Source organism: Mesorhizobium sp. ES1-6 (genome assembly GCF_020164775.1).
Taxonomy (GTDB): Bacteria; Pseudomonadota; Alphaproteobacteria; order Rhizobiales; family Rhizobiaceae; genus Mesorhizobium.
Genome location: NZ_JAIUGU010000010.1, coordinates 1 through 111,198, shown reverse-complemented (window position 1 = coordinate 111,198; position 111,198 = coordinate 1). Strand labels below are relative to the sequence as shown.

Genomic DNA, 111,198 nt, shown 5'->3' with positions numbered 1-111,198 from the left:
GCCACGAGAGCCGCAACCACGGCCGCCATGCTTGTGCTGCCCTTGATCGTCCTCGCTTCGTCGGGGAATGCAATCCAGCCCTCGTTGAAGCCGTCGAGCATGCGCATGCGGGGCAGCGGATTGTTCATGCCTTGCGAACGGAAAAGCACTTCCCAGGTTTCGCGCGGCACCGGCACGGCGCGCACCGGTTTGCCGAGCGCCGTGGCGAAAGCGGCGGCAAGGTCTTGGGGCGATACGCGGCTCGGCCCTTCCAGTTCGACGATGCGACTGCCGGTCCAGTGCTGGCGCATGAGTTCGGCCGCCAGCCGGCCGACATCCTGCGCCGCGACCATGGGCAAGGCCCTGTCGGTCGGCAGGAGGAAGCTGTGGATGAGACCCGTCTCGCGAGCCGAGGTTATGTCCCAAGCTGCATTGTCCAGGAACCAGGCCGGCCGCAGGATGGCGAGCGGCATTGGCAGCACGGTCAGCGCTGCCTCCATCATCGTGCGCTGCGACAGCAGATTGTCCTGGACCGCGTCGGCGCCGACTGTCGACAGGCAGACGACCCTCCTGGGTTTCGCGGCCCGCAGCGCCGCCACGACACTGTCGATGACGGCTCGCGCTTCAGGATAGCCGGGCTCGGGATCGAACACCGGCGGCGGCAGGATGAACGCCGCCTCCGCGCCCTTGAACGCTTCCGTCAGCGCCTCCGCGTCCTCCATGGCGGCGATCGCGACTTCACAGCCGAGCGCCGCCCATTGCTGGCCTTTGGCGGCGTCGCGCACGACGGCGCGCACGCGCTCACCGGCGGCAAGCAGGGCCCGCGCCAGCGCGCCGCCGACTTTGCCGGTAGTGCCAGTAATTGCGTACATGATCCGTCTCCATCTCTGCCGCGTCTCGGGCGATGCGGGATGGCGGATCTCTAGCGCGGCACTCACTGTTGCAGTGAGTGCCATTAAGTCATAAAATTGGTGATCTTAAATCAACGGTGACGGCCATGGCGTTCGATGGGCGCGTAATCTCCAATGTCGGCGTGCTGGCCGCGATCGCCGAGGGCGGAAGCTTTGCGAGAGCCGCGGACGCGCTCGGCCTGTCGCGATCCGGCGTCAGCCGCGCGGTTTCGCGTCTGGAGGCTCGCGTCGGGGTACGGCTGCTCGACCGGACGACAAGGGCGGTGGCGCTGACCGACGAGGGGCGTCGCCTATACGCCGAGGTCGCGCCGCTGCTGACAGGCATCGAAGACGCCGTGACGACGACCTCCGGCACCTCGATCGCCGTGCGTGGCCGGTTGCGGGTCAATGTCGATGCCTTCTTCTCACGCCAGCTGCTGGCGCCGCACATCGGCGCCTTCCTGGCGCTCTATCCCGACCTGTCGCTGGAACTGGTCACCCGGGACCAGTTGGGCGATCTGGTTGGCGAAGGGTTCGACATCGCTGTCCGCTTCGGCACGCCGCCCATGTCTTCGCTGGTGGCAAGGAAGCTCACCGAGACGCGCACGATCACGGTTGCCGCACCGGCCTATCTGAAGACACATGGCAATCCCACCGTTCCGTCCGACCTCCTCGACCACGCCTGCATCCAGGTTCGCGATTCGCTGACCGGCCAGCCGATCGAGGAGTGGCGGTTTCGGCGCGGCGATGAGGTCGTCGACGTCAGGACCACCGGCCGGCTTATGGTCGCCGAGTTCGGCACGATGCTTGGCGCCTGCCTCGACGCTGTCGGCATCGCCAGGATCAAGGCGATTGGCGTCCAGCCTCTCATCCAACAAGGCGCGCTGGTCGAAGTCCTGCCTGATTGGCACGGCGAGAGCTTTCCGCTCTACGCGCTCCACCCGTCGCGCCACCTGCCGCCGGCCAAGGTGCGCGCCTTCATCGACTTCGTGCAGTCGCATCTGGATTGAGCGAACATCGAAGGGGTTTGGGCCAATTTCAGGCTCGCTTCCCTCGCCATTGCCGGCTTAAACTCCGGCAAACGGGGGATTTGCGGTGCTTGGGATCGATGCTTGGGTGTCGCTGTTCGGGCCGGCCTATTTTGCCTATGCGGGCGTGACGGTTCCCTTCATGGTGACGTGGGCGATCGCCTGCGCGGCCTTGGCGATGTGGAACAATCGCGAGAGCCACAGGCAAGCCAGGCTCGCCCCGGGCATGGCCGCTTCCCGTTCCTGGCCTGCCAGCATCGGGATTTTTGTGGTGGTCGCGGCCTGCTATATCGCCGCGCACTCAGCCGTCTATCTGTTGGTCCGGCATTTCGTCAGAATGTGGCTGTGATCGGCCGCAAGTGGAGGCAAGCTCGCCGGGCGAGAACCCCAACCACCTCATTCCCGGCGAGCCTACAACCTGGTTTGGAACGCAACCAGGACCGGGGTCAGCCGGCAAGCTCTCGCTGCAAAACGTGTGCCAGTCGTTATTTCCCGAAATGGGACGGCGGTTGCTGGGCCGCCAGCTGAACATCGAGGCACTCTAGATCTCGAATTCGCCCTGCCCCTCGTCCATGGCGTTGACGGTTTCGGCGGCCAGCGTCCTCGTGATCGGCATCTTGCGCTCCAGCGCGGTGCGGTCCAGGCGCTCCACCACACGCATCGCGGTTGCCAGCGAACGCTCGATGCGCCGCACCAGGTACTGCACGACATGCGGCTCGACCTCGACCTGACGGTCGGCGAACAGCTTGGTGATGACGCCGGCGAGCAGGAGATCGTCGGGTTCGTGGATCTCGACGGTCGCCGCCGCCTTCAGCCGCGAGGCCAGATCGGGCAGCGAAACGCCCCAGGCCGACGGAAAGCGTCGCGCCGTCAGTAGCAGCGTCGAGCCGGCACCGCGCACGGCATTGATCAAATGGAACAGCCCTTGCTCGTCGACCGCGCCGATATCGATATCGTCGATCAGCGCCGGCCGCGCACCGAGATTGGCGATGGCGTCGCCCATGCGCCCGGCGTCTACGGCCACCGCTTTGGCGCGGGCGCGCCAGATCGAGGCCAGATGCGTTTTGCCAGAACCGGCGGGGCCTGCCAGCACCACCACCGGTGCTGGCCAATCCGGCCAGCGATCGACCAGTGCGGCGGCCTGGTTGTTAGTGCCGGAGACGACCAGTTCGTCGCGCGAGTAGCCAGTGCCATGGCCGAGATCGAGCGGCAGCTGGCGCGGCGGATCGGTTCGCTGGGCGGTCACTTCAGCGACGCGGTTGCGTGCGGTGGCCGCCGCCACGATCGGCCGGCAGCGGTGGCGCTGGTGCTGTCGCGTGGCCCTTGTATAGCGGCGATTCCAGATAGCGGGCAATGGCGAAGCGCACCAGAACAGCCACCGCCGCGGATGCCGGAACGGCAATCAACAGGCCGACAAAACCGAACAGGGCGCCGAAGGCGAACAGCGCGAACATCAGCCACACCGGATGCAGGCCGACGCTTTTGCCGACCAGTCTGGGCTGCAGGATGTTGCCTTCGATGAACTGGCCGATGAAGAAGACCACGGCAACGGCGACGATCATCGTCCAGTCCGGCCAGAACTGGACGAAGGCGACGCCGATGGCCAGGACCAGCCCGGTCAGTGAGCCGACATAGGGAATAAAGGAGATCAGCCCGGCGAACAGGCCGATCAGGATGGCGAAGTTCAATCCGGTCAACGTCAGGCCGGTGGCATACATGGCGCCCAGGACAAGGCACAGCGTGCCCTGGCCGCGCACGAAGCCGGCGGTGGCGGTGTTGATGTCGCGCGCGATGGCGCGCACCGTCGCCACGTTGTCGCGCGGCACCCAGCTGTCGATGACGGCCACCATGCGGTCCCAGTCGAGCAGCATGTAGAAGGCCACGACCGGCGTCACCACGAACAGGCTGACCACCGAGACCAGCGCCACGCCCGAACTCCAGATCGACGTGAAAACCGTGGTGAGCAGGCCGAAACCGGAGGTCAGCAGCGAGTTCAACCCATCGCGCAGGCCATTGGCGTTGACGCCGAATTTCTGTTCCAGCCATTTCGGGTCAAAGGAGGTGATCAGGCTCTGCAGCCGGGTCAGGTACTCCGGCAGCTTGCCGGCGAAATCGGCCATCTGCGTCGCCAGCACCGGAATGAGGATGACGAAGGCCAGCACCAGCACGATGAGGAAGGTGATGAGGATGACCACCGTCGCCATGAAGCGGCTGAGGCCGAGCCGCTGCAACCGGTCGGCGACCGGATCGAGGAAGTAGGCAAGCACCATGCCGGCGACGAAGGGCAGCAGGATGTCGCTGAAGACATAAAGGAAAAGCGCCAGGATCGCGGCACCGGCAAGCCAGAAGAAGATCTGTCGGCGGAACGTCGACGACGCCTCCGCCTCCGCCGCCGTCTCGCCGGCCGGCACGACGACGACCATCTGGTCGTCGACAGCCTTGCCCCGTGCCACCGCTTTGCTGGCGGCCGGCTTGCGGACAGCCTTGCCGTCGATGGGCTTGTCAGCCCTGTTTACCGCCTTCGCCATAGCCGTTCATATGCCTCAGCCAAGCCACGAGATAGGCCGCGGCCGAAGCCACGGTCAAGACCCCGGACAGCAATATGAGGGCTGGCCGCAGGGGGTCGAGGTGCACGGCAAAGGCAAGTTCGCCCAGCACGACCGCCGCCAGCACGATCTGGATGGCGGTATTGGCCTTCGATACGAAAAGCGGTTTCATCTCGACCGGATGAGCCATCACCGTGGACAACAGGACCGCGCAGACGATCAACGCGTCGCGCGACACCATGGTGACGACCAGCCACAGCGGCAATTGCCCGATGAAGCCCATGACCACGAACACCGAAACCAGGAGCAGCTTGTCGGCCATCGGATCGAGATAGGCGCCGAGCGTCGACTGCTGGTTGAAGCGGCGGGCGATGAAGCCGTCGACGGCGTCGGAAATGCCGGCAATGACGAAGCCGGCAAAGGCCCAGTCCCAACGCGCCTGCAGCATGGCCAGCACAATGGCGGGCACCAGCACGAGGCGCAGGACGGTGATCAGGTTGGGGATGGTCAAAGGCTGGGGCCCGTCCTCTCAGGTCAGGGATAGATGATGGAGATGACCGCCTGGCGCAAGCGTCGCGGCGGCGAAACAATGAAGGAACCACGGCCAGGCCCGGACATTGCGTCGGGCTTGGGCTATCCACGCTTTTGTCGGCCCAAACGGCGCCCGGTTCATCCGTTATCCTTGCGGACCGAAACCGTTCATGCGAAGAGCCCGCAAACGAGCAGGAAAATTGCGATGAGCAAGCGCGAAACCGGCCAGCCCAAAACCGGCCAGAATAAAACGGCCAAGCGCACAAACGGGCTCACCTATGCCGAGGCCGGCGTCGACATCGATGCCGGCAATCTCATGGTGGAGAAGATCAAGCCGCTGGTGCGCGCGACGCGCCGGCCGGGCGCGGATGGCGAAATCGGCGGCTTCGGCGGTTTGTTCGACCTCAAGGCGGCCGGCTTCACCGATCCGGTGCTGGTTGCAGCCAATGACGGCGTCGGCACCAAGCTGAAGATTGCCATCGACGCGGGAAAACACGACACGATCGGCATCGATCTCGTCGCCATGTGCGTCAACGACATCGTCGTGCAGGGCGCAGAGCCGCTGTTCTTCCTCGACTATTTCGCCACCGGCAAGCTCGATCCGGACCAGGGCGCTTCGATCGTCGGCGGTATCGCCGAAGGCTGCCGCCAGGCCGGCTGCGCGCTGATCGGCGGCGAGACGGCCGAAATGCCGGGCATGTATCACGGCAAGGATTATGACCTCGCCGGCTTTGCCGTGGGTGCCGCCGAACGCGGCCAGTTGCTGCCCACCGACGATATCGTCGAGGGCGACGTGCTGCTCGGCCTTGCCTCCTCCGGCCTCCATTCCAACGGCTTTTCGCTGGTGCGCCGCATCGTTGCCGCCAGCGGCCTGGCATGGAGCGATCCGGCGCCGTTCAACGACGAGGCGACGCTGGCCCAGGCGCTGCTCGAACCGACGCGCATCTACGTGAAATCGATCCTCAAGGCGATCCGCAACACGCATGGCATCAAGGCGCTGGCACATATCACCGGCGGCGGCTTTCCCGAAAACATTCCGCGCGTGCTGCCCAAGGATTTCTCGGCCGAACTCGATCTCGAAGTCATCGACGTGCCGCCCGTATTCTCGTGGCTGGCCAAGACCGGCGGCGTGGCGCCGGAGGAAATGATGCGCACCTTCAATTGCGGCATCGGCATGATCCTGGCTGTCGCTTCGGGTCAGGCGGCGCAGGTCGCCGCCGTGCTGCAGGAAGCCGGCGAGACGGTGACGCCGATCGGCCGCATCGTGCCGCGCCGCGACGCCGGTGTCATCTATCGGGGCTCGATCGGCCTATGAGCACGCAGAGGAAACGCACCGTCGTCCTGATATCGGGGCGCGGCTCCAACATGACCGCGCTGATCGCGGCGGCCAGCGATCCGGCCTTCCCGGCCGAGATCGTCGGCGTCATCTCCGACAAGGCCGATGCCGCCGGCCTCGGCATCGCCAGGGCACGCGGCATCGCCACCCAGGTCATTTCCCGCGCCGACCATGGCAGCAAGCAGGCGCATGACGCGGCGATCGATGCGGCACTTGCCGCTTTCAAAACCGAAATCGTGGCGTTGGCCGGCTACATGCGCATCCTGACATCAGGCTTCGTCCAGAAATGGCAGGGCCGCATGATCAACATCCACCCTGCCCTGCTGCCTGCCTTCAAGGGTCTCGATACCCATGCGCGCGCGCTGGCCGCCGGCATCCGCATCCATGGCTGCACCGTGCATTTCGTCACGTCGGAGATGGATGACGGCCCGATCATCGCCCAGGCGGCGGTGCCGGTGATGGTCGGCGACAATGCCGATACGCTGGCCGCGCGCGTGCTGAAAACCGAGCACCGGCTCTATCCGCTGGCGCTGGGCCTGGTCGCCGAAGGCAAGGCGCGCATGGAGGCCGGCCGCACGGTGCTTGCCCACTTCGCCGACGATGCCGACAACGGCACCTCGGTGGTGATGGCGCCCGACCCGCTGCGCGAGGAAGCCGACCTGGAGCATCTGGCGCGGATCACGCCCTGAGAGCCAAGGCCAATGGACGTTTTCGATAGCGCGATCCGGACGAAAGGCGACCTAGCCGGCGTTTTCGAGTATGATGATGCGGGAGATCCGCAAAACGCCACAGCGTATTTTTACCTCTACAGAGCCCAGGGCGACGAACCAGGCGCCATCGTTGATACAATTCACATCCAATCGGGCGCCTGGGCCATCAGCCGGTCGGATATCGCGGTCCGGTGGGATAAGGATGAGCGGCGCGTCGGGCTGTTTGTCTTCGGCGCCCTTTCCGCGGCTTTCGACACCGAAGCCGGCACAAAGCACGGCGGCGGATACGGCAAGGACTTTCATGCCGGCATTTTTTGGTCGGACTCAAATTAATGAAACAGCTGCTCCTGCTTCGCCATGCCAAATCGAGTTGGGACGACCCCGACCTCGATGATTTCGACCGGCCGCTTGCGGAACGCGGGTTGAAGGCGGCCCGATTGATCGGCCGCGAGCTTGCCGCGCGCGACTGGCTGCCGGATCTGGCATTGGTGTCGCCGGCGCTGCGCACCCGTGATACGTGGCGGCTGGTGGCCGCGGAACTGCCGGTGCATCCACGGGTCGCGTTTGCCGATGCACTCTACGAAGCTTCCGCGGCGGATATCCTGAGCCAGATTCGCAAGGCCGACCCGTCGGGCGAATGCCTGGTGGTTGTCGGCCACAATCCAGGCCTCGAGAATCTGGCAAGGCAGCTTGTGGGGCCGGGATCGGAAGCCAAGGCGCGCAAGAGGCTCGAGGAAAAGTTTCCGACGGCGGCTCTCGCGCGCTTCGTCCTTGAAGACGACTGGCCCGGCCGGTCGGCCGCGCGGCTGACACATTGCCTGTGGCCGAAGGATTTGCGCTAGAAATGCGGGCGGCGGATGGGATCCGCCGCGCCAAGGCATCAGTTGCCCCAGATGCCCTGGCCGGGCTCCGGCCAGTCGGTGGTGGCGGGCTTCATCTTGGCGTCCGCAGCTTTGTGCCCTGATATAGTCGTGTCGTCGACGGCACCGGTGACGGCATGGTCCACCCGGCGACCGGGGCGGCCGGCTGGTTGGCATTGTCTGAGCCGAAGTGGTCGCTGCCGGCGAATGCACTTGCGGTTGCGACGAGGATAGCGGCGGTAGCGAGGGCAAATCTGTTCATTTCAATCTCCTGGTTCATCCGTTAGGCGGCGTCATGGGAGGACGGGTCCGCTGAGGACAAGACCAGAAACAGCCAGAGTTTATTCCTGGACCTGAAATGTTTTTCGCAGACTGCGAAGAACGTCGGCCATCGGCCTTGCCTCGAAAAACAAGAGCGGCGGGTCAGGCCCACCGCTCTTTGTCGTCGAGGCAATCGAGGTCCTGCGTGGATCAGTTGCCCCAAATGCCTTGGCCGGGATCCGGCTGATTGGAGTCCGGCGTCAGCTTGAAGCCGTGGTGTTCGATCGGCTTGCTGGTCGAGGCCGTACGGACGTGGTCGATTTTGCCCGCGGGCGCGCTGACAGCCGGCTGATTGACGTTGTCGGAGCCATAATTGTCGCTGCCGGCGAAGGCGCTGCCCGTGGCAACGAGGATGGCGGCGGCGGTGAGTGCGATCCTGGTCATTTTCTTTACTCCAGTGGTTCTGGTCTGTCCGTCAAGTGGCGTGCCCTTGGGAGGAATTTCGCGTCGCTCGGACCATCTGGAAGTGGGTTTTTCATTCGCCGGCTTCCAATCACGAAGATGTGCCTTCACGACTAGATTCCGAGCTTCAAGATTTGACCAAGGATTTGTTGGAAATATTTTTTGATAATTATATCAATATCTTAATTTGCGCTTCACAAAGCATTTCGTTGTGTTTCGCCAAGCCCCGTCTCGCGGTACGCTCACGGCGCGTCAACATTAATTGAACCGGTCGGTTCGACCCGCGACGAGAGCCCGCCTGCCTCGATGGTGTCCGGCATGGCCGGCCCCGTCTATCAAACGGACTTGTGTCAAAAAACAAGAGCGGCGGGCCAAGCCCACCGCTCTTTGTAGGCAAGTGCTGCTATATGGATTAGCGGCCCCAGATGCCCTGGCCCGACTGAGCCGGTACGTTGGCATTGGCGTCGCCCTGTGCCTTGTCCGTCTTCAGGATCGAACCGGTGTGGAAGGTGTCGACATTGGAGGTCGACTGGGTGGCAACCGGCTGGTTGACGTTGTTGGAGCCGTAATTGTCGGAGCCGGCAAAAGCGGTGCCCGTGGCAACGAGGATGGCGGCGGCGGTGAGAGCGATCTTGGTCATTTCAAATACTCCTAAGTTCAAGATTGGGTCGATATCGGCCGGGATTAGTGGCCGAAGAGGTTGCGGTCGGCACCCTGTGGGGCCTGGGCCTGGACGGTTTCGGTCGACTTCGAGGTCGAAGCGGTGACCGAATGGTCGATGGCGACGGTCGGCTGGTTGGCGTTGGCCGAGCCGTAATTGTCGGAGCCGGCGAAAGCGGTGCCGGTGGCAACGAGGATGGCCGCGGCGGTAAGAGCGATCTTGGTCATGTTAAGTACTCCTGAAATTCGATTGGTTGGATATCGGCCGGAATTAGTGGCCGAAGAGATTACGGTCAGCGCCCTGCGGAGCCTGGGTCTGGACGGTTTCGGTCGACTTCGAAATCGAAGCGGTGACCGAATGGTCGACAGCGGCGGCGGGCTGATTGACGTTGGCCGAGCCATAATTGTCGGAGCCGGCGAAAGCGGCGCCCGTGGCGACGAGGATGGCGGCAGCGGTAAGAGCGATCTTGGTCATTTTGGTTACTCCAGTTTTTAGTTCTGTCCGTCTAGTGGCGTGCCTTCTGGGAGGATTTCGCGTCGCTCGGACCACCTCCAGATGGGGGAGGCGTTTTGGGATTTCCAGTCGCATCGGCTTTGCAGTATTTCATTATATTATAGACAATGCATATTGCACCGCACCATTGACGGCGAATTTTTTACAATATTTTCAGACATTTACGGAATATGGCCCAGCCGAAACCGGAGGCAAATCGGGGCCCATTGTTCACCCTTTGCGATACAATCCGTCAACCAGAACCGAACCGTTCGGTTCGATTTGTGTCCCGGAACGGGGCGACTTGGCCTTGCAAAACCAACCCCATAGCGCTGCCCGGCCGCATTTGCCTTGCGCCGAGATCGATACTATCGATCATTTCAGGGCCGATTGCCGGATCGAGGCCGCCGATCGAGCCCGAATGAGACCGCAAAGTGGGCCGGGACCACGATAGACATGCGATTGCTGCTTGTTGAGGACAATCGCGAACTGGCGGACTGGCTGGGCAAGACCTTGCGCCAGGCGAACTATGTCGTCGACATCGTCCATGATGGCGAGGATGTCGAGCATGCGCTTGCGGCGGGCGACCACGCGCTGGTCATTCTTGATCTGGCACTGCCCCGCATGGGCGGACTGGAAGTGCTGCGCATGCTGCGAGCCCGCGGCAACCGGGTGCCGGTGATCGTACTGACCGCCAATGCCAGCCTCGACGGCCGGGTCAAGGGCCTCAACGAAGGCGCCGACGACTATCTGGCCAAGCCCTTCCAGATCGAGGAACTCGAAGCGCGCATCCGCGTGCAACTGCGCCGCGCCAATGATCGGACCGCACCGGTCGTTGCCTGCGGCGATCTCGTCTTCGACACCAACACAAGGCTGTTCTCGCTCGGCGGCGAGGCGCTGGCATTAACGCCGCGCGAACATGCCGTGCTCGAGCAATTGATGATCAAGGCGGGACGCACCGTCAGCAAGGCCGCGTTGTCGGCGGCCATCTATGATTTCGAGAACGACGCCGATCCCAGCGCCATCGAGATCTATGTGCACCGTGTGCGCAAGAAGCTCGAAGGGTCGCGGGTCCAGATCACCACCTTGCGCGGCCTTGGCTATCTCCTGCGCCAGGACGATCTGGCGCCATGAGGACCAGCAGCCTGCGCCTGCAATTGCTGGCATGGGTGGTGTTGCCGCTCGCCGGGCTTGCCACCATCAATCTGTGGACCAGCCAGCGCAATGCGCTGGCGACCGCCGATCTGGTCACCGACCGGATGCTGGTCGGTTCGGCCCGCGCCATCGCCGAACAGGTCGCCATGGCCGACGGCGTCCTCGATGCCACGATACCCCCTGCAGCGATCGAGATGTTCGACACCGGCGACCGCGACAGTGTGTACTACCGCGTCGAGACCGCCGGCGGGCGGTTGCTGACCGGTTATCCCGATTTGCCCGTGGCTCCTGGGGACAAGAGCATCGAGGCAGCCTATCGCGATCACCCGTTGCGGCTTGCAACGCTTGGCCATGCCGTGGTCGGTGCCGGGCCTGATTCGCCTGTTATGGTCACCGTGGGGGTCACGCTCGCCGGGCATGATGCGATGGTGAAGCGGCTGTGGTTCAGCGCCTTCGTCCAGCAACTGGCGCTGGTGGCGATCGCCGGCGTGTTCGTGCTGCTTGGCCTGCGCCGTGGCCTGGCGCCATTGATCAGCCTGCGCGACGCGGTCCGTTCGCCAAGCCGCAGCGACCTCGATCCGGTCGACGTGCCGGGCGCGCAAAGCGAGATCCGGCCGCTGATCGACGCGCTCAACGCTTATATGGAACGCGTGCGCGCGCAGATGGGCGCGCAGCGCCGCTTCATCGCCAATGCCGCGCACCAATTGCGCACGCCACTGGCGCTGCTGTCGACGCAGGCAAGCTACGCGCTGCGCGAAACCGCCACCGAGGCGCGCCAGGAGGCATTGGTGGCGCTGCAGGCCAGCTCCGCCAAGCTGGCGCGGCTGGCCGAACAATTGCTCACCCTGTCGCGGGCCGAGCCAGGCAGCCGGCGCCCGCGCACCGACCGCATCGACCTCACCGAAGCCGCCCGCCACGTGCTGGAGACGCAGGCGCCCGCGGCGGTCGCCCGTAAGATCGACCTCGGCCTGGAGGAAGCCGGCCCGGTTGCCGTTATCGGCGACGGCACCATGCTGCGTGAAATGATCGTCAACCTCGTCGACAATGCGTTGCGCTACTCGACATCGGGCGGCAGTGTCACGGTCAGGCTGGCGACCATCGATGGCGAAGCCGTGCTGACGGTCGCCGATGACGGGCCAGGCATCCCGGCTGAAGAGCGGGACCACGTGCTCGAGCGTTTTTATCGTGTCGCCGGTTCGACCGAGGAAGGCAGCGGCCTGGGGCTCGCCATCGTGCGCGAGGTGGTCGAGAACGCCGGCGGCCGCGTCACCCTGGGGGATAGCGCGGCCGGCGGACTGGTGGTCGAGGTCAGGCTGCCGCTCGCCTAGAGCGGTTCAGCGTTTGATAGAATCGCTGAACCGCTCTAACTCTTTGTATTTCAGCAATTCCCAAGGGGAGGCGCTACGCGCTTCTCCCGGGAAACCGTTACACACTTTTCCTGGAATTGCTCTAGCCCGAGCCCGCGTCAAGCGCGGGGCTCGTACTTCCCTCAAATCAAGCGCCCTGCTCGTTGAACGGGGCCGGTCGCCACTTGACGACATAATTCTCGAAGCGGGTGATGATGAATTCCACCACCAGCGCCATGACGGCCAGGATGATCATGGCGGCGAAGACGCCATTGGCATTGAAGGCGCCCTGCGCGGTGGAGATCAGCAGACCCATGCCTTGCTTGGCGCCGAGGAATTCACCGACCACGGCGCCGACCAGGGCAAAGCCGAAGCTGACATGGAGGCTGGCCAGGATCCAGCTCATCGCCGACGGGATAATGACGGTGCGGGTGATCTGGAAGGGCGAGGCGCCGAGGATCTGGGCGTTGGCGATCATCGCCCTGTCGGCCTCGCGAACCCCTTGGAAGGCGTTGGCGAAAACGACGAAGAACACCATCACCACGGCGAGCGCCACCTTGGACGCCATGCCGAGACCGAGCGCGATGATGAACACCGAGCCCAGAACGACGCGCGGCACGGAATTGGCGATCTTGATGTAGATCGAAAAGACATCCGCCAGCAGCCGGTTGCGGCCAAGAATGATGCCGGCGGCGATGCCGCCGAGCGCACCGATGACGAAGCCGAGGAAGGTCTCCTCCAGCGTCACATAGATCTGCAGCCAGAGCGGACCCTGCGAGGTGCCCTCGGTGATCCACGACCAGATCTGCTCCCAGATACCCGACGGACTGGCGAAGAAGAACGGGTCGATGATGTTGTAGTCGGCGCCAAGTTCCCACAGACCAAGGAAGACGATCAGGATCGCGAACCGCAGACCGATGACCAGGGCATGGCGCCGGCGCAGCCGCGCCCGCGCCCGGGCCTCGGCGATGGCGATCGAGGTTTCGCGCGTGGCGGCCCTGTCGGCCGCCGGAGAGATGGCTGTCATGTCGTTCCCCTCTCAATGGCCGGTTTGCAGGCCACGGCTCTGGCCGAGCTGCACTTCCTCGCGCAGATCGTTCCAGATCACCTTGGCGATCTCGATGAATTTCGGGTCGTAGCGTATGTCGGCCATGACGCGCGGACGCGGCAGGTCGATGCGGTAGACACTTTTGACGGTCCCAGGCCCTGCGGTAAGCACATAAACCTTGTCGGCCAGCGCCACGGCCTCCTCCAGGTCGTGCGTGACGAAGACGACGGAGGATTTCTGTTCCGACCACAGGCCCAAGAGCTCGTCCTGCATGGCGGTGCGCGTCTGCATGTCGAGCGCGCTGAACGGCTCGTCCATGAGCAGAATCTTGGGCTGGTTTATGAAGGTCTGGGCCAGCGCGACGCGCTTGCGCATGCCACCCGAAAGCTGGTGCGGATAGTGCTTTTCGAAGCGTGCGAGGCCGACGCGGGCGATCCAGTCGCGCGCCTTGTCGTAGGCCTCGGCCTTCGGCGTGCCGCGATAGAGTGGACCGGCGGCGACATTGTCGATGACACTGCGCCAGGGGAAAAGCGCGTCCGCCTGGAAGACGAAGCCGATGTCGCGGCTGATATCGGTGACCGGGTTGCCCATGACGCGGACATTGCCGGTGGTTGGCCGCAGCAGGCCGGTGACGAGGTTGAGCGTAGTCGACTTGCCGCAGCCGGTTGGCCCGACGACGCAGGCGAACTCGCCGCGCGCCACCGTCATGGTGAAATCGCGGATCGCCGTCATCATGTGGCCGTCGGGCGTGACGAAGCGCAACGTCACGTCGTCGATGGCGATGGCGGCATCGGCCGGCGGCGCTGCTGGAGACAGCTTCTGCGCCGCCATGGTTTGCAATTGCATGGCACACTCCTGTGGCGGTGGTGCTGGGATACCGGCGGCCCATGGGCTCGCCGTTCATCGGCACCCGGGGAGGCGCCGCTGCCGAATTGATTCAGGCAGCCGGCGCAAGGTGTTGTTTTCAACAGGCGCGGAGAAAGTCCGCGCCTGTTGAGGCAGCCTACTTGGCGGCGTCGACGAATTCCGTCGTGAAGGTTTTCGAGAGGTCGATCTGCTTGCCCTGCAGGCTTTTCGAGAAGGTCGACAGCACTTTCAGAACCGTCTCCGGGCCATCCGCCGGCATGCGCCCGTCGGGCGTGAACATCGCCTTGCCGCCGGCGAGCCCCTTGATATAGAGGTCCTTGTTGCCGGCATAATAGTCCTTCGGCATCTTGTCGGCGATCTCCTCGGCCGAATGGCCGGCGATGAACTTCATCGTCTTGACGAAGGCATTGGCGAGTTTCTGTGCCTCGTCCTTGTGGCCTTCGACCCAGGAAGACTCGACGTAGAAGGATGCCGCCGGATAGTCGCCGCCCAGCGCTTCCTTGGTCTTTTCAGGCGTGCGCATATCGACAAGGATGTTGGCCTCGCCGGTCGAAAGCAGCTTGGCAATCGTCGGTTCGGTGGTCATGCCGGCCTGGATCTGGTCCTGCTTGACGGCGGCGATGAAGGTGTTGCCGGCACCGACCGGCAGAAGCGTGTAATCACCGGGCTTCAGGCCGTTGCGGACGGCGAGATACTGGGTCAGGAAATCGGTCGAAGAGCCGAGGCCGGTGACGCCGAGCGTCGCGCCCTTGAAGTCGGCCGGCGACTTGATTTCCGGGTGCTTGGCCGAGACCAGTTCGACTTCGCCTGGGGCCTGGCTGAACTGGACGATCGACTGGATGTATTTGCCCTTCGACTGCAGGTCAACGGTGTGGTCGTAGAAGCCGACGACGCCTTGCACGGCGCCAGCCAGCAATTCGTTCTCGGCTTCGACGCCGGCCCGCGAGTTGACCAGCTCGACGTCGAGCCCCTCGTCCTTGAAATAGCCGAGCTGCTGGGTGAGCACCGCGGGCAGGTAGATCTGCTTCTCCATGCCGCCGACGATGATGGTGATCTTGTCCGCGGCCGATGCCGCGGTCGCGCCCGTGGCGACTAGGGCAAGCGTCAGCGCCGCCGAACGCAAGATGCACTTCGAGATCAAACCGGTCACGTAATTTCCTCCACCTGGGCGGCGGGCCAATCGGGCCGCGCCGCATTTCCTCCTGCCGGCCGCTCCCGTACCGGTCACGTGGCGAACGCCACAAAACCGTCATGGCATGGCCAAGCTTTCAGCTGGCTTTCAGCCGTTTTAGAGGCTGTTTGATGAATTCCCGCGGAATTGCCGATCAGACCGTGCCGAAACCAAGCACGTCGCGCATGTCGTATTCGCCTGGAGTGCGGCCCGCCACCCAGAGCGCCGCGGCGATGGCGCCACGCGCGAACATGATGCGGTCGCCGGCCGAGTGCGACACGGTGACGGTCTCGCCTTCGGCGCAGAAGGAGACGCTGTGCTCACCGACCATGCTGCCGCCGCGCACCACCGCGAAGCCGATCTCGCCCGCCGGCCGCGCGCCGGTGACGCCGTCGCGGACGCGCCTGGCCACCGTATCCAGTTCGACACCGCGTCCGTCGGCAACGGCCTGCCCCAGCATCAGTGCGGTGCCCGACGGGGCATCGATCTTTTGGCGATGATGCGCCTCGAAAATCTCGGCATCCCAGTCGTCAGGGCCGAGTGCCCGCGCCGCCTGCCCGACCAAACCGACCAGCATATTGAGCCCGAGCGAAAAACTGCCGGAGCGCACGACGGCGATGGTTCTCGCGGCATCTGCAATAATGGCCGCTTCGGCAGCATCGAAACCGGTCGAGCCGATGACCAGGGCTGGCCCGCCCCGACCCGCACAGACTCTCGCCAGGTCGGCGGAGGCCGCCGGTGTGGTGAAATCGATCACCACATCGACCAGGCCGAGCGCCTCGTCGCGGCTGACCAGCCCGTCGCCGACACTGCCTGGGCGGTGAAAGCGGGCGGCAAGCGCCAGACGCGCATCGGCCAGCACGGCGACCGCCATCTGGCGGCCCATACGGCCGAGCGCGCCAGCGATGGCAATCCGGATCGGCGGCCGCGCCATGACTTCCGCTATTTCCACATGCCGCGCATGCGCGCGCCGATATCGACGCGCACCTCCGGCCGGGCTGCCCTGCCCTGCGCCGCCTGTGCGGTCGGCCACGACATCTGCTGGAATGAAGCGAGGATCGAGGCCGGGATGAAGCGGGTGCGCGAGGCATAGAGATGGCGGTCGCCGCGCGCCGCCTGGCCGTGCGGGAAGAAGCGTTGCGGCATGACCAGGTTTAGGCTGTCCTTGGCCCGGGTCATCGCCACGTAGAGTAGCCGACGCTCCTCCTCGATGTCCTCCTTGGTGCCGACGCCGAGATCGGCCGGTATGCAGCCGTCGACGGTGTTGAGCACGAAGACGTTCTTCCATTCCTGGCCCTTGGCCGAGTGGATGGTCGACAGGATCAGATAGTCCTCGTCGCGATGCGGCGGCCCGGCCTGGTCGCTGGTCGCATCCGGCGGGTCGAGCGTCAGCTCGGTCAGGAAGCGTTCGCGTGAGGCGTAGCTCGACCCGATCTGCTCCAGTTGCAGCAAGTCCGCCCGGCGAGTGATCGCATCCTCGTGGATGCGCTCCAGATGCGGTTCGTACCACAGTCTGATCTGTTCGAGATCGGCTGGCCATTTGGCGCCGGCCCGCAAGCCGGAATAGAGCGATACAAAAGACGGCCAGTCGTCGGCGGCGCGCTGCGGTGGGCGCCAGCCGGCCAGGCCCATCGCCTCGTCCAGCGCCGTCGTCATGGTTTCCACGATCTGCGCGGCGGCGGACGGACCGATGCCTGGCAAGAGCTGCAACACACGAAAACCGGCGACACGGTCGCGCGGGTTCTCGGCAAAGCGCAGCACCGCCAGCACGTCCTTGACGTGGGCGGCATCGAGGAATTTCAGGCCACCGAACTTGACGAAAGGAATGTTGCGCCGCGTCAGCTCGATTTCCAGCGGGCCGCTGTGATGCGAGGTGCGAAACAGCACAGCCTGCGATTTCAGCGCGGTGCCGGCCTCGCGCTCCGCCAGGATGGCGTCGCAGACGAAGTTCGCCTGCTCGACCTCGTCGCGCACGCTCACAAGTCTCGGCCTGTCGGCGGATTTGCGTTCCGACCACAGATTCTTGGTGAAGCGCTCCGATGCCTGGCCGATGACCGCATTGGCGGCAGCCAGAATGGTCTCGGTCGAGCGATAATTGCGCTCCAGCATCACCACATCGGCGGTCTGGGCGAACTGCCGGGGAAAATCGAGGATGTTGCGCACTTCGGCGGCGCGGAACGAATAGATCGACTGCGCGTCGTCACCGACCACCGTGAGACCCGCGCCATCAGGCTTGAGCGCCATCAGGATCGAGGCCTGCAGCCGGTTGGTGTCCTGGTATTCGTCGACCAGCACATGGTCGAAACGCCCGCCCAGATGCGTGGCGATCTCAGGCTCGGCCGTCATCTGCGCCCAGTAGAGCAGCAGATCGTCGTAATCGAGCACGTTCTGCGCCTGCTTGGCCTCGACGTAATTGGCAAACAGCTGCTTGAGCTGCTCGGCCCAGCCGGCGCACCAGGGGAATGCGGATCCGAGCACCTCGCCGAGCGGCGCCTGCGCGTTGACGGCGCGCGAATAAATGGCAAGGCAGGTGCCCTTGGTCGGAAAGCGCGCCTCGGTTTTGGAGAAGCCGAGTTCGTGGCGCACGAGGTTCATCAGATCGGCGGAATCCTCGCGATCGTGAATGGTGAAGGCCGGATCAAGGCCGATCTCCAGCGCATAATCGCGCAACAGCCGCGCGCCGATGCCGTGAAATGTGCCGGCCCAGCTGAGCGCATCCGTGATGACAGCGGCATCGCGGCCAAGCACCTCGCCGGCGATGCGCTCGACGCGCCTGGCCATTTCGGATGCGGCACGCCGCGAAAAGGTCATCAGCAGGATGCGGCGCGGGTCGGCTCCCTTGACGATCAGATGCGCGACGCGGTGCGCAAGCGTGTTGGTCTTGCCGGAGCCGGCGCCGGCAATGACCAGCAGCGGGCCGGCAACCTTGCCGTCGCCATGCTCGACGGCCTGACGCTGGGCGTCGTTCAGCCGGGCGAGATAGGCCGGCTGGACGGTCGAGTCCACAAAGGTCGAATCATGGGCGGCGAGGTTCATCGCCCATCAAGCATCGTTTCCGCTTTGTTCGCAACAAGGAAGCAACTGTGCCAATTCGGCGGAGTGGAAAGCTCAGCGTTTCGGATCAACGCCCATGTCCGCCGACTGCCGGCGCAGCGCTTCGCGGTCGTTCTTAGGCGCCGGCAACAGCAGCGGATCGACACTGTCGGGCACCTCTTCGATCATCTTGCGGGCGAGACGGTAAGTGACAAGGGCAAGCGTGCCAACCAGAAGCAAACGGATCATGCGGCGGTCCTCCTTCGCTGGATCAACCGAAGGCAGGGCAATTTGTTCCCTCGGCAAGGGCGGCAACCAAACCGGCAGCACCTCGTTCTCAGTTGGAGGAGGTAGCGATGAAAAAGCCAGGACTGATCCTCGCGCTCGTCGCTTTGGCTCTCTCGGCCTGCGACAACAAACTGCCACCGACAAAGGCGACCGGAGCGGATCGAACCATTGCCGTCGTCAACACCGGCATTGCCGGCCAGTGAACGGTGCCTTCGGGAGAAGAATGGCCGGGTCCGCCTCAACCCATCGCCGCGATGCATTCCTCGAGGCGCTCGAGGCGGAACTTGGCATTGCGCAGTTCATGGCCCGCCTCCTGGCGCCGCTGCCGGTTCTGGGCCGAGGCGGACGTCAGGTTTTGTTCGAGTTCAGCGATGCGTGCGCGCACCTGCCGTGCTTCGTCCTGCCGCAACGCCTTTATCCAGTTCCGTCCGCGCATCCACGGTCCCGCACCACCCCAAGCCGACCGCAATCATGTCAGCAAGAGCCTAACTTACGGCAAGCGCGGATAGTCCAAATTTAATGAAAGCTAATTAGCGCTGGGGAAGAAGGCCGGCGCCGCTTGGGAGGTAATCTGATAGCGCCGGCCAGGCGGATATCAGGTCCGCCGCATGACGGAGGCTAGCTGAGTCTTGCCGCAGCGTCATGGGAGATCAGGGATTTCAGCCTTTTCCGGGCGTTTTCCCCCGGTAAATGCCGCGAAAAGGGCGCCTTCAAGTCGCAAGCCGCTGCCTGGATGTCGGTGGCGCCGCCGCCGGGTTTCTGACATTGTGCGCCGGCGAATGGAGGCGGAGACGCGGTTGTTGCAGGACAGCACCACGGTCGCGATCATCGGCGCCGGGCCGGCGGGCCTGGCGGTTGCCGCGTGCCTGCGGCAAGCCGGGGTGGATTTTGTCATGCTCGAAAAGGAGCAGCAGGCCGCGCCGGCCTGGCGACGCCACTATGAGCGCGTGCACCTGCACACGACCAGGCGTTATTCCTCACTGCCCTTCGTGCCCTTCCCCAAGGATTATCCGCGCTATGTGCCGCGCCATCTCGTGGTCGAATATCTCGACGCCTATGCGAAGCGTTTCGGCCTCGAGCCCCGCTTCGGAGAGACGGTGCGGGCGATCACCCGGCAGGGCCGCGGCTGGCGGGTGGAAGCGACGTCCGGCGCCTTGCACGCTTCGCATGTGGTGATCGCCTCCGGCTACAATGCCGAACCGTTGCTGCCCAAATTCGCCGGCATCGACGCCTTCAAGGGCAAGACGCTGCACAGCGCCGACTATCGCAACGCCGTGCCATTTGCCGGCCAGTCGGTGCTGGTCGTCGGGATGGGCAATACCGGCGCCGAAATCGCGCTCGATCTGGCGGAAGCCGGCGCCCGGCCGACGATCTCGGTGCGCGGCGGCGTCCATATCGTGCCGCGCGAATTGTTCGGCGTGCCGATCCAGATGGTTGGCATGGCGACGCGGTTCGGGCCGCGGCGCCTCAATGACGCGCTGTTCCCGGTCATCCTTGATCTGGTGCTGGGCAGGCTGGAGAAATTTGGGCTCAGGCGGCCGAAGCAGGGGCTGCTGCAACAGATCTCGTTGGCGTCGCGCATCCCGGTGATCGATGTCGGAACCATCGCCAAGATCCGCGAAGGCGCGATCAGGGTGGCGCCCGATATCGCCGGGGTTTCGGAACGTGGCGCCCGTTTTACCGACGGCAGCCAAGGCGAATTCGAAGCCATCCTCTTCGCCACCGGCTACCGGCCAGGTTATGCCAAATTCCTCGAACCCGGCGTCGAGCCCGGCCCGAGCGGCGTCAATGCGCGCGCTTCGGATCTCGGCCTCTATCTGGTCGGCTTCCACAATGCGGTCACCGGGCTGCTGCGCGAAATCGGCATCGAGGCCCAGGCGGTGGCCGACGACATCCGCCAGCGGCAAAACAGGAAAAAGGCGGCTGAACCCTTGCCGGTGTGATTTGCGGCCTGCCTTATCCCAGCACAGTCTTCAGCAACATGCCGGCGATTCCTTCGCTAGAGCGGTTCAGCGTTTGGAATCGCTGAACCGCTCTAACCCTTTGTTTTTACGCAATTCCGGACGGAAACCCGTTATACACTTTCCTGGAATTGCTCTAGCCTGGCGGCGACAAGCGCCGCCATGTTGGATCCAGGTTGGGGTGGGTGGCGGCCCCAACCGGAGCCCATTTACGGTCGAATGGGAAACCGCCAGCCACGGCCGGCAGAGCCAGAATATTGGGTGGCGGTGGTGAGCTTGCGCAAAGCGCCCCTAAAGGGTGTTGCAAAGCCCAGATGCAAAATCGTAGCCTTAAACTGGAAATTTGTGCGAGACTTCGTATTTCATAAATGAGACCACGCGGAGCTTCATGGAGCCTCTCAAATATAGCAATTTCCTAAGAATTTTGGTCCTCCCAAGAATGGTCGAGGATTTTAAATATGATTTATCAGAAAAAGATCTATTTACTAAAATTCTCGATGCGAAGAAAAATCACAGCATCCTGAAAATTAGATTGCGCTTAGACAACATTAACAAGAAATTCTGGATTGAAGCTGGATTATACAGAAACATAACGACTTTTAAGGGAAAATTTATCGAAAATAGGACGGGTAACTTTGTACACGGCTCATTTGTGAATAGTGGAACGTGGATATCATATCCTGCTTTGATTTTATCCTTTCTTGGTTGGATATATTTTCTGATAACAGGTATAAAGTCCCAAGAGATGTTTCTCTATTTCGCTTTTTTTGCGATTTTTCACATGGCAATTTCCATTTCGTTCTATAACCACATACAAAATATTTTAATCTTTCTTGCAAATGAACTGAAGGTCTATCCATCTCAAAGCGAAATCATTTCGAACCACTCCTGAATTTCGCGACACATAGCCCTCGCTGAAGTCTCAACAATATTATCTTTTCAGCTATGCACGGCGCACCGCCGATATTTGCTGTTGTTGCTGCCTCGCCAGATGCACGATCGGAGATCCCTGACCGGCTAGGCCGCCAGCTCGCCCGCCTTGCGCAGCCACACCTTGTTGTCGTGGAAGGCGGCGCCGCCATAGGGCGCGGGGGCATCGGCGCCGGTCAGCACGTTGATGCCCTCGCCGCGCTCATGGGCGCTGTTGGGCCAGATGCCTTCGGCGATCACCACGCCGCGCTTGATGCCGTCGAAGAATTTCGCGTGCAGCACGAGGTCGCCCCGCTGATTGCCGACCTCGACACGGTCGCCATCGGCAAGCCCGAGGTCCGCCGCATCGTCTGGATGCAGGAGCAGTACCGGCCTGCCTTCCTTTTCCTTCGACACCGGTGTCTCGGCAAAGGTCGAGTTGAGGAAGTTGCGCGCCGGCGAGGTCGTCAACCGGAACGGATGCGCCTCGTCGGCCACCTCGATCAGGTCGACATGGTCGGGAAACTCCGGCAGCAGCGCCACCGGGCCGAACAGGCCCATGCTCTTCGGTGGCCGGTTGGGAGCCGCCTGCCCGGTCCAGTCGGCGCGGAAGCGGAATTTGCCGTCCGCATGGCCAAATCCTTTGATGAAATGCGCGGTCTCGAAATCCGGCTGCAAATCGACCCACTTCTCTTCCTTCAAGGAATTGAAGCTGCCCAGCCCGCGCTTGCCCAGAATGATGTCGATATGCTGCTGCTCGGTGAGGCCGAAGCCGGGCCGGTCGGACACGCCCAGGCGCTTGCCGAGTTCTTCGATGACGAAATGGTTGGTGCGCGGTCCTTCCGGCGGCTCGATCAGCTTGGGGCCGAGCGTGATGTGCTGGTTGCCGCCGCCCTTGTAGACGTCGTCATGTTCGAGGAACATCGTCGCCGGCAGCACGACATCGGCGAGCTTGGCCGTATCGGTCATGAACTGCTCGTGCACACAGGTGAACAGATCGTCGCGCAGGAAGCCCTGCTTCACCAGCCGTTGCTCGGGCGCGACATTCACCGGATTGGTGTTCTGGATCAGCATGGCCGTCACCGGCGGTCCGCCATAGAGCGCATCGCTGGCGCCGGTCAGCACCGGGCCGATGCGCGAATGGTCGAGATAGCGGATCGAGGGATCGCGCATCCTCGAGCCTTCCAGCACATCCTGGTTGAGCTTGAAGATGCCGGAATTGGAATGGAAGGCGCCGCCGCCCTCATATTGCCAGGCGCCGGTGACCGCGGCGATGCAGGACGCCGCATGCATGTTGACGGCGCCATTGCGCTGTCGGGCAAAGCCGTAGCCAAGGCGGAAATAGGTCCTTTTCGTCGTACCGACGAGGCGGGCGAAGGCTTCGATCTCGGCGACCGTCAAGCCGGTAATCCCGGCCGCCCATTCCGGCGTGCGGTTGCCGAGATGCGCTTCCAACCCCTTCGGATCATCGGTGTATTTTTCGAGATAGGCGCGGTCGGCCATGCCTTCCCGGAACAGCACATGCATGACCGCGCAGGCCAGCGCGCCATCGGTGCCCGGCTTCAGCACCAGGCCCATATCGGCCTGCTTCATGGTGGCGTTTTCATAGACGTCGATGACGACGATCCTGGCTCCGCGCTCCTTGCGCGCCTTGATGGCGTGGGTCATCACATTGACCTGCGTGACTACGGCATTGGTGCCCCAGATCACCACGCAGTCGGATTTGGCCATTTCACGCGGATCCGGACCGCGCAAGGCGCCCGCCCCCATCATCCAGCCGGTCCAGGCGAGATTGGTGCAGATCGAGCCGAAGAAGCCCGAGTATTTCTTCGCATGCCGCAGCCGGTCGATGCCGTCGCGCTGCACCAGCCCCATCGTGCCGGCATAGTAATAGGGCCAGACCGTCTCCGAGCCGTATTTCTCCTCGGCCGCGATGAACTTTTCGGCGACGAGATCGAGCGCGGCCTCCCAGCTTGCTTCCTGCCAGACGCCGTCGCCCTTGGCCCCTTTGCGCACCAGCGGCTTCAGCAGACGGTCGGGATGATGGACACGGTCGGCATAGCGCGCGACCTTGGCGCAGACGACGCCGGACGTATAGCTGTTGGCCTTGGCGCCATGGACGCGGCCGATGCGGTTGCCATCGAGCAATTCGACCTCGAGCGCGCAGGTCGACGGGCAATCATGCGGACAGGCCGAATGGCCGATGCGAAGCTTGGCGTGCTGGTTCATGGCATTTGTCTAGCGGGTTTTGACGGTGGCGTGTAGGGCCAGATAAGCGGCTCGCCCTCTGGCAATGTGCATTCCGCCAGCCGCCGATTACGGGTCACGTCTCTTGAGAAGCGCATTGTAAGCGCCGCATTTCGGGCAGCGCATGTGTCGTTCGATATGCTCCTCGCCCGCCTCGGTGTCGACCGCGCTCAGGTCGGCCTCGCCACAATCAGGACATTCGACATTTGCCTTCGGATCGAGCGCCAAAACCTTCCCAGCTTCGATCCAGGCATCTGTCGACGTCATGCTACTCCGCCGTCCCTTCCTCATATTCCGCCGACATGGTCAGCCATTTTTCCTCATGGCCGGCCAGCGTCTGGGCAAGCTGCGAGCGTTCCTTGGCGAGCCTGGTCGCCGTCGACGGATCCTTCTCATAGACCGCCGGGTTGGACAGTTCGTCCTCGATGCCGTCGATGCGCTTGCGGATACGGTCCATCAGCGCCTCGGTGGCGCGGATTTCCTTGGCCAGCGGCTCGAAGGCGGCGCGGCGTTGAGCGGCCTCGCGGCGGCGGTCGGCCTTTGAGGCTTTTTCCGCCTCGCGTCGCTCGCGGCGATCGCCGGAGACGCCGGTGACCAGCGTCTTATAATCCTCCAGGTCGCCATCATAAGGATTGACCGCGCCGTCCTTGACCAGCCACAGCCGGTCGGCCGTTGCCTCCAGGAGATGGCGGTCGTGCGAGATCAGGATGACTGCGCCGGGAAATTCGTTCAGTGCATGGATCAGCGATTCGCGGCTGTCGATGTCGAGATGGTTGGTCGGCTCGTCGAGGATGAACAGGTTTGGCCCCTCGAAGGCCGACAGGCCCATCAGAAGCCGCGCCTTCTCGCCACCGGACAGGTCCTTGGCGGGCGTGTTCATCTTCTCGGTCGTGAGACCGAACTGGGCGACGCGGCCGCGCACCTTGGCTTCCGGCGCCTCCGGCATAAGCCGGCGGACATGCTCATAGGCATTTTCCTCGGGACGCAGGTCGTCGAGTTGGTGCTGGGCGAAGATCGCCACCTTCAGCCCGGGCGCCACCGTCATGGTGCCGGTTTCCTGCTTCAGACGACCCGACAGCAGTTTGGCGAAGGTCGACTTGCCGTTGCCGTTGGCGCCGAGCAGCGCGATGCGGTCGTCGGCGTCGATGCGCAGCGTCATCTTCTTCAGGATCGGCTGGCCCTCGGTATAGCCGACATTGACGTTGTTCAGCGCGATGATCGGCGAAGCCACCGTCTTCACCGGTTCCGGGAACGAGAACGGACGCACCGAGTCATTCACGATCGCGGCGATCGGCTTCATCTTTTCCAGCGCCTTGATGCGCGACTGCGCCTGTCTTGCCTTGGAGGCCTTGGCGCGGAAGCGTTCGACGAAGGATTCCATGTGCTTGCGGGCGGCTTCCTGCTTGACCCTACCCTTTTCCTGCAGTTCCTTCTGCTCGGTGTATTGGCGCTCGAACTGGTCGTAGCCGCCGCGCCAGAAGGTCAGCTTCTTCTGGTCGAGATGGACGATCGAGTTGACGGCGCGGTTGAGCAGGTCGCGGTCGTGCGAAATCAGCAGAACCGTGTGCGGATACTTCGAAACGTAGTTCTCAAGCCAAAGCGTGCCTTCGAGGTCGAGATAGTTGGTCGGCTCGTCGAGCAGCAGAAGGTCCGGCTCGGAAAACAGCACGGCGGCCAACGCCACACGCATGCGCCAGCCGCCGGAGAAGGACGAGGCCGGACGGCGCTGCGCGGCGTCGTCGAAGCCAAGGCCGGCCAGGATGGTGGCGGCGCGGGATTCGGCCGAATGCGCGTCGATGTCGGCCAGCCGCATGTGGATGTCGGCGATGCGGTGCGGATCGGTTGCCGTCTTTTCCTCTTCGAGCAGCGCCGTGCGTTCGAGATCGGCCTTGAGCACGATCTCGATCAGCGGGTCCTCGGTTCCTGGCGCTTCCTGCGCCACCTGGCCGATGCGCGTGTTCTTCGGCAGGCTGATCGAGCCTGTCTCGGAGGGGAAATCGCCTGTTATGGCCTTGAACAGCGTCGTCTTGCCGGTGCCGTTGCGGCCGACAAGACCCGCCTTGGTGCCGGCCGGCAAGGTGAGCGAGGCGTGGTCGAGGAGCAAGCGCCCCGCCATGCGGAGTGAAAGGTCGTTGATGATAAGCATGGCCGCGCTTTTGCACTGGACGTCAACGCTTCGCAAGACCTTGCGGGCCAGTTGGCCGCACAAGGCCTGGGAACGGTGCACACAATGCGCCGCCAGAGCAGCCGATCAGTGGCTTGCCATATCGGCCAACAAGACCTCAGGCAGTGGCCTTGCCCCGCTTTGTCGCCTTGGCCACGACTGCCGGCGCGGCGGCCGGCTTGCGGCCAAGCCCCGTCGATTTCGCCAGCGCCGACCGGGTCGCGGAGTAATTCGGCGCGACCATCGGATAGTCCGGCGGCAAGCCCCATTTGGCCCGATAGTCATCAGGGCTCAAACCGTAGTCTGTCCTGAGGTGCCGCTTGAGCGACTTGAACTTCTTTCCGTCCTCCAGGCAGATGATGTAGTCGGGAAATACCGACTTTTTCGGATTGACGGCCGGAACCAGACTCGGGCTTTCAACGACAGCCGCCCCAGCCAGCTTGCGAACCGAAGCACTGACGCTGGCAATCAGGTCAGGCAGGCCGGAAGCCGGAAGCGGATTGTTGCCCACATAGGCCGAGACAATATCGGCGGTCAGCTCGATAACGGTCTTATCCTCGATATTTGACAATTCTTTCACCTTATTTGCGACAAAGTCGTCTACCCCAGTGAAGACTTTTGTCGATGTATCTCTTTAACCGCGTCCCCCAACGGACAGCCAAGTCCCAAAACGAATCAAGACTTGGCATCAACTACTTTTATGGGAAATCGACGTCGCGCAAATTAGAAAATCTAATACTTGGAGGCGGCAGACTTGGTGGGGCGGCTGTCGGCCAATATCTCAAGAATACGCTTCCAGTGGGCACAACGCCCGAAATCCTTCTGTTCAATCGCCTTTTCGGCCTTCATCGCGGCGTAAAGTGGCGCCTCGGCGCCAAACTCCTCGATGAGCCAATGCGCTTCCTGCATGGCCAGCCGTTCATCATCGTCAAACATGGTTTTCCGTCTCCGCACGTTCCAGGCCGACCGCGACGCAACTGCCGATGACAAGGACGGCTCCGGCAACGGCGACCATCGTCAGCCGTTCGCCCGACAACGTCAGCAGCAGCGTCGAAGCGATCGGCGTGAGATAGGCAACGACCGCCACCTTGCCGCTGCCTCCGAGCTTCAAGGCGCGTGACCAGAAGTAATAACCCAGCCCCATCGGGCCGGCGCCGAGATAAAGCCCGAGGGCCAGATCCACCCCGGTGGGCCAGGCAACGCCTTCGCGAGCCGACCATACAAGCGTCAAGGCGACGCCAACCAGCGACGAGGGCAGCAACAGGCGATCCGGCGACGTGGCGAGCCGTCCCACCATCACCGAATAGAAAGCCATGCACAGCGCGGAGCCGAATGCGGCCAAATAACCTACGAGATCGCCCTGTAACCAGGTGTGGTCACGCCCTCCCGAAATCACCAGCGCGACGCCAACGAACCCGAGGGTCGCGGCAAGGCCCAGCAGCGCCGGACGCCGCGGATTTTCGAAGGCGATCACCGCGGCCGCAACCATCAAGGGCCAGGTGTAGGCCACGAGATTGGCTTCGATCACGGGCATCGAGGCAAACGCGATATATTGCAGCACCATGGTGCCGACCAGACCGATGAAACCGACCGCCAGCGGTGCGAGCCTGGCGCTGGCCGCGGCCGGAGGGGACCCCTCGCCGCTCATGAACCGGATCAGGGCGAAGACCATTGCGGCGCCCGCAAATTGCAGAAACTGCACCTGCGACACCGGATGGGTCGCCAGCAGGGATTTGCCGACCAGGGCGTTGGTCGACCACAAAGCCACCGCGCCGGCGGCAAAGACCAGCGCGGATATCGGTCCCGATCCATGCCGCAAGAACCGGCATGGATCCCTGTCTCCACATTCGACCATGATCCTGTCCGAAAGCCTGTTGCCACTTTTGGGGATCATGGGTCGTTACCAGGTTTCCCTGGCTCCGCCCGGAACCGGGGCTTCGGTAGGGGCCGGTGAGGGATGTTCCGCCTCGAACCGTCGATAGGCCGGCAGCTGATTGGTCCAGACATCTTCCGCCAGTTCGTTGACCCATTCGCGGTCGTGGTCGTTGTCGGCGGCAAGATAGAACATCCTGTTGTCGTCGACATAGGGCTTGGCCACCGAGCGCTGGTTGAGCACCAGCGTGACGCGCTCGCCGAACTGGATCGGCGCCGTGCGGTGCAGCACGCCCAGGAACTGGCCGAGCGTCGCGTATTTCATCTTGTGATCGATGCGCATGATGCGGTTGCGCGGAATCTCGCGGCCGGATTCCAGAATGGCGCGGCCGGTCTCGGAATCGTCGCAATAGATTTCGAGATGGCCGCCGACCAGCGGATCGCTGATCGACAGCGGAATGAGCTCGGTGACCGGAACGCCGTCGCAATGCCATTCGACGGCGCCGTCCCGGGGATTCATGAAGGTAACGGTCGAACCGACGATCGACAGCGGATAGGGCTCCAGCTTCGTGCCCATCATGTCGGACAGCCGCTCCAGACGCAACTTGTCGTGCAGCAACTCCTTGATTTCGGGGATGAAACGGTCGGCGCCGGTGATGAAGGTCAGATCGAGGTGCTTGTGCACGGCATGGCTGGCCTTGAGCTTCAGGGCAGCCTCCTCGATCGCGGCAAGCAGTGCCGGGTCATAGCCATGCAGATACTGCGCAACGCCGAAACTCGACACTTTCCAGGCGGTTTCGTGGCCGATAATGGCCTCGCGGCTCATCGCATAGCGCAGTTCGGGTATGGTATGTGCGTTCATAGTACTTCTCCAAGTGGGGGCAAACACTTGGTTAACAGTCGATTAAATTAGTCCCCCCTGTAAAATTAGGAATGCTAGTGCTACCGTAAGCCCAGCTTAAGGTCGAAACCCGTGCGTCTGCTCAGTCAGGTCAACCTCAATTCGCTGAAGATCGTGGAGAGTGCCGCGAGGCACGGGAATTTCACGCGTGCCGGCGAGGAGCAGTTCATCACCGCCTCGGCGGTCAGCCAGCGCGTCAAGAGCCTGGAGGATCAGCTGCGTTTCAAGATCTTCCAGCGCGGAGGCAATGCGGTGTCGCTGACGCCGGAGGGCGAGACCTATGTCTCGCGCGTTCGCGAGGCGCTGGAGCGGATCGTCGCCGCCAGCATGGAAGCGACGGGGCAATCGCAGGAACATGTGCTGAAGATATCCGTGCTGCCGACCTTTGCCGCGCGCTGGCTGTTTCCGCGCCTGCCGCTGTTCCAGCGGCAACATCCCGATATCGTAATGCGGGTTTCGACCTCGTACGCGACGCATGAGTTCACCACTTCCGAGTTCGATCTCGAAATCCGCTATGGCGACGGCCATTTCAACGGGCTGCCCTGCGACCTGTTGTTTCGCGAAGACCTGACGCCGGTGTGCAGCCGCAGATTGTTCCATGAGGTTCTGGGCGGCAAGCCGGTGTCAAAAGTGACGCCGGACGACCTCAAGCACTTCACGCTGCTGCATTCCGACACCTGCACCCAGAACTGGCAATCCTGGCTTGGTTTCGCCGGCGCCAGTTTCGTGCTCAGCGAAACCAAGAGTATCTATTTCGACTCGTGCATGATGTCCTACGAGGCCGCCAATGCCGGCATGGGTTTTGCCGTGGCCAACCGCGCCTATATGGCCAGCGATATCCGCGCCGAAAGGCTGGTCGCTCCGTTCGCCGTCCACCATCCGAACACGGCCGGCTGGTATTTCGTGTCGCCCCACAAGAGCCTTGCGGCGCGCAAGGTGCTGCGGTTCAAGCAATGGGTGATGGCGGAAGCGGCTCTGACACAGAGCCAATTGGACGACGAAGTCACCGGCGTGGCTTCGGCGGCTGGCTGAAAAAGCGGCGATAGTCCGCGCGAACCGCTCGCCCTCGACTGTAGACGCAACCATCCGGATCAGGCGAAGGCCCGGCCTTCCTCGGTGCGCTGGAAATGCGCCAGGTCAAGCGGCACGGACGGGCGGCCGAGAACCGTCAGGATCATATGCGCCTGGCCTCGGTGGTGCGTCTGGTGGTTGAAGACATGGGCCAGCGCGGGCGCCAGGCGCTGCGAGACGGTGCGCATGTCCGATACGGTCATGTAGGTGAAACGACCCGACAGCGCCTTGTCGCTCAAGCCTCCGAGCCAGTCGATAATCCGCCGGTCCTCGGTCTCGCGCGCTGTCCTCAGGACAGGCAAGGCCCGGTACAATATAGCGTCCAATGTCGTCGGCGCGGCGCCTTCGCCGGTGAAGCGCTTCATCCAGATGCGATCGGCGGCGAGCAGGTGGTTGAGCGTGCCCATCAGCGAGCCGAAGAACGCACCGACGTCGCGATTGAATTCCTCGTCGTTGAGATCGTCGGCGGCATCGTAGATGCGGCCATTGGCCCATTGATTGTAGGCCGCAAACATCATGAAGTGCTGTTTCATCTTTCTCCCGCCGCGCCTGTTTCGGGTGCCGGGAGCGATACCTAGAGCAATTCACCGTTTCACGGAAACGGTGAATTGCTCTAACTGTTTGTTTTGACGCAATTCCCAAGGGAAAGCGCTGCGCGCTTTTCCCGGGAAAACCGCTCGCACTTTTCCTGGAATTGCTCCAGACCGCAAAGGAACCCGTGCCAATGACCATTCTGCTCTATGATCTAGTTGGCCGTGACGAGGCGCGTCCGTTCAGTCCGCATTGCTGGAAGGCAACAATGGCGCTGGCCCACAAGGGGCTCGATATCTCGACCGCGCCGACGCGTTTTCTCGACGTGCCGGCCGTTGAGGGCGGCGTCTCGAAAACCGTTCCGGTGATCCGCGACGGCGACAAGGTCGTCGCCGATTCCTTCGCCATCGCGCTTTATCTCGAAGAGGCCTATCCGGATCGCCCGACGCTGTTTGGCGGCGAAGGCGGCAAGGCGATGGCGCGCTTCATCGAGCGCTGGTCGCAATTGACCATCCACCCTTATGTCACCGCCGCGGCGGTGGTTGACCTCCACGCCATGCAAGACGAAGAGAACGCCTCGTATTTCCGCAAGAGCCGGGAGCAGCGCCTCGGCAAGCGGCTGGAGGACGTCGTCGCCGCACGCGATGCCGGCCTGGCTACCTTCCGGGCGGCGCTGGAGCCGCTCCGCTCCATGCTGAGCTATCAGCCGTTTATCGGCGGCGCCTCGCCGCTGTTTGCCGACTATATCGTTTTCGGCGCACTGCAATGGGCACGCATCGCCATGCCTTACAAATTGCTCGACGACAGCGACGTGGCGGCGCAATGGTTCGCCCGCTGCCTCGACCTGCATGGCGGACTGGCACGAAAGGTTTCCGCCGCGGCGTGACGGCCGCAAACGCAGGCCCTGCCCGTCAGGCAGCCTGAGCGCCCCTCGACCTGTTGCGAAAATCAGCGGCGGGTAGCTGTCGCTACTTGGCCGACTTCTTTGGCTTGCTGGCTTTCGGCTTGCTGGCTTTCGCGGCGGCCTTTTCTTCCTTGGGGGCGGCTTTTGCCTTGCCGACGGCAGCTGCCTTCTTGGCTGGTTTCTTGCCTGTCGACGGGCTACCGGCGTCCTCCCGATCGACGTCGGCCGCCGCCTGGTGCCAATGGCGTTCGTGGTGTCCGGCCGGTTGCCCTTCTTCCTGCCAGATCTGATGTGCGCGGTTGCGAATGCGCTCCTGACGATCGTCTGTCATGGTCATGTTGTCTCCATGCGGGCCGACTTCAGCGCGGCGCCGACCGGGCAACTATAGCAAGCAATCCGTTGCTTTACAGCCATCTGATCCTGCCTGCCTTCAGCGACCAGCCACGGAAGCGCTGGCCGTTCGACGCTCGCTTTCGCTCCCCAGCCCATTCGGGCTGCTGATAAAACCGGACAACTCATCTGCTACCTAATCCGGACAACTCGTCTGCTTACGACAGGACCGCTCCTCACCCCTTGGCAATCAGCCGGGCGGCTTGTATAGAGCCCGCCACTCTCAATTCAAATCCAGACAAGGACCACCCATGGCGCTCGAACGCACCTTCTCCATGATCAAGCCGGACGCTACGCGGCGCAACCTCACCGGCGCCATCACCAGGATGCTGGAAGAAGCCGGCCTGCGCGTCATCGCCTCGCGCCGGGTGTGGATGAGCCGCCGCGAGGCGGAAGGCTTCTACGCCGTCCACAAGGACCGTCCGTTCTTCGGCGAGCTGGTTGAGTTTATGTCGTCGGCGCCGACAATCGTCCAGGTGCTGGAAGGCGAGAACGCCATCGCCAGGAACCGCGAAGTCATGGGCGCCACCAACCCGGCCAACGCGGCCGAAGGCACCATCCGCAAGGTGCATGCGCTGTCGATCGGCGAGAACTCGGTGCACGGCTCGGACGCGCCGGAGACCGCCGCGCAGGAGATCAAGTACTGGTTCTCGGACACCGAGATCGTCGGCTGAGCCGACACCGTAACGCTCCATGCGAAAGGCCGGCGTTTCGCCGGCCTTTTTCTTGAGTGCAATCAGCTCGCGGCGCTGAAGCGCAGGATTTCGCGGCCGTCCTTGTCCGAGATGACGAGCCTGCCGGCATCGACATTGAATGAAGCAGCCTTGGCCAGCGCACTGAAAAGCGCTTTTTCCTCGGCCATGACCTCGGGCGCGCAAGCCTTGTAGGTCGAGCCTATATCGCTGATCGCGATGGTCTGGCCATCGACCTTGGCGGTGGCGAAATAGGTGTTGCAGGGGCCGCTGCCGCCGGCCTTGCCAGCCTCGCTGACCCTGAAGGTCGCTTGCGGCGCGGCGATGGTGCCAACGCCGTCGACATAGTCGACCAGCCAGACCTGATCAAAGACAGAAGCCGCCGGCTCGGCGTTCGGTGCCACCATCTTCAGCATGACGGTCTGGGGCGCGTCGGTCAGCGGATCGACCTGATGGCGCATGTCGGAGATGAACATCAGTCTGCCATCGACGACGATCCGAGCCTGCAAGGCATAGGTCATCCTCGGCTCGATGAGCGAAGGGTCGAATTTGATCTCGAAGCTGATCGGCACCTGGCCGGCCGGCTTGACGGTTTGCTCGCCGATGATCTTGGCCGGCGCGTCGGCGAGCGAGACATCGGCAAGCTGGACGGAAAGCACGGCGCTGGGTGGCAAGGCGATGCGCTCGCGATAGATCACCTCGCCGCTCACCGTCTTTCCGGCGGCCACGGAGAGCTCCGGCACCGCCAGGATACCGACGACCAGAGGCACGAAACCGAAGACGAAGAACTCCGCGAGCCTGTCCAGCATGACCATCTCCCTTGCCCCGGACTGCCAAACCCCAGGCTGATCAACCTCACGCAATTGGCCAAAGGATTGCGGTCAATGCATGGCTGCGGCAGGGATTTATTCGGAGGGCGATTTCCAGCGCTTTGCCGCTTCGGCGTCGGTTTCCTTGGCTTCGACCCAGCCGCCCTCGGAGCCGTCGGTGCGATGTTCCTTCTTCCAGAAGGGCGCGCGTGACTTGAGGTAGTCCATGAGGAAGTTCGCCGCCTCGAACGCCGCCTGGCGGTGCGCGGAAGCGGCGACCACCAGCACGATGTTGTCCCCCGGCGCGATCTTGCCGTGGCGGTGGATGACGGTGAGACCTTGCAGCGGCCAGCGCTCGGTGGCTTCGGTTGCGATGCGGCCGATCTCGGCTTCAGCCATGCCGGGATAATGCTCAAGCTCGAGTGCCGAGAGCGCACCCTGCTCGTCGCGGCACAGGCCGGAGAAGGTGACCACCGCGCCGATGTCGGCGCGGCCTTGCGTCAGCCCGGCGATTTCGGCCGCGACGTCGAAATCCTGGCGCTGGATGCGCACGGTCGGCACCAGGACGGCCGACATGAGTGTCAGCCCCCGGTCATCGGCGGAAACAGCGCGATCTCGCGCGCGCCCGATATCTTCTCGCGATGGTCGACATGTTCCTGGTTAATGGCAACGCGGATCACGTCGGGATATTGCAGAGCGTGCTGGTAGCCTTCGCCGCGCGATTGCAGCCAGCGCAAGAGGTCGGCGACCGTCTCGATGCCGGCGGGCAATTCCACGTTTTCCTCGGGCATGCCGATCCGTTCGCGCACCCAGGCGAAATAGATGAGACGGGTCGTCATCTCACTCGTCCATGATGTGCTTGAGGCCGGCGCGGAAATAGTCGTAGCCGGTATAGAGCGTCACGAGGGCAGCGATCCACAAGAGCACGAGTCCGGTCTGCGTGGTCAGCGGGAAGATCTTGTCACCGGCAGGGCCTGCCAGCAGGAAGGCGATGGCCACCATCTGGATAGCGGTCTTCCATTTGGCAAGCTGCGTCACCGGGACCGACACTTTCAGCGCCGCCAGGTATTCACGCAGACCCGAAACCAGGATCTCGCGGCACAGGATGATGATCGCCGCCCACAGCGACCACCCGGCTATGCCGGCATGGCGGTCGGTATCGGCGGCCAGCAGCAAGAGACAGGTTGCGACCAGAAGTTTGTCGGCTATCGGATCGAGCATCTTGCCGATGTTGGACGTCTGCTGCCAGGCCCGCGCCAGGTAGCCGTCGAGATAATCGGTGATCGAGGCCAGCAGGAAGATGATCAGCGCCGACCAACGCGCGAAATCGCTCGATTTCAGGTGCCCTTCGAGAAAAAAGCACAGCACCACCAGCGGCACCGCGACGATGCGGGCGTAGGTGAGCATGTTGGGCAGGTTAAACGCGCGCTGGGCCATATCTGGTGGACTCTTTCTGCCTGCGTACTCAAATCAGAAGCGGATGTAGGGGGTCAACAGCCGAGATTCGATTGGCCAGACGAAAATAGCACCCTGACCGTCAGCTCTCATGGAAATGATTGTAGACCAGTTTTGCCACTTGCTCGGAAATACCGTCGACCTTGACCAGATCCTCGACCGCGGCGCGGCTCACCGCCTTGGCGGTTCCGAACGCCAGAAGCAGCGCCCGTTTGCGGCCGGGACCGATTCCGGCGATCTCGTCGAGCGGGCTCTTGACCAGTTCCTTCTTGCGGCGCGCCCGATGCGAACCGATGGCGAAGCGGTGGACCTCGTCGCGCAGGCGTTGGACGAAATAGAGCACGGGGTCGCGCACGGGGAGCGAGAACGAGTCCCTGCCCTTGACGAAGAAGCGCTCGCGGCCAGCATCGCGGTCCTGGCCCTTGGCGATACCGATGGCGACGACGCGGTCCTCGATGCCGAGATCGGAAAGGATCTTGCGCACCGCCGTCATCTGGCCCTGGCCACCATCGATGAGGATGACATCGGGCCAGGCAGGGAAGCTCCCGGAGATGTCGTCCTCGATATCCTCACCTGGATCCCCTTGGGCCGTGTCGTCGGGGGCAGCATTGCCATGTTCCCTGAGCAATCGCGAAAAGCGCCGCTCCATTACTTCGCGCATCATGCCGAAATCGTCGCCCGGCGTGATCTCCGTCGAGCGGATGTTAAATTTCCGGTACTGGTTCTTCACAAAGCCTTCCGGCCCCGCGACGACCATGGCGCCGACCGCGTTGGTGCCCATGATGTGCGAGTTGTCGTAGACTTCGATGCGCACCGGCGGCTTGGCCAGGCCGAAGGTCTCGGCGAAACCGGCAAGCAGCCGGGCTTGCGTCGAGGTTTCGGCCAGCCGACGGCCAAGCGCCTCACGCGCATTCTGCAAGGCGTTGTCCGTCAGGTCCTTTTTCTCGCCGCGCTGCGGCACCGAGATCGCCACCTTGCGGCCGGCACGGGTCGAGAGCGCCTCGGCCAGCAGTTCCTGGTCCTCGACGGTCTGCGACAAGAGGATGGCGCGCGGCGTCGGCTTGTCGTCATAGAATTGCGCCAGGAACGAGCCCAGCACTTCCGATCCTTCCAGCGCCGGATCGGCCTTCGGGAAATAGGCGCGGTTGCCCCAGTTCTGGCCGGTTCGGAAGAAGAACACCTGGATGCAGACCTGGCCGCCTTCCTGATGGATGGCGAAGACATCGGCCTCGTCGACGGTCGCCGGGTTGATGCCCTGATGGCTCTGCACATGCGACAAGGCCGCCAGCCGGTCGCGATAGATGGCGGCGCGCTCGAAATCGAGATCTTGCGAAGCCTGCTGCATGGCGGCCGAAATCTCGGTCTTCACCTTCTGGCTGCGGCCGGACAGAAAATCCTTCGCTTCGGCGACCAGCTCGGCATAACCCTGATGCGAGATTTCGCCGGTGCACGGACCGGCGCAACGCTTGATCTGGTAGAGCAAGCAGGGCCGCGTGCGGTTCTCGTAGAAGGAATTGGTGCAGCTTCTGAGCAGGAAAGCGCGCTGCAGCGAATTGATGGTGCGGCCAACGGCGCCCGCCGAGGCAAACGGGCCGAAATAGTCGCCCTTGCGCGAGCGCGCGCCGCGGTGCTTGTAGATGCCGGGCGAGACGTGGTCGCCGGTCAGAAGAATATAGGGGAACGACTTGTCGTCCCGCATCAGCACATTGAATCGCGGCCGCAAACGCTTGATGAGATTGGCTTCGAGCAGCAGCGCCTCGATCTCGGTGCGGGTGACGACGAACTCCATGGTCGACGTCTCGCGCACCATGCGCCCGATGCGATTGGTGTGGAATCTGCCTTGCGCGTAGTTTGTGACACGCTTCTTCAGGCTGCGCGCCTTGCCGACATAGAGCACGTCGCCGGCGGCGTTCATCATCCGGTAGACGCCGGGCGCATTGGGCAGCCGCTTGACCAGTGTCTGGATCACCTCGGCGCCGACCATGCCTTCGGCGTCGCCGGCATGCGGCGTCCAGTCGATGGCCGTGAAGGCGACATCCGGGCCGGCGGGCTCGACGATCTCCTCGATCGCCTCATCCTCGAGGTCGATTTCGGGAGGAAGATCGTCGGCGCCGCCGCGCGCCTTGTTCTTGTGATCCAAAGGACTCATTCCGTCATGCCTGTCACATCGGGCGTCTGCCATGCAAGATGCTGGCCGCCATCGAGGGCGATCATCTGGCCGGTGATCGAGCGCGCCTCCCAGAGATAGCGGATGGTGGCGCCGAATTCCGGCAATTCCGGGCCGCGTTTCAGGATCAGGCCGGCGACCTGCGCATCAAAGTCGGCATCGTCCTGGCGCGCGTTCTTCAGCGTCGGACCCGGCCCGATCGCGTTGACGCGAATGCGCGGCCCGAGCGCCTGCGCCAGCATCTGCGTCTGGGTCCACAACGCCGATTTGGACAGCGCATAGGAAAAATAGCGCGGCGTCGGCCGCCAGACACGCTGGTCGATGACGTTGACGATCAGCCCCTCACGCCCTTGCGGCAAGGAGCGGGCGAAATTCTGCGCCAACAGCGCCGGCGTCTTCACGTGAATGGCAAAGTGGCGATCCCAGGCCTGCCAGTCGAAATCCTCGACGGAATCATCGACGAAAAGCGATGCGTTGTTGACCAGCAGCGAGATTGGGCCGAGCGCCGCTTGCGCCTGGCCGACGAGGTGGCCAACAGCATCCATGTCGGTCAGGTCAGCCGCTACCACGGCGGCGCGTCCGCCCGACCGGTTGATCCCCGCGGCCAATGCATCCGCCTCGTCGTGCGAGCGATTGGAATGGATGGCGACCGCGAAACCATGGCTGGCCAGGTCCTCGACGATCGCCTTGCCGATCCGTTTCGCTCCACCGGTCACCAGCGCCACGGCAGCGGCTGTGCTCATCTGTTGTCAATCCTCAATTTCGGCCCGAAAACGCGACGCCGGCGAAATATGGCCCGGCATGCGTTAAACGGCGTTCGCACCTGGGGCAGCATTGTGGCGAAGTGCCCAGTCCGGCAGGCTGAGCCCTCTTGGACGCGGAACCGCCGGACCGCAATATAGGACGCTGGACTCCTTGCACCAAGCGGTGTGCGGCGCAGCATGATCTCGCTGCTGACATTTCGCTGTTGCGAAGATGCAACGTCAAGGTTCTGCCTCATTCGTGCCGGGGAATGACCCAAGTTCAGGTTCGGTTCAGCCGCATTTTGACACGACATTTGGAACCGACGAACGCCAGATCCGTTTCACCCCCCGGACGGGTTGATGGCGATCGTGAGAAACAAGCCTGTGTCCTGTGGCTTAAGGAGTAAAGAACAATGCAAGCCAATCTCAAATTCGCACGGCCGCTGGCTGTTGCGCTCGGGCTCTTCGCCCTCGGTGGTACCGCTTATGCTGCGGACGTCGTTTCGGAAGAGCCGCCGGCACCCGCTCCGGTTGCCGAACTGCCCGTCGCCTCGTGGGCCGGTCCCTATGCCGGTATCAACCTCGGCTACGGCTTCAGCGGCCGTACCAAGGAAAAGGATGCCGGCTTTGAAACCGACACCAAGGGCTTCGTCGGCAGTGTCTTCGGCGGCTATCAGTGGCAGCAGGAGAACTTCGTGTACGGCGGTGAAGCCGAACTCGGCTACAACGGCGTCAAGGGCGACGACAACGGTGTCCACTCCAAGGGCGGCTTCGAGGGCTCGCTGCGTGCCCGTCTCGGCTACGCCGTAACCCCGGAAATCCTGCTCTATGGCACCGGCGGTCTCGCCGGCAAACACCAGAAGGTGGAAGATGACACCTTTGGCAGCGACACGGCGACCATGCTCGGCTGGACGGCCGGCGTCGGCACCGACATCAAGCTGACCGACAACGTGTTCGGCCGCGTCGAATATCGCTACACCGATTTCGGCTCGAAGAGCTTCGACGGTATCGGCAAGGTCAAGGCGACGGACAACCGCGTCACCTTCGGCGTCGGTATGAAGTTCTAAGTCGTTCAAGCCACGACACGAAAAGCCGGGCCTCGCGCCCGGCTTTTTTGTGCGGTCTCTGCTTCTTTGTGCGATCTCTCAGGCCGGCACCGCCGACTTCAGTTCCGGAAATTTCTCGTCGAAGCGCGCGGCCCAGCGGGTCAATCGGCCCCGGCCCTTTTCCCATTGCCCGCCGAAGCGCAGCGACAGGTAGCCAAGGGTGGCGCGCAGCGCCATCTGGCCGGCCGTGATCTTCTTCGGCAGTTTGGGCGGATTGGCATTGAGCAGATCGAGTGCGGACGTGATCTTGGCCCACTGGCGGTCGAGCCAGGGCTGATAGACCATCTCTTCGGGACGGGTGCGGCGTTCGTACACCATCGACAGCGCGCAATCGCAGATACCGTCAGCCAGCGCCTCCAGAACTTCCGCTTCCAGCCGCTTGTCGGGATTGCGCGGCAACAACGCGCTCTTCGAAATCCGGTTGAGGTGCTGGGTGATGGCGCGGCTGTCATAGATCGAGCGCCCATCGTCGAGCACCAGCACGGGAATCTTGCCGAGCGGATTGGCGTTGATCAGTTCGGCCGGTCTGTCCTCGGTCTTGATCGGCACAAGATCGATGGCGACCCCGGCATAGGCCGCGGCCATCCTTACCTTGGAGCTGTAGGGAGAGGTGGATGCGTAGAGCAGCTTCGGCATGATCGGGTTCCTGTTTGCGGACATCCAGTGTCGACCGCAGGGCGGTTGTGATCAATCGCCAGGATAAAAAAACAGCAGCCAGAAACCGGTTGCGGTTTCCGCCCGGCGTCACGAGAAGCCCAAACTGGAAGCCTACAAACCGATATGCTGTAAAATGTCAGCAGGCCACGACAGCAAGCTGCCGGGATTCAAATCCTCGCATACGCACTTTACCGGTGCCCACACTTCACAAGGGCCAGGCGTCGCGCCGAAACCTTCGCCGATCCCGGCAAGGACAGAACAAGGCGGGCGAGCGAGGCAGCCAACCGGCGCCTCGCTTTGCTTGCCCCCTCGGCCGATCCCAATGCTCAGCCCCGAGGGCTGAACCCGCTGCCGAATTTGCTCCGATCCAGAGCGCCAGAGCGTCCTTGCCGGATCCCGAAGGACACGCGACGCCCCGACGATCCGTCTACTTCTTGGCCGGAGCCTTCGCCTTCGCAGGCGCTGCCTTTGCCTTCGGCGCCGGGGCCTTCTTCACCGCCGGCTTGGTCGCGGCGGCGGCTGCTTTCGCAGCTGGCTTGGTCGCTGCTTTCGCGGCCGGCTTTGCGGCAGCTTTGGCGGCTGGCTTTGCCGCGGCTTTCGCGGGCGCCGCCTTCTTGGCAGCGGGCTTCGCCGCCGCCTTAGCCGCGGGCTTGGCCGCTGCCTTGGCCGCTGGCTTCTTGGCCGGTGCGGCTTTCGCTGCCGGCTTCGCTGCCGCCTTCGCGGGCGCTGCCTTCTTCACTGCCGGCTTCGCGACAGCCTTGGCCGCCGCCGGCTTCTTGGCCGGTGCTGCCTTGGCTGCCGGCTTTGCCGCCGCCTTGGCAGGTGCTGCTTTCTTCACTGCCGTTGCGGCCTTCGCCGCGACTGCTTTTGCGGGTGCTTTCTTTGCCGGTGCCTTGGATGCCAGTGCCTTGGATGCCGGCGCTTTAGATGACTGCTTAGCCATGTCATGCCCCTTCACGTTATGCCGATGGCCGTGAATGACCTCGGCGCGCAATGCATATCTGACTCGCGTCTCGCTAGCCAGCGAAGCAATGGTATGATTTTCTCAGTTTAAATTTTGGTTGCGATCGACACACAATCACACTCATCACCGGAAAAATCCGCTGTTGGTCTTCCGACGTCGCCAGCAATTTGACGCCGGCATTCTCGACGCGAGGCCGCCATCAAGCGCCGAAGAATAGCGAACTGCTTCACGCATGATCTTCGGCCGTCAATATCATGACCCGCCATCTCATCGAGGCGATCATCTTTTGCAGGCGAGCGGTTCGCGCGGATCACGAGCGCGATGCGACACACAATCTGAAGATCACCTTGTCAAGCAGGCGTCAAGCTCCTGCCTTCTGGTTGACAGAATACTCTGCGTGACAGAGTATTCTGTCAAAGAATGGAATCGTGCTTTCGATTTCGGCCGTGCAAAGGAAAAGGGATGCCACCTCTGTCCGAGATTGCCGGGTCACGCGGCGACAGCTCAAGGCTTGTCGCACTGGAGCCTCTCGATGAGCGCGGATGACATTATCCACCAGAGTACACGGCTCAGGATCATGGCCGTCCTCAACACGCTGGAAAGGCGCGAGGCACTGGAGTTCCCCCAGTTGAAGACCATGATCGAGGCCACCGACGGCAATCTCGGGGCGCATCTCGATACGCTGGCCAGAGCTGGCTATGTCGATATTGAAAAGCTTTTCGTCGGACGTCGGCCGCGGACACGGATCAGCGCGACGACGGCCGGTCGGCGGGCCTTTCGTGGTCACATTGCTTTTCTTCGCAAGCTCATCGATGGGGCTGAGCCGGCGCGACGCAGGAAATAGTGGAGTTCCCCGTCCCGGACCAACGAGCCGCGCCAGCTCTTTGCCTGGAATTGCCTCAGCGCGTGGCGACAACCGCGACGCCGGCGCCGATCATCACGCCGCCCGCCGCGCGGTTGACCCGGCGCACGATCCTGGGCGTGCGCAACAGATTGCGAGCGCGGCCGGCGAGAACGACGTGTCCGCCGATCACCACGATTTCGACAGCCAGGATCACCGCGATCAGGATCCCGAGATGCGCTGACGTGAGCGCGGTTCCGACGACGTTCGGCAGCAGCGCCACGTAGAACAATGGCATTTTCGGATTGCCGAGGTTGAGGGCGACACCCGTGGCGAAGATCGACAACAGCCCTCGCCGCCCGGAGACAGGCTTCAGCTCCGGCACCACCGGCGCGGCCGTCCAGAGCCTGATGCCCATCCAGATCAAATAGGCCGCGCCGCCATACCGAAGGACGGTCATGACGAACGCCATCTTGGTGGCGATTATCGACAGGCCAAAGGCGGCGAGCACCAGAAAGATGAGGATGCCGACCACGGTGCCCGCACCATAGGCAACGCCCGACGCGGCGCCGCTGGAGATCGTGCGGGCGACGATCGTCATGTTGTCTGGGCCAGGACTGGCGGCGAACACGAAGAACGCGGCGGCGAAGGCAAGGATGGTGGCAAGGTCCATGGGACTCCCGAAAGTGATGTTGCTCTCGGGTGTTCAGGTTAGCCGATGCGGCCGCCGCAGGCATCAGAAAAATCAGGATCGACAATTGTCACTGACGACACCGACCGGGTGTACGTTATCGTCACGACTGATAGCCGAGACAAATGGCGCCGAGCGCGACGACGGCGCAGGCGCCGACCCGCCGAGGGGTCAGCGTTTCGCCGAGAAACATCCGGCCGATGAAGGCCGCGAAGACGACGCTGGTCTCGCGGATCGCGGTGATCGGACCGGCAGGCCCGAGCGCGAAGGCCGCCACCACGACGCCATAGGCCAGAAGTGCGAACAGGCCGCCGCCCAGTGCCTTCCAGGTTTCCGGTGCCCGCATGTCGACGGCGAGCCTGCCGCGAAAGGCGACGAAGGTCGCCGGCAGCAATGCGCCGTAGGCCAGCAGGACCCAGGCGGTGTAGGCGCCGACATTGCCCGCGGCGCGAACGCCGATCGCGTCGACCATCGCATAGGAGGCGATGATTGCCCCCGTTGCCAGCGCATAGAGGATCGATGTCGTGGAGGCTCTTCCTCGCCCGAGCGAAAGAGCCATGATGCCGCCGCCGACCAAGGCAACGCCCACGGTCTCAGGAGCGGTGAGATGCTGGCCGGTCAGCAGGAACCCGCCGAGCGTGACGAGCAGCGGCACGCTGCCGCGAACGATCGGATAGACCTGTCCCAGTTCGCCATATCGGTAGGCGGCCACCAGGAACACGCTGTAGCCGACCTGGAGGCAGGCCGAGAGCCCGACATAGGGCCAGGCGGCCGTCGCTGGAAGACCGTTAAGGATTGCCAGGGGAATGGCAAGCGCGGTGCTGGAGAAGCTCATGACGGTGACGGTCCACAACCTGTCGGCGCCCGTTCGCAGGAAGGCGTTCCAGCTTGCGTGAAGGATCGCCGCGAACAGCGCCAGCCCTATGACCAGCGGGCTCATTGCGGCCTGCGCGAGGCCGCGATGATGTCCAGGGCGGCCTTGCGGGCTTCGCGGATGGCGGCATCCCCCTGCCCCATATGCGCCATCAGGGTCGCGCCTTCGATCAGCATCAGGAGGGTCGATGCCGCGCTCTCGGCCCGCCCGCGCGGCATCACCTGCGCGAGGATCGACCGCATGCGCTGCCTGAGGCCATTCTTCTGCCTGGCGACGGCCTTGAACACCGGATGCTGGGGATCGCCGAACTCGGCCAAGGCGTGGGCAAACAGGCAGCCATGAAAATCCGGCCTGCGGAACCAGCGGCCATGCCAGTCGAAAATCTTCGCGATTTTCTGCTCCGGCGTGATGCCCTCCTGGGCGAGCTGGTCGAGCTGGTCGTCAAAACGCCTGGCGCGATAGTCCAGCACCTCGACGATCAGCTCGTCCTTGCTGGGGAAATGGCGATACATCGTCATCTTGGCCACGTCGGCCTCGGCGATTATCCGGTCGATGCCGGTGGCATGGAAGCCGGCGCGCTTGAACAGCGCATAGGCCGTTTCGACGACATGCTGGCGTTTGTCGGAGAGAGGCGACGGTGTCATGGCGGCTACCAAGTGATGAGACAGGTCTGTCTCATCACAGTGTAGCGGAACGCGCCTTCTGTCAACACAGGACATCAAAGCGCCTGCGACCCTTTCAGGTAGCAGGCGCGAAAAAGATCGGGAAGGAAGAGACGCGTTCAGCGCAGGACGCGGCAGCGGCCGTTATAGACCATCCAGCGATCGAAGCCCGAGACGCAGAACTCGACATTGTCGCCGATCGAGGCAAAGCCCTGGCCCTCCTCGATCAGATAGAAGATCGACCGGTCCCGGCCATCCGACAGGCTGACGGTTGCGCGGCAATAGTGACGGCCGATCGGCCACTCCTCGCTCGCCTGCTCATAGCGGTGCTGGCGAATGTCGCGAAAATCGGTGATGGCGACGTCGGGTAGATGCGGCACGTGGTGCACCTGATAGGAGAACCGATGCGTGATCTTGTTCAGAACCCATGACTCGCCACAGACGCTGCCGTCGTCCTCGGTATAGACGCCGAGGTCAGCCGCATGGACCGCCTGGGTGATACCGAGAGGCGCGGCAAGGGGGGTGCAGAGCGAAATCAGGGCAGCAAGTGCGGATTTGGCGAAGCGAGTCATGACAGCCTCTCAAGGTCGGTTGCGCGCACTGTGCGGATTCGCTTGGCGTCGGTCAAGCGGTTGCGCGGACAATGGTTTCCAGAAACCAGCGCCGGACGAATGCCGTAAGCAGCAATGCGCCGATAGCCGCGAAGTTCCCCGGCATGCGGCTCCTGCTGGGCGCGCGGCAATCGCGGCGGCTATCCCGGCGGCGTGATCTCCTCGCCGGCCAGCCATTCCAACGACCAGTGCGCCGGTTTTCCCAGGGCAAGCAATCGGTGCAATGCCGGCAATACGGTTCGCAACTCGCTTTCCAGAGTGAAGGGCGGATTGACCACCACCATGCCGGTGCCATCGAGGCTGGGTTCCGACGAGGTTGGCTTGATCTCGAATTCTATGTCGAGGATTTTCGGGATGCCGGATTGCTTCAGCGCTTTCCGGAAGGCGATGACCGCCTTGCGATCCTTGACCGGATACCACAGCGCGTAAATGCCGCCGGGCCAGCGCCGGTGCGCCCTCACCAGTCCGTCGACGAGGCGGCCGAACTCACCCTCTTCCTCGAAGGGTGGATCGATGAGCACCAGGCCGCGCTTTTCCTTCGGCGGCAGATGCGCTCCGAGCGCAAGCCAGCCGTCAAGTTCCATCACTCTGGTCTGGAAATCGTCGGCGAATTCCGCTTTCAGCCTGGCGGCGTCTTTCGGATGCAGTTCGATCGCCGACAGCCGGTCCTGCTTGCGCAGGAGATGGCGCGCGAGCAGCGGCGAGCCCGGATACTTCTTCACGCCGCCCGCGGGATTGAGCGAGCGCACCGCCTCCAGATAAGGCGCCAGCAGCGCTGCCGCCTTCGCGTCGAACGCGGCATCGATCAGCCGGCCGATGCCGCCTTGCCACTCGCCGGTCTTTTGGGCTTCGAGCGACGACAGATCGTAGCGGCCAATGCCGGCATGGGTGTCGACGACGCGAAACGCCTTGTCCTTCTGCTTGAGATATTCGAGCAGGCGCGTCAGCACGACATGCTTGACGACATCGGCGAAATTTCCGGCGTGGTAGGCGTGGCGGTAGTTCACTTGGGTCCCCTGCCCCAGCGTGGCGGTGGCGGCTGCGAGTTTGGATTTTCCGGCCGACCGCCACCAGAACGCAAGGACAGCAGGAAACCGATCAAGCCGACCGCCATCAGCGAGAAGCCTATCGGCCGCGCGCGGCTGTCGATCTCACCGACGCCGGATCGCAAGACAAGGTCGACCGCCAGCATCGGTATGTCCTCGGCATCGCCCGGACCGACGGTGAAGACGTAAGCGCCAGGGCTAACGGTGGCGATCAGGCCCGCCTCGTCGCGAAAGATCTTGTCGGGCAGTTGTGGGCTGGCCTGGCGCGGATTGTCCACATGGTTGAACCGCAGCGTCGAGGCAAGCACCGTGCGGCCGTTGGTGGCGGCGGTCAACGTCAACACCGTGCGCTGCTGCGAAACGATGCGTTCAGCCCTCGCGGTCAGGTCGACCAGCACCCGCACAGGCGCATCGCGACCTTTGAGCGATACGGTAAGCGGCCTGAACCGGCCCTGCTCGTAGACCCGCCAGGTGCCGATTTCACGGCCGGAAAAATTGCTCATCGCCCAGGGGTAGATGAGACCGACGCCGGTGCCAGCCAACAGGATCAGGACGAAGAGAAAGCGCATTCAGGCGGTCACCTTGCAATCAAACCTTGCCGGACGGCTGGCTTGTACCGGCACCGTCGCGCAAGCGTTCCGTTTCGTCCAGCACCATGTCGTTGCCGAGTTCGAAGGTCTTGCCGAAGCCAGGGCTGCCCAAGCTTCGCGAAACAATTTCCCAAAATCGGTCTGCCCGGTGCCTGGGTCGAGGTCAAGGCCAATGGCATGCAGGTCGATTTCGATACATTCAAGAAGGAAATGGGCGGGCAATAACATAGCCAAGCTGGCGCACCGCGTCAGGAGCGGGCTGCCGCAGGACACGGGGCGCCCGCCCCGCTTTGCGGTTGCCTGAACGAGATGGCCGCGGAGAAACGGGCCCTCTCGACCATTTTTCAGCCAGCGTACCAGTGCCACGTTCGTCCCGGATGCGTGATCGCGCAATAGACAGCGCTCTGCCATATCCTCAAATACCGTTGCCAAGACAGCCGGCATTCCACTATGAATTGGATACGCCTGTTCTTCAGGCGAAAAAACGAATGTTGTCGCGTACCTCAGGCGAATGAGGCGTCTCGAATGCAAAAAACTTCCGATCCGTCCAACATAAAGGAATCGGAGTTAAAACGCATTCCCGATGGCCGATTTTCTCTTCTGATTTTGACTCTTTGTCTGCTTTTCTCCACTGCTGGATGCGACGTGGAGTCCCTCCATAAAGCGATACTGGCAAAGTATTCACAGCCAGATGTTTATATCTGCAGCCCGAGCGGATTTGGGCAACAATCTCATTGCAACCTAAAGATTTGACATCCTGCTGAAACGGTCTTCATCGGATGGTTTTCCGGATCCGCACCCCCGCGTCTCGCGCGGGCACTCCTCGACATTCCTCACTATCAAGCTTTCGATCGCCCCGGGGAATAACGCGGAGCGGTTCGTGTCGGGGTCGAGCCCAATACGCTGATTCAAAATGAGGAACCGCCGCCACAGCCAGGCGCGTGCGCGCCGACCCATGATTAACCACTGGCAAACACATTTGGTTAAGGAATTGCTAATTTAGTTGACTGGAATTCCTATAGGTATATTTTCAGTTCGTTGGGATGTGCAATTTGGGCGAGCAATCGGCGATGATGGCACCAAGCGCGTGATCGCGATCTCGGGGCGCATGGACTGCTGAACGGCAGCAATAAGCCGAGCGGTGGTGGCCCCGTACACTCAGAGAATGACAAGCGCATATCAATGATGGCGATCCGCGGACGCGGAGGATTGCCGCGTTCAAGAACGTGGCCGGGCAGTGCGTTGCCTCGGCCCTGGGTAGCGTGTGCGGTGCGTAGGAGGAATGCATGAGTAAGGTGATAAAGGTTCTGAAACTTGGTTCCAGAAGCGATCAGAGGGGCAACGGCAAGAGCCACGACCGAGGCCGCGCCCTGGTCGCCGGGGGCGCCGGTTTCCTGGGATCGCACCTGTGCGAACGTCTTTTGCAGGAGGGATACGACGTCGTCGCGGTCGACAATTTCCATACCGGCAAAAGATACAATCTCAATGCGCTGCTGCGCGATCCTAGATTCAGCTGCATCGAGCACGATATCGTCGAGCCATTGCCCTTGGACCTTCGGGTCGACGAGATCTACAATCTCGCCTGCCCGGCTTCTCCGCCACATTACCAGGCAGATCCGATCCACACCTTCAAGACGAGCGTGCTTGGCGCGCTGAACCTGTTGGAACTCGCGCGCCGCAACAATGCCAAGATATTCCAGGCCTCGACTTCCGAGGTCTATGGCGATCCCTTCGTACACCCCCAGCCCGAAAGCTATTTCGGCAATGTAAACACGCACGGACCGCGCTCCTGCTACGATGAAGGCAAACGTTCGGCCGAAACCCTGTTCTTCGACTATTCGAGGACATATGGCCTCGATATCCGCGTGGCCCGCATCTTCAACACTTACGGCCGCCGCATGCAGCCCGACGACGGGCGCGTCGTCTCGAACTTCATCGTCCAGGCCTTGCGTGGCCAAGACCTGACCGTCTTCGGCAGCGGCCTGCAGACCCGCTCCTTCTGCTACGCCGACGACCTGATCGAGGGGTTCATGCGGCTGATGAACGCGCCGTGTGCTCCCGCCCACCCGGTCAACCTTGGCAATCCCGGTGAATTCACCATCATGGAACTCGCGACGCTGGTCATCGGCTACACCAATTCCAGATCGAAGATCGTGCATCGGCCACTGCCGATCGACGATCCCAGGCAGCGCAAACCCGACATTTCCTTCGCCAAGAACAATCTCGGCTGGGAGCCGAGGATCAATCTGGCCCAGGGGCTGACGCATACCGTCGACTATTTCGACGCCCTGCTCTTCGGAAGCCGGATGGCAAAGGGCGCCGCGGCTTCATGACCGGGAAGGCGATCCTGGTGACGGGTGGGGCCGGTTTCATCGGCAGCCACACCTGCAAGCTGCTTGCCGGTGCCGGCTACCTGCCCGTGGCCTTCGACAATCTGTGCCGCGGCAACGAGAAGGCCGTCGCCTGGGGTCCGCTTGTCGTCGGCGATATCCGGGACCGTGACGCACTGCAGGCGGCGATGGCGACGTACCGGCCGAGCGCGGTCATCCACTTCGCGGCGCTGGCCTATGTCGGCGAGTCCGTTCAGCAGCCGGCGGAATACTATTCGAGCAATGTGACGGGCACCATCGCCGTGCTCGATGCGGCACGCACGCACGCCGTCGAAAACATCATTTTCTCCAGCAGCTGCGCAACCTACGGCGTGCCGGAAGCACTGCCGGTTCGCGAGAGTTCGTCGCAAAATCCGATCAGCCCTTACGGGCGTACCAAGCTGATGGGCGAACAGATCATCGGCGACTATGCCGCCGCCTACGGAATGAAGTTCGCCATCCTGCGCTACTTCAACGCCTGCGGGGCCGATCCCGACGGGGAACTCGGCGAGTGGCATTCGCCGGAAACGCACCTGGTTCCAAGGGTGCTGATGGCGGCGTCCGGCATCATCGATGAAATCGAGGTCTTCGGCACCGATTACGAGACTTCGGATGGCACTTGCGTGCGCGACTATATCCACGTCAGCGATCTGGCCCGCGCCCACCTGAAAGCGCTCCAACACCTCGAGCGCGGCGGACAAAGCCTGGCGGTCAACCTCGGCACCGGGCGAGGCGTATCCATCAAGGAGATCGTCCAGGCCGTCAGCCGGGTGACGTCGAGACCGGTGCCGGCCGTCTTCAGGACCCGGCGACCGGGGGATCCGGCCGAGCTCTATGCCGATCCCAGCAAGGCGCGAGCACATCTTGGCTTTGTGCCTGAGCTTTCCGACATCGACACGATCGTCAGGACGGCCGCCCCCTTCTTCGGGCTGCGGACGAGACCCGCGGCACAGCCGCCAAACAAGGCGGCAATAGCTGTCGCTGTCCGATAGATCAGAGAGATCGGGCGCGGCAACTGGCGCGCTGGCCAAAACCGCTTGGACCGCAGACCCAGGGCGAACCGCCCGGGAACGCACCACTTTCGCCGGAATTGAAAGCGACCTTCACGGGTCCCGCCATGCGCGGCGCCATCGGCGGTGGCGGTGCAAAGGCGTAAGTTCTTTCCGTGGTCTGTATGGTGCTTGTCATCAGCATCTCAGGCTCGATCCTGAGCGAACGCATGACGTATCCAGCCTGGACCGGCCGGACCGCCGGCTTGCTCCGGACCGGATGCACGACCGGTGCGATGAGGACGGAACCGGTCCTGGTCGCATCCATACCCTGACAGCCTGCGACCAGAGAGGTCATCGCAACCACAACAATAGATAGCGCTTTCTTGCTTGGGCGAAATGCGCCCCTTGAATCGTTCACCATGTGTCCCCTGCCTTTGAGTATAAGCCAGGGCGCGTTGCGACGCCTGCGTCGCTTCACGCCGTTTCAGTGACCACTCGCACATCACAGATTAATATTAGACATCACTAATTATTAAATTTCATGAAAGCCGTATGGTGGTGGACCCATCGTCTCGTCATTCTGTCAGAGAGAAGTGAACGCGACCAATCGGCGGTCGGTGCGCAGGCAATTCCAGCCGAACTGCTCCGCGCTTTATAAGCGATTCGCAAGGTTCTTCACAGGGCCGGCGAAAGCAGCCCACCTGAATCCGACACGCAGGACATGTCGTCACCGATGGCATGTCGGGAGGGCGTCAACGGAGACAGGAACGGCGCTTTCCGTCATGCCGTCGACCAGTCTGGCCAGCCCTAGTTCTTGGCATCGATCAACTTACGGGCCTCTTCGAACTGCGCGGCCTTGGTATTACCGGGTTCGAATTTTCGGTATTCGTCTGAAGGATCCTCGGGCGTTCGCTTGAAACTGTACCATTCCCCATCCGGATCCTTGCGCTGCTCGATGGCTCCATCCTTGATTTGGTGACTGTAGCAGGTGCGCTTCGGTTTGCCCTTGTAGCTCTTGGACCGCCAAGCGAGTTCGGTGCACATCTTGCCGTCTTCGGTCACCAGCCACCTGCCTTCGGCGACAGAGGCTGAATCCTGCCCCGACGTCCAGGCCTCGAGGCGTCGATTGTCCTTTGCGAAATAGGCCGCTCCATTTTTCCATATCCATGTGCGATCGGTATACAGAAGCTGCAGCTCATAGGCAGTTGGAACAATGGCGGGGGTTGCAACAATAGCGCTGTCCGCTTTTGCAGGCGCGCTGTCCTTGGCGGCCGCCGCGTGGGTCGCTTCCGCGAAGGCGGCCTGACCGCAGAAGGCCAGCAAAAACAGGAACGGCGCGAAACCTGCGAACCGGCGACGTTCGATGCGTCGCGGAAGGTCGACGCCATGCGGCGGCGACCTGGTCGGAGCTATCGGTACAATCGGCGTTGGCATGTCTGTGTGGTCCGGCAACGCTATCGGCGCGACAGCCTTGCAAACTATTTAACAGCCGCGGAAGCCGCGATGTCAACTTTCGCGACGCCGGCTGTCGCCAAAATTAAGGATTGCGTCATATACTCGCTCACCTTTGACAATCGTGCGCAAAAGCAACATCGGCAGACGTCAGAGAGGACGCGGGTTTCAAATGGGCGACAACCCGGATTTGAATCAGGCCTCGGTTCAGCAATACCTGCGGCAGCCGATCGATCGGGACCCGGCTGCTCGCAATGACCTGACCCTCAACACGGCGATCTTGCTGGGGATCCTGTTGATCGCGGTCCTGTTCCGGTTCCACAACATAACCTTGCCGCTGGTCGACGCCTTCAGCTGGCGCGAGACAAGCACGGCAATGATGGCCGACAATTTTCAACAACGCAGCTGGAATATCTTTTTCCCCGAGGTCAGCTGGACCGGGCCGGGGCCGAGTTATCAGGGCCGCGAGTTTCAGATCGTCAGCTATCTGACCGCCCTGCTCTACCAACTCTTCGGCTGGCACGACTGGTTTGGCCGCATGGTTGCGGCCTTCTTCGGCCTGGTGACGGTGTTTTCGCTGCACAGGTTGACGGCGCTATGCTGGGGCGAAACGCATGCCCACGCCGCGGCGCTCGCCTACGCGCTGATGCCGGCAGCGATCATGATCGACAGCTCGTTCCTGCCCGATCCGTCGATGCTGGCGCTGGTGACGACGGGCGTCTGGCTGTTCGCCAAATACTGGGCGGGCGGCAACCGACGGCTTTTGCCTTTCGCCGCCATCAGCTTCACCCTTGGCGCGCTGGCAAAGCCGCCGGGCGTGGCGGCCGGCGCCGTCATCTTCTACCTCATGGTCTGCTGGATTGTGATGAAGAGGCGACGGCAGGCGACCGAGGTCTTCCTGTGGGGGCTTTTCAGCCTGGCCATCATCGGCGCCTATTTCAGCTGGGCCATCTATCTCGGCCGCAACTATCCACCCTATCACGTGGCGGGCTCCGGCTATATCTGGGATTCCGGATTGTGGGCGTTCGTCCAGGATGGCTTCTACTTCAAATCCGTGTGGAACACCTCGGTCTGGTGGTTCTACGGCTATCCGTTCATGGCGCTGATCGCGGTCGGTTTCTGGATACCGCCTGGTCCGGCCGAAGACCCGACGCAACGCACCCTTTCGGCCATTCCCTATATTTGGCTGGGTGCGGCCGCGATCGTCTACCTGGCGGCGGCGCGCGAGATCACCAGCAATCCCTGGAACTTCCACATCTTCCATGTGCCGTTCGCGATGTTTTGCGGCCGCGGCGCGCTGCTTCTGGCCAGTTTTGCATCGGGCACGGTCCGGTCGCCGACGGTTGTGCTGCGCTCGATCTGCATCGTTGCCGTGACGCTCGTTTGGTCGACCTTCCCTCTCTTGAGGACAATGAAGGCGCCGGTCGCGATGAACGGCAAGCTGCTCGGCGAGGAGTTGGCCCGCCTGGCGCAACCGGGCGACCTGGTCGTCGCCATCGCCCCCGCGGTCGGCGATCCCGTCGCCGTCTACTACAGCAGGGCACGCGGCTGGGTGTTCCCGCCTGGCGGAGGCGATGTCGAATGGTCGAAATTCGTCGCGGACGACACCACCGCGATCGCCCAGCTCGAGGAGTTGCGCGCTCAAGGCGCGGATCTGTTCGGCACGACCAAGAACGCTGCCGACAAACAGGACCAGTTGTTCATCGAGCATCATGACGGCGTCGTCGACTATCTGGACAAGACCGGAACCAAGCTTGTGGATTCGGATGCCTTGCTGGTCTATAGGATCACCCGTCCATGAGAGCCGCGACAGCCGTGGGCCTCGACGGAATGGTCCCGACGGTTCAGCGGCCCGCATCCGCCCCGCGGAAGGCCGGCAAGACGGTGGGCCAGGCGAACCGACCAGGATGACGCCTTGGATGTTTGCTCGCCACTATGCCGACGCTGGAACTCGGCGGTGAAAACCGGCGGAGAATTGGTTGAAAAGAGCAATCTCGATAATCGTGACGCTGGCCCTGCTGGCCTGGCTGGCCAGCGACTCGCGCTGGCGGATGGTCGGCGACGCCTTCGACCGCATCACGCCCGGCACGTTCGCGGTGGCGACGATCGCCTTTTTCGTCACCTATGTCTTGCGTGCGTTGCGCGTCTGCGATGAGTTTCGCGACGAGGTCAATGGCCGTTTCGGCGCCTGCCTGCGCGTCATTCTGATCCACAATGCGATGATCAACGTCGTTCCCTTCCGGGGCGGCGAGACGGCCTTTCCCCTGCTCCTGCGCCAGGTCTTCGGCGTGCCGATCATGCGCGCCAGCGCCTCGCTGCTGTGGTTCAGGCTGCAGGACGCTTTTGTCGTCGGCGTACTGGCCCTGGCGGTGTGGCCGGGCCTGCATACGGCGATAAGGATTGCTGGCATCGCCGCGCTGATCGCTGCCGCCTGGTATCTGCCGCGCTGGGCGCGCGCGCCGCATGGCTGGGCCGGGCGCGGCAGGATCGTGGCGAAGCTCGGCCTGTTCCGCGACACCTTCACCGAGGCGACCGGACGCTCGCGCTACGGCTGGTGGTGGACGATCGCCAACTGGTCGCTGAAGCTCGCCGTGCAGGGATGGCTGCTGGCCCTGATACTGGGAACATCCTTCACGACGGCCTTTCCAGGCGTCGTCGGGGCGGAGGGCGCCGCAATATTGCCGGTGCAAGGCGTCGCCGGCTTCGGCACTTACGAAGCGGGAGCGGCAGCGGCGCTGCTCACCTCCGGAATCGCGATGAAAAGCGGCCTGCAGGCGGCACTGGCGCTACACCTGTTCATCTTCTGCTCGGCTATCGCCACCGGCGCCATAGCCTGGCTGTTTCCCTCGAAATCGACGCTGCCGGGCAATCCGGCCGTCGGACCTGCTAGAAAGCCATCCCAATGAACATATTGCCCATCCCTGCTTCGGGACTGCCCGATGGCGCGGTGATGCCCGACCATACACTGTCCATTGTCGTGCCGATGTACAACGAGGCCGAAAACGTCGAGCCGCTGCTGACACGCATTCACCAGGCGATGGAACGCTACGAGCAGCCGTGGGAGGTCGTGCTGGTCGACGACGGCAGCACCGATGCGACGGTGAGCGAGATCAGGCGACTGGCGGCGCATTACGGCCCGCATGTCCATGCGGTGGAACTCGTGCGCAACTACAAGCAGACCGCGGCGATGCAGGCCGGCATCGACGCCGCGCGCGGCGACGTCATCGCCACGATCGACGGCGACCTGCAAAATGATCCCTTCGACATCCCGCGCATGGTCTACCGCCTGCTGAACGAGGATCTCGACCTGGTGGTGGGCTGGCGCAAGGATCGCCAGGAGGGGTTTTTTATGCGCCGGCTCCCCTCGCGAGTCGCCAACGCCTTGATCGCGCGCGTCACCGGCGTGCGCCTCAAGGACTATGGCTGCAGCCTCAAGGTCTATCGCGGCAGCGTCATTCGCAGCGTCAAGCTCTATGGCGAGATGCACCGCTTCATCCCGGCATGGCTGGCTACCGTGACGACCCCCAGACGCATCGCGCAGGAGGTTGTAACGCATCATGCCCGCATCCACGGCCAGTCCAAATACGGCATTTCGCGGACCTTCAGGGTCGTGCTCGATCTGGTGTTCATGTATTTCTTCATGCGCTATCGCACACGGCCCGGACACTTCTTCGGTGGCATCGGCATCGCGCTTGGGGCGCTGGGTTCGCTCATACTTGTCTATCTGCTTTGCCTGAAGCTGTTCTTCGCCCAAGACATCGGAACACGTCCGATGCTGTTCACCGGCTTCTTCCTGCTGATCGCCGGGGTGCAGATGGTGACGTCGGGCGTGCTGGCGGAAATGCTGGCCCGCGTCTATCACGAAGCGAACGGATCGTCGGCCTATGTCGCGCGGCCACGGCCGGCGCCCGGTGACAATGACGGCTGGCTTCGCCCGAGCCGATCTTCATGAGTTGATCGGAACGCGGTCAAGGGCAAGAGAGGCGCAACGCCGATGCGCCCACCTTTCTGAGTGGCAGCACCCGGTCAGGCTGCCGCCACTTCAGGTCTGATGTTCTAGCTAGAGCGGTTCAGCGTTTGATGGAATCGCCGAACCGCTCTAACTCTTTGTTTTTACGCAATTCCGGATGGAAAACCGTTACACACTTTTCCTGGAATTGCTCTAGTAGCGCGAACGGCAGCTGGCGCGCTGGCCGAAGCCGCTCGGACCGCAAATCCAGGGCGAATGACCCAGGAACGGACCACCGTTGCCCAGGTTGTAGGAAACCTTCACCGGTGCCGGCCTGCCGACCCGCTGCGGCCGCACGAAGGCCGCGTAGGCCTCCTCCCTGGTGCGCGTCACGACGCTCATCTGTGTGAGCGGTTTGCGGTAGAGAACCTTCGTCTTGACGTGACGGACGTTCCTGACGTGATGTGTCATTTTGCCGAACCCATGGTCGATGGTCCGCCCGTTGATCGAGCCGGTCCTGGTCGTATCCATGGTCTGGCAGCCGGACACCATCGAGACCAGCACAATGGCAGCAACAGCACCGGCATATTTTCTGCCTTTGTTGGCCAGACTTTCCGTAACCTTGTTCATCGACGGCTCCCAACTTAAACATAACTCGGCTGCGTGCGGATGATATACTTTATAGTCGGCTTTTCCCGCACCTTTTGAATGACCATTTTCACTCAAGCCGTACCCGTATATTAGAATGAACTTATTAAAATTCGTGCAAACAGCATAATGAACACAGTCTTTCACTGTTCGCTCGGATGCGATGAAAATTCAGCTGATCGGACCGGGGCTTGGCCGGGGGAGTCTTGGCAGGGGGAGCCTTGGCTGGGGGAGTCTTGGCCGGGGGAGTCTTGCCATGTGATGCCCGGCAAAAGCTCCGCGCCGGTGGCAATAACTGCGACCGGCGCTCAGGCAGGCAGAGTCGGAGGGGCCGTTGCCGGTTTTACGAGACGCTCAGCGCGGCGTTTCCCAAACCGGATCGAAGTAGAAGTTGCGGGTGCCTATTTTACCCATGCCGGCGCCTGAAACCGGGAAAGCCATCCTGACGAGATGGACGGAGCCGGCGCCCTGCTGCAGCCCGTAAATGCCCTCCAGGCCCCGGCCGTAGAAACCCGCCAGCGGAGCCGCCAATGCGACGCCGGCGAGCGAAGCCTGCAAGGCAAATTTGCCGATGCTCGGCCGCAGGGAAATCTTGTTCTCGGTGACGTGCTTGGCAATGATCACAATCGTCAGCAGGCCATAAAGAACCGCATTGAAGGCGGCGAACCAGTAAAAGCCCGTGGCGTTCTGCGGATTTTGTACAAGGAGAACGGGCAAGGACGCACCGATGGCAAGCACCACATAGGGGATGACGACACGAACCGGCAGGAGATGCTTCGGGCCGCTCCCCTTCGGCGTAACGCGAAAATCGACAAACGACTTGGTCAGATGGTCGCGGACGGCCGACAGGGTGCCCGCCAGCACCCATGGCCAGCGTGCGAAGAAATGAAACAGCATGCCTTCCCAGCTCAGGGCCTTGGCCGTTACCGGGCGTGAGAGCGCGAACGCCTTCAGCATCATCACCAGCACGATCGGCGTGATCGAACTCGGCGCGTAGTGGATAATGAAATCCAGATACATCACATTCGCGAAGTTCTGGCCGGAAACCAGCGCGTAGATCGGCATGAGATAGGTTGAGAGCGCGAGCAGTGCGAACAACGGGTACCAAAGCTGGCAGAAGAGGAACTGCAATCTCAATCGCAACCTCAGCCTGGAGAGATACATAGGCGAGTATTGGAGCAAGATGGTGGTCAGGCTCCTCGACCACTGGAATTCCTGCGTGACGAGATCGGCGAAAGTCTGCGGGCCGTCACCGTGCGCAATGGCGTCGATTGAATGCACACCGCGCCAGCCCGTCGCGTTGATCAGCATGGAGGTCGAGTGATCTTCGGCCAGTTCCGGGCCAAGCCCGCCCGCCTGCTTCAACGCAGCGGTGCGCACGGCATAGTGCGAGCCTATGCACAGCGGCGCTCCGACGCTGGTGTAGCCGGACTGCAGGAGTCCGTGCAGCATTCCCTCCACGAACAGTCGGCCGCGGGCCGACCAACTCTCGGCGGCATTGTTGTCGCAAATGCTCGGTGCCGAGACGTAGCCGACCGCAGGATCGGCGAAGGGCGCCAACATTTCGCGCAAATAGGTCCGCGTCGGCACGTGGTCGGCATCCATCTGGGCGACGAAGTCGTAGCGTTCATAGCCGTAGTGATCATAAAAGAAGGCGAGATTGCCTTCCTTGCAACGGGTCCGGCGCGGCCACGTCATGCGATGATAGTCCTCCCGGCCTCGCCGCGTCGAAATCTGGACGTTTCGCGCCTTGCACCAAGCGATCGTCTCCTGCGAAGGGTCTTCGTCGGCAAGCCAAGTGTCGTGAGGATAATCCTGCGCAAGCATCGCCTCGAGCGTGCGCGCCACCACGGAAAACGGTTCGGATGGCGCTTTCGTCACCACCATCGCCACCCTCGAACTCGCGGTGACGGTATAAAATTCGGACGGCTTTTTCGACACAAGCACGAACAACAGGAAATACATCGGCATCAGCGTCAGCCAAGCCAGCACCATCGTCGCGAAGACGTATGGTCCGATGTATTCGACATGCTCGGGCCGTAGCCACCAGGACCAGAAGAAAACCAGGGTGACAAACCAGAAAGCCAGCGCCACTCTCAAAACCCATTGCTGAGTGGCCGACAGAACGGGGACCAGAAAAGGGCCCTTCCGCGCCGCCTTGGCCAGAGCCGCCCGAGACCGGCGTGTCGGCCTGGTCTTATCGCTGATGGTTGCTACGTCCGCGGAAACACTCATACGCATCGCCAGTCTGAGCGTCAGCCGAACGACGGCTGACAACCTTTTACCCGGCTTCCAGAATCCGCTCACGCTCAATTAGAGTCAACTAAATTAAGCCTTTCTTAACTACAGGCCTTGAGAACTGGTTAACCAACGCCTTGGATCGCGGCACGAATCCGCGGCCTTTTGGGGGCCACCAGATCCTCAAAGGGCGAGCCGAAATTTTCCGTCGAGGACTTCACCGAGAGGGACTTGGGTCCCACGGATTGGCGAGGGGAAAGGGCAACGTTAACCATGTCGCGAGCGCCAAGGTTAACCGATCGTTAATTGTTCTTGACTCTTGGCCCCGTCCGGCTCTTAAATTAGCTAGGGATGATATATCGGAATGTTGACGCGAATTTGTGAGTATCGCGGCGAACTTTCTCTCTGAAGCTCCTCGGTGTTGGCGCCTTGAGAGATAATGGGTGGGCTCCTTACAAGGTTCGCGCACCCGCCTATGGTCGCTCCGAAATCCCGCAGATTCCGCCAATAGAGCCGATCGGTGTTGGATAGTCGTGTCGATCAGGCATCGATGCGCCGGGCGAGTCTTGGCTTCCGCGGGAAGTTGAGGCCATGGGAGATCAAGGATGAAACACTCCGCAGCAAATGCACTTGTGATCACGTTGGTTTTGGGCGCAAGCGCCGCATTCCCCACCGAGGGAGGCGCCGGCTCCGTCCCCGCGACGGATCCCGTTCAGACGAGCAGCGCCGCATCGGCATTCGGCTCCTACGATCCGTATGGCGATTTCACCAATGACAAGACCGCCAGCATCGAGGAATTGTTCCTGCCTTGGGAAGACGTCGATCTGTCGACGCTGCCCCTGGCCGACGCCTACGCCCTGCAGCGCAACCGCTCGCTGTTGATCACGATCGAGCCGTGGACCTGGTCGAAGGACTGGCGCATCACCCCGCCCGAACTGCGTGACGGCATATTGAGCGGCAGGTACGATGCCAATATGCAGGCGATCTGCGGCCTGGTGGGGCAGATGAAAAGCCCGGTGACCATTCGCTGGGCGCAGGAAATGGAAGACAAGAACGGCCGCTTCACCTGGGCCAACTGGGCTCCCAAGGACTGGATCTCCGCTTACAAGCGCGAAGTCGATCTCTGCCGCAAGGCGGCCCCCGCGGCCAAATACATGTGGTCGCCCAAAGGCGAGGAAGGCCTGGAAAAATACTACCCTGGTGACGACTATGTCGACGTGATCGGCCTGTCGGTGTTCGGCCTGCAGAAAAAGGACAATGACGAGGCCGGCCGCGACCGTACGTTCGAAGAGATGCTGAAACCCGGCTACGACCGCGTCGCGGTTTTCAACAAGCCCATCGTGGTGGCGGAACTCGGCTATGTCGGCAAGCAGGACTATGTTTCGAAGTGGCAGGACGATTCCCGCAAGTCCTATGCGGAGTTCCCGGCGCTGACGTCGGTTGTCTACTTCAACCAGAAGGAAGTGTGGCCGTGGCTGGGGGGCTATGGTCTGCCCGATTGGAGGGTGACCCAGCACGTCCTGCCGTAGACGCATCGTTGCGATGCGTCCCGACACGAACGGGATGGATCTCCATCTTTCTTGTTTGATTGGCATCATGCCGGAGCGGTGTTTCGGTATGATGGTTGAGGCGTGGCGTGAATCAGTCTGTGGAGTAGTTCCGTGAAACGAGTGCTGGGTAATTGTCTCGGAGCGGCATTCGCCTGCTCCGTTCTTGTTCTTGCCTTACAGGTCCCTGCGACAGCCAAGACTGCGGCCAAAATCGCCGAGCAGGCGCAAAAGAGCGCCGTGGTGCCCGACGAAGGCGTCTACCAGATCTATCGGAACCGTTCGTGGATGTGGGGCAATCACGGGGCCGCGTACTTTGCCGTCAGGCAGCGGCAATTCAACGCCTGGTCGACGGAAAAGGGCCAGCCGAGCTATGGCGAGGGGATATGGTTCATCCCCGGCGGCGGTAAGTTGTGCTACCGCGCGAAATGGCACGGCTCCTGGGGCGTGAAAGGCTCCATGACCTGCTTCGAGCATCGCCAGACCGGCAAGGCGATCTACAAGCGCAAATCGCCCGACGGCGAATGGTACGTTTTCAGGAGCCAGCATCGGAACCGGTCGGACGAGTCGTCGAAATTGAAGTACGGCGACTACGTCACCAGGAAACAGAACCGGATCAAGGCAAGGCTCTAGCTAGAGCAATTCCAGGAAAAGTGTGTAACGGTTTTCCGTCCGGAATCGCGTGAAAACAAAGAGTTAGAGCGGGTCGGCGATTCTATCAAACGCTGAACCGCTCTAGAACCGTCACCCGCGACAGTCGCCGGGCTGGAGATGTTCATCGTTTCAGGGAAACGCCGAACGGCTCCGGTCCTTCGCTCTTGCGCAATTCCCACGGAGAGCGCCACGCGCTTTTTCCCGAGATAGGCGCACACTTTTCCCGGAATAGCTCTACGCCTTGCGCTCCCACCGGCGGTCAGAGTTCTGCTGCCAGTAGGTCACCGCGTGGCCAGCGTCCTTCATCGTCTTCCAATGCGCCCGGGCCATCTCGACCTGTGCCGCGTCATGGCCGTCGAACAGGAACACCGCACGCTCGTAGCCGGCAAGGTCGGGCGGCGCCGCGCCGTCGACCAGGAACCTGATCTTGGCTTCGTTGGGATTGCCGTCACCCGTGGTCAACAGGATTGGCTGTTCGCCGGGATATGCCTCGCGATCGGTCGCATGCGCCAGGAAGGAATCATCGCGAAAGGTCCACAGATGCTGGTCGAGCGCGTCGCGCCGCTCCTCGGTGCCGGTTTGCACCACGGCGCGCCAGCCGCGATCCACGCTGCGCTCGAGCAGGCCCGGCAGCGCATCCTCCAGCGTCGATTCAGTCAGATGGTAGAACAGCACATCGGCCATGGATGAACGTCAGCCCTCGTAGTGATCACGCACCAGCCGGTCCAGCAGCCGAACGCCGAAACCCGAACCCCAGGACTGGTTGATCTCGTTCAACGGCGAGCCCATCGCGGTCCCGGCAATGTCGAGATGCGCCCAGGGCGTGTCCTTGACGAAGCGCTGCAGGAACTGCGCGGCGATGATGGCACCACCATAGCGGCCGCCGATGTTCTTCATGTCGGCGTTCTTGGAATCGATCAGCTTGTCGTATTCGGCGCCAAGCGGCAGGCGCCAGAGCCGTTCCTGCGTTGACTGTCCGGCCGCGGTCAGCCTTTGTGCCAGCTCGTCATTGTTGGAGAACAGGCCGGCATAATGCAGGCCGAGCGCGACCATGACGGCGCCGGTCAGCGTTGCCAGGTTGACCATGAATTTGGGCTGGAAGCGATCGTTGCAGTACCACAGCGCATCGGCCAGAACGAGGCGCCCCTCCGCGTCGGTGTTGAGCACCTCGATGGTCTGTCCCGACATCGAGGTGACGATGTCGCCGGGACGCTGGGCATGACCGTCGACCGCGTTTTCGACAAGGCCGATGATGCCGACGACATTGGCCTTGGCCTTGCGCGCGGCAAGCGCGTGCATCAACCCGGTCACGGCGGCGGCGCCGCCCATGTCGCCCTTCATGTCCTCCATGCCCGACGCCGGCTTGATCGAATTGCCGCCGGTGTCGAACGTGACGCCTTTGCCGACGAAGGCGACCGGACTGTCCTTGGGCTTGCCGCCATTCCATTGCATGACCGCCATGCGGGCGCCTCGGGGCGAGCCTTGCGCGACGCCGAGCAGCGAGCCCATGCCGAGCTTCTTCATCTCCTTCTCGGTCAGGATCTCGACCTTGACGCCGAGCGCCTCGAGTTCCTTGGCGCGGGCGGCGAATTCGACCGGCCCCAGCACGTTTGCCGGTTCGTTGACGAGATCGCGCGCCAGAAGCACGCCGTCGACCACCGCCTCGACTTCCGCGAAAGCCTTTTTCGCACCTGCCGGGTCGGCGGTATGGATGGTCACCTTGACCGGCTTTTTCGGTTCGGCTTTGCCGCCCCCCTGGCCGCCCGCATGGCCATCGTCCTTATCCTTCCTGGTCTTGTACTTGTCGAAGGAATAGCCGCGCAGAAGAATGCCCGCCGCGAGGTTCGCGGCGTCCTTGCCATCGGGCGAGGCGCCGGCCAGATCGAGGACCACGGCCACGTCGGTGGCCTTGCGCAGCGATGCCGCGATGGTGCCGCCGAGCTTCAGCCAGGCATATTCGTCGAGCCCCGACACCTTGCCGGTGCCAACCGCGACCAATCTATCGAGCGATGTTGCTTCCGGGGCCAGGATTTCGACAATGCCAGCGAATTTGCCGGTGAACTCGGCGACCGGGAAAGCCCGATCCAGCGTCTTGCCCGGATCGTAAGCCCTGGCGGCATCGCTCAAGCCGCCCTCATCCGCCGACAGCACGAAGACCGTGCCCTTCCTGCTCGCCGCCGTCTGGGGCGCGGCGAATTTCGCAAAGGCGATCGATGGTCTCGGATTCATCATGTCCTGCTTTCGGGGAGTGCGCGATGATGCGCGAAGCGGTTTGAAGCTATCCGCGACATTTGGTCGTTTTCCGGCATTTGGCAAGACTTTGCCAAAATGGCTACCCATATGAGACATCGAATCGATGGCGATTCGTCGCGGAACGGCTCCGCTTCATGCCGCAACCTGTTGTTAACCATCGATGTTCGTCCTTTCTTATCCATTGCCGCCGACACTCCGACCTGCTGCGGCACGCGACGTGGGACGGGAACCGGATCGCCTGCCTGATGGAGCCCAACGGAGCCAGTTGTGCGGGCGTCGCCGGACAGCTACCCTTGACGTGGTGGCATGATGCCGTTCGAGAAAATCGAGTAAAGCCTTCATGAAGGTCGTTGAACGCTACATCATGCGCCGCGCTTTCGTGGTCTTCCTGGCGGCGCTGGTCTGGACGCTGGCCATCGTGTGGACGACGCAGGTGCTGGCCAAGATCAATCTGGTCACCGACAGCGGCCAGTCGGCTTTGACCTTCTTCGAGGTCGCCTCGCTCATTCTCCCCTCTATCATTCCAATCGTTGTGCCCTTCGCGCTGGTGGTGGCGGTCGCCCAGACACTGAGTGTGATGAATTCGGATTCGGAACTCGCGGTGGTCAATGCATCGGGTGCCTCGCGCTGGACCATCGTGCGGCCGATCATGCTGCTGGCGCTTGCCGCCAGCGTCTTTTCGTTCGCCGTGGACAACGGCATCGACCCCTATGCGCGACAGAAGAACCGCGCCCTGGTGGCGGAGTCGCGCGCCGACCTTTTGTCGCTGATCATCCAGGAAGGCACCTTCCGGAAAATAGAGGACGGACTGTTCCTGCAGATTGGCGAGCGGCTGCCCGACAACCGGCTGGGTGGCATCTTCGTCGCCGATTCGCGCGAAGAGGGCGTCAATCTGGTCTATTACGCCAAAAACGGCAGCATCATCGAGCGCGGCGGCGAAAAGGTCCTGATGATGAATGACGGCGTCATTCATCGCAAGACGCTGACGGGCGACCTCAGTGTCATCCGGTTCACGTCCTATGCCTTCGACATGTCGGCCTTCATGTCGGCGGCCAACCAGGTGACGCTCCTGCCGAAGGACCAGACAACCCAATACCTGCTCAACCCGAGCCCCAACGACAAGTACTATCAACAAAGTCCCCAGGAGTACCGGGCCGAGATCGACCAGCGGTTTTCGGAATGGACATACTCCATGGTGTTCGCGCTGATCGCGCTCGCCGTGGCGGGAGACGCGCGTTCGCATCGCGAGGCGCGCGTCAATCCGCTGATCACGGCCATAGCGATATCGCTGTTCGTGCGCTGGCTGGGTTTCTTCGCCGCGAGCAAGGCCGACGAGGTCCCGCAATATTCCTATGTGGTCTATGGCGTGCCGATCGTCGCGTCCGCGGTGGCGATCTGGTTCATCATGTCGAACCGGACCATGGAACTGCCGGTTGCCTGGGCGGACTGGATGACCAACCTGGCCAGCCGCGTCGGTGAAAGCTGGAACGCCCTCAAGTTGCGTCTATCCAGGCGCGGCACCTCGGGCCAGGGGGTCGGCTGATGGGCTGGACGCTGGGCCGCTATTTCTTCTTCCGCTACGTGGCGATCACGATCTGGTTCTTCCTGGGCCTTCTGGCGCTGGTATTCCTGATCGATTTCACCGAACTGTCCGGCCGCACCACCGGCCTGCCGGGGTTCACTTATGGCACGGCGATGGCCATTTCGGGCCTTCGAATGCCCATGATCATGCTGCAGACAGTGCCGTTTGTCGGCTTGTTCTCGGCAATGGCGACGCTGGTTTCGCTCAACCGACGTTACGAACTTGTCATCGCGCGGTCCGCGGGGGTTTCCGCCTGGCAGTTCCTCTTGCCATGCTGCATCGGCGCACTGCTGTTCGGCGCCGTGTCGGTCGGAATCATCAACCCGCTCGCCGCGCACGCCTTCTCCTTGTCCGAACAGATCGAGACCCAGCTGCGCTCCGGCAAATCCAACACGGTTTCGGCCGATGCCGCGCCCTGGATTCGCCAGAAGACCAGCTCCGGCGACACGATCATCGGCGCGCGGGCCATCCTCGACCAGGGGCTGGAGATGGCCGACGCCGTCTTTTTCATCCTCGACCAGCAAGGCAATATCGTCGAGCGCAAGGATGCGGCGCGCGCTTACCTGCGCGACGGCTATTGGGAATTGCAGGATGTGAAGACCTTCAGAAACGGCACCATCCAGCTCGTGGCGAGCGATCGCGTGCCGACCAACCTGAAGCCAGAATTCGTGCAGGAGCGGTTGGCGCGCCCTGAGACAATTCCTTTCTACGACCTGCCCGGAAAAATCGAGGTTGCCCGTTCCTTCGGCCTCAAGGCAAATGCCTTTGCCATGCAGTTTGATTCGCTGGTGGCGTTGCCGTTCCTGCTCGTCGCCATGACGCTGATTGCGGCAACAGTTTCAATGCGATTTGCGCGGATGGGGCAGTCGGGAACGATGATTCTGGGTGGCGTCGTTGCCGGCTTTCTGCTTTATGTCGTTTCGGTGCTGGTGAAGGCATTCGGCGTGGCGGGGTTCGTGCCGACTGCCATAGCCGCCTGGGTGCCGGTCGTGGTAGCTATGTTCTTCGGGGTGACTTTCCTGCTATACAAGGAAGACGGCTAGTGAGGGAGGCGTTTTTGCCCAGCAACAGGCAGGCCCGTTTGGCGCGCCTCTATGCGGCGAGCGCCTTGGCTTGCCTGGTCGCCTGCGGCGTCTCGTTGCCAGCCTTCGCGCAGGAGGTTGGCCAGTTGGCGACCACGGTTCCGTCCGGCTCGCAGATGCTGCTGGCCGCCGACACGCTGGAGTACAACAACGATAACCAGACCGTGACCGCCGTCGGCGGCGTGCAGATCGACTATGGCGGCAACCGCCTCGTCGCCCAGAAGGTCGTCTACAACCGCAACACCAAGCGGATGGTTGCCAGCGGCAACGTCGAAATCGTCAACAGCGACGGCACCAAGATCAATTCGCAGCACATCGACATCACCGACGATTTCGCCGACGGTTTCGTCAACGCGCTACGCGTGGAAACCGTCGACAAGGCCTATTTCGCCGCCGAAAGCGCCGAACGCATGGGCGGCGTGCTGACCACCTTCCACAATGGCGTCTACACCGCCTGCGAACCGTGCGAAGACAAGCCCGACAAGGCGCCGACATGGCGCGTCAAGGCCAGGAAGATCATCTGGAACGGCGAGAAGAAGACGGTTCGCTTCGAGAACGCGAATTTCGAGTTCTTCGGCTTTCCGCTCGCCTACCTGCCGGCGTTCGAGATCGCCGACCCGACGGTGAAGCGCAAGAGCGGCTTCCTGATCCCGAGCATCGGCTACAACAGCCATCTGGGGTATAGCGTCAAGGTTCCCTATTATTTCGCCCTTTCGCCGACATATGACCTGACGGTGACGGGCAGCGGCTACACCAAGCAAGGCTTCCTCGGCGAAGCCGAATGGCGCCAGCGCTTCAACAACGGCGAATACACTTTCAAGGTCGCCGGGATCCAGCAGCAGAATCCGGACGCTTTCATCGACAGCGGCGCATTCCCCTCGACCGCCGGCCACAATATCGATTCCGGCGCGGTGGGCGATCCGAACAAGTTCCGCGGCATGATGGGCACGCAAGGGCAGTTCGCGATCAACGAACGCTGGAATTTCGGCTGGGACGTGTTGCTGCAGACCGACAAGAACTTCTCGAATACCTACAACATCGCCAAGTACAACTCATATGTCCACCAGTCCTCGGTCTACCTGACCGGTCTCAACGACCGTAATTATTTCGACGTGCGCGCCATGCATTTCGAAGTCCAGGAAGATGCGCCCAACGACAATCCCGCGGCGCGAAGCGGCCAGCAGCCCTGGGTGCTGCCCTCGCTCGACTATGCCTATATCCCCGACACGTCGGTTGCCGGCGGCCAGTTGTCGCTCAACGTCAATACCCGCATCATCCGCCGCGAAGATCTCGACGAGGCTTTCAACACGCCATACGACTCTTCCACGCTTGCGCAGCGCGTGCGCGGTATCGAAGGCGAGTCCGGCCGCCTCACCGCCGAGGCCGAGTGGAAACGGAGCTTCGTCACCGATGACGGACTGGTTTTGACACCGCTGCTGGCATTCCAGGGCGATGTTGACTACGTCCGCGCTTCATCGAATTCGCTCGCTGCCATTCAGGAGATGGCCGCCAACCCTGTGATAAATACCAACGAAGACATGCGCTCGTCCTTTGCCCGCTATATGGCGACCGCCGGGCTGGAGATGAGCTGGCCGCTGCTGTTTTCCATGGCCAGCGGGTCGAGCCATGTTTTCGAGCCGATGGCGCAGGTGTTCCTGCGTCCGAACGAACAATATGTCGGCGGCCTCTCCGTTCCGAACGAAGACGCGCAGAGCATGGTCTTCGACGCGACCACGCTGTTCGAACGCGACAAGTTCTCCGGTTATGACCGCATCGAGGGCGGCTCGCGCGCCAATGTCGGCATGCGTTATTCCGGCTCCTACATCAATGGCTGGGGCACTAATGCGATCTTCGGCCAATCCTATCAGATTGGCGGCGAGAACTCCTTCGCGGCACCCGACCTGGTCAATGTCGGCGCCTATTCAGGCTTGGAGACCACCAAGTCCGACTATGTCGGCCTGTTTGGCATCACCAGCCCGAATGGATTCGCTGCCTCGGTCAGCGGTCGGTTCGACGAACAGAGCTTCGAGGTCCGCCGCGCCGAGCTGAAAGCCGCCTATTCCGGCCTGCCGGTGTCGCTGAGCGCCAAATATGCCTTCATCCAGGCCCAGCCGCTCTATGGCTTCACGACCGACCGTCACGAGGTCACGCTCGGCGCATCGACGCATCTCGCCGAGAACTGGCGCGTGTTCGGGACAGGAACCTACGATTTGCAGGAGAGCCTGCTGGTCAAGGACGGTGTGGGCTTTGCCTACAACGATTCCTGCTTCACCTATCTGATGACGTACTCGCAGTCGCGTGACCTCAACACCAGGGAAGTGACGCAGAGCATCGGCTTCAACCTGTCGTTTCGCACCCTCGGCGACTTCGGTTCGTCGAGCAACGGAGTCGACACCATCCAATAAGCGGCGACATCGTTTCGCCGCATAGGGCTGGCACGGATTCGCGCATCCGGAAGGGGACGGAGTCGGGCGGAGCCGGGATAGAATTGGGATGCCAAGGATGAGGAAATACCTCTTTTCAGCAGGGTTCGCGTTGCTTGTGGCGGCGACATCCGTGTCGATGACCGTCATGACGCCGCCGGCTTTCGCCAGCGAGATCAAATACGTCGTCAACGACATACCGGTCACCAGTGGTGATATCGCCCATCGTGCCGCCTTCCTGAAGCTGCAGCGCAAGAAGGGCGATGCCGCCCAGGAAATGATCGACCAGACGCTGCGCCTCGCCGAGGCCAAGCGGCTTGGCATCCGCATCAGCGATGCCCAGGTCGAGGCCGCCTATCAGCGCTTTGCCACCAACAACAAGATGCAGCTCGGCCAGCTCGACGGCGTCATGGAAAAATCCGGCGTCGGCAAGGATCATTTCAAGGAATTCATTCGCGCCCAGATGGCATGGAACCAGGCGCTCAGCGCGCGTTACCGTTCCGGCGAAGGTGGCAGCGTGACCGAACAGGACGCGGTCAGGCGCATGCTCGACAAGGGCGGCGCCAAGCCGAGTGCCATGGAATACATGCTGCAGCAGGTCATCTTCGTCGTGCCGGCGGCCGAACGCAGCGCGACGCTGGCCAAACGCAAGCGCGAGGCCGACGCCATGCGCGCCCGCTTCAACGGCTGCAATACGACGCGCGAATTCGCCAAGGGCCTGATCGACGTCACCGTTCGTGATCTCGGCCGGGTTCTGGCGCCGCAATTGCCGCCTGACTGGGCCGAGCAGATCAAGGCGACCAAGGTCGGTGGCGCCACCGTCACGCGCGAGACCGAACGCGGCGTCGAATTCATCGGCATCTGCTCGTCGCGCGAAGTGTCCGACGACAAGACCGCCCAGATGGTGTTTCAGAGCGAAGGCTCCAGCGACAAGGCCGCCGACGACCTCAGCAAGAAATATGTCGATGAGCTGAAGGCGAAAGCCCGCATCGTCAAGCGCTGACGTGAGGAGCGCGATGACCGCGCTGGCGTTGAGCGTCGGCGATCCATCCGGTATCGGCCCTGAAATAGCCATTGCCGCCTTTCTGGCGCGACAGGCCATTGGCTTGCCCGCCTTCTACCTGCTCGCCGACCCAGCCGTGATCGCCTCGCGGGCGCGTCATCTCGGCATTTCGCTGGCTATCCAGGAGGTGACCCCGGCGCAGGCGACAGAGGCCTTTGGCAGCGCCTTGCCGATCGTTCCCCTGACGGCGCGCTTCATCGATAGCCCCGGCCGGCCCGACTCAGCCAATGCAGCCGGCACCCTCGAGGCCATCGACCGCGCGGTCGCGGCCTGCCTTGCCGGCGAGGCCGCGGCCGTGGTGACCTGCCCGATTGCCAAGAAACCGCTTTATGATGCCGGCTTCCGCTTCCCCGGTCATACCGAATATCTGGCGCATCTGGCGGCCCGGCACAGCGGCGTCGAGGCGATGCCGGTGATGATGCTGGCAGGCCCTGAGCTGCGCACGGTTCCCGTCACCATCCACATCGCGCTCGCCGAGGTGCCGAAGGCCCTGACCACGGAATTGATCGTCGCGACCGCGCGCATCACCGCGGCCGACCTTGCCAGCCGCTTCGGCATCGCCAGGCCACGCCTCGCCATTGCCGGCCTCAATCCGCATGCCGGCGAAGGTGGCTCCATGGGCCTGGAAGACGAGCGTATCGTGCGGCCGGCGGTCGACATCCTGCGCGCTGAAGGCATCGATGCTTTCGGCCCCCTGCCCGCCGACACGCTGTTCCACGCCCGGGCGCGGGCAGGCTACGACGCCGCATTGTGCATGTATCACGACCAGGCCCTGATCCCGGCCAAGGCGCTGGCCTTCGACGAGGCGGTCAACGTCACGCTGGGCCTGCCCTTCATCCGCACCTCGCCCGACCATGGCACCGCCTTCGACATCGCCGGCAAGGGCGTGGCGCGACCAGACAGCCTGATCGCGGCACTGAAGCTTGCCAGAAAGCTCGCTGACGTCGACGCAAAGGCCGTCGCCGCATGAGCGCTTCCGCTTCCGGTCCTCGCGCATGAGCTTCGATGGGCTGCCGCCGCTGCGGGACGTCATCGAGCGCCACGGACTGCAGGCGAAAAAGGCGCTCGGCCAGAACTTCCTGCTTGACCTCAATTTGACCGGCAAGATCGCACGCAGCGCCGGCGACCTGACGAATGCCACGGTAATTGAAGTCGGGCCCGGCCCTGGAGGGTTGACGAGGGCGCTGCTGTCCAACGGCGCCCGCCGGGTCGTCGCCATCGAGCGCGACGAACGCTGCCTGGCTGCGCTTGCCGAAGTCTCCGCTCATTATCCCGACCGGCTGCAGGTGATTTCAGGAGACGCGCTGAAGACCGACTTCGCCGCCCTCGCCTCGGAGGCTTCTGGAGACAGTGGCAAGGTCCGGATCGTGGCCAATCTGCCCTACAATATCGGCACTGAACTGCTGGTCCGATGGCTGACGGTCGCGGACTGGCCGCCCTTCTACGCCTCGATGACGCTGATGTTCCAGCGTGAGGTCGCCCAGCGCATCGTCGCCGCACCCGGCAGCGATGCCTATGGCAGGCTCGGTGTGCTCGCCGGCTGGCGCACGCAGGCCAGGATCGCCTTCGACGTACCGCCCCAGGCCTTCACGCCGCCACCCAAGGTCACCTCTTCGGTGGTACATCTGGAGCCGCGCGCGACACCCCTGCCCGCCGATGTGAGGAAACTAGGCCGGGTGACGGAAGCCGCCTTCGGCCAGCGCCGAAAGATGCTGCGGCAGAGCGTGAAAAGCCTCGGCGGCGAGGCCTTGCTCGAACGAGCGGAAATCGATCCGACGCGACGCGCCGAAACACTCAGCGTCGAGGAGTTCGTACGGCTGACCAATGCGGTGTAACTTCTCTCCGTTTACGGTGAGAGGATGGCGGCAGGCGGCACGAACCAACGAAGGAACGGCGCCGCCCCTCATCCGTCACTTCGTGACACCTTCCGCCCGTGAACGGGGAGAAGGAAGGAGAGGCGCTTACGCCGTCTTCTCGTCCAGCAATCCCGAGACGAAGTCGAAGAGACCGGGCCGGCGGTCGCGCCGCAGCCGCTCGGCAACGACGATGCCGCGCACCTCGGCGAAGGCACGGTCGAGATCGTCATTGACGATGACGAAGTCATATTCCTTCCAGTGCTCGATCTCGTTGCGGGCGTTCTTGAGCCGGGTCTCGATCACCGCTTCCTGGTCCTCGGCGCGGCGCTTCAGCCGCGCCTTCAATTCCTTCATCGATGGCGGCAGGATGAAGATCGAGACGATGTCGGCACGCATCTTCTCCTTGAGCTGTTGAGCGCCCTGCCAGTCGATGTCGAACAGCATGTCGCGGCCTTGCGCCAGCGCCAGTTCGGCAGGCTCGCGCGGTGTCGCGTAGCAATTGCCGTGCACCTGCGCCCATTCGAGCAGCGCGTCGGAATCGCGCAGCCGCTCGAAGTCGCGCATCGTGCGGAAGTGATAATGGACGCCCTCGATCTCCGAACCGCGGCGCGGCCTCGTGGTGACCGAGACCGAGAGTTCGAGGCTGGAGTCGCTTTCCAGAAGATTGCGCGCGATCGTCGACTTGCCGGCACCCGAGGGCGACGACAGGACGAGCATCAACCCCCGGCGGCGGATGCGGGACCCCAAATCCCTGGCAACCATCGGTTCCTTGGCAACCATCGGCTACTCCAGATTCTGGACCTGTTCACGAAACTGGTCGACCACGGCCTTCAATTCCAGCCCGATCGCCGTGACGGCCGCGGCATTCGACTTGGAACACAGCGTATTTGATTCGCGGTTAAATTCCTGTGCCAGAAAATCAAGCTTGCGGCCGACGGCGCCGCCGCCCTGAAGCAAGACCCGGCCAGACGCGACATGCGTTTTCAGCCGGTCGATCTCTTCGCGAATATCGGCCTTGGTGGCGAGGAACGCCGCCTCCATGTGCAGCCGGCTCGCATCCAGATTGGCGGATGCATCCATCAGCAGCCTGACCTGCTCGGCTATGCGTTCGCGGATCGCCGCCGCATCGCGTGACGGGTCCGCTTCCGCGCGCAGGGTCAATGTCTCGATGGTGTCGATATGACCGGACAAGAGCAAGGAAAGTGCCGCGCCTTCTCCTTGCCGAGCCTGTTCCAGTCCGTTCAGCGCCGCGTCGAGCGCGGCCATGATGGCGGTGTCGAGCGCGGCCCGCGCCTCTTCGGTTTCGACGGTTTCGGGAACATCGAGCACGCCACGCAACGACAGCAATCCGTCAGCCGTCGCGGGCGCGGCGCCGAACTGTTCCTGCAACCGCTTGGCCAGGCCGGCGAGGTCTTTCAGAAAAGCCTCGTTGACGACGGGTTGCGCCTGCGCGCCGGCCGCGCGGCCGATGGTCAGCGTCGCCTGGAAATTGCCGCGGGCGAAACGCTTCTGCAGCGTTTGCCTGACCACGGGCTCCAACCGCTCGAACCCCTGAGGCAGCCGCAGCCGCACCTCGACGCTCTTGCCATTGACGGATTTGACTTCCCAGGCGATCGAGGTGCCGTCATGCTCGGCGACGGCCCGCGCGAAACCCGTCATGCTCTGCAAATTCATGTCGCCCGCACATTCCTGGCGCCTCACCCCGACACCGGTTTTCCGGAGGGGCTAGCGCGGCTTAAAATGACCACGCCGCGAATGCGTCGAAATCGGACGCCTGGCGTTCTTTCAAATGTCAGGCCGCCGCCTTTCAGGCAACGCCTTTCTTCACTTATTGAGCCGCGCCCGCATCACCGCCGGCGTCGCCGTCGGCGCCATCGTCGGCGGGCTTGTCGGCGGCAGGCTTGTCGGTGCCGCCGCTGGTGCCGGCGGCAGCGGCCGCCTTGGCTGCGTCATCGGCCTGCTTCTTCTGCAGCGCGCGATAGCGGGCGACGTTCTCATTGTGCTCGTCCAGGGTCGCGGCGAAGACGTGACCGCCCGTGCCGTCGGCGACGAAATAGAGATCGTCGGTCTTCGATGGATTGGCCACGGCCTCGAGGGCCGCGCGGCCCGGATTGGCGATGGGCGTCGGCGGCAAGCCGCTGATCACATAGGTGTTGTAGGGCGTCTGCTTCTGGATGTCGGACTGGTAGATCGGACGGTCCGCCGGTTTGCCCTTGCCGCCAAACAGACCGTAAATGATGGTCGGATCGGACTGCAGGCGCATGCCCTTGGCCAATCGGTTCAGGAAGACGGCGGCCACGCGCGAGCGTTCATCACCCTTGCCGGTTTCCTTCTCGACGATCGAGGCCAGGGTGACAAAGTCCTCGACGCTGGCCAGGGGCAGATCCGGCGCGCGCCTCTGCCACACCTCATCGACCAGTTTCTTCTGATCGGCGAGCAGCTTGTCGACCATCTGCTGACGCGTCGCGCCACGCGTGAAACGAAGCGTATCGGTGGCAAGGCTGCCCTCCGGAGGCGTCTTCGCCGGCATTTCGCCACTCAGGGCGGGTTCTTCGGCGATGCGCTGCAAGGCCTGCTCGACCGTTAGTCCCTCCGGAATGGTCAGCGAATACATCACCGACTTGCCACTCTTCAGGAGTTCCATGATGTCGCGCATGGAGGCTTTGGGCTTGATCTCGTATTCACCGGCCTTGAGCGCGGAATCGTTGCCGAAGGCACGGACGCCGAGGCGGAAAATGCGGGCGTCGCTGATCAGTCCGCGGCGCTCGAGCTGGTCGGCGATGTCCTGCACGCCGGTGTTGGGCTTGACGAGGAAGGTGTCGCCATTGGCCGAGGGGCCGGGTTCGGTGAATTCCTGCTTGCCGAAATAGACGGCCACGCCCGCCGCAAGAACCATCAGCATCACCGACGAGATGACGAAGTTCATGAACACGACGATCTGGCTACGCGAGGCGCGCGACCGTTTCGGCGGCGGCGTTCCGACCTCCGGCCGCAGCGCCTCGCTCGCTGTCTTCGGCACGATCGGCCCGGTATTCGCCGTCCCTTGCCCGAATTCTCCGTTGCCCGCCGGATTTGTATTCATTTCGCCCTACCGTTCGATCTCTCAACGAATCCCCTGCGGCAGAGTAGGGGCGAATATGGCAAAATTGACGACACGCCAAGGCATCGCCCGGCAGCCGGATGGTCAGCCATCATACCGCTGGAAGACGAGCGAAGCGTTGGTGCCGCCGAAGCCGAAGGAATTCGACAGCGCCACGTCGATCTGGCGCGCGCGTGGCTTGTTAGGGACCAGGTCGATCGCGGTTTCGCGCTCGGGATTGTCGAGGTTGATGGTCGCCGGTGCGATATTGTCGCGGATGGCGAGGATCGAAAAGATCGCTTCGGCCGCGCCCGCCGCGCCCAGCAAATGGCCGATCGACGACTTGGTCGACGACATCGAGATCTTCGACGCCGCATTGCCGACCAGCCGCTCGACGGCACCGAGTTCGATCGTATCGGCCATGGTCGAGGTGCCATGCGCATTGATGTAGTCGACATCGGCCGGCGTAAGCTTTGCCCGGTTCAACGCGGCCGTCATGCAACGGAAAGCGCCGTCGCCGTCCTCGGCGGGGGCGGTGATGTGATAGGCATCGCCGGTGAGACCGTAGCCGGTCACCTCGGCGTAAATCTTCGCACCGCGTGCCTTGGCATGCTCCAATTCCTCGAGCACCACCACGCCGGCGCCCTCGCCCATGACGAAGCCGTCGCGGTCGCGGTCGTAGGGCCGCGAGGCTGTTTGCGGGGTGTCGTTGCGCTCGGTCGAGAGCGCCCGGCAGGCGGCGAAGCCTGCCAGCGAAAGCCGGGTCACCGGCGATTCCGCGCCACCGGCCAGCATTACGTCGGCATCGCCAAAGATGATCAGCCGGGCGGCGTCGCCAATGGCGTGCGCGCCGGTCGAACAGGCGGTGACGACGGCGTGGTTGGGGCCTTTCAGCCCATGCCGGATCGACACCTGGCCGGAGACCAGATTGATGATGTTTCCGGGAATGAAGAACGGGCTGATGCGGCGCGGGCCGCGTTCCTTGAGGATGATCGCGTTCTCGGCGATGCCCTCGAGGCCGCCGATGCCGGAGCCGATCAGCACACCGGTGGCACAACGCTCATCCTCGGTCGAAGGCTGCCAGCCGGAATCCTTCAGCGCTTCATCGGCGGCCGCGATCCCGTACAGGATGAAGTCGCCGATCTTGCGAAGTTCCTTCGGCTCGAGAATGGCTTCGGGATTGAGCGTGCCGTTGGAACCGTCGCCACGCGGAATGACGTGGGCGATCTTGCAGGCAAGATCGTCCACCTCGAACTCGGTGACGCGCTTGGCGGCGCTGCGACCAGTCAGCAGTTCCTTCCAGCCGTGCTCGAAGCCCATGCCGAACGGCGAAACCAGGCCAAGGCCCGTGACGACGACACGCCTCATCGCAGGTCCTCCCCGGTAGTGACTGCGGAAAGCGTCAGGCGGAAGCCTTGTCGATGTACTTCACGGCATCGCCGACCGTCAGGATGGTCTCGGCCGCGTCATCGGGGATCTCGACGCCGAATTCTTCTTCGAACGCCATGACGAGTTCAACCGTGTCGAGGCTGTCAGCGCCCAGATCATCGATGAAGCTCGCCTGCTCCGTCACTTTGTCGGCATCGACGCCCAGGTGCTCGATGACGATCTTCTTGACGCGCTCTGCGGTGTCACTCATTTGGGGCATCCTCGTCTTTTGTTTGTCTGTCTTCGTTAGCGGGCGGAATGCCGCTAATCAAGCTGAAAGATGGTCCTGCCGGAAACGCAACGGCCACGAACCGGTTTTTGCCCGAACCGCCGGGTTGCGGGCCGCATTACACGAAAAATAGCTGAGGTCCAAGCCGAAATGGTGGGTTTTCACAGCGCCGCGGTGTTGCCGCCGGAGCCTCGCTCAGATCATCGCCATACCGCCATTCACGTGAATGGTCTGCCCCGTCACATAGGCGGCCTCGTTCGAAGCCAGGTAGGCAACGGCGGACGCCACTTCGGCACTGGTGCCCATGCGCTTGGTGGGGATCGCCGCCATGATCGCCTCTTTCTGCTTGTCGTTGAGCTTGTCGGTCATGGCCGATTCGATGAAGCCCGGAGCGACGCAGTTGACGGTGATGTTGCGGGTGGCGATCTCCTGCGCCAGCGATTTGGAAAAGCCGATCATGCCCGCCTTGGAAGCGCAGTAATTCGCTTGGCCGGGATTGCCGGTCACGCCAACCACCGAGGTGATGTTGATGATGCGGCCATGGCGGCGACGCATCATCGGATGGGTCAGTTCACGGGTCAGCCGGAAAACGGCGGTGAGATTGACCTCCAGCACGCTATCCCAGTCGGCGTCCGACATGCGCACGAACAGCCCGTCCTTGGTGATGCCGGCATTGTTGACGAGGATGTCGACGCCCTCGAGATCGGCCTCCGCCTTCTGGCCGAGCGCCTTGACCTCGTCGCGGTCGGACAAATTGGCCGGGAACAGCTTGACCCGGTCGCCCAGTTCGGCGGCCAGCGTCTCCAGTTTCTCGACCCGCGTGCCGTGCAAGCCGACGATCGCGCCCTGCGCATGCAGCACCCTGGCGATCGCCTCGCCGATGCCCCCCGACGCGCCGGTAACGAGTGCCTTGCGACCGGTCAGTTCGAACATGTCCTATCCTCTTCTCAAATCGTGCGGCGGATTGGTCCGCTCATCTGTAGACGTCGCCGCGCTGACCTACCGTTACCACCAGAATGACGACCCGCTGGTCCTGCACATCGCAGATAACCCGGTAATCCCCAACCCGATATCTCCAAAAAGTAGCCAGCGGACCCTTCAGCGGTTTGCCTGCCTCACGTGGATTGTCGAGTACCGCGATGCGGTTTTCTATGAAGTCTCGAATGCGATGACGCGTTTGCGGATCCAGTTTTTCGACAAATTTTCGCGCCGAACGAGCGTACTCAAGCGTCCAGGCCACGCCAGAAATCCTCGCCGGTCACTACATCTTCTTCACCGCGCTTGATCCGCTCAAGCACTTCGGCGGCGAGATAGTAGTCCTCCATCTCCTCGATACCACGTTCAATGAGTTCGCGCAGATAGTAGGCCTTGCTGCGGCCGGTGCTGGCCGCAAGAAAGTCCAGACGCTCCTCAATCTCGGGAGCCAGTCGTATCGATGTCGGCATGGCGGCAGCTCCATGAATACATGTATTCATGTACAGCCGCGCTGTCAGGAACACAAGATCAGAGCGCGGCCAACGCCGCCTCGACGTCGGCGGCCGTTCCTATGGCGCCGGTGGCGATATCGCGGTTGATGCGCCGCGCCAGACCGGACAGAACCTTCCCCGAGCCGATCTCGTAAAGTGTGGTGACGCCGTTTTGGCCGAACCATTCCACCGTCTCGCGCCAACGCACGCGGCCCGTCACCTGTTCGACCAGGCGCCGGGCGATCTCGTCGGGCTCGCTGGTCGGGGTGACGCTGACGTTCGAAACGACGGGAACGACTGGCGCGGTCTTGGCCACGTCGGCAAGCGCCTCGTGCATGACATTGGCCGCCGGCGCCATCAGCGCCGAATGGAACGGCGCCGACACCTGCAGCATCAGCGCACGCTTGGCGCCCTTTTCGGTGCACAGTTTCGCCGCCAGTTCAACCGCAGCCTTGGCGCCTGAAATGACCAGTTGGCCGCCGCCATTGTCGTTGGCGATCTGGCAGACCTTGCCCGCCCCTTGCGCGGCCTCGGCACAGGCGGCTTCGACATCGGCCTGCTCCAGTCCGATGATCGCCGCCATCGCGCCCTCGCCGGCCGGCACGGCTGCCTGCATGGCGTTGCCGCGAATGCGCAACAGCCGCGCGGCATCGGCAATCGAAATGAAGCCGGCGGCGGCGAGCGCCGAATATTCGCCCAGCGAGTGGCCGGCGACATAGGCGACCTTGTCCTTCAGCGAGAGACCGCGCGCTTCCAGAGCCCTGATCGCCGCCAGCGATACCGCCATCAGGGCCGGCTGCGCGTTGGCGGTCAGCGTCAAGGTCTCTTCGGGGCCTTCCCAGATCAACTTCGACAGGTTTTCGCCGAGCGCTTCGTCGACTTCCTGGAAAACCTTGCGCGCCTCTGGAAAGCTGTCGGCGAGATCCTTGCCCATGCCGACAGCCTGGCTTCCTTGTCCTGGAAAGGTGAATGCGACGGCCATGCGAGGCTCCCCAAACTGGTTCTGCTTGCCTGATACTACGAATTTTCCCTGCCTGTGACGCAAGGCAGGCCGCCAAGTCAAGCCACTTCACCACACCACAAGGGATGCATGCGCGCGCGAGTGCCTGTTCCAAAAGGGCTTTTTGGCGATCACACCTGATGAAAACCGCTCACGAATCGTTTGCTGGCTCTTCTTATTTCCGTCACAGGCGCTAGCTTTGCGTGACAATTATATGACAATCGAATGACTGGGTTGTCCTTGGGTGGGAAGTTGAAGTGGCAAAGAGTTTGAAACGTGCCGGCAATGCCGCGCCGCAGTTCCTGGAAGACGATCCGTCCACCGGCTACCTGCCGGGCCGGAAATGGCCGGTCGTCCGTTACGGACTGATCAGCCTGGCAATCGCCGCCGTCCTGGTGTTCGCCATCGAGCTGATCGTGCGCGGTGACGTTGCCGGCACCGTCTCCTTCTTCCTGCAGCCGCTCAAGCCCGGCTGGACCACCATCGTCGTGTTCGCGCTGATCCTGATCGGCCTCGATGCGGTGCTCGGCCGCAGTCACCAGAGCCTGATGATCGTTGCGCCGCTGACCCTGTCGCTGGCCTTTGTCGGCCACCAGAAGTCGCATTATCTCGGCGATCCGCTCTATCCGACCGACTTCCTCTATGCCCGCCAGATCTTCGCCCTGCTGCCGCTCCTGGTGCGAGACCGGCCGATGACCGCGCTCGCCATGGTCGTGGCCATCGTCGCCGGCCTGTCCCTGCTCGTCTACTGCTGGCGGTTATGGCGCCGCAAGGTTCCAGCCCTCAGCCGCAAGGGCCGCCTTGCTCGCCTGACGCTGGCGGTGCCGCTCCTCGCCTTCTTCGTCTCGATCATGGACTACGCCACCTTCTCGTGGACCAGGGACCGGCTGCAGATCATCCCGATCATGTGGGACCAGAAGGAAAACTACGCCTCCAACGGCTTTGCGCTGGCCTTTGCCCTCAACGTGCCGATGGCGCATGTCTCGGCACCGCCGGGCTATTCCGACAAGGCAATCGCGGCGATCGACAGGCCCGATGTGACCGCCTCGATGCCGGCCCAGAAGCCAGACATCATCATCGTCATGAGCGAATCCTTCTGGGATCCGACCAAGCTGCCCGGGGTCACCATCACCCCCGATCCGATCCCAAATGTGCGGGCGCTCCGCTCGGGCTCGATGTTCTCGCCCGAATTCGGCGGCATGACCGCCAACATCGAATTCGAGGCGCTGACCGGCTTTTCCAATGCTTTCCTGCCGGCCGGCAGCATCCCCTACCAGCAATATGTGCGCACCCCGACACCGTCGATGGCGACCTTCCTGAAGAGCGAAGGCTATAGGGCACGCGCCATCCACCCCGGCACCAACTGGTTCTGGAACCGTGGCGCGGTCTATGCCGATTTCGGTTTCAACGACTTCAAATCGGAAGAGACCTTGCCGCCCATGGAAAAGCGCGGACCGCTGGCATCGGATGCCGCGATGACCGACGAGATCATCCGCGAAGCCGACGCCAGCGACGACCCGGTCTTCTTCTTCGCCGTCAGCCTGCAGAATCATGGCCCGTATGAACCGAACCGCTATTCGAACCCGACCCATTCGGTGCAAGCGCCGATCAGCCAGTGGGCGCGTGACTCGCTGCTCTCCTACGCCGAGGGTTCAGCCGACGCGGACCGCGGCCTCGAGCGGCTGATCGAATGGGCCAAGACGCGCGAGCGGCCAACGATTGTCGCCTTTTTCGGCGATCATCTGCCGCCGCTCGGACCGGTCTATGTCGAGACCGGATTCCTGAAGGACAATGTCGCGCCGCGCAAGGAACCGACGCCGGAAGCCGCCCTCGAACATCACCAGACGCCGCTTGTCATCTGGTCGAACCGCTCCGGTCCGGTCGAGGATGTGGGCGCGGTCAGCCCCGCGTTCCTGCCCTATCACATCCTCACCGCGGCAGGCATCACCCACCCGTACTATACGGGCTTTCTGGGCGAGATGCGGGAGCGCTACCGCGTCGTCGACCGCAACCTGCTGCTCACGCCGGACGGCGCGGCCACGCCCGACTGGTCGCGCCAAAAGGAGATCGATCCGGCGATCCGCGATTTCCGGCTGATCCAGTACGACATGATGTTCGGCAAGCGCCGGGCCGCGCCCGACTTCTTCCCCGAGACGGTCGACAAGGTCGTCGCCCATACGAGTTGAGCGGGGCGCGCAACTCCCTTGTCGGCCCCGCCTTTCGGGACCGGCCGCTCAGTTCGTCAATTGCAGCTTGGAGAACTTGTTGGCGATCTGCAGGAACACGTTCGGCAGCTTGGCTGGATCGTTGACGGCATAATAATCGCTCGGATCGGAAGCGCAGGCGCTGTAAAGCGTGCGGTTGGCGGCGGTGTCGGACTGCAGCACCATCGTGTAAATCTGCACGCCCTGGTTCTTCAACTGCGTGCAGACGCTCTTCGTCCAGCCGTCGACATTGCGGGCCGCCGTCGTCTGATTGTCCGACCCGAAGCGGCCACCCGCCAGATAGCCGTAGGATGTGTAGTCGGACTTCGTCGATTGCTGGCTGGCGCCGTAGACGACGTTCTCACCGTCGGTGAGCAGGAGCACGATCTTGCTGACGCCAGGCGTCTTGAATGGCGCGCCGCCGGTATAGGGCGCGCCGGGCGAGAGCACCCGCATGCCCCAGGACAGCCCCTCCGAGACGTTGGTGCCGGAGCCGTTCCATTCCGTCATCTGGCTCGCCGCCTTACGCAATTTGTCGAAATCGTCGGTCAGGGGAACGACGGGGGTCGGGCAGGAACGGTTGGGACCAACGGTGACGGGAGTTCCCGTCTCGGTGATAAGTTCCTTGGCCGGCGCCACATATTTGGCGACCTGTTCCTTGGTGGCTTTGTCGGGATCGCTGTCGAGGCCGCTGAAGTCGATGCCGAGCCGGTTGTCGCCTTTCTGCTTGTCTAGCTTGACCGTGTCGCTGGCGTCGCTGAGATAGGAATTGTTGTAGTATTTTGCCTCATTGCCATAGGAACTGGACGGCATCTGCGCATCTCCCGGATCATCCGGCGCAAAATAGGGAACGAACAGCGTGTCGGGCTTAGCCGGGTCGGGCGGCGTGTCGGAAATGTTGTAGGCGCCGGCCCGCGCCTCCACGCAACCCTTCCATCCCGTGTCGTTCCATCCGGGCTCGGCCCATCCGGTGTCCTTGAGCTGCCTGAACAGCGCCATGTGGTTCGGGCGCTTGCCGTCGATGACGGGGAAATTGATACCGTTGGTCGAGGATTGCCGTCCATGTCGATCCAGGACGGGTCAAACCCGTCGCCATTTACGTTCACGGCCGTGACGAAGGGAACCAGCGAGGCACGGACCTGGCGCGTCGGCGACTTTGTCGATTCGAGCGTATCCAGCAACGACTTCGTCGCCGTCCTCAGAGCCGTCATGCGAGCGCCAGCCATCGAGCCGGTATTGTCCAGAACCAACACGACTTCGAGCTGGTTATTGGACTCGGCCGCCGAGGCATCGACCACGATGTGCTTGCTCTGGCCAAACAGGAAAGCGAAGTTCAGATTGACGTCGGCCGAGGCGACCGCCTTGGTCTTGATGAAATTGACGCCCCTGTCGACGGTCAGCGTCGCCTGCGCGTTGACGAGTTCGCCATGTCCAGCGATGTTGGCCTGGAAATAGCGGTCGAAAGCATCGGTGCGGGTGATGTCGAGATCGCCAAGATGCGAGGAGGCAAGGTTTGCCGCATCGAGCGCGTTCTGCAGGTTGCTCTTGGCACGCATCATGGTCGAGACATCGGTCGCGAAGGCCACGGCCGACAGAATGGCCGGTAGCCCCAACCCCATCAGAAGCGCGAAATTGCCGCTCTTCGAGCGCCAGAACTTGTTGAGAAGCATCCTTACCCCCGGAAATGCTTGCCGCTATGCGCGGTTGTCCGGGCTTTTGCGCCTTGCATGATGAATCGACCGTTGACGGCGCGGCGCAACCCTGCGCAACCTGACATTGTGGTTAAGGGCCGGTTGCCGGAAAATTGCCGGGGCCTCGCCGGTGCAGACGCTTGATTTTTCCGGCCGCTGCGACATCGGGACCGCCGCTTGCCCTTGCCTTATCGGCGGATTGCTATATAGACGCCGCCAATCTGCCGGTCCCAGCTGGGGGCTGAACGGAGGGCCGGAGGTTTTTTCGAGAACCTTCGTGTGAAGCCAGAAGCGCTTCCGCCTCCCGTGTCTCCGCTCTCGACCGTCTCGTCATGCTCCTTTCTTCCCCGCGCCTTTCGAGGCACATGCGGGTCAGAGAAGTTGCAGAGGCTTTTGCCGCCGGGAACCGGGAGAGAAACGAAGAAAGGCACCAGGACATAATGGCTCTTTACGAACATGTGTTTCTTGCCCGGCAGGACCTCTCGCAGCAGCAGGTCGATGCGCTTGTCGAACAGTACAAGGGCGTCATCTCCGCGAATGGCGGGTCCGTCGGCCGGGTCGAGAACTGGGGACTGAAGTCCCTCACCTACCGGGTCAACAAGAACCGGAAGGCATACTACACGCTGATGGACCTCACCTGCCCGCCGGCGGCGCTCAACGAAATGGAGCGCCAGATGGGCCTATCCGAGGACGTGCTGCGTTTCCTGACCATCAAGGTCGAAGCGCATGAGGAAGGCCCCTCGGCCATGATGCAGAAGCGCGAAGAGCGCTCCGAGCGCGGCGGCTTCGGCGATCGCGACCGTGGCGATCGTCCGGCGCGCAGCTTCGGCGACCGCGGCGATCGTGGCCCGCGTTCGTTCGGCGATCGTGAAGGCGGCGACCGTGGTCCGCGCCGTCCGCGCGAAGGTTTTGAAGGGGGTGCAGAATAATGGTCGACATCAACCAGATCCCGACCCGGCGCCCTTTCCATCGCCGTCGCAAGACCTGCCCGTTCTCCGGCGCCAATGCACCGAAGATCGACTACAAGGACGTGCGTCTGCTGCAGCGCTACATTTCCGAGCGCGGCAAGATCGTGCCGTCGCGCATCACCGCCGTCAGCCAGAAGAAGCAGCGCGAGCTCGCCAAGGCGATCAAGCGCGCCCGTTTCCTCGGCCTGCTGCCCTACGTGGTTCGCTGATTCTTCCGAACGGGCGGTTCGCCGCCCGTTCCTTTCGCCGGCCATGACGGGCATGACCGGTTGGATTTCAAATCCCGAGTTGAGGTCAAAAACCTCTAACTGCCGCGACAGGCAGGACAGCGACACCGGCGGCAACGCCCTTTTTGCTTCCTGACCTGTTCCAGAGAATTCGGCGTCCCCCGCGTGGACGGGCGCCAACCAAAAGGAACATAACCATGGAAGTCATTCTTCTCGAACGCGTTTCCCGCCTCGGCCAGATGGGCGATACCGTCAAGGTCAAGGACGGTTTTGCCCGCAACTTCCTGCTGCCGCAGGGCAAGGCGCTGCGCGCCAACGAAGACAACAAGAAAAAGTTCGAAGGCCAGCGCGCCCAGCTCGAAGCCCGCAACCTCGAGCGCAAGTCGGAAGCCGCCCAGGTCGCCGAAAAGCTCGACGGCAAGAGCTTCATCGCGGTCCGTTCGGCCGGCGAGACCGGCCAGCTCTACGGTTCGGTGTCGACCCGCGACATCGCCGACCTGCTGATCGCGGAAGGCTTCACGGTCAACCGCAACCAGATCCAGCTCAACCAGCCGATCAAGACCATCGGCCTCACCAATGTGGCGATCGCGCTGCATCCGGAAGTCGAGGTCACCATCACACTCAACATCGCCCGCACGGCCGACGAAGCCGAGCGTCAGGCAAAGGGCGAGACGCTGACGACCGCCGAAGCCATTTATGGCGACGACATCAACGACAATGCGCGGCCGGAAAACTTCTTCGACCCGAACGCCGAATTCGAGGGCGGCGAAGACAACGCCTGACCGCATTGCAGGGCGCCAAGCCGGCGCCTGCTCCGTTCTGACGGTTTCCAGTCTTTCTGGACCAACGCCCGGGCCTCTGGCCCGGGCTTTTTTGTGCCAAAAGGAACTTTTCGACACCCTATATCTTGTGCACATTGTGTCGTGGCGCGTCGATTGGACGCGGACGATGCGCTGTGACACTTTTGATTTGGCGATACCGGTCCGATCACCGGGTGGTCCGACTGAGGGGACATTTGGTCATGAATATTCTGTTGAAGCGCGTTCTCGACCGCCTGGTGCGCACGGGCAGTCTCAAGGTAACCGGGCCGAAAGGCACGACGTTCCTCTTCGGTGACGGCAGCGGCGAGCCGGTGCACATGCACATCAAGACCCGACATGCCGAGCGCGCCATCACTTTCGATCCGATGCTGGCGGTGCCTGAATCCTACATGGACGGCGAACTCGACATTCTCGAAGGCGGCGTGCTCGGACTGATGCGCATCGCCTTCCAGAACATGGGCAGCGGCGGCATCGACGCGACCTGGTCGAAAGCCATCGAGGGCCTGCGCCATGCCTTCCGCCGCCTGCAGCAGATCAACACCGCCTCGCGCTCGCGCCGCAACGTGCAGCGCCACTACGATCTGTCGGGCGAACTCTACCGGCTCTTCCTTGATGAGGACATGCAATATTCCTGCGCCTATTTCGAGCAGCCGGACATGACGCTCGACGAGGCGCAGGCCGCCAAGAAGCGCCATATCGCCGCCAAGCTCAGGCTGAAGGCCGGCCAGACGGTGCTCGACATCGGCTCCGGCTGGGGCGGGCTCGGCCTCTACCTCGCCAAGGCCTTCGATGTCGACGTGCAGGGCGTGACGCTGTCGACCGAACAGCATGGCGTCGCCACCGACCGGGCGCATGCGCAAGGGCTGGAAAACCACGTCCATTTCGAACTGAAGGACTATCGCGAGCTCAACGAACGCTTCGACCGCATCGTCTCGGTCGGTATGTTCGAGCATGTCGGCGTCAACCATTACCGCACCTTCTTCGACAAGGCGGCAACATTGCTGAAGCCCGACGGCGTCATGCTTTTGCACACGATCGGCCGCTCCGGCGTGCCATGGGCGACCAGCGCCTTCATCCGCAAGTATATTTTCCCGGGCGGCTACATCCCGGCGATGTCCGAAGTGCTGCCGGCGATCGAGAAATCCGGCCTCGTGGTCACCGATGTCGAGATCCTGCGCCTCCACTATGCCGACACGCTGAAGCATTGGGGCCAGCGCTTCGCCGCCAACCGCGACAAGGCCAAGGCGATCTATGACGAACGCTTCTGCCGCATGTGGGAATTCTATCTGGCCGCCTCGGAAGCCGCCTTCCGTTGGCAGGACCTGGTGATCTTCCAGTTCCAGATCGCCAAGAAGAACGACACGCTGCCGATGACGCGCGACTATATGGCCAAATGCGAGAAGGCGCTGGAAATGCGCGACATGGGGCACCGTGAAGACATGGGGCACCGGGAAGACATGGGACACCGTGCAGACATGGGGCACCGTGAAGCTGCTCCTGTCGCGAAGCCCGCCAAGCCCGTCCGCCGACGCAAGGTGGCGGAATAGGAACCTCGCTGTCAGGACGAAACCTATTGTTGGCGCTTGCCATTGCAGGCTCCTGCCCCGAAAAAGGCCTCGTGATCGTCGCGAGGCCTTTTTCATGACCTATCTCCTCTATGCAGCCGCGGCGCTGGCCGAGATCGGCGGCTGTTTTTCGGTATGGGCCTGGTGGCGGCTGGAAAAATCGCCTTTGTGGCTGGCGCCGGGCTTTGTCTCGCTGCTCGTCTTCGCCTGGCTCCTGGCACTGGTCGACACCAATGCGGCAGGGCGAGCCTATGCCGCTTACGGTGGCATCTACATCGTTGCCTCGCTCGCCTGGCTCTGGCTGGTGGAAGGCGTCCGGCCCGATCGCTGGGATCTTGCCGGTGCGGCGCTCTGCCTGGCCGGCGCCTCGATCATCCTGCTCGTGCCGCGAGGAGCATAGCGTGGAGTTGCCGGCCCCTCTTCGACAGGCTGTCGATCGCATCCTTGAAAAAGTACCGCTGCAGGACCTCAAGCAGGCGGCAAGGACACTCTCCGACCGCTACCGCGCCGAACTGCGCGACGGGCGCCTGCACATGGCGCAGGACATGGCGGTCAAAGCCTATCTGGCGACGCGGATGCCGGCGACCTATGCGGCGGTCCGCGCCAGCCTCGATACACTCGCCGAAGCCCGGCCGGATTTCACGCCGAAAACCTTGCTCGACGTCGGCGCCGGCCCTGGCACCGTGCTTTGGGCCACCAGCGACCTCTGGCCTGAACTGGAACGGGCCACGCTGCTGGAGGCGAGCGCCGCGGTGCGCAAGATCGGCGAGACGCTCGCGGCCGATGCGATCGCGGCGCGGACCATCTGGCGGGCAGGCGATGTCACGACAGACCTTGCCGACCTCCAGCCGGCGGACCTCGTCACATGCGCCTATGTGCTCGATGAAATCGTGCCGGCATCCCTGCCCAAAATGGTCGACCGTCTGTGGCAGCTCACGACGGACACGCTGCTGGTCATCGAGCCCGGTACGCCGGCGGGCTGGCAACGCATCCTCGCGGTGCGCGCGCAACTGATCACGGCCGGCGCGCATGTCCTGGCGCCGTGTCCGCACGAGGCACCCTGCCCGCTCAGCCCGCCCGACTGGTGTCATTTTTCCCGTCGCGTCGCCCGCTCGCGGTTGCACCGGCTGGCCAAGGACGGCGATGTGCCGTGGGAGGACGAGAAATTCATTTTTGTCGCCGCTTCTCGACAGCCCACCGGCCCGCACCCCGCGCGGGTGATCGCGCCGCCGAAATCCGGTTCCGGCAAGGTGTCGCTGAAACTCTGCCAGGCAAACGGCAGCGCCGGCGAAAAGCTCTTCACCAAGCGCGACGACGAGGCATTCAAGGTGGCGCGGCGGCTGGACTGGGGCGATACGCTGGACCGCGGCGGTCGTTGACCCACCGATTGTTCTTGCTTCGTTCCAATAGCGCGCGTAAGAATCAGCGCTTGCCGAGTCAAACGGAATCGGGACTCAGGAACACTCTCCTGTGGACGGTTTGCCGTCCCTGTGAACAACGAGCATCAAGGCCGCTTGGACGCTCACTGTTGCAGATAAGTCAGCACTGAGTTTTCCAGTTCTGATATCGAGAGGGCGGGATCTGGATCGGGGACATCATGGCAGAAGCAGCGCGAAAATTCGGCGTGGCGGAACAACCGCTCTATCGCGAGGCGCCAAACAACATCGAGGCCGAGCAGGCTCTCCTCGGTGCGATCCTGGTCAACAACGATGCCTTCTACCGTGTCTCCGACTTCCTGAAAGCGGGCCATTTTCACGAGCCCTTGCATCGCAAGATTTTCGAGGTCGCGGCCGAGCTCATCCGCATGGGCAAGGTGGCGACGCCGATCACCTTGAAGACCTTCCTGCCCGCTGACGAGAAGGTCGGCGACATGACGGTGGCGCAATATGTGGTGCGCCTGGCGGTGGAAGCCGTCACCGTCGTCAACGCCACCGATTACGGCCGCGCCATCTATGATCTGGCGACGCGCCGGGCGTTGATCACCGTCGGCGAGGACATGGTCAACATCGCCTATGACGCGCCGGTCGACATGTCGCCTTCCGAACAGATCGAGGACGCCGAGCGCCGCCTGTTCGAACTGGCTGAAACCGGGCGCTATGACGGCGGCTTCGAGAGCTTCACCGACGCGGTCAAGACCGCCGTCGACATGGCCAACGCCGCCTATATGCGCGACGGCGGCCTGTCGGGCCTCGCCACCGGCATGCGCGATCTCGACCGCCGCATGGGCGGCCTGCAGCCCTCCGATCTGATCGTGCTTGCCGGCCGTCCGGGCATGGGCAAGACATCGCTCGCCACCAACATCGCCTTCAACGTCGCCGAAGCCTATGTGCCGGCACAACAGGCCGACGGCTCGTTCAAGGCGGCCAATGGCGGGGTCGTCGGTTTCTTCTCGCTCGAAATGTCGTCCGAGCAGCTCGCGACCCGTATCATTTCCGAACAGACGGAAATCTCGTCCTCGAAGATCCGCCGCGGCGAAATCAGTGAGATGGATTTCGAAAAGCTGGTCGCCTGTTCGCAGACCATGCAGAAGATCCCGCTGTTCATCGACCAGACCGGTGGTATTTCCATTGCCCAGCTGTCCGCCCGGGCGCGCCGCCTGAAGCGCCAGCGCGGCCTCGACCTGATCGTCATCGACTATATCCAGCTGATGCAGGGCTCATCGGCCAAGTCCTCGCAGAACCGCGTGCAGGAAATCACCGAGATCACCACGGGCCTGAAGGCGCTGGCCAAGGAATTGACCGTGCCGATCATCGCGCTGTCGCAGCTGTCGCGTCAGGTCGAAAGCCGCGACGACAAGCGCCCGCAGCTTTCGGACTTGCGCGAATCCGGTTCCATCGAGCAGGACGCCGACGTCGTCATCTTCGTCTACCGCGAGGAGTATTACCTCAAGAACCGCGAGCCGAAGCTCGGCACGGAGGAATACGTCAAGTGGGAAAACGAGATGAACGAGATGCGCGGCAAGGCCGAGGTGATCGTGGCCAAGCAGCGCCACGGGCCTACCGGCACGGTCACGCTCGCCTTCCACGGCGAATTCACCCGCTTCTCGGATCTGGCGGAAGAGCATCATATCGCGGAGAGGTTCGAATAGCCTTTTGACCACGACCTCCACAATAACGGGTCTCGGCGCCCTACGGCGCCCCCCTCTGTCCTGCCGCCCCCCCCAAATCGGGAGATTGGCTGTCGCGCGCGGCGTCCGCCAGCGGGCAAGAAGGTAAAAGCGTGGCTAAATCGCGCGTCCAGTTCATCTGCCAGAATTGCGGCTCGGTGCATCAGCGCTGGGCCGGCAAATGCGATGCCTGCGGCGAGTGGAACACGCTGGTCGAGGAAGGCACGTCGGGCGGCATCGGCTCGGGGCCGGCCAACACGCGCAATGCCCGCAAGGGCCGGGCCGTGGTGCTCACCACGCTTTCGGGCGATATCGAGGACGCACCGCGCATCATCTCGGGCATCGGCGAACTCGACCGCGCCACCGGCGGCGGTTTCGTGCGCGGCTCGGCACTGCTGGTCGGCGGCGATCCCGGGATCGGCAAGTCGACGCTGCTGACCCAGGCGGCGGCCGCCCTTGCCTCCAAGGGCCACCGGATCGTCTATGTCTCGGGCGAGGAAGCCGTCGCGCAGATCAGGCTGCGCGCCCAGCGTCTCGGCGTCGCGTCCGCGCCGGTCGAGCTCGCGGCCGAAACCAATGTCGAGGACATCCTCGCCACGATCGCCGACGGCAAGCGGCCGGACCTGGTCATCCTCGATTCGATCCAGACCCTGTGGACCGACCTTGCCGATTCGGCGCCGGGCACCGTCACCCAGGTGCGCGCCGCCGCGCAGGCAATGATCCGCTACGCCAAATCCACGGGTGCCGCGATCGTGCTGGTCGGCCATGTCACCAAGGAAGGCCAGATCGCGGGCCCGCGCGTGGTCGAGCACATGGTCGACGGCGTGCTCTATTTCGAAGGCGAAGGCGGCCACCACTTTCGCATCCTGCGCACGGTGAAGAACCGTTTCGGACCGACCGACGAGATCGGCGTCTTCGAAATGTCGGACAAGGGTCTGCGCGAGGTCTCCAACCCGTCCGAACTTTTCCTTGGCGAACGGCACGCGAAATCGCCGGGAGCAGCGGTTTTCGCCGGCATGGAGGGCACCAGGCCGGTTCTGGTCGAGATCCAGGCGCTGGTCGCGGCCTCCTCGCTCGGCACGCCGCGCCGGGCGGTGGTCGGCTGGGACGGGGCGCGGCTGTCGATGATCCTGGCGGTGCTGGAGGCGCATTGCGGCGTCCGTTTCGGGCAGCATGACGTCTATCTCAACGTCGCCGGCGGCTACCGCATCAGCGAGCCGGCGGCCGATCTCGCGGTCGCCGCCGCGCTGGTTTCCTCGCTCACCGGTCTTGCCCTCCCCGCCGATTGCGTCTATTTCGGCGAAATCAGCCTTTCGGGCGCGGTGAGGCCGGTTGCGCATGCGCAGCAGCGCCTCAAGGAAGCCGAAAAGCTGGGTTTTGGTAGCGCGGTTCTGCCCTTGGGCAGCGAGGAACTTGCCGGGGGGATCGGGGCCGGCGCTTTCCAGCCCACCGAGCTTGCCGACCTCGTGGCGCGCATAGCCGGCTCACGGCGCGGCCGTGTCGACGATGAGGAATGACGCGGCTCGTCGAGTCGTGAACAAGAGATCGGAGTGGGGCCAAAGACATGCCGATTACGCTGCTTGACGGAATTCTCGTCGGCTTCACCCTGGTTTCGGCGATGCTCGCCATGGTTCGCGGCTTTTCGCGCGAGGTGCTTTCGGTCGTGTCCTGGGCGGCGGCGGCGGCGGCGGCTTTCTTCTTCTACAAGCCGGTCCTGCCCTACCTGAAGCCCTATATCGAGAATGAGAAGATCGCCATGGCGGCCTCTGCCGGCGTCGTCTTCGTCATCGCGTTGATCGTGGTCTCGGTCATCACCATGAAGCTCGCCGACTGGATCATCGATTCGCGCATCGGCGCGCTCGACCGCACGCTCGGCTTCCTCTACGGCGCGGCGCGCGGCATCCTGGTCGTTGCGGTGGCGCTGCTGTTCTTCAACTGGCTGGCCGGCGCCAAGGCCCCGGCCTGGGTCACCGAAGCCAAGTCGCGGCCACTGCTGGAACAGATCGGCGCCAAGCTCGAAAGCCTGCTGCCCGAGGATCCCGAAAACGCCATCCTCAAGAAGCTCAATCCGAATCAGCCGGCCGCAGGGACACCCGCCGCGCCGGACGTACCGGCGGCGGATGCTCCGGCCGGTGGCGACGACGCCAATGCGCCGGCGCCCGACGACAACGACGCCGGTCCCGCCGACAACACGGCTAAGCCGGCGCCCGCGCCGGCGAACTGACACAGCAGGCTATAGACCTGCGGCGACGGATCAAGTTCCCGACTGATCATCGGGATCGTCGTCCCAGGCTTCGTCATCCTCAGCCCAACCCAGGAGTATACTTGCTCTAGACGCAAGCAGAGGCGCTAGCGTTGCGGCATCGTCGGGCCTGCCAATCGTGAATTCCTCGGATTCCCGCCCTTGAGCCATCGCCACAGCTGCTTTCTTCCAACGCAAGCCAAACTCTCGGGCGGCAGCGCGCGGCGTGGGGTCCTGTCCGCAGGGTATAAAGTCGGTGGGGAGATCACCAGAGATTGCCCACCAACCGATCCATTCAGTTCGAGCAAGACTCTCAATGGCCCAAATGGCAACGTAGGGATAGACGTGCCAAGCTGGCCATTCGCCCACCCTCCCGTGTTTCAATTGCTCGCGTTCCAGATAGTCGATCACGTACTGGCGTTGTGATTCGCACCACGCCTCTTCTTCGGCCTCACTGGGCTCTTCGGCTTCGTCGGATGTATCGTTCACCGGCAAGTCCTCTTTGCGAGAGAAACGCTACCGGACGAGCGACGGCGACCACAAGCCGGCGTCCTTATTTCCAGTGGCATTAGAAGCTCGACTGCACTATATCACGCCTTTCCGTAGCGAGGCTCGAACAGATGGCAGACGCAGACGACGTGCTTTCCGCCGAGGCCGACGACCATTTCCACGACGAATGCGGTGTGTTCGGCATTTTTGGCCGGCAGGATGCGGCGGCCATCGTCACACTCGGCCTGCATGCGCTGCAGCATCGCGGCCAGGAAGCCGCCGGCATCGTTTCCTATGACGGCACCCAGTTCCATGTCGAACGCCATGTCGGCCTGATCGGCGACACCTTCACCAAGCAGCGCGTCATCGACAGCCTGCAGGGCAACCGCGCCATCGGCCACACGCGCTACGCCACGACAGGCGGCGCCGGCATGCGCAACATCCAGCCCTTCTTCGCCGAATTGGCCGATGGCGGCTTCGCCGTCGCCCATAATGGCAATTTGACCAACGCCATGACCGTGCAGCGCGCGCTGCAGAAGCAGGGCGCGATCTTCTCCTCCACCTCCGACACCGAGACGCTTCTGCATCTGGTCGCGACCAGCAAGGAGCGCGACCTCAACTCGCGCTTCATCGACGCGGTGCGCCAGGTCGAGGGCGCCTTCTCGCTGGTGGCGATGACGGCCAAGAAGATGATCGGCTGCCGTGACCCGCTCGGCATCCGCCCGCTGGTGCTGGGCGATCTCGACGGCGCCTGGATCCTGGCCTCCGAAACCTGTGCGCTCGACATTATCGGCGCCCGCTTCGTGCGCGACCTGAAGCCCGGCGAGATGGTCGTCGTCACCTCGAAGGGCATCGAGAGCCTGTTCCCGTTCGAACCGCAGAAGACCCGCTTCTGCATCTTCGAATATGTCTATTTCGCGCGACCCGACTCCTCGGTCGAGGGCCGCAACGTCTATGAAGTGCGCAAGCGCATCGGCGCGGAACTCGCGCAGGAAAACCCGGTCGAGGCCGACATCGTCGTGCCGGTGCCGGATTCCGGCACACCGGCGGCGATCGGTTTTTCCCAGGCGGCTGGCATTCCGTTCGAGCTCGGCATCATCCGCAACCACTATGTCGGCCGCACCTTCATCCAGCCCGGCGATTCGATCCGCCACATGGGCGTCAAGCTGAAGCACAACGCCAACCGCCGCATGATCGAGGGCAAGCGCGTGGTGCTGGTCGACGATTCCATCGTGCGCGGCACCACCAGCCAGAAGATCGTGCAGATGGTGCGCGACGCCGGCGCCAGGGAAGTGCATATGCGCATCGCCTCGCCGCCGACCAGCGCGTCGTGCTTCTACGGTGTCGACACGCCGGAAAAGTCGAAGCTGCTCGCTTCGCGCATGTCGGTGGAAGAGATGGCCGAATTCATCCGCGTCGATTCGCTCGGCTTCCTGTCGATCAACGGGCTCTACCGCGCGGTCGGCGAGGCCAGCCGCGACAACGAACAGCCGCAGTTCTGCGATGCGTGCTTCACCGGCCAGTACCCGACCCGCCTGCTCGACTTCGAAGGCCACGACAATGTGCGCACGCTGTCGCTGCTGGCGACCAGCGGGGCGTAGGATTGCCGGACCGTCACCAGCCTTAGAGCGGTTCAACGTTTGATAGAACCGCCGAACCACTCTAACTCTTTGTTTCTTACGCAATTCCGGACGGAAAACCGTTACACACTTTTCCTGGAATTGCTCTAGCCAGATTTCCGGAAGCCATCGCATGACCCTCGACCTTACCGGCCGCGTCGCGGTCGTCACCGGCGCCTCGCGCGGCATCGGCTATTTCATCGCCAGGGAACTGGCGGCCGCTGGCGCCCATGTCATCGCGGTGGCGCGCACCGTCGGCGGGCTGGAAGAACTCGACGACCAGATCAAGGCGGCCGGCGGCCAGGCGACGCTGGTGCCGCTCGATCTCGCCGATATGGCCGGCATCGACCGGCTGGGCGGCGCCATCAACGAGCGCTGGGGCAAGCTCGACATTCTCGTCGCCAATGCCGGCGTGCTCGGCGTCATCTCGCCGATCGGCCATGTCGAGGCCAAGACCTTCGAAAAGGTGATGACCATCAACGTCACCTCGACCTGGCGGCTGATCCGCTCGGTCGACCCGCTGCTACGGCTTTCGGATGCCGGCCGCGCCATTATCCTGTCTTCCAACGCCGCGCATTCGGCACGCGCCTTCTGGGCGCCCTACGCGGCATCGAAGGCGGCGGTGGAGACCATGATGCGCTCCTGGGCATACGAGACGCAAAGCTTGGCCCTGCGCGTCAACGCCGCCGACCCCGGCGCCACCCGCACCGCGATGCGCGCGCAGGCCGTGCCCGGTGAGGATCCCGAGACGCTGCCGCACCCCTCCGAGATCGCCAAACGCATCGTGCCGCTGGCAAGCCCGGAGCTCAGGGAAACCGGGCTGATCTTCCAGGCCAAGCACAACCGCTTCGTCGCCTATCGGCAACCGGAATAAAACTCGGGTCGAAACGGATTAAAAGCGCCTCCGGTTACGTTCTTCTGACGTAGGATATTCGAAACCGGAGGACCGACATGCGCAGACTTCTTCTCGTTGCCGCCACCGCCGTCACGGCCGCTCTCGCGGCCACCGCAGGTGCCGCCCTCTCGCAAGAGACCAAGATGAGTTTCTTCGTCACCAGTGTCGGCTCCGGCAAGGGCGCCGATCTTGGGGGGCTGAAGGGGGCCGACGCGCATTGCGCCTCGCTTGCGGAAGCCGCCGGCGTCACCGGCAAGAGCTGGGCCGCCTATCTGTCGACCAGCGCCGAGGATGCGCGCGACCGGATCGGCAAGGGTCCCTGGTTCAACGCCAAGGGCGAGAAGATCGCCGATGATGTCGCCTCGCTGCATGGTGACGCCAACGGCATCACCAAACAGACGGCGCTGGACGAGAAGGGCGAGACGGTCAATGGCCGCGGCGATACGCCCAACCGGCACGATATGCTGACGGGCTCCAAGCCCGACGGCACCAGGATCGCGGACCAGACCTGCGGCGACTGGACGCTGAGCGGTGCCGAAGGTGTGGCCATGATGGGCCATCACGACCGAACCGGCCTCGACGATTCGGCGGCGGCGAAGTCGTGGAACTCCTCGCATGCCTCGCGTGGCGGCTGCAGCCAGGAAGCGCTGAAAGGCACGGGCGGCGACGGCCTGTTCTATTGCTTCGCGACCGACTGAAGCGTGGCGGCGGCAACACGCCAGCCTGAAAATCCGCCGGCTCATCACGCGCCTGTGATCTGACGGGAGAAGGCCGCGCGGCGGTCATGCTTTCGTCATTTCCGGGGAGTTGTTAGGATCGGACGACTCCTACAACAAGCGCCCCTAGGCAGAACAAGGAAAACCCCATGGCTACGACCGCAGCATTGGTCTGGTATCTGGTAATCGCCGGCCCGCAGGGCGGCATGGTCGTGCTGCCCAGCACCTTCGACAAGCGCGAACAGTGCACCGCCGCCATCACCGAGTATCAGAAGCAGCCGACACCCACGGGCTGGTCCGTGCAGTGCGTGCCGAGCGCCTCGCCCTTCACCGACGAAGGCGACGCCGAAGAGCCGGCGGCACAATAAGCAAGGCGCTGCACTGACAAAAGCCGGCGGGACAGCGCCCCCCTCTGCCCTGCCGGGCATCTCCCCACGAGGGCGGACCTTTGGGGAGATCGGCAGCTTCAACGGCCGGCGCTCACCGTCAGTTCCGGCTTCTGGTTGATGGTCTGGAACACCACGCAATAGCGCTCGGTCAGCTTCAGCAGCGAAGCGATACGCTCCTGAGGCTCGTCGGTATCGAGACTGAAATTGAGCCGGATGGCGCGAAAGCCTACCGGCGCATCCTTGGCGACGCCAAGCGTGCCGCGAAAATCGAGATCGCCTTCGGCTTCCACCGTGGCGGCGCCGAGCTTGAACTCGAGCGCCGTCGCCACCGCCTTCAGCGTCACCCCGGCGCACGCCACCAGCGCCTCGAGCAGCATGTCGCCCGAACACAGTTCGAGCCCCGAGCCGCCTGTTGCCGGATGCAGGCCGGCAACGGCAATCGCCCGGCCCGTCTCGACCTTGCAGGCGATCGACTGGTCGTCGATCGCGCCCTTGGCTCGCAGTGTGATCAGCGCACGCGAGGCATCATCGCGATAGGTTTCCTTCAGCGGCGCCTGCATGGCCTTCAATCCCGTCGCGTCCATGTCTTGCCCTTTCGATAGCTCTCTGTGTACCGCAACTCCTAGACAGACGGTGGCTGCACCGCCAGACGCGGAGGAAGAGAGGGCCGCGTCTGGCGACGCCGGCCAACGGGTGCTCCTCACGCCCTGGCCTGCGACCTCACATGGGCGATGTAGCCGCGCACGTCGCCGGCCGGGCCGGCATAGGCCTTGCCGAGCTTCTTCTCGATCGCGGCCATGTATTCCTTCGCCCATTTGGGCAGGGCGTAGTCGATGACGCCGAGGAACTCCAGGGTCGCCGCCAGGCGGATGTCGGCGATTGACGGGTTCTTGCCGCCGATGAACGGCTTGCCGTCGCGAAAGAAGGAATGGAAGACCTCGAGCGGTTCGGCAATGGCGGCGACCGCCGCCTTCTGTGCCTCCGACTTCCTGTCGGGATGGGCGTCGCTGTGGCCGACCTCGCCGGCATATTGCGGGAAGCCGAGCGCCGGATAGGTGGCACGCGCCACATAGGGGTAGAGCGTGCCGATCAGATAGAACATGGCGCTGTCTATCATCGCCCGCTTGGCTGGCGCTTTGGGGTAGAATTTCTCCAACCCATGCTTGTTGGAGAGATACTGCATGATGGCGCAACTCTCCCAAAGCACGCCGCGCGGCAGTCCCTTGTCCTCGATCATCGGCGTCAGATGGGCTGGATTGCGCGCCATGTATTCCGGCGAGCGCGTCAGCCCCCACGCATCGGTCTCCGCATGGTCGAGCCCGGCGGCGCGGGTAAAGACGCGAACGGTCATGTTGTTGACGCTCGGCTTCAACATGCTGATGGTCAGTGCTGGTTTCCTGGCCGGTTTTGCCTTGGCCTTGGCCGCGGTCTTGCCGGCGGCTGCCTTCGAGACCGTCTTGGCCGCTGGTTTGGCGGCCTGTTTCGCGGCGGCTTTGGCGGCCGGTTTCAAGGCGGCTTTTGACGCTGGTTTGGCCGCTGGTTTCCTTGTGCTCTTCGCCACTGCCTTTGCCACGTATTCCTCCCTTGCCTGTTCAGCCTTCAATATGGATTCCTGGGTGCGCGGTCGGCCGACAATGTCGCGCGCGCTCGTTCCACCAGCGCCTGGATGGCGTCTGCCAGATGCACTTCGGCGATGTTATAGTCGCCACGCGCGACGCGAAGCCCGTGCGCCTCCATCAGCACGTCGGCATGGGTAAAGCCGGCGGGCGGCTCGAAACGGTAGGAGGCAAGCTCGATCAGCAGGCCGAGCGGATCCTCGAAATAGATCGAATCCATGAAGCCGCGATCCTTGATGCCGCTATGCTTGATGGCGCGCTCGTCGAGCCGGGCGACCGCCTGCAGGAAGGTGACGCGCGACACCGAAAAGGCGATGTGATGCACACAGCCCGGGTCGGTCGGGGTGCGGCGCTTCACGGCGGTGCGGGTCTCGTCGGTGAAGATGGTGATCAGCCGGCCGTCGCCCGGATCGAAATAGAGATGGCTTTCGCTCGGCTTGTCTAGGTTGGGCTGCTCGAAGATGAAGGGCATGCCCAGCACACCTTCCCAGAAATCGATAGAGGTCTGGCGGCCCGCACCGACCAGCGTGATGTGATGGACGCCTTGCGACTGCAGTTTCCGCATCGGCCTTCTCCCCGCAATATCCGCTCTGACAGACGCTGCCCTTCAGGCGGCGCCCGCATATGCTACATCCGGCATGAGCCGAGCGCCATTTGCTGTCCGTTCCCCGGCGTTCCGCGCGCCTGCCTTGTCTCCGGCTTTATGAGAGGATGCTAAACCAATCAGCCGTGCCGCGCCAGAAGCCGTATCCGGGACCGGCTGTATTTCGCGCCACGGTTCCCTGCCCCAAACGCAAGCATGGCGCTGGAGCAGCGCCGTGCGGGATTTCGCCCGTATAGCTGACAGGCGCGGGGCCGACAGGGCTGGGGCCGCCTTCACTCAAGCAGGCGCACGCCTCATGGCCGATATCGCCATTCTCGATACACGCGAAAAGGTCCTGGCCGGAATCCTGCTGACGGGCGCCGCCTATTTGCTGTTTTCGACGCAGGACGCCTCGATCAAGCTGCTGGTCACCAGCATGACCGTCTGGCAGATCATGTTCTTTCGCAGCATCACCATTCTTGGCGCCTGCGCGGTGATCGGCGGACGGCGACTGTTCGCCGACACGGTGCGCTCCCCGATCGTGCTGCCGATGCTGGTGCGCAGCGCCTTCACGCTCGCCGCATGGCTTTGCTATTACAATGCCGCCCGCAGCCTGCAGCTCGCCGAACTGACCACCGTCTATTACGCGGCTCCGATCATCGTCACCGTGCTTTCGGTGGTCCTGCTCGGCGAAAAGGTGCCCGTGCTGCGCTGGCTGGCGGTCCTGATCGGCTTTGCCGGTGTCTTTGTCGCCTGCGATCCAGCCCATCTCGGCCTGTCAGTGCCCGTGTTGCTGGTGCTAACGGCGGCCTTCCTGTGGGGCATCGCCATCGTGCTCCTGCGCAAGACGGCGCTTGCCGAACGCTCGATAATCCAGCTCCTCCTCAACAATTTCTATTTCCTGGTGTTTTCCGCGGTGCCGGCGCTGTTGTGGTGGCATACGCCGGACCCGAGTCAATTGCTGCTTCTCGCCAGCGTCGGCGCACTCGGCGGCCTGGCGCAATATCTTCTCTTCGAAGGCATGAAGCGCACGCCGGCATCGATCCTGGCGCCGCTCGAATACACCTCCCTGTTGTGGGCGTTCGCGCTCGGCTTCGCCATCTGGGGCGACGTGCCACGCCGCGAGGTCTTTCTGGGCGCCGCCCTTATCGTCGCCGCCGGCCTGCTGATCATCGGCGGCGAGCATTTCCGCAAGCGGCTTTGATGGTCACTATGCTGACGCTACGATGTCAGGATGGAGTGGCGTAGTCTTGCGGCATGACTGATGTGACAGCCACCACCGACACTGCCGCCGAGCGCACGCTGGGCATCATCCTCGTGTCATCCTCGGCGGCTGTATTCGGGCTGACCGGCGTGCTGACAAAATCGATCCATGCCGATCCGCTGACGATCACCTGCTGGCGCGGCTTTGTCGGCGCGATTCTGATCAGCCTTTACGTGCTGTGGCGCCGCCGCCGTGCCGGCAAGCGCGAACCACTGCGGCTTGGCTGGCGCGGCTGGCTGCTGGCGGTGGAAGGCGCGCTGGCCAGCATCGCCTTCATTTCCGCTTTCAAGTTCACTTTCGTCGCCAATGTCGCGGTCATCTACGCGACGTCGCCCTTCATTGCCGCGGTGCTGGCCTGGATTCTGGTGCGCGAGCCCTTCCGCCTCCAGACGATGGTGGCGGCGGCGGTATCGCTTTGCGGCGTGGCCATCATGGTCTGGTCGGGTTTCGGCACCGGCAATCTGTTCGGCGACGGGCTGGCGCTGCTGATGACGGCCGGCAGCGCGCTCTACATGATCATGGTGCGCGCTTTCCGCGACACGCCCGTGGTGTGGGCCGGCGCGGTTTCGGCCTTCCTGTTGTTCATCCTCGGCTGGTTCGTCACCGATCCCCTGGCGGTCTCATCAAGGGACGCTATCCTGCTTGCCACGTTCGGCGCGTCCTTCGCGCTGGCTTCCATCCTGTGGACGGAAGGCTCGCGGCTGATCCCGGCGCCTGAGTCCGGCCTGCTCGGCTCGGCGGAAGTGCCGTTCGCGATCCTGTTTGCGTTCCTGTTCCTGGCCGAAATACCGCCAGTGGCGAGCATGGTCGGAGGCGCCATCGTGCTGTGCGCGGTCTTCGCCCACGCCGGCCGCGACTGGCTAAGGGGACGCTCGCAACGTCCGGCAGCAAATATTTCTTAAAAAAGTTCGGGAGTCACGGAACCATCACCGCGCTCAGACATTATTGATGCGACGGGCCACCCCCCAAGTCCCCCCAAACCCCTCGGCCCGTCCTACTCCCAAGCCGACCGCAAGGTCGGCTTTTTCTTTTGGGTAGAGGCCCGACCGCAAGGTCGGCTTTTTCTTTGCCAAAGGCTGATGACGGAATGCGGCCTTTGGCAATCAACCAAGCTGTTCGGATGAAGCCAGGCTGCCGCCGAGCAGCGCGGCAAGATCGCGCGCGGACGCATCCGCGCCAGCGCGCAGCCGGATGGCGAACTCCGCCATTGGAACCGGCGGCAGCCCAAATTGGCGGGGCGCTTCGACAATGCCGGAATGGGCAAAGCGCGGGGTTCGCAAGGTCAGCGCCACGCCCGCATTCACCGCGGTGCGCAAGCCGGCGAGGCTGGCGCTGCCGGCGGCGATGCGGTAGCGGCGGCCGGCGGCATCGAGCGCGGCGAGCGCCGCTTCGCGAAACCCGCAATAGGGGTCGAGCAGCGCCAGCGGCAATTCTTCCTGCCGCGAGGCCAGCCCCTTGCTCGAACACAGCCAAACCATCGGCTCGCGCAGCACGCCGACCTCGTCCGGCACCGCCGTCTGGCGCATGACGATCGCCAGATCGAGGCTGCCGGCCTGCAGTGCCTGCGCCAGTTCGGCGGAGCGGCCGACCCGCAATTCGATCCTGACGCGCGGATGGCTGGTGGCGAAGGCACGCAGCAGGTCCGGCAGGCCGCTGTCGGCGAAATCCTGTGTCGTGCCGATGGCGACGCGCCCCGCGGCGCGTGCGCCTTTCAGCGCCAGCCATGCCTCACGATGCACGGCAAGAATGCGCCTGGCATGACCGACGAGATCCTCGCCGGCCGGCGTCAGGCCGCGCCCCCTGCCCTGCGGCGCCAGGAGCGGCTCGCCGACAATCTCTTCCAGACGCTGCATCTGGGCGGTTACCGCCGAGGGCGAACGGCCGACATTGGCCGCCGCCTGCGCCAGCGAACCGCTGTCGACGAAAGCAAGGAAGGTTCTGAGCAGGTCCGGGTCGAATGTTTCCATAATTCGATACTATAGAATCTTCTGTTGAAAACAATTCGATTTTTTCGATTCCAGGATGATGGCATGGTCTCTGCAACGGCGACCGACGCCGCTAGAAGCCAAGGAGAAGAAAAATGCCTATCATCAATGTCAACGTCACCGGCAAGCCAGACGCGGCCTTGTCCACCAAGATAGCCAGGGAAATAACAGAAATAACCGCCACGCATCTGCGCAAGGACCCGACGATCACCGCGGTGGCCGTGTCCTATTTCGATCCGCGGCACTGGTTCGCTGGCGGCAAGTCGCTCGCCGAGCACGGCACCAACACGTTCTGGCTCGACATCAAGGTGGTCGACGGCACCAACACCAAGCTCGAACTGGAGGCCTATCTCAAGGCGATCTTCGACGCCTTCGACCGCCTGCTGGGCGGCGTGCATCAGGAAAGCTACGCTTTCGTGCACGAAGTGCCTGCCGCCGCCTATGGCTATGGCGGCAAGACGCAGGAATTCCGGTTTATCAGCGGGCGTCTGAAGGCGGCGTGAGCGATTGCTTTAGCCGCGTGGGCCGAATGCGTCTCCGAGCGACGCGCCTTAGGCTGCAGGGGGATGCAATCTTGTGTCCAGCGCGAAATGCTCCTGAAGGCGCATCTCGTACAGGCCCGTGGCGGCGCCTGGGTCGAATATCAAATTCCAGCTGTGCAGCGACACGGTACTCGGGAGGAGAACGAAGGGGTGACTTGCCAGCAGGCTGTCGCCAAATTGCTGCTGGCCCGCACTGGGTATGCCGGGGCGCAGCCAGGCGGGATTGGGGACGTCCTCGATAGTCGCCACATGGATGCTGGCTGGATCGCTGACTTCAAATGAGGTGAGGATGTGAGGAACCGTGTCGAGCGTCCTGAAGCCCTTGTGGACCGCCACTTCGAGGATAGCTGTCGAGGGGTCGACCGATGCGTAGACCGCCCTGACTCCCTTGCTGTTCCATCTCGCCCCGAGCTTGAATGCGCCCTCGCCGCTGTCCCATGTCGACCTGAAACGCTCGTGATCGAGCCTCCAGCCAAACACCGCGCCGGTCCCAAGAGAACCCGGCAAAGGCGTCATGCGTAGACACCGTAGTCAAGCCGATCGAGAAACTCCTGAACCAATTCAGTACCAGCTGCCGTGGTCAGCAAATCGATAGGCCGTCGATTGTCCAGGCCCATCGCAGGCCGGATCATCCATTTCTCGGCCTCAGCCTGTGATCCCAGCACGGATGTGGCTTTGGTGAGAATCCTTGCAAAGTTCCAGGTTCGTGAGCCCTGCTCTTTGCTCAACGTTCTGGAGTGATCCGATTTGTGCCTTTGGAAGGTTCGCTCACTCATGCCGAAAGCGGCCTCGAAAGTATCGGCGAGGTTGATCACAGCCAAATGCGTGACCAGCTTTTCCAGGGCCTGGCTTGGAATTCCGTTCAAGATCATTTCGTGAGCCTCGATCGGGCTGGATACGGAATGTCCAAGGACGTTCGGGCCACCAAGCAGATCGACCAACTTCTCGAACTCCGTGTCCATACGAGGCGAGGCAATGAACGCCATTGAGGGATTGGTCATCTCAGATCTCCGTCACGTGTCACTTTATTTACGACAGGTGGCGCAATAATTCAAGGGACGTGCCGTTTGCCGAATGAACACCACGGCAGCTTACAATAGTTCCTTCATTGACGCCGTTCCCACTTCCGCTACCTTCTGCGCCGAAGCGGCCGCAGAGCCGCGCGCTTAGAGAGAGCTGGGAGCGAGGCGGCATGATCCTGACACTGGCGCTGCTTGCGGGTCTGGTTGTGGCCTGGCTGCTGATCGGGGCGGTGGAAAAGTTCCGCCTCGGCCTGCGCTTCACCCAGGCGCTGCTTTATGTGCCGTTCAAGCTCGCCTACCGGATCAGCGACAATCGCATCAGGATCGCTGGCAAGGCGCAGGTACCGGTCATCTATGTCATCTCGCACCAGTCGCGCTTCGAACCGGCGCTGATGCTGTCGCTGCTGCCGGACGACACGCTGCATATACTCGACGAGGTCTCGGCGCGCTCGCCATGGCTCGAGCCCTGGCGCGAACTCGGCCGCACCATCGCCTTCAACGCCGAACATGTCTTCGTCAGCCGCCGGCTGGTGCGTGTGCTGAAAGGCAAGGGGCGGCTCGCGGTTTATCTGCCGGATGCGGTCGAGCCTGACGTCAAGACGTTCCGGCTGTTTCGCGCAGTCACCCGTATCGCCATGCAGGCAGACGCGCGCATCGTGCCGATCTTCGTTGCCGGCGCGCGCGATCTGCCGGTTTCGCTGACGCCGGCGAACAGGGCTCCGCGTCACTGGTTTCCACGGCTCGCAATCAGCGTGCTGGAGCCGATGACCATCGCCGAACTGGTGGCGCGCAACCCGGACCAGGCCTCGAACACCAATGCGCTGTTCGACCGCGTCGCCGAGGCACGGCTTTTCGGCACCGACCTCGACCGTGGCCTGTTCCTCGCCATGCGCGATGCGGCGGCCAGAGTCGGCGCCTCGCACCCGATCATCGAGGACGTCATCTCCGGTGCGCTGAGCTACCGCAAGATGTTCATCGGTGCGCGGGTGCTGGGCAGGCGCTTCGAGGCGGTCACAGCGCCGGGCGAAGCGGTCGGGGTGATGCTGCCCAACGCCAATGGCGTCGTGCTGTCGCTCGTCGGTCTTCTGTCGGCGGGCCGGGTGGCGGCAATGATCAACTACACGGCCGGGCCGGCAAGCGTCACGGCCGCCGTGCGCACGGCCGTCATCCGCACCGTTGTCTCTTCGCGCGCCTTCGTCGAGAAGGCCGATCTCGCCGATATCGTCGCCGCGGTCGAAAAGGGCGGCGCCAGATTGCTGTGGCTGGAAGATGTACGCCAAGGCGTCACCACACTGGACAAGCTTGCCGCCGCCTTGCTGTGGCGCCTGCCGCTGCAGCGGCAGGATGCGGCCAAGCCAGGCGTGATCCTGTTCACCTCTGGCTCCGAGGGCACGCCCAAGGCGGTCGTTCTGTCGCAAAAGAACCTTCTTGCCAATGCCATGCAGGCCGAGGCGCGTATCACCATCTCGCCGGCGGACATCCTGCTCAACGTGCTGCCTGTGTTCCATTCCTTCGGGCTGACGGGCGGTACCATCCTGCCGCTGGTCACCGGGGTAAAACTGTTCCTCTATCCCTCGCCGCTCCATTACAAGATCATCCCCGAGATCGCGCGCAAGGTGAAACCGACCATCATGTTCGGCACCGATACGTTTCTCGCCAATTATGCGCGCACCGCCAAGGATGGCGATTTCTCCAGCCTGCGCTTCGTTGTCGCCGGCGCCGAGGCGGTGAAGCCGGAAACCCGTCGCGTCTACCGCGAGCGCTTCCAGGCCGAGATCATCGAGGGGTTCGGCCTGACCGAGGCCGCACCCGTGGTTGCCGTCAACACCGCGATCCATGGCCGCGACGGGTCGGTCGGCCGGCTTCTGCCGGCCATCCGCATGAAGCTGGAGCCGATCGAAGGCATCAATGATGCCGGCCAGTTGTGGCTCGACGGGCCGAACATGATGATGGGCTACATGACCGCGGACCGCCCCGGCGAACTGCAGCCTCTGACCGGCTGGCACGACACCGGCGACATCGTCGCCGTCGACCGCGAAGGCTTCATCAGCATTCGCGGCCGCGCCAAGCGTTTTGCCAAGATTGCCGGCGAGATGGTGTCGCTGGGCGCTGTCGAGATGCTGGTGCAGTCGCTTTGGCCGGAAGAGCGCCACGCTGCGGTGGCGGTGCCCGACAAAAGGCGCGGCGAGCGCATCGTGCTGGTCACCACCGCCGACGACGCAAGTGCCGAGGAGTTGAGACAGTTCGGCAAAAAGGCCGGCGCGGCCGAACTGATGGTGCCCAACGACATCGTCAAGGTCGAGGAAATCCCGGTGCTCGGCTCCGGCAAGACCGACTATGTCTCGACCAGGAAGCTGGCGATCGACAGGCTTGGGATTGGCGTGGCGGCCTGAATACCTCGCGGTCGGCGTAGACTTCTAACCTATGTCAGAAGGCGGCACCTTCTCGCCTTCCAGCTTGGCACGCTTGGAGTAGGCGCGCACGGAAAACGGCAGGAAGATCAGGTAGCCCGCGACCGACGCCGTCAGCGTGTACCAGGGATAGGTCATTAGCAGGAGGACGTAGAGCACGACGGCGAGGATGACCGGCAGCACCCTGTCGCCGGGGATCTTGATGCTCTTGCCGGAGTAGACCGGCAACCGGCTGACCAGCAGGAAGGCTACCAGGATGGTGAAGCCGGTGGCGACGAAGGCGGCCGGCCGGCTGGGCTCGACACCAAGGCGCAGGAAATAGAGATAGAGCGGCAGCATCATCAGCACGGCGCCCGCCGGCGCCGGCACACCGACGAAATATTCGCTCTGCCATATCGGGCGCTCGGCCTTCTCGTCGTCGAGCACGTTGAAGCGGGCAAGCCTGAGCCCACAGGCGATGGTGAACAGCAGCGCTGCGATCCAGCCCGGCGAGCCGGCGCGGTCGAGCAGGAAGGCGTAGAGCACCAGCGCCGGCGCGACACCGAAATTGACGATGTCGGCCAGCGAATCCATCTGCGCGCCGAATTTGGAGGTCGCCTTCAGCATCCGCGCCAGTCGGCCGTCGATGCCGTCGAGGAAGGCGGCAAGCAGCACCATGACAACGGCGGTTTCAAAACGGTTTTCGAAGGCGAAGCGGATGCCGGACAGGCCGGCGCAGATGGCAAGCACGGTAACCAGATTGGGCAGCACCATGCGCATCGGGATCTCGCGGATGCGCGGACCGCCGCTGGCATGGGCTTCGAACTTCTTATACTGCGTGCCCACCGTCATGAAATCCGCACGAGGGGCGTGCCGGCGATGCCGCCGAATTCGGCCAGCACGGTTTCGCCGCCGACCGCGGTCTGGCCAACGGCAACGCGCGGCGTGGCGGCCAAAGGCAGGAACACGTCGACACGCGAGCCGAAACGGATCAGTCCGAAACGCTCGCCGGTGCCGATCGAAGCGCCGGCCTCGGCCCAGCAGACGATGCGCCGTGCCACAAGGCCGGCGATCTGGACTGCCGCCACCGTGCCGTTGGGGCTCTCGATGACAAGGCCGTTGCGCTCGTTCTCGGTGCTCGCCTTGTCCAGCTCGGCATTGAGGAATTTTCCCGGCCGATGCTCGATCCTGGCGATGCGGCCGCGAACCGGAGAGCGGTTCACGTGGCACGAAAAGACGTTCATGAACACGGAGATGCGGGTCATCTCGACATTGCCGAGGCCAAGCTCATGCGGCGGTACGGCCGGCCCGACAGCCGAGACGATGCCGTCGGCGGGGCTGACCACCAGGCGGTCGTCGACAGGCGTGACGCGCTCGGGGTCCCGGAAGAAATAGACGCACCAGGCGGTCAGGATCAGGCCGATCCAGAACAGGATCGAGGAGAAATAGCCAAGGAAAAGGGTCGCCGCGCCAAAGGCCGCGATGAAGGGATAGCCTTCGCGATGGATCGGTACGAACGCGTTCTTGACCGTGTCGACAAGGCTCATGGGCTGGGGGCGGTCCCTGTTTCAGGTCCGGCCTCAATAGCGGAAACACCCCCTGCCCGCAACGCGACAATCGGCGGCGCGGATTAACCGGCAAGGGAGGGCGGTGTCCGGGTAGCTGGACGCTCCGAGTTTCGTGCAGTCGAGACCGGTTGCCGCCAAAGCTATCCTTTGACTACACGAGGGCCGTCAGCGTAGCGACAAGGCTATCTACGCCGACGCCGCCTTGCAAACCAATACCCGTGACGTCAACGTCACGCGACTGAAGCGTTCTTCACTAGCTTGCTGTCGGGAGACTTCCATCTCGTGCGTCCTTGGTGAGAAGCGCCTCATCGCAAGGGCCGATGACGCGCGTGCAAACGGAGGCTCCCATGCAGATATCATCCGGCAACAAAGCGTATATCCTTTTGGAAGGCCTCGCCTTCGGCGAATCGCCGCGCCGGCATGATGGACGCCTGTGGGTCTGCAACTGGGGCACCGGCGAGATCATTGCCGTCGATGCGCACGGCAACAGCGAAGTCGTGCTCAGGGTTCCGGCTGTCCTGCCCTACTCCATCGACTGGCTGCCGGACGGCCGTCTGCTCGTGATCTCGGGCCGAGAAGGTTTGCTGCTGCGACAAGAGCCGGATGGCTCGCTCGTCACCCATGCCGACCTGCGCGGCCTTTCGAAAAGCCCGTGGAACGAGATCGTCGTCGACGGGCGCGGCAACATCTATGTCAATGGCGGCGGGCCGGCGCCGGCGCCTGGTGAGCATTTCGGCCCTGGCACCATCGTGCTCATCACGCCTGATGGCGCGGTGCGGCAAGTTGCCGACACCATTGCCTTCGCCAACGGCATGGCGGTGACGCCTGACAACAAGACGCTGATCGTCGCCGAATCCCATGCCAACAGGCTGACCGCCTTCGACATCGCCGCCGACGGCACCTTGTCCAACCGCCGCGTCTGGGCTGATCTCGACGGATATCCCGACGGCATCTGCCTCGATGCCGACGGGGCGGCCTGGTATGCGGATGTTCCCAACAAACGCTGCGTGCGGGTGCGCGAAGGCGGCGACGTCTTGCAGACCGTCGCCGCCGATCGCGGCTGCTTTGCCTGTATGCTGGGCGGTGACGACAGCAAAACGCTGTTCATCACCGCCGCCGAGTGGCGCGGCTTCCAGCATATGGTCAGTGACGCGCGCACCGGCCAAGTGCTCGGCATCGAAGCGCCGGCACCGGGCGTTGGCTGGCCAGGCTAGAGTCCAGGCACGCGCTGATAGTTGGCGATGTCGGCGCGCACACCGAGCCGGGCGATCGTCTCCCGCGGGTTGAAGGCGACGCGCTCGTGCGCCGCCTTCACGATCGGCACGACATTGTCGACGGCGGCCTGGCTTTCCCATTCGACGATGGTGACGAGGTTGAATTCGCCCGGCCCGGAGAATTGCTCGAGCAGGAAATCCTGGACGAAGCCCTGCTGCAGACGCAGCAGTTCATGCGTCATCTTCACTTTAGCCAGAATTTCATCGCGGGCATTGGCGGGCACGACGAACTTGTCAACCCTGAACACGCTGCCGCCCTTAACATCTTGATTCGTAAAGCTCATATCCATTTCAATCCGTCCTCGACGATGCTGTTTTGCGGCTCTCGAGCCACGGGTCTACAATCTCAACTTAAGTTGAGGTCAAGAGGCTTTTTCGAGTTAAGACACCTCTGATGTGCGCCGGCGCACGACGACACCCAGTTCGTCGCTTTCTCGGGCAATGCGCAGCCGCTCCTCGGCTTCGGTCGCCTCGCGCTGGCGGTCCCACATCGAGGCGTAGAGACCGTGCTTTCGCATCAGCTCGACATGGGTCCCGCGCTCGGCGATCTGGCCATCCTTGAGCACGATGATCTCGTCGGCCGAAATCACCGTCGACAGGCGGTGGGCGATGACAATGGTGGTACGGCCCTTGCTGACCAGGTCGAGCGCGGCCTGGATCTCCTGCTCGGTGTGGCTGTCGAGCGCGGAAGTGGCCTCGTCGAGCATCAGGATCGGCGGCGCCTTCAGGATGGTACGGGCGATCGCCACGCGCTGCTTCTCGCCGCCGGAAAGTTTCAGCCCGCGCTCGCCGACCATCGACTTGTAGCCGTCGGGCAGCTTCTCGATGAACGGTCCGATCTGGGCGAGTTCGGCGGCCTTGCGCACCTCCTCCTCGCCGGCGCCGACACGGCCGTAGCGGATGTTGTAGGCAATGGTGTCGTTGAACAGCACCGTGTCCTGCGGCACCATGCCAAGCACCGCGCGCAGGCTGTCCTGCGTCACGTCCCTCACATCCTGGCCATCGATCAGCACCTGGCCACCCTGCACGTCGTAAAAGCGGAACAGCAGCCGCGAGATGGTCGACTTGCCGGCACCCGACGGCCCGACAATGGCGACCGTCTTGCCGGCCGGCACCTCGAAGGAGACGCCCTTCAGGATCTTGCGGTTCGGATCATAGGAGAAGTGGACGTCGCGGAACTCGACCTTGCCGGCGCTCACGGCCAGCGGCTTGGCGTTGGGCTTGTCGACGATCTCCTGCGGCACGTCGAGCAGGTCGAACATGTGCTCGATGTCGGTCAACCCTTGCCGGATCTCGCGATAGATGAAGCCGATGAAGTTGAGCGGCACGGAAAGCTGCACCAGCATGGCATTGATGAAAACGAAATCGCCGACGCTCTGGGTGCCGGCCTGCACCTCCAGCGCCGACATGCACATGACGACGACCGTGCCGACGCCGAAGATGAGGCCCTGGCCAAAGTTCAGCCAGCCGAGCGAGGTCCAGGTCTTGGTGGCGGCGATCTCGTAGCGAGCCATCGAGCGGTCGAAGCGCTCGGCCTCCATGCGCTCGTTGGTGAAATACTTGACCGTCTCGAAATTGAGCAGCGAGTCGATCGCCTTGGTGTTGGCGTCCGTGTCGCTGTCGTTCATGTCGCGGCGGATCGAGATGCGCCAGTCGCTCGCCTTGACCGTGAACCAGACGTAGAGGCAGACGGTGATCGCCACCACGGCCACATATTTCCAGCCATAGGTGAAACCGAATATGCCGGCGGTCAGCGCGAATTCGAGAATGGTCGGCGCCGTGTTGAGCATGATGAAGCGCACGATCGTCTCGATGCCCTTGGTGCCGCGCTCGATGATGCGCGACAGGCCGCCGGTGCGGCGCTCGAGGTGGAAGCGCAGCGACAGCTGATGCATGTGCACGAAGGTGCGGAAGGCAAGCTGGCGCACCGCATGCTGGCCGACGCGGGCAAACAGCGCATCGCGCAGTTGGTTGAAGCCAAGCTGGACGAGCCTCAGCACGTTATATGCAATGACCAGCATCACCGGGGCGAGCATGATCGACGGCAGCGGCGGGGGCGTTTTGAAGCCTCCCGCCAGCGCATCGGTTGCCCATTTGAAGAAATAGGGACCGGCGACCAGCGTCAGCTTGGCCACGACCAGCAGCAGCGTCGCCCAGGTCACCCTTGCCCTCAGGTCGGCGCGGTCGGCCGGCCACATATAGGGCCAGAGGTTACGCAATGTCGTGAGAGTCGAGGTGTCGGCGGAGACGGTTTTTTCAGCCACTTTCTTGCCTTTTGGGTCAGAGGGTCAGCGGCCGGAGCAGCAGGAATTGATGAGCGCGCCCAGCGATGCCGATAGATCGGCAAGTGCCGCGCGATCGACAGCATAGCGCGATCGCTGGCGGTCGGGCTCGAACCGGACGAGACCGACCTCGACCAATATTTTCAGATGCTGGGACACGGTCGACTGCGCCAGATCGAAATGGTCGACGACCTCACGGCAGCAGCAGGAACTGCTGGCGGACAGATGCCTCAGTATCTCGATCCGCGCCGGATGGGAGAGTGCCGCGAACCGCGCCGCGACAGCGCGGCTGTCCACGATGCAGCCTGGCGGTGTGGTGGCGGCGTGGTCTGGTACAGAGGTATAGTCGGTCATCGTTCATCGGCGATAGACGATGAACGATGCCAGGGCAAGCTAGGCCGATGGGTAGATCGCCGGAATCGCCAATCTCTTCCTATTGCGTCTTCGGTGCCGTCGTTGCCTGCTCGCCCATCGCCTTGAGGTCGGCGGCTTCGCCTTCCTTCGACTTTTCCGGGACCTTGAACACCTGGCCGGGCCAGATGCGGTCAGGATTCCTGATCTGGTCCTGGTTGGCGAGGTAGATGGTGGAGTAGCGCACGCCATGGCCGTAGACACGCCGCGATATCCGCCACAGCGTATCGTTGCGGCGGATGATGACCGCGCCGTCGGCATGTTCGAGCTTGGGCGACACGACTTCGGGCACGTCGCTTGGCGGCGTTGCCGCCGCGACGACCGCCGGAGCCTCGGCGGCAGGCGCCGCCGGTGCGGCGGCAACGGCCGGAACCGGGGCGGCTGGAGCCGGCGCGGTTTCCGCCGGAGCAGCGGCGGCAACAGCAGGCGCGGCAGGCGCCGGAGCGACTGGTGCTTCCGCGGCAGCAGGTGCGGCCGGCTTGACGTCGGCCGGCTTCGTTTCGGCAGGCTTGGCCTCGGCCGGCGCAACGGCGGCGACCGCCTCGCCGGGCTCGCGCTCGAAGGGCACGGCCGCGCGAGCCACCACCTTCACGCCGTCGGCATCGAGGCCGTCGACATGGATCGTATAGCTGCCGACCGGAATGTCGCGCGTCGCCTCGACCAGGAAATGGCCGTCCGGCGACGTCTGTGCGTCCCCGAGCAGGATGTCGTTGGCGTAGGCGCGCACCTTGCGGCCGGGATCGGCGAGGCCGGCGACAAAGATCTTGTTGCCGTCGATCTCAACGGCCTCGACGACGATCTTGGGCTCAGCCACGGCGGACGCGGCCGGTGCCGCTGGAGCGGGTTTAGCCTCAACCACGGCTGGCGCGGTCGGCGCCGGCGCGGCGGGCGCCGGAGTGACAGTCGCGGGCGCCTCGGCAGACGGAGCGGCGGCCTGCTCGCCGGTTGCCGGCGCCGGCTTTGTCTCGGGCGCGGGAACGGTCAACAGTTCGGCCGGCTTGCCCGGCTCCTCGACCATGGCCAGCACCTGGCCAGCGGCATTGGCGGGCACCGAGACCACGGCGGTCTGCGCCGAAGCAGTCACGACCGTGCCGACCGTCGACCGCAGGGCAATCGTATAGTCGCCGGGCTTCAAGGGATCGTCGAGCACGATGACAAAGGCGCCGTCGGGACCAGCGACCGTGGAGCCGATCACCGTCGCGCCATTGAGGATTTCGACCTTCGAGTTGGGCGCAGCGTTGCCGGCAACGACGATCGAGCCGTTGCTCTCGACGCGCACGACGTCGAAAGTCGGCGCGATCGGGCCGGCCGGCGCGGGGGCAGCAGGGGCCGCCGCATCGGTTGCGGGTGCCGCCGGGGGCGCGGCTTCCGTCGCGGGCGCGGCAGGGGCCGTCGCCTGGGGTGCCGCGGCCGGTGCTGCCGGCACCGCCGGAGCCGGCAGACGCCCTTCCGTGCCGGGATCCGCCGGCTTGGGCGCCTCGGGCGGCGTCAAGGCCGCGACTTGCGCCGGTGGCGCTGGATGAAGATACGGGTCGAGCGCGCCCGATACATAGGCGGTTCCCGCGGCCGCGACGGTCCCACCCGCCGCGAACAGGAACGCCTTCAATGGATTAATTGCCATATTTCCCTACCCCTTAGCCACCTAACGCCGGTCTAGCGTGTTTTGCCAATGCCGACAAGAAAAACGGGCCGACACGAAAAAGCCCGCCCTTGTCAGGCCTTGGGGCTTGACCGGGCTTTCAGACCCAATCACCAATCATCCGTATGAACACGATTCGATCCGTCTGCGTCTATTGCGGCTCGTCTCCGGGCCGCGATGAAATCTATGCCAAGGCCGGTCACCTGCTTGGACGCTCAATCGCCAAGGCAGGTCTGCGGCTGGTCTATGGCGGCGGCACCAAGGGCATCATGGGCGCCGTGGCCGAAGGCGCGCTCAAGGCCGGTGGCAAGGTGACGGGCATCATTCCGCGCTTCCTCATCAACAGGGAAGCAACCGAAACCGCGCTTGACCGGCTCGACGAGCTGCTGATCACCGACAACATGCACGAGCGCAAACACAAGATGTTCGAGAAATCCGACGCCTTTGTGGCGTTGCCCGGCGGCATCGGCACAGTCGAGGAGATCGTCGAGATCATGACCTGGGCGCAACTCGGCCATCACCGCAAGCCGATCGTCTTCGGCAATGTCAAAGGTTTCTGGGACCCGATGCTGTCGTTGCTTGATCACATGGCGGCGGAAGGCTTCATTCACACCGCGCAGCGTGTGAAGCCGCTGGTCGTCAACGACCCCGAGGCCATCGTCGCCGCCATCATGGTGGCCGGGTCCTCGGTCGACGCGCCGACGGAAGGCGTCCAGTCGGTGATCGACAAGATGTAGAATGAGGGGAGTAAGGGAATAGGGGAGTAAGGGAAAGGGTAACGCCCCAGAGACTGCAGTCCTACTCCCCTACTCCCCTACTCCCTTACTCCCCTACTCCCCTACTCCCCTACTCCCCTAC

General features: G+C 63.1%; 115 protein-coding genes and 1 pseudogene (1 of these 116 only partly in view). 48 read left to right on the top strand and 68 right to left on the bottom strand.

What is annotated here, in order from left to right; translation table 11 throughout:
* Positions 1-851, bottom strand: partial view of an NAD(P)H-binding protein gene (locus LB564_RS22700; protein WP_224541110.1) — the 5' portion only. 16 nt of this gene lie to the left of the window's left edge; the window shows 851 of its 867 coding nt (coding positions 1-851); its start codon is at positions 849-851; its stop codon lies beyond the left edge, outside the window.
* A gap of 125 nt (positions 852-976) precedes the next feature.
* Between LB564_RS22700 and LB564_RS22695 the strand changes: the two genes are divergently transcribed.
* Positions 977-1,879 carry a LysR family transcriptional regulator gene (locus LB564_RS22695; protein WP_224541108.1) on the top strand — a complete coding sequence of 301 codons (903 nt, stop codon included), beginning with the start codon at positions 977-979 and terminating at the stop codon, positions 1,877-1,879.
* A 106-nt stretch (positions 1,880-1,985) separates the two neighbouring features.
* On the top strand, positions 1,986-2,246 hold the full coding sequence (locus LB564_RS22690; RefSeq protein WP_224541106.1) for a hypothetical protein: 261 nt from the start codon (positions 1,986-1,988) through the stop codon (positions 2,244-2,246).
* Between the two features lie 192 nt (positions 2,247-2,438).
* Here the strand turns inward: LB564_RS22690 and hdaA are convergent, their stop codons facing one another.
* The 3 genes from hdaA to LB564_RS22675 form a co-directional block, all read right to left on the bottom strand.
* Complete coding sequence (gene hdaA, locus LB564_RS22685) at positions 2,439-3,143, bottom strand: DnaA regulatory inactivator HdaA (RefSeq protein WP_140707336.1); 705 nt, start codon at positions 3,141-3,143, stop codon at positions 2,439-2,441.
* Position 3,144: 1 nt separating this feature from the next.
* Complete coding sequence (locus tag LB564_RS22680; protein ID WP_140707338.1) at positions 3,145-4,320, bottom strand: AI-2E family transporter; 1,176 nt, start codon at positions 4,318-4,320, stop codon at positions 3,145-3,147.
* Positions 4,321-4,399: 79 nt separating this feature from the next.
* Positions 4,400-4,954 carry a CDP-alcohol phosphatidyltransferase family protein gene (locus LB564_RS22675; RefSeq protein ID WP_224541104.1) on the bottom strand — a complete coding sequence of 185 codons (555 nt, stop codon included), beginning with the start codon at positions 4,952-4,954 and terminating at the stop codon, positions 4,400-4,402.
* Positions 4,955-5,179: 225 nt separating this feature from the next.
* Between LB564_RS22675 and purM the strand changes: the two genes are divergently transcribed.
* From purM to LB564_RS22655, 4 genes are read left to right on the top strand one after another with little or no spacing between them, the layout of a single operon-like run.
* Positions 5,180-6,289, top strand: coding sequence for a phosphoribosylformylglycinamidine cyclo-ligase (gene purM, locus LB564_RS22670; RefSeq protein WP_224541102.1), 1,110 nt, complete (start codon positions 5,180-5,182; stop codon positions 6,287-6,289).
* Complete coding sequence (gene purN, locus LB564_RS22665; protein ID WP_224541100.1) at positions 6,286-6,999, top strand: phosphoribosylglycinamide formyltransferase; 714 nt, start codon at positions 6,286-6,288, stop codon at positions 6,997-6,999. The genes purM and purN overlap by 4 nt, the downstream gene beginning before the upstream one ends.
* 12 nt (positions 7,000-7,011) lie before the next feature.
* Positions 7,012-7,353: a hypothetical protein gene (locus tag LB564_RS22660; RefSeq protein ID WP_224541097.1), complete on the top strand. Its 342-nt coding sequence runs from the start codon at positions 7,012-7,014 to the stop codon at positions 7,351-7,353.
* Positions 7,353-7,862, top strand: coding sequence for a SixA phosphatase family protein (locus LB564_RS22655; RefSeq protein WP_140707250.1), 510 nt, complete (start codon positions 7,353-7,355; stop codon positions 7,860-7,862). Before LB564_RS22660 ends, LB564_RS22655 begins: the two co-directional genes overlap by 1 nt.
* 91 nt (positions 7,863-7,953) lie before the next feature.
* Here LB564_RS22655 and LB564_RS22650 read toward each other — a convergent pair whose 3' ends face one another.
* The 5 genes from LB564_RS22650 to LB564_RS22630 all read right to left on the bottom strand — a co-directional run bounded on the left by LB564_RS22650 (position 7,954) and on the right by LB564_RS22630 (position 9,738).
* Complete coding sequence (locus LB564_RS22650) at positions 7,954-8,142, bottom strand: DUF680 domain-containing protein (protein ID WP_318012837.1); 189 nt, start codon at positions 8,140-8,142, stop codon at positions 7,954-7,956.
* A 209-nt stretch (positions 8,143-8,351) separates the two neighbouring features.
* Complete coding sequence (locus LB564_RS22645; RefSeq protein WP_140707255.1) at positions 8,352-8,585, bottom strand: DUF680 domain-containing protein; 234 nt, start codon at positions 8,583-8,585, stop codon at positions 8,352-8,354.
* Between the two features lie 430 nt (positions 8,586-9,015).
* On the bottom strand, positions 9,016-9,243 hold the full coding sequence (locus LB564_RS22640; protein WP_140707257.1) for a DUF680 domain-containing protein: 228 nt from the start codon (positions 9,241-9,243) through the stop codon (positions 9,016-9,018).
* Between the two features lie 44 nt (positions 9,244-9,287).
* Entirely contained in the window at positions 9,288-9,491 is a 204-nt protein-coding gene (locus LB564_RS22635; RefSeq protein ID WP_140707259.1) for a DUF680 domain-containing protein, read from the bottom strand.
* Between the two features lie 43 nt (positions 9,492-9,534).
* Positions 9,535-9,738 (bottom strand): DUF680 domain-containing protein, encoded by a 204-nt coding sequence (locus tag LB564_RS22630; RefSeq protein ID WP_140707261.1) that lies wholly within the window; start codon positions 9,736-9,738, stop codon positions 9,535-9,537.
* A gap of 474 nt (positions 9,739-10,212) precedes the next feature.
* Between LB564_RS22630 and LB564_RS22625 the strand changes: the two genes are divergently transcribed.
* Together LB564_RS22625 and LB564_RS22620 are read left to right on the top strand one after the other, a co-directional pair.
* Positions 10,213-10,890: a response regulator gene (locus LB564_RS22625; protein ID WP_140707263.1), complete on the top strand. Its 678-nt coding sequence runs from the start codon at positions 10,213-10,215 to the stop codon at positions 10,888-10,890.
* Positions 10,887-12,239 carry a sensor histidine kinase gene (locus tag LB564_RS22620; RefSeq protein WP_224541095.1) on the top strand — a complete coding sequence of 451 codons (1,353 nt, stop codon included), beginning with the start codon at positions 10,887-10,889 and terminating at the stop codon, positions 12,237-12,239. The genes LB564_RS22625 and LB564_RS22620 overlap by 4 nt, the downstream gene beginning before the upstream one ends.
* 166 nt (positions 12,240-12,405) lie before the next feature.
* On the opposite strand, the gene LB564_RS22615 is transcribed toward LB564_RS22620, so the two are convergent.
* The 6 genes from LB564_RS22615 to LB564_RS22590 all read right to left on the bottom strand — a co-directional run bounded on the left by LB564_RS22615 (position 12,406) and on the right by LB564_RS22590 (position 18,625).
* The gene (locus LB564_RS22615; RefSeq protein ID WP_140707267.1) at positions 12,406-13,284 is read right to left on the bottom strand and encodes an ABC transporter permease; all 879 of its coding nucleotides are present in this window, start codon (positions 13,282-13,284) and stop codon (positions 12,406-12,408) included.
* A 12-nt stretch (positions 13,285-13,296) separates the two neighbouring features.
* Positions 13,297-14,151: an ABC transporter ATP-binding protein gene (locus tag LB564_RS22610; RefSeq protein ID WP_224541094.1), complete on the bottom strand. Its 855-nt coding sequence runs from the start codon at positions 14,149-14,151 to the stop codon at positions 13,297-13,299.
* A 157-nt stretch (positions 14,152-14,308) separates the two neighbouring features.
* Complete coding sequence (locus tag LB564_RS22605) at positions 14,309-15,322, bottom strand: ABC transporter substrate-binding protein (RefSeq protein ID WP_411910193.1); 1,014 nt, start codon at positions 15,320-15,322, stop codon at positions 14,309-14,311.
* A 175-nt stretch (positions 15,323-15,497) separates the two neighbouring features.
* Positions 15,498-16,277, bottom strand: a complete 780-nt coding sequence (gene dapB, locus LB564_RS22600) for a 4-hydroxy-tetrahydrodipicolinate reductase (RefSeq protein WP_224541298.1) — start codon at positions 16,275-16,277, stop codon at positions 15,498-15,500.
* Between the two features lie 8 nt (positions 16,278-16,285).
* Positions 16,286-18,379: an ATP-dependent helicase gene (locus tag LB564_RS22595; protein ID WP_224541092.1), complete on the bottom strand. Its 2,094-nt coding sequence runs from the start codon at positions 18,377-18,379 to the stop codon at positions 16,286-16,288.
* A gap of 72 nt (positions 18,380-18,451) precedes the next feature.
* Complete coding sequence (locus LB564_RS22590) at positions 18,452-18,625, bottom strand: hypothetical protein (RefSeq protein ID WP_181173723.1); 174 nt, start codon at positions 18,623-18,625, stop codon at positions 18,452-18,454.
* Positions 18,626-18,732: 107 nt separating this feature from the next.
* Here LB564_RS22590 and LB564_RS31525 point away from each other — a divergent pair, with 107 nt between their 5' ends.
* Entirely contained in the window at positions 18,733-18,867 is a 135-nt protein-coding gene (locus tag LB564_RS31525; protein ID WP_263491497.1) for a hypothetical protein, read from the top strand.
* A gap of 35 nt (positions 18,868-18,902) precedes the next feature.
* Here the strand turns inward: LB564_RS31525 and LB564_RS22585 are convergent, their stop codons facing one another.
* Entirely contained in the window at positions 18,903-19,100 is a 198-nt protein-coding gene (locus LB564_RS22585) for a hypothetical protein (protein WP_140707275.1), read from the bottom strand.
* Positions 19,101-19,464: 364 nt separating this feature from the next.
* On the opposite strand from LB564_RS22585, the gene LB564_RS22580 reads away from it, so the two are divergent.
* The gene (locus LB564_RS22580; protein ID WP_224541296.1) at positions 19,465-20,607 is read left to right on the top strand and encodes a flavin-containing monooxygenase; all 1,143 of its coding nucleotides are present in this window, start codon (positions 19,465-19,467) and stop codon (positions 20,605-20,607) included.
* Between the two features lie 1,035 nt (positions 20,608-21,642).
* Here the strand turns inward: LB564_RS22580 and LB564_RS22575 are convergent.
* The 7 genes from LB564_RS22575 to LB564_RS22545 form a co-directional block, all read right to left on the bottom strand.
* Positions 21,643-23,763, bottom strand: coding sequence for a molybdopterin-dependent oxidoreductase (locus LB564_RS22575; RefSeq protein WP_224541090.1), 2,121 nt, complete (start codon positions 23,761-23,763; stop codon positions 21,643-21,645).
* A gap of 87 nt (positions 23,764-23,850) precedes the next feature.
* A complete protein-coding gene (locus LB564_RS22570) occupies positions 23,851-24,048 on the bottom strand; it encodes a hypothetical protein (RefSeq protein WP_224541088.1) in 198 nt (65 codons plus the stop codon).
* Between the two features lies 1 nt (position 24,049).
* Positions 24,050-25,927 carry an ABC-F family ATP-binding cassette domain-containing protein gene (locus tag LB564_RS22565; RefSeq protein ID WP_224541087.1) on the bottom strand — a complete coding sequence of 626 codons (1,878 nt, stop codon included), beginning with the start codon at positions 25,925-25,927 and terminating at the stop codon, positions 24,050-24,052.
* Between the two features lie 136 nt (positions 25,928-26,063).
* Positions 26,064-26,516, bottom strand: coding sequence for a MucR family transcriptional regulator (locus tag LB564_RS22560; RefSeq protein WP_084636740.1), 453 nt, complete (start codon positions 26,514-26,516; stop codon positions 26,064-26,066).
* A 161-nt stretch (positions 26,517-26,677) separates the two neighbouring features.
* Positions 26,678-26,881 carry a hypothetical protein gene (locus LB564_RS22555; protein WP_140710685.1) on the bottom strand — a complete coding sequence of 68 codons (204 nt, stop codon included), beginning with the start codon at positions 26,879-26,881 and terminating at the stop codon, positions 26,678-26,680.
* On the bottom strand, positions 26,874-27,800 hold the full coding sequence (locus tag LB564_RS22550; RefSeq protein WP_224541085.1) for a DMT family transporter: 927 nt from the start codon (positions 27,798-27,800) through the stop codon (positions 26,874-26,876). The genes LB564_RS22555 and LB564_RS22550 overlap by 8 nt, the downstream gene beginning before the upstream one ends.
* Positions 27,801-27,845: 45 nt before the next feature.
* Positions 27,846-28,679 carry a hypothetical protein gene (locus LB564_RS22545; RefSeq protein ID WP_224541083.1) on the bottom strand — a complete coding sequence of 278 codons (834 nt, stop codon included), beginning with the start codon at positions 28,677-28,679 and terminating at the stop codon, positions 27,846-27,848.
* A 111-nt stretch (positions 28,680-28,790) separates the two neighbouring features.
* Between LB564_RS22545 and LB564_RS22540 the strand changes: the two genes are divergently transcribed.
* Positions 28,791-29,750 (top strand): LysR substrate-binding domain-containing protein, encoded by a 960-nt coding sequence (locus LB564_RS22540; RefSeq protein ID WP_224541081.1) that lies wholly within the window; start codon positions 28,791-28,793, stop codon positions 29,748-29,750.
* A 59-nt stretch (positions 29,751-29,809) separates the two neighbouring features.
* On the opposite strand, the gene LB564_RS22535 is transcribed toward LB564_RS22540, so the two are convergent.
* Positions 29,810-30,322, bottom strand: coding sequence for a DinB family protein (locus LB564_RS22535; RefSeq protein ID WP_224541079.1), 513 nt, complete (start codon positions 30,320-30,322; stop codon positions 29,810-29,812).
* A gap of 191 nt (positions 30,323-30,513) precedes the next feature.
* Here LB564_RS22535 and LB564_RS22530 point away from each other — a divergent pair, with 191 nt between their 5' ends.
* Positions 30,514-31,206: a glutathione S-transferase family protein gene (locus LB564_RS22530; protein ID WP_224541077.1), complete on the top strand. Its 693-nt coding sequence runs from the start codon at positions 30,514-30,516 to the stop codon at positions 31,204-31,206.
* Between the two features lie 82 nt (positions 31,207-31,288).
* On the opposite strand, the gene LB564_RS22525 is transcribed toward LB564_RS22530, so the two are convergent.
* The gene (locus LB564_RS22525) at positions 31,289-31,561 is read right to left on the bottom strand and encodes a DUF2934 domain-containing protein (RefSeq protein ID WP_224541075.1); all 273 of its coding nucleotides are present in this window, start codon (positions 31,559-31,561) and stop codon (positions 31,289-31,291) included.
* 304 nt (positions 31,562-31,865) lie between these two features.
* Between LB564_RS22525 and ndk the strand changes: the two genes are divergently transcribed.
* On the top strand, positions 31,866-32,288 hold the full coding sequence (gene ndk, locus LB564_RS22520; RefSeq protein WP_023701900.1) for a nucleoside-diphosphate kinase: 423 nt from the start codon (positions 31,866-31,868) through the stop codon (positions 32,286-32,288).
* A 62-nt stretch (positions 32,289-32,350) separates the two neighbouring features.
* On the opposite strand, the gene LB564_RS22515 is transcribed toward ndk, so the two are convergent.
* The 6 genes from LB564_RS22515 to LB564_RS22490 all read right to left on the bottom strand — a co-directional run bounded on the left by LB564_RS22515 (position 32,351) and on the right by LB564_RS22490 (position 37,480).
* On the bottom strand, positions 32,351-33,115 hold the full coding sequence (locus tag LB564_RS22515) for a YbaY family lipoprotein (protein WP_224541072.1): 765 nt from the start codon (positions 33,113-33,115) through the stop codon (positions 32,351-32,353).
* 96 nt (positions 33,116-33,211) lie between these two features.
* Positions 33,212-33,691, bottom strand: coding sequence for a molybdenum cofactor biosynthesis protein MoaE (locus LB564_RS22510; RefSeq protein WP_224541070.1), 480 nt, complete (start codon positions 33,689-33,691; stop codon positions 33,212-33,214).
* Between the two features lie 5 nt (positions 33,692-33,696).
* The gene (gene moaD / locus LB564_RS22505; RefSeq protein ID WP_140710698.1) at positions 33,697-33,954 is read right to left on the bottom strand and encodes a molybdopterin converting factor subunit 1; all 258 of its coding nucleotides are present in this window, start codon (positions 33,952-33,954) and stop codon (positions 33,697-33,699) included.
* A 1-nt stretch (position 33,955) separates the two neighbouring features.
* Positions 33,956-34,552 carry a CDP-diacylglycerol--glycerol-3-phosphate 3-phosphatidyltransferase gene (pgsA, locus tag LB564_RS22500; RefSeq protein WP_140710699.1) on the bottom strand — a complete coding sequence of 199 codons (597 nt, stop codon included), beginning with the start codon at positions 34,550-34,552 and terminating at the stop codon, positions 33,956-33,958.
* A 100-nt stretch (positions 34,553-34,652) separates the two neighbouring features.
* A complete protein-coding gene (gene uvrC / locus LB564_RS22495) occupies positions 34,653-36,719 on the bottom strand; it encodes an excinuclease ABC subunit UvrC (RefSeq protein WP_224541068.1) in 2,067 nt (688 codons plus the stop codon).
* A complete protein-coding gene (locus LB564_RS22490; protein WP_224541066.1) occupies positions 36,716-37,480 on the bottom strand; it encodes an SDR family oxidoreductase in 765 nt (254 codons plus the stop codon). Before LB564_RS22490 ends, uvrC begins: the two co-directional genes overlap by 4 nt.
* Positions 37,481-37,893: 413 nt before the next feature.
* Between LB564_RS22490 and LB564_RS22485 the strand changes: the two genes are divergently transcribed.
* Positions 37,894-38,547, top strand: a complete 654-nt coding sequence (locus LB564_RS22485) for an outer membrane protein (protein WP_224541063.1) — start codon at positions 37,894-37,896, stop codon at positions 38,545-38,547.
* A gap of 78 nt (positions 38,548-38,625) precedes the next feature.
* On the opposite strand, the gene LB564_RS22480 is transcribed toward LB564_RS22485, so the two are convergent.
* Positions 38,626-39,222 (bottom strand): glutathione S-transferase, encoded by a 597-nt coding sequence (locus LB564_RS22480; RefSeq protein WP_224541061.1) that lies wholly within the window; start codon positions 39,220-39,222, stop codon positions 38,626-38,628.
* A gap of 448 nt (positions 39,223-39,670) precedes the next feature.
* On the bottom strand, positions 39,671-40,081 hold the full coding sequence (locus tag LB564_RS22475; RefSeq protein ID WP_224541059.1) for a hypothetical protein: 411 nt from the start codon (positions 40,079-40,081) through the stop codon (positions 39,671-39,673).
* Between the two features lie 658 nt (positions 40,082-40,739).
* Here LB564_RS22475 and LB564_RS22470 point away from each other — a divergent pair.
* On the top strand, positions 40,740-41,051 hold the full coding sequence (locus LB564_RS22470) for a transcriptional regulator (protein WP_224541058.1): 312 nt from the start codon (positions 40,740-40,742) through the stop codon (positions 41,049-41,051).
* Between the two features lie 55 nt (positions 41,052-41,106).
* Here the strand turns inward: LB564_RS22470 and LB564_RS22465 are convergent, their stop codons facing one another.
* The 6 genes from LB564_RS22465 to LB564_RS22440 form a co-directional block, all read right to left on the bottom strand.
* Positions 41,107-41,721 (bottom strand): LysE family translocator, encoded by a 615-nt coding sequence (locus LB564_RS22465; protein ID WP_224541056.1) that lies wholly within the window; start codon positions 41,719-41,721, stop codon positions 41,107-41,109.
* 121 nt (positions 41,722-41,842) lie between these two features.
* Positions 41,843-42,679, bottom strand: a complete 837-nt coding sequence (locus LB564_RS22460) for a DMT family transporter (protein ID WP_224541054.1) — start codon at positions 42,677-42,679, stop codon at positions 41,843-41,845.
* Complete coding sequence (locus LB564_RS22455) at positions 42,676-43,257, bottom strand: TetR/AcrR family transcriptional regulator (protein ID WP_224541053.1); 582 nt, start codon at positions 43,255-43,257, stop codon at positions 42,676-42,678. Before LB564_RS22455 ends, LB564_RS22460 begins: the two co-directional genes overlap by 4 nt.
* Before the next feature lie 137 nt (positions 43,258-43,394).
* Positions 43,395-43,847 (bottom strand): hypothetical protein, encoded by a 453-nt coding sequence (locus LB564_RS22450; protein WP_140710719.1) that lies wholly within the window; start codon positions 43,845-43,847, stop codon positions 43,395-43,397.
* A gap of 179 nt (positions 43,848-44,026) precedes the next feature.
* Positions 44,027-44,893, bottom strand: a complete 867-nt coding sequence (locus tag LB564_RS22445; RefSeq protein ID WP_140710721.1) for a 23S rRNA (adenine(2030)-N(6))-methyltransferase RlmJ — start codon at positions 44,891-44,893, stop codon at positions 44,027-44,029.
* Entirely contained in the window at positions 44,890-45,501 is a 612-nt protein-coding gene (locus LB564_RS22440; RefSeq protein WP_224541051.1) for a hypothetical protein, read from the bottom strand. The genes LB564_RS22445 and LB564_RS22440 overlap by 4 nt, the downstream gene beginning before the upstream one ends.
* A gap of 1,307 nt (positions 45,502-46,808) precedes the next feature.
* Between LB564_RS22440 and LB564_RS22435 the strand changes: the two genes are divergently transcribed.
* Positions 46,809-47,855 (top strand): UDP-glucuronic acid decarboxylase family protein, encoded by a 1,047-nt coding sequence (locus LB564_RS22435; RefSeq protein ID WP_224541049.1) that lies wholly within the window; start codon positions 46,809-46,811, stop codon positions 47,853-47,855.
* Positions 47,852-48,883, top strand: coding sequence for a UDP-glucose 4-epimerase GalE (gene galE / locus LB564_RS22430; protein ID WP_224541047.1), 1,032 nt, complete (start codon positions 47,852-47,854; stop codon positions 48,881-48,883). Before LB564_RS22435 ends, galE begins: the two co-directional genes overlap by 4 nt.
* 807 nt (positions 48,884-49,690) lie before the next feature.
* Here galE and LB564_RS22425 read toward each other — a convergent pair.
* Entirely contained in the window at positions 49,691-50,317 is a 627-nt protein-coding gene (locus LB564_RS22425; protein WP_224541045.1) for a DUF995 domain-containing protein, read from the bottom strand.
* A 190-nt stretch (positions 50,318-50,507) separates the two neighbouring features.
* On the opposite strand from LB564_RS22425, the gene LB564_RS22420 reads away from it, so the two are divergent.
* From LB564_RS22420 to LB564_RS22410, 3 genes are all read left to right on the top strand, one after another.
* Positions 50,508-52,136, top strand: coding sequence for an ArnT family glycosyltransferase (locus LB564_RS22420; protein ID WP_140710733.1), 1,629 nt, complete (start codon positions 50,508-50,510; stop codon positions 52,134-52,136).
* Between the two features lie 178 nt (positions 52,137-52,314).
* Positions 52,315-53,241, top strand: coding sequence for a lysylphosphatidylglycerol synthase domain-containing protein (locus LB564_RS22415; protein ID WP_224541043.1), 927 nt, complete (start codon positions 52,315-52,317; stop codon positions 53,239-53,241).
* 44 nt (positions 53,242-53,285) lie between these two features.
* Positions 53,286-54,287, top strand: a complete 1,002-nt coding sequence (locus tag LB564_RS22410) for a glycosyltransferase family 2 protein (protein ID WP_224541293.1) — start codon at positions 53,286-53,288, stop codon at positions 54,285-54,287.
* 210 nt (positions 54,288-54,497) lie between these two features.
* Here LB564_RS22410 and LB564_RS22405 read toward each other — a convergent pair whose 3' ends face one another.
* Positions 54,498-54,914, bottom strand: a complete 417-nt coding sequence (locus tag LB564_RS22405) for a hypothetical protein (protein ID WP_224541041.1) — start codon at positions 54,912-54,914, stop codon at positions 54,498-54,500.
* A gap of 372 nt (positions 54,915-55,286) precedes the next feature.
* Positions 55,287-57,167: a glycosyltransferase gene (locus tag LB564_RS22400; protein ID WP_224541039.1), complete on the bottom strand. Its 1,881-nt coding sequence runs from the start codon at positions 57,165-57,167 to the stop codon at positions 55,287-55,289.
* Between the two features lie 608 nt (positions 57,168-57,775).
* On the opposite strand from LB564_RS22400, the gene LB564_RS22395 reads away from it, so the two are divergent.
* On the top strand, positions 57,776-58,699 hold the full coding sequence (locus LB564_RS22395; RefSeq protein WP_224541038.1) for a glycoside hydrolase family 26 protein: 924 nt from the start codon (positions 57,776-57,778) through the stop codon (positions 58,697-58,699).
* A 132-nt stretch (positions 58,700-58,831) separates the two neighbouring features.
* Positions 58,832-59,350, top strand: a complete 519-nt coding sequence (locus LB564_RS22390; protein ID WP_224541036.1) for a DUF995 domain-containing protein — start codon at positions 58,832-58,834, stop codon at positions 59,348-59,350.
* Positions 59,351-59,605: 255 nt separating this feature from the next.
* Here LB564_RS22390 and LB564_RS22385 read toward each other — a convergent pair whose 3' ends face one another.
* Entirely contained in the window at positions 59,606-60,055 is a 450-nt protein-coding gene (locus LB564_RS22385) for a DNA polymerase III subunit chi (protein ID WP_224541034.1), read from the bottom strand.
* 9 nt (positions 60,056-60,064) lie between these two features.
* On the bottom strand, positions 60,065-61,600 hold the full coding sequence (locus tag LB564_RS22380) for a leucyl aminopeptidase (protein WP_224541291.1): 1,536 nt from the start codon (positions 61,598-61,600) through the stop codon (positions 60,065-60,067).
* A gap of 364 nt (positions 61,601-61,964) precedes the next feature.
* Between LB564_RS22380 and lptF the strand changes: the two genes are divergently transcribed.
* The 6 genes from lptF (at position 61,965) to rsmA (ending at position 69,609) form a co-directional block, all read left to right on the top strand.
* Positions 61,965-63,167 carry an LPS export ABC transporter permease LptF gene (gene lptF, locus LB564_RS22375; protein ID WP_140710530.1) on the top strand — a complete coding sequence of 401 codons (1,203 nt, stop codon included), beginning with the start codon at positions 61,965-61,967 and terminating at the stop codon, positions 63,165-63,167.
* Positions 63,164-64,249, top strand: a complete 1,086-nt coding sequence (gene lptG / locus LB564_RS22370; RefSeq protein WP_224541289.1) for an LPS export ABC transporter permease LptG — start codon at positions 63,164-63,166, stop codon at positions 64,247-64,249. The genes lptF and lptG overlap by 4 nt, the downstream gene beginning before the upstream one ends.
* Positions 64,249-66,693, top strand: a complete 2,445-nt coding sequence (locus LB564_RS22365) for an LPS-assembly protein LptD (protein WP_224541032.1) — start codon at positions 64,249-64,251, stop codon at positions 66,691-66,693. Before lptG ends, LB564_RS22365 begins: the two co-directional genes overlap by 1 nt.
* Before the next feature lie 88 nt (positions 66,694-66,781).
* Positions 66,782-67,714, top strand: a complete 933-nt coding sequence (locus LB564_RS22360) for a peptidylprolyl isomerase (protein ID WP_181173871.1) — start codon at positions 66,782-66,784, stop codon at positions 67,712-67,714.
* 13 nt (positions 67,715-67,727) lie between these two features.
* Positions 67,728-68,744, top strand: coding sequence for a 4-hydroxythreonine-4-phosphate dehydrogenase PdxA (gene pdxA / locus LB564_RS22355; protein WP_224541030.1), 1,017 nt, complete (start codon positions 67,728-67,730; stop codon positions 68,742-68,744).
* Positions 68,745-68,769: 25 nt separating this feature from the next.
* A complete protein-coding gene (gene rsmA / locus LB564_RS22350; protein ID WP_224541028.1) occupies positions 68,770-69,609 on the top strand; it encodes a 16S rRNA (adenine(1518)-N(6)/adenine(1519)-N(6))-dimethyltransferase RsmA in 840 nt (279 codons plus the stop codon).
* 126 nt (positions 69,610-69,735) lie between these two features.
* Here the strand turns inward: rsmA and gmk are convergent, their stop codons facing one another.
* The 9 genes from gmk to fabD all read right to left on the bottom strand — a co-directional run bounded on the left by gmk (position 69,736) and on the right by fabD (position 76,814).
* Positions 69,736-70,392, bottom strand: coding sequence for a guanylate kinase (gene gmk, locus LB564_RS22345; RefSeq protein WP_140710542.1), 657 nt, complete (start codon positions 70,390-70,392; stop codon positions 69,736-69,738).
* Between the two features lie 21 nt (positions 70,393-70,413).
* Positions 70,414-71,304 (bottom strand): YicC/YloC family endoribonuclease, encoded by an 891-nt coding sequence (locus LB564_RS22340; RefSeq protein ID WP_224541026.1) that lies wholly within the window; start codon positions 71,302-71,304, stop codon positions 70,414-70,416.
* Between the two features lie 154 nt (positions 71,305-71,458).
* A complete protein-coding gene (gene mltG / locus LB564_RS22335) occupies positions 71,459-72,712 on the bottom strand; it encodes an endolytic transglycosylase MltG (protein ID WP_224541025.1) in 1,254 nt (417 codons plus the stop codon).
* Between the two features lie 102 nt (positions 72,713-72,814).
* Positions 72,815-74,077: a beta-ketoacyl-ACP synthase II gene (gene fabF / locus LB564_RS22330; RefSeq protein WP_140710516.1), complete on the bottom strand. Its 1,263-nt coding sequence runs from the start codon at positions 74,075-74,077 to the stop codon at positions 72,815-72,817.
* Positions 74,078-74,111: 34 nt separating this feature from the next.
* Positions 74,112-74,348 carry an acyl carrier protein gene (locus tag LB564_RS22325; protein WP_006203723.1) on the bottom strand — a complete coding sequence of 79 codons (237 nt, stop codon included), beginning with the start codon at positions 74,346-74,348 and terminating at the stop codon, positions 74,112-74,114.
* Between the two features lie 213 nt (positions 74,349-74,561).
* Positions 74,562-75,299, bottom strand: a complete 738-nt coding sequence (gene fabG, locus LB564_RS22320; protein ID WP_224541023.1) for a 3-oxoacyl-[acyl-carrier-protein] reductase — start codon at positions 75,297-75,299, stop codon at positions 74,562-74,564.
* Between the two features lie 40 nt (positions 75,300-75,339).
* Positions 75,340-75,606 carry a type II toxin-antitoxin system RelE family toxin gene (locus LB564_RS22315; RefSeq protein WP_224541021.1) on the bottom strand — a complete coding sequence of 89 codons (267 nt, stop codon included), beginning with the start codon at positions 75,604-75,606 and terminating at the stop codon, positions 75,340-75,342.
* Positions 75,590-75,811, bottom strand: a complete 222-nt coding sequence (locus tag LB564_RS22310; protein WP_224541019.1) for a ribbon-helix-helix protein, CopG family — start codon at positions 75,809-75,811, stop codon at positions 75,590-75,592. Before LB564_RS22310 ends, LB564_RS22315 begins: the two co-directional genes overlap by 17 nt.
* Before the next feature lie 58 nt (positions 75,812-75,869).
* Entirely contained in the window at positions 75,870-76,814 is a 945-nt protein-coding gene (fabD, locus tag LB564_RS22305) for an ACP S-malonyltransferase (protein ID WP_224541017.1), read from the bottom strand.
* Between the two features lie 275 nt (positions 76,815-77,089).
* On the opposite strand from fabD, the gene LB564_RS22300 reads away from it, so the two are divergent.
* Positions 77,090-79,018 (top strand): LTA synthase family protein, encoded by a 1,929-nt coding sequence (locus tag LB564_RS22300; protein ID WP_224541015.1) that lies wholly within the window; start codon positions 77,090-77,092, stop codon positions 79,016-79,018.
* A gap of 48 nt (positions 79,019-79,066) precedes the next feature.
* On the opposite strand, the gene LB564_RS22295 is transcribed toward LB564_RS22300, so the two are convergent.
* Both LB564_RS22295 and LB564_RS31520 read right to left on the bottom strand, forming a co-directional pair.
* Entirely contained in the window at positions 79,067-80,035 is a 969-nt protein-coding gene (locus LB564_RS22295; RefSeq protein ID WP_224541314.1) for a hypothetical protein, read from the bottom strand.
* 566 nt (positions 80,036-80,601) lie between these two features.
* Positions 80,602-80,655 (bottom strand): annotated as a pseudogene (locus tag LB564_RS31520) (hypothetical protein); the annotation flags it as partial.
* A gap of 512 nt (positions 80,656-81,167) precedes the next feature.
* On the opposite strand from LB564_RS31520, the gene rpsF reads away from it, so the two are divergent.
* The 9 genes from rpsF to LB564_RS22245 all read left to right on the top strand — a co-directional run bounded on the left by rpsF (position 81,168) and on the right by LB564_RS22245 (position 89,638).
* Entirely contained in the window at positions 81,168-81,656 is a 489-nt protein-coding gene (gene rpsF / locus LB564_RS22285; protein ID WP_015318508.1) for a 30S ribosomal protein S6, read from the top strand.
* Positions 81,656-81,904, top strand: coding sequence for a 30S ribosomal protein S18 (gene rpsR, locus LB564_RS22280; RefSeq protein ID WP_006203718.1), 249 nt, complete (start codon positions 81,656-81,658; stop codon positions 81,902-81,904). Before rpsF ends, rpsR begins: the two co-directional genes overlap by 1 nt.
* 215 nt (positions 81,905-82,119) lie before the next feature.
* Positions 82,120-82,704, top strand: a complete 585-nt coding sequence (gene rplI / locus LB564_RS22275) for a 50S ribosomal protein L9 (protein WP_224541013.1) — start codon at positions 82,120-82,122, stop codon at positions 82,702-82,704.
* A 239-nt stretch (positions 82,705-82,943) separates the two neighbouring features.
* Positions 82,944-84,290 carry an SAM-dependent methyltransferase gene (locus LB564_RS22270; RefSeq protein ID WP_224541012.1) on the top strand — a complete coding sequence of 449 codons (1,347 nt, stop codon included), beginning with the start codon at positions 82,944-82,946 and terminating at the stop codon, positions 84,288-84,290.
* 94 nt (positions 84,291-84,384) lie between these two features.
* Positions 84,385-84,708: a YnfA family protein gene (locus tag LB564_RS22265; protein WP_224541009.1), complete on the top strand. Its 324-nt coding sequence runs from the start codon at positions 84,385-84,387 to the stop codon at positions 84,706-84,708.
* Between the two features lies 1 nt (position 84,709).
* Entirely contained in the window at positions 84,710-85,687 is a 978-nt protein-coding gene (locus LB564_RS22260) for a small ribosomal subunit Rsm22 family protein (RefSeq protein WP_224541007.1), read from the top strand.
* A 218-nt stretch (positions 85,688-85,905) separates the two neighbouring features.
* Positions 85,906-87,396 (top strand): replicative DNA helicase, encoded by a 1,491-nt coding sequence (locus tag LB564_RS22255; RefSeq protein WP_140710494.1) that lies wholly within the window; start codon positions 85,906-85,908, stop codon positions 87,394-87,396.
* A 131-nt stretch (positions 87,397-87,527) separates the two neighbouring features.
* Positions 87,528-88,931, top strand: a complete 1,404-nt coding sequence (gene radA, locus LB564_RS22250; RefSeq protein WP_140710492.1) for a DNA repair protein RadA — start codon at positions 87,528-87,530, stop codon at positions 88,929-88,931.
* 47 nt (positions 88,932-88,978) lie between these two features.
* Entirely contained in the window at positions 88,979-89,638 is a 660-nt protein-coding gene (locus LB564_RS22245; protein ID WP_140710490.1) for a CvpA family protein, read from the top strand.
* A gap of 30 nt (positions 89,639-89,668) precedes the next feature.
* On the opposite strand, the gene LB564_RS22240 is transcribed toward LB564_RS22245, so the two are convergent.
* Positions 89,669-90,145: a DUF4826 family protein gene (locus LB564_RS22240; RefSeq protein ID WP_224541005.1), complete on the bottom strand. Its 477-nt coding sequence runs from the start codon at positions 90,143-90,145 to the stop codon at positions 89,669-89,671.
* A gap of 131 nt (positions 90,146-90,276) precedes the next feature.
* Here LB564_RS22240 and purF point away from each other — a divergent pair, with 131 nt between their 5' ends.
* The 4 genes from purF to LB564_RS22220 all read left to right on the top strand — a co-directional run bounded on the left by purF (position 90,277) and on the right by LB564_RS22220 (position 93,743).
* A complete protein-coding gene (gene purF, locus LB564_RS22235; RefSeq protein WP_224541003.1) occupies positions 90,277-91,746 on the top strand; it encodes an amidophosphoribosyltransferase in 1,470 nt (489 codons plus the stop codon).
* A gap of 151 nt (positions 91,747-91,897) precedes the next feature.
* Positions 91,898-92,638, top strand: a complete 741-nt coding sequence (locus tag LB564_RS22230; RefSeq protein ID WP_224541001.1) for an SDR family NAD(P)-dependent oxidoreductase — start codon at positions 91,898-91,900, stop codon at positions 92,636-92,638.
* A 77-nt stretch (positions 92,639-92,715) separates the two neighbouring features.
* Positions 92,716-93,357 carry a hypothetical protein gene (locus LB564_RS22225; RefSeq protein WP_224540999.1) on the top strand — a complete coding sequence of 214 codons (642 nt, stop codon included), beginning with the start codon at positions 92,716-92,718 and terminating at the stop codon, positions 93,355-93,357.
* 167 nt (positions 93,358-93,524) lie between these two features.
* On the top strand, positions 93,525-93,743 hold the full coding sequence (locus tag LB564_RS22220; RefSeq protein WP_027045347.1) for a hypothetical protein: 219 nt from the start codon (positions 93,525-93,527) through the stop codon (positions 93,741-93,743).
* A 98-nt stretch (positions 93,744-93,841) separates the two neighbouring features.
* Here the strand turns inward: LB564_RS22220 and LB564_RS22215 are convergent, their stop codons facing one another.
* The 3 genes from LB564_RS22215 to LB564_RS22205 all read right to left on the bottom strand — a co-directional run bounded on the left by LB564_RS22215 (position 93,842) and on the right by LB564_RS22205 (position 95,945).
* Positions 93,842-94,348, bottom strand: a complete 507-nt coding sequence (locus tag LB564_RS22215) for an OsmC family protein (RefSeq protein WP_224540997.1) — start codon at positions 94,346-94,348, stop codon at positions 93,842-93,844.
* A gap of 116 nt (positions 94,349-94,464) precedes the next feature.
* Entirely contained in the window at positions 94,465-95,337 is an 873-nt protein-coding gene (locus tag LB564_RS22210; protein ID WP_224540994.1) for a glutathione S-transferase family protein, read from the bottom strand.
* A 26-nt stretch (positions 95,338-95,363) separates the two neighbouring features.
* Positions 95,364-95,945 (bottom strand): VOC family protein, encoded by a 582-nt coding sequence (locus tag LB564_RS22205; protein WP_224540993.1) that lies wholly within the window; start codon positions 95,943-95,945, stop codon positions 95,364-95,366.
* Between the two features lie 334 nt (positions 95,946-96,279).
* On the opposite strand from LB564_RS22205, the gene LB564_RS22200 reads away from it, so the two are divergent.
* Entirely contained in the window at positions 96,280-97,167 is an 888-nt protein-coding gene (locus LB564_RS22200) for a DMT family transporter (protein ID WP_224540991.1), read from the top strand.
* A gap of 53 nt (positions 97,168-97,220) precedes the next feature.
* A complete protein-coding gene (locus LB564_RS22195) occupies positions 97,221-98,129 on the top strand; it encodes a DMT family transporter (RefSeq protein ID WP_224540989.1) in 909 nt (302 codons plus the stop codon).
* A 201-nt stretch (positions 98,130-98,330) separates the two neighbouring features.
* Here the strand turns inward: LB564_RS22195 and LB564_RS22190 are convergent, their stop codons facing one another.
* Positions 98,331-99,194 carry a LysR substrate-binding domain-containing protein gene (locus LB564_RS22190; protein WP_224540987.1) on the bottom strand — a complete coding sequence of 288 codons (864 nt, stop codon included), beginning with the start codon at positions 99,192-99,194 and terminating at the stop codon, positions 98,331-98,333.
* 113 nt (positions 99,195-99,307) lie between these two features.
* Between LB564_RS22190 and LB564_RS22185 the strand changes: the two genes are divergently transcribed.
* Complete coding sequence (locus LB564_RS22185; RefSeq protein WP_224540985.1) at positions 99,308-99,715, top strand: tautomerase family protein; 408 nt, start codon at positions 99,308-99,310, stop codon at positions 99,713-99,715.
* Positions 99,716-99,763: 48 nt separating this feature from the next.
* Here the strand turns inward: LB564_RS22185 and LB564_RS22180 are convergent, their stop codons facing one another.
* Entirely contained in the window at positions 99,764-100,270 is a 507-nt protein-coding gene (locus tag LB564_RS22180) for an RES family NAD+ phosphorylase (protein ID WP_224540983.1), read from the bottom strand.
* Positions 100,267-100,755, bottom strand: a complete 489-nt coding sequence (locus tag LB564_RS22175) for an antitoxin Xre/MbcA/ParS toxin-binding domain-containing protein (RefSeq protein ID WP_140710881.1) — start codon at positions 100,753-100,755, stop codon at positions 100,267-100,269. The genes LB564_RS22180 and LB564_RS22175 overlap by 4 nt, the downstream gene beginning before the upstream one ends.
* A gap of 191 nt (positions 100,756-100,946) precedes the next feature.
* Here LB564_RS22175 and LB564_RS22170 point away from each other — a divergent pair, with 191 nt between their 5' ends.
* Positions 100,947-103,169 carry an AMP-binding protein gene (locus tag LB564_RS22170; protein ID WP_224540981.1) on the top strand — a complete coding sequence of 741 codons (2,223 nt, stop codon included), beginning with the start codon at positions 100,947-100,949 and terminating at the stop codon, positions 103,167-103,169.
* A 24-nt stretch (positions 103,170-103,193) separates the two neighbouring features.
* On the opposite strand, the gene pssA is transcribed toward LB564_RS22170, so the two are convergent.
* Both pssA and LB564_RS22160 read right to left on the bottom strand, forming a co-directional pair.
* Entirely contained in the window at positions 103,194-104,012 is an 819-nt protein-coding gene (pssA, locus tag LB564_RS22165) for a CDP-diacylglycerol--serine O-phosphatidyltransferase (RefSeq protein ID WP_224541287.1), read from the bottom strand.
* A gap of 2 nt (positions 104,013-104,014) precedes the next feature.
* Positions 104,015-104,713 (bottom strand): phosphatidylserine decarboxylase, encoded by a 699-nt coding sequence (locus tag LB564_RS22160; protein ID WP_140710885.1) that lies wholly within the window; start codon positions 104,711-104,713, stop codon positions 104,015-104,017.
* Between the two features lie 368 nt (positions 104,714-105,081).
* Between LB564_RS22160 and LB564_RS22155 the strand changes: the two genes are divergently transcribed.
* Positions 105,082-105,948 carry an SMP-30/gluconolactonase/LRE family protein gene (locus LB564_RS22155; RefSeq protein WP_224540979.1) on the top strand — a complete coding sequence of 289 codons (867 nt, stop codon included), beginning with the start codon at positions 105,082-105,084 and terminating at the stop codon, positions 105,946-105,948.
* On the opposite strand, the gene LB564_RS22150 is transcribed toward LB564_RS22155, so the two are convergent.
* From LB564_RS22150 to LB564_RS22135, 4 genes are all read right to left on the bottom strand, one after another.
* The gene (locus tag LB564_RS22150) at positions 105,945-106,292 is read right to left on the bottom strand and encodes an antibiotic biosynthesis monooxygenase (RefSeq protein ID WP_140710889.1); all 348 of its coding nucleotides are present in this window, start codon (positions 106,290-106,292) and stop codon (positions 105,945-105,947) included. The two genes, LB564_RS22155 and LB564_RS22150, sit on opposite strands and share 4 nt — an antisense overlap.
* A 96-nt stretch (positions 106,293-106,388) precedes the next feature.
* On the bottom strand, positions 106,389-108,272 hold the full coding sequence (locus tag LB564_RS22145) for an ABCB family ABC transporter ATP-binding protein/permease (RefSeq protein ID WP_224540977.1): 1,884 nt from the start codon (positions 108,270-108,272) through the stop codon (positions 106,389-106,391).
* Between the two features lie 24 nt (positions 108,273-108,296).
* On the bottom strand, positions 108,297-108,644 hold the full coding sequence (locus tag LB564_RS22140; RefSeq protein WP_224540975.1) for an ArsR/SmtB family transcription factor: 348 nt from the start codon (positions 108,642-108,644) through the stop codon (positions 108,297-108,299).
* Positions 108,645-108,723: 79 nt separating this feature from the next.
* The gene (locus tag LB564_RS22135; RefSeq protein WP_224540973.1) at positions 108,724-110,322 is read right to left on the bottom strand and encodes a LysM peptidoglycan-binding domain-containing protein; all 1,599 of its coding nucleotides are present in this window, start codon (positions 110,320-110,322) and stop codon (positions 108,724-108,726) included.
* A gap of 143 nt (positions 110,323-110,465) precedes the next feature.
* Between LB564_RS22135 and LB564_RS22130 the strand changes: the two genes are divergently transcribed.
* A complete protein-coding gene (locus LB564_RS22130) occupies positions 110,466-111,077 on the top strand; it encodes a TIGR00730 family Rossman fold protein (RefSeq protein WP_224540972.1) in 612 nt (203 codons plus the stop codon).
* Positions 111,078-111,198: the final 121 nt, after the last annotated feature.

Coding starts and splice junctions, on each gene's coding strand:
- LB564_RS22695 (WP_224541108.1), top strand. CDS start 977: ATGGCGTTCGATGGGCGCGTAATCTCCAATGTCGGCGTGCTGGCCGCG.
- LB564_RS22680 (WP_140707338.1), bottom strand. CDS start 4,320: ATGGTCGTCGTCGTGCCGGCCGGCGAGACGGCGGCGGAGGCGGAGGCG.
- purM (WP_224541102.1), top strand. CDS start 5,180: ATGAGCAAGCGCGAAACCGGCCAGCCCAAAACCGGCCAGAATAAAACG.
- purN (WP_224541100.1), top strand. CDS start 6,286: ATGAGCACGCAGAGGAAACGCACCGTCGTCCTGATATCGGGGCGCGGC.
- LB564_RS22660 (WP_224541097.1), top strand. CDS start 7,012: ATGGACGTTTTCGATAGCGCGATCCGGACGAAAGGCGACCTAGCCGGC.
- LB564_RS22655 (WP_140707250.1), top strand. CDS start 7,353: ATGAAACAGCTGCTCCTGCTTCGCCATGCCAAATCGAGTTGGGACGAC.
- LB564_RS22650 (WP_318012837.1), bottom strand. CDS start 8,142: ATGAACAGATTTGCCCTCGCTACCGCCGCTATCCTCGTCGCAACCGCA.
- LB564_RS22645 (WP_140707255.1), bottom strand. CDS start 8,585: ATGACCAGGATCGCACTCACCGCCGCCGCCATCCTCGTTGCCACGGGC.
- LB564_RS22640 (WP_140707257.1), bottom strand. CDS start 9,243: ATGACCAAGATCGCTCTCACCGCCGCCGCCATCCTCGTTGCCACGGGC.
- LB564_RS22635 (WP_140707259.1), bottom strand. CDS start 9,491: ATGACCAAGATCGCTCTTACCGCCGCGGCCATCCTCGTTGCCACCGGC.
- LB564_RS22630 (WP_140707261.1), bottom strand. CDS start 9,738: ATGACCAAGATCGCTCTTACCGCTGCCGCCATCCTCGTCGCCACGGGC.
- LB564_RS22625 (WP_140707263.1), top strand. CDS start 10,213: ATGCGATTGCTGCTTGTTGAGGACAATCGCGAACTGGCGGACTGGCTG.
- LB564_RS22620 (WP_224541095.1), top strand. CDS start 10,887: ATGAGGACCAGCAGCCTGCGCCTGCAATTGCTGGCATGGGTGGTGTTG.
- LB564_RS22615 (WP_140707267.1), bottom strand. CDS start 13,284: ATGACAGCCATCTCTCCGGCGGCCGACAGGGCCGCCACGCGCGAAACC.
- LB564_RS22610 (WP_224541094.1), bottom strand. CDS start 14,151: ATGCAATTGCAAACCATGGCGGCGCAGAAGCTGTCTCCAGCAGCGCCG.
- dapB (WP_224541298.1), bottom strand. CDS start 16,277: ATGGCGCGGCCGCCGATCCGGATTGCCATCGCTGGCGCGCTCGGCCGT.
- LB564_RS22595 (WP_224541092.1), bottom strand. CDS start 18,379: ATGAACCTCGCCGCCCATGATTCGACCTTTGTGGACTCGACCGTCCAG.
- LB564_RS22590 (WP_181173723.1), bottom strand. CDS start 18,625: ATGATCCGTTTGCTTCTGGTTGGCACGCTTGCCCTTGTCACTTACCGT.
- LB564_RS31525 (WP_263491497.1), top strand. CDS start 18,733: ATGAAAAAGCCAGGACTGATCCTCGCGCTCGTCGCTTTGGCTCTCTCG.
- LB564_RS22585 (WP_140707275.1), bottom strand. CDS start 19,100: ATGCGCGGACGGAACTGGATAAAGGCGTTGCGGCAGGACGAAGCACGG.
- LB564_RS22575 (WP_224541090.1), bottom strand. CDS start 23,763: ATGAACCAGCACGCCAAGCTTCGCATCGGCCATTCGGCCTGTCCGCAT.
- LB564_RS22570 (WP_224541088.1), bottom strand. CDS start 24,048: ATGACGTCGACAGATGCCTGGATCGAAGCTGGGAAGGTTTTGGCGCTC.
- LB564_RS22565 (WP_224541087.1), bottom strand. CDS start 25,927: ATGCTTATCATCAACGACCTTTCACTCCGCATGGCGGGGCGCTTGCTC.
- LB564_RS22555 (WP_140710685.1), bottom strand. CDS start 26,881: ATGTTTGACGATGATGAACGGCTGGCCATGCAGGAAGCGCATTGGCTC.
- LB564_RS22550 (WP_224541085.1), bottom strand. CDS start 27,800: ATGGTCGAATGTGGAGACAGGGATCCATGCCGGTTCTTGCGGCATGGA.
- LB564_RS22545 (WP_224541083.1), bottom strand. CDS start 28,679: ATGAACGCACATACCATACCCGAACTGCGCTATGCGATGAGCCGCGAG.
- LB564_RS22535 (WP_224541079.1), bottom strand. CDS start 30,322: ATGAAACAGCACTTCATGATGTTTGCGGCCTACAATCAATGGGCCAAT.
- LB564_RS22530 (WP_224541077.1), top strand. CDS start 30,514: ATGACCATTCTGCTCTATGATCTAGTTGGCCGTGACGAGGCGCGTCCG.
- LB564_RS22525 (WP_224541075.1), bottom strand. CDS start 31,561: ATGACCATGACAGACGATCGTCAGGAGCGCATTCGCAACCGCGCACAT.
- ndk (WP_023701900.1), top strand. CDS start 31,866: ATGGCGCTCGAACGCACCTTCTCCATGATCAAGCCGGACGCTACGCGG.
- LB564_RS22515 (WP_224541072.1), bottom strand. CDS start 33,115: ATGCTGGACAGGCTCGCGGAGTTCTTCGTCTTCGGTTTCGTGCCTCTG.
- LB564_RS22510 (WP_224541070.1), bottom strand. CDS start 33,691: ATGTCGGCCGTCCTGGTGCCGACCGTGCGCATCCAGCGCCAGGATTTC.
- moaD (WP_140710698.1), bottom strand. CDS start 33,954: ATGACGACCCGTCTCATCTATTTCGCCTGGGTGCGCGAACGGATCGGC.
- pgsA (WP_140710699.1), bottom strand. CDS start 34,552: ATGGCCCAGCGCGCGTTTAACCTGCCCAACATGCTCACCTACGCCCGC.
- uvrC (WP_224541068.1), bottom strand. CDS start 36,719: ATGAGTCCTTTGGATCACAAGAACAAGGCGCGCGGCGGCGCCGACGAT.
- LB564_RS22490 (WP_224541066.1), bottom strand. CDS start 37,480: ATGAGCACAGCCGCTGCCGTGGCGCTGGTGACCGGTGGAGCGAAACGG.
- LB564_RS22485 (WP_224541063.1), top strand. CDS start 37,894: ATGCAAGCCAATCTCAAATTCGCACGGCCGCTGGCTGTTGCGCTCGGG.
- LB564_RS22480 (WP_224541061.1), bottom strand. CDS start 39,222: ATGCCGAAGCTGCTCTACGCATCCACCTCTCCCTACAGCTCCAAGGTA.
- LB564_RS22470 (WP_224541058.1), top strand. CDS start 40,740: ATGAGCGCGGATGACATTATCCACCAGAGTACACGGCTCAGGATCATG.
- LB564_RS22465 (WP_224541056.1), bottom strand. CDS start 41,721: ATGGACCTTGCCACCATCCTTGCCTTCGCCGCCGCGTTCTTCGTGTTC.
- LB564_RS22460 (WP_224541054.1), bottom strand. CDS start 42,679: ATGAGCCCGCTGGTCATAGGGCTGGCGCTGTTCGCGGCGATCCTTCAC.
- LB564_RS22455 (WP_224541053.1), bottom strand. CDS start 43,257: ATGACACCGTCGCCTCTCTCCGACAAACGCCAGCATGTCGTCGAAACG.
- LB564_RS22450 (WP_140710719.1), bottom strand. CDS start 43,847: ATGACTCGCTTCGCCAAATCCGCACTTGCTGCCCTGATTTCGCTCTGC.
- LB564_RS22440 (WP_224541051.1), bottom strand. CDS start 45,501: ATGCGCTTTCTCTTCGTCCTGATCCTGTTGGCTGGCACCGGCGTCGGT.
- LB564_RS22435 (WP_224541049.1), top strand. CDS start 46,809: ATGAGTAAGGTGATAAAGGTTCTGAAACTTGGTTCCAGAAGCGATCAG.
- galE (WP_224541047.1), top strand. CDS start 47,852: ATGACCGGGAAGGCGATCCTGGTGACGGGTGGGGCCGGTTTCATCGGC.
- LB564_RS22425 (WP_224541045.1), bottom strand. CDS start 50,317: ATGCCAACGCCGATTGTACCGATAGCTCCGACCAGGTCGCCGCCGCAT.
- LB564_RS22420 (WP_140710733.1), top strand. CDS start 50,508: ATGGGCGACAACCCGGATTTGAATCAGGCCTCGGTTCAGCAATACCTG.
- LB564_RS22410 (WP_224541293.1), top strand. CDS start 53,286: ATGCCCGACCATACACTGTCCATTGTCGTGCCGATGTACAACGAGGCC.
- LB564_RS22405 (WP_224541041.1), bottom strand. CDS start 54,914: ATGAACAAGGTTACGGAAAGTCTGGCCAACAAAGGCAGAAAATATGCC.
- LB564_RS22400 (WP_224541039.1), bottom strand. CDS start 57,167: ATGAGTGTTTCCGCGGACGTAGCAACCATCAGCGATAAGACCAGGCCG.
- LB564_RS22395 (WP_224541038.1), top strand. CDS start 57,776: ATGAAACACTCCGCAGCAAATGCACTTGTGATCACGTTGGTTTTGGGC.
- LB564_RS22385 (WP_224541034.1), bottom strand. CDS start 60,055: ATGGCCGATGTGCTGTTCTACCATCTGACTGAATCGACGCTGGAGGAT.
- LB564_RS22380 (WP_224541291.1), bottom strand. CDS start 61,600: ATGAATCCGAGACCATCGATCGCCTTTGCGAAATTCGCCGCGCCCCAG.
- lptF (WP_140710530.1), top strand. CDS start 61,965: ATGAAGGTCGTTGAACGCTACATCATGCGCCGCGCTTTCGTGGTCTTC.
- LB564_RS22360 (WP_181173871.1), top strand. CDS start 66,782: ATGCCAAGGATGAGGAAATACCTCTTTTCAGCAGGGTTCGCGTTGCTT.
- pdxA (WP_224541030.1), top strand. CDS start 67,728: ATGACCGCGCTGGCGTTGAGCGTCGGCGATCCATCCGGTATCGGCCCT.
- rsmA (WP_224541028.1), top strand. CDS start 68,770: ATGAGCTTCGATGGGCTGCCGCCGCTGCGGGACGTCATCGAGCGCCAC.
- gmk (WP_140710542.1), bottom strand. CDS start 70,392: ATGGTTGCCAGGGATTTGGGGTCCCGCATCCGCCGCCGGGGGTTGATG.
- LB564_RS22340 (WP_224541026.1), bottom strand. CDS start 71,304: ATGAATTTGCAGAGCATGACGGGTTTCGCGCGGGCCGTCGCCGAGCAT.
- mltG (WP_224541025.1), bottom strand. CDS start 72,712: ATGAATACAAATCCGGCGGGCAACGGAGAATTCGGGCAAGGGACGGCG.
- fabF (WP_140710516.1), bottom strand. CDS start 74,077: ATGAGGCGTGTCGTCGTCACGGGCCTTGGCCTGGTTTCGCCGTTCGGC.
- LB564_RS22325 (WP_006203723.1), bottom strand. CDS start 74,348: ATGAGTGACACCGCAGAGCGCGTCAAGAAGATCGTCATCGAGCACCTG.
- fabG (WP_224541023.1), bottom strand. CDS start 75,299: ATGTTCGAACTGACCGGTCGCAAGGCACTCGTTACCGGCGCGTCGGGG.
- LB564_RS22310 (WP_224541019.1), bottom strand. CDS start 75,811: ATGCCGACATCGATACGACTGGCTCCCGAGATTGAGGAGCGTCTGGAC.
- fabD (WP_224541017.1), bottom strand. CDS start 76,814: ATGGCCGTCGCATTCACCTTTCCAGGACAAGGAAGCCAGGCTGTCGGC.
- LB564_RS22295 (WP_224541314.1), bottom strand. CDS start 80,035: ATGGCGCTGTTCAGGCAGCTCAAGGACACCGGATGGGCCGAGCCCGGA.
- rpsF (WP_015318508.1), top strand. CDS start 81,168: ATGGCTCTTTACGAACATGTGTTTCTTGCCCGGCAGGACCTCTCGCAG.
- rpsR (WP_006203718.1), top strand. CDS start 81,656: ATGGTCGACATCAACCAGATCCCGACCCGGCGCCCTTTCCATCGCCGT.
- rplI (WP_224541013.1), top strand. CDS start 82,120: ATGGAAGTCATTCTTCTCGAACGCGTTTCCCGCCTCGGCCAGATGGGC.
- LB564_RS22270 (WP_224541012.1), top strand. CDS start 82,944: ATGAATATTCTGTTGAAGCGCGTTCTCGACCGCCTGGTGCGCACGGGC.
- LB564_RS22265 (WP_224541009.1), top strand. CDS start 84,385: ATGACCTATCTCCTCTATGCAGCCGCGGCGCTGGCCGAGATCGGCGGC.
- LB564_RS22255 (WP_140710494.1), top strand. CDS start 85,906: ATGGCAGAAGCAGCGCGAAAATTCGGCGTGGCGGAACAACCGCTCTAT.
- LB564_RS22245 (WP_140710490.1), top strand. CDS start 88,979: ATGCCGATTACGCTGCTTGACGGAATTCTCGTCGGCTTCACCCTGGTT.
- purF (WP_224541003.1), top strand. CDS start 90,277: ATGGCAGACGCAGACGACGTGCTTTCCGCCGAGGCCGACGACCATTTC.
- LB564_RS22230 (WP_224541001.1), top strand. CDS start 91,898: ATGACCCTCGACCTTACCGGCCGCGTCGCGGTCGTCACCGGCGCCTCG.
- LB564_RS22225 (WP_224540999.1), top strand. CDS start 92,716: ATGCGCAGACTTCTTCTCGTTGCCGCCACCGCCGTCACGGCCGCTCTC.
- LB564_RS22220 (WP_027045347.1), top strand. CDS start 93,525: ATGGCTACGACCGCAGCATTGGTCTGGTATCTGGTAATCGCCGGCCCG.
- LB564_RS22215 (WP_224540997.1), bottom strand. CDS start 94,348: ATGGACGCGACGGGATTGAAGGCCATGCAGGCGCCGCTGAAGGAAACC.
- LB564_RS22205 (WP_224540993.1), bottom strand. CDS start 95,945: ATGCGGAAACTGCAGTCGCAAGGCGTCCATCACATCACGCTGGTCGGT.
- LB564_RS22200 (WP_224540991.1), top strand. CDS start 96,280: ATGGCCGATATCGCCATTCTCGATACACGCGAAAAGGTCCTGGCCGGA.
- LB564_RS22195 (WP_224540989.1), top strand. CDS start 97,221: ATGACTGATGTGACAGCCACCACCGACACTGCCGCCGAGCGCACGCTG.
- LB564_RS22190 (WP_224540987.1), bottom strand. CDS start 99,194: ATGGAAACATTCGACCCGGACCTGCTCAGAACCTTCCTTGCTTTCGTC.
- LB564_RS22185 (WP_224540985.1), top strand. CDS start 99,308: ATGCCTATCATCAATGTCAACGTCACCGGCAAGCCAGACGCGGCCTTG.
- LB564_RS22180 (WP_224540983.1), bottom strand. CDS start 100,270: ATGACGCCTTTGCCGGGTTCTCTTGGGACCGGCGCGGTGTTTGGCTGG.
- LB564_RS22175 (WP_140710881.1), bottom strand. CDS start 100,755: ATGACCAATCCCTCAATGGCGTTCATTGCCTCGCCTCGTATGGACACG.
- LB564_RS22170 (WP_224540981.1), top strand. CDS start 100,947: ATGATCCTGACACTGGCGCTGCTTGCGGGTCTGGTTGTGGCCTGGCTG.
- LB564_RS22160 (WP_140710885.1), bottom strand. CDS start 104,713: ATGAGCCTTGTCGACACGGTCAAGAACGCGTTCGTACCGATCCATCGC.
- LB564_RS22155 (WP_224540979.1), top strand. CDS start 105,082: ATGCAGATATCATCCGGCAACAAAGCGTATATCCTTTTGGAAGGCCTC.
- LB564_RS22150 (WP_140710889.1), bottom strand. CDS start 106,292: ATGAGCTTTACGAATCAAGATGTTAAGGGCGGCAGCGTGTTCAGGGTT.
- LB564_RS22140 (WP_224540975.1), bottom strand. CDS start 108,644: ATGACCGACTATACCTCTGTACCAGACCACGCCGCCACCACACCGCCA.
- LB564_RS22135 (WP_224540973.1), bottom strand. CDS start 110,322: ATGGCAATTAATCCATTGAAGGCGTTCCTGTTCGCGGCGGGTGGGACC.
- LB564_RS22130 (WP_224540972.1), top strand. CDS start 110,466: ATGAACACGATTCGATCCGTCTGCGTCTATTGCGGCTCGTCTCCGGGC.